The 113,288-nt window shown below is 63.4% G+C and carries 110 protein-coding genes, 3 tRNA genes and 1 pseudogene (1 of these 114 running past the window's edge); 50 read left to right on the top strand and 64 right to left on the bottom strand.

Going from position 1 to position 113,288, the window contains the following annotated elements; genetic code table 11:
• On the top strand, positions 1-498 hold the 3' portion of the coding sequence (locus AArc1_RS10675; protein ID WP_117365867.1) for an FKBP-type peptidyl-prolyl cis-trans isomerase. Its footprint begins 471 nt before the window's first position; only the last 498 of its 969 coding nucleotides appear in the window; the start codon falls outside the window, past its left edge; its stop codon occupies positions 496-498.
• 312 nt (positions 499-810) lie between these two features.
• On the opposite strand, the gene AArc1_RS10670 is transcribed toward AArc1_RS10675, so the two are convergent.
• Positions 811-1,875 carry a polyprenyl synthetase family protein gene (locus tag AArc1_RS10670; RefSeq protein ID WP_117364352.1) on the bottom strand — a complete coding sequence of 355 codons (1,065 nt, stop codon included), beginning with the start codon at positions 1,873-1,875 and terminating at the stop codon, positions 811-813.
• A 166-nt stretch (positions 1,876-2,041) separates the two neighbouring features.
• Between AArc1_RS10670 and AArc1_RS10665 the strand changes: the two genes are divergently transcribed.
• Positions 2,042-3,352: a M28 family peptidase gene (locus AArc1_RS10665; protein ID WP_117364351.1), complete on the top strand. Its 1,311-nt coding sequence runs from the start codon at positions 2,042-2,044 to the stop codon at positions 3,350-3,352.
• A gap of 431 nt (positions 3,353-3,783) precedes the next feature.
• Complete coding sequence (locus AArc1_RS10660) at positions 3,784-4,590, top strand: NAD(+)/NADH kinase (RefSeq protein ID WP_117364350.1); 807 nt, start codon at positions 3,784-3,786, stop codon at positions 4,588-4,590.
• Between the two features lie 30 nt (positions 4,591-4,620).
• Here AArc1_RS10660 and AArc1_RS10655 read toward each other — a convergent pair whose 3' ends face one another.
• The 3 genes from AArc1_RS10655 to AArc1_RS10645 all read right to left on the bottom strand — a co-directional run bounded on the left by AArc1_RS10655 (position 4,621) and on the right by AArc1_RS10645 (position 7,105).
• Positions 4,621-4,872 (bottom strand): hypothetical protein, encoded by a 252-nt coding sequence (locus AArc1_RS10655; RefSeq protein WP_117364349.1) that lies wholly within the window; start codon positions 4,870-4,872, stop codon positions 4,621-4,623.
• Positions 4,873-4,970: 98 nt separating this feature from the next.
• The gene (nth, locus tag AArc1_RS10650; RefSeq protein ID WP_117365866.1) at positions 4,971-5,654 is read right to left on the bottom strand and encodes an endonuclease III; all 684 of its coding nucleotides are present in this window, start codon (positions 5,652-5,654) and stop codon (positions 4,971-4,973) included.
• 104 nt (positions 5,655-5,758) lie between these two features.
• A complete protein-coding gene (locus tag AArc1_RS10645) occupies positions 5,759-7,105 on the bottom strand; it encodes a metallophosphoesterase (RefSeq protein ID WP_117364348.1) in 1,347 nt (448 codons plus the stop codon).
• A gap of 204 nt (positions 7,106-7,309) precedes the next feature.
• Between AArc1_RS10645 and mvaD the strand changes: the two genes are divergently transcribed.
• Positions 7,310-8,287, top strand: coding sequence for a phosphomevalonate decarboxylase MvaD (gene mvaD / locus AArc1_RS10640; protein ID WP_117364347.1), 978 nt, complete (start codon positions 7,310-7,312; stop codon positions 8,285-8,287).
• A 245-nt stretch (positions 8,288-8,532) separates the two neighbouring features.
• On the opposite strand, the gene AArc1_RS10635 is transcribed toward mvaD, so the two are convergent.
• Positions 8,533-9,534 carry an outer membrane protein assembly factor BamB family protein gene (locus AArc1_RS10635; protein WP_161958291.1) on the bottom strand — a complete coding sequence of 334 codons (1,002 nt, stop codon included), beginning with the start codon at positions 9,532-9,534 and terminating at the stop codon, positions 8,533-8,535.
• Positions 9,535-9,784: 250 nt separating this feature from the next.
• On the opposite strand from AArc1_RS10635, the gene AArc1_RS18485 reads away from it, so the two are divergent.
• Entirely contained in the window at positions 9,785-10,753 is a 969-nt protein-coding gene (locus tag AArc1_RS18485; RefSeq protein WP_133412240.1) for a hypothetical protein, read from the top strand.
• Positions 10,754-10,912: 159 nt separating this feature from the next.
• Here the strand turns inward: AArc1_RS18485 and AArc1_RS10630 are convergent, their stop codons facing one another.
• The 5 genes from AArc1_RS10630 to AArc1_RS10610 all read right to left on the bottom strand — a co-directional run bounded on the left by AArc1_RS10630 (position 10,913) and on the right by AArc1_RS10610 (position 17,704).
• The gene (locus tag AArc1_RS10630) at positions 10,913-12,028 is read right to left on the bottom strand and encodes a M24 family metallopeptidase (protein WP_117364345.1); all 1,116 of its coding nucleotides are present in this window, start codon (positions 12,026-12,028) and stop codon (positions 10,913-10,915) included.
• 31 nt (positions 12,029-12,059) lie between these two features.
• Entirely contained in the window at positions 12,060-13,868 is a 1,809-nt protein-coding gene (locus AArc1_RS10625; RefSeq protein ID WP_117364344.1) for a hydantoinase B/oxoprolinase family protein, read from the bottom strand.
• A complete protein-coding gene (locus tag AArc1_RS10620) occupies positions 13,865-15,901 on the bottom strand; it encodes a hydantoinase/oxoprolinase family protein (RefSeq protein ID WP_228442314.1) in 2,037 nt (678 codons plus the stop codon). Before AArc1_RS10620 ends, AArc1_RS10625 begins: the two co-directional genes overlap by 4 nt.
• Positions 15,902-16,105: 204 nt before the next feature.
• Positions 16,106-17,083 carry a flap endonuclease-1 gene (gene fen, locus AArc1_RS10615; protein WP_117364342.1) on the bottom strand — a complete coding sequence of 326 codons (978 nt, stop codon included), beginning with the start codon at positions 17,081-17,083 and terminating at the stop codon, positions 16,106-16,108.
• A 27-nt stretch (positions 17,084-17,110) separates the two neighbouring features.
• Positions 17,111-17,704, bottom strand: coding sequence for a GNAT family N-acetyltransferase (locus AArc1_RS10610; protein WP_228442313.1), 594 nt, complete (start codon positions 17,702-17,704; stop codon positions 17,111-17,113).
• A gap of 104 nt (positions 17,705-17,808) precedes the next feature.
• Between AArc1_RS10610 and AArc1_RS10605 the strand changes: the two genes are divergently transcribed.
• Both AArc1_RS10605 and AArc1_RS19055 read left to right on the top strand, forming a co-directional pair.
• Positions 17,809-18,360, top strand: a complete 552-nt coding sequence (locus tag AArc1_RS10605) for a hypothetical protein (protein ID WP_117365865.1) — start codon at positions 17,809-17,811, stop codon at positions 18,358-18,360.
• Entirely contained in the window at positions 18,357-18,530 is a 174-nt protein-coding gene (locus AArc1_RS19055; protein WP_154670604.1) for a hypothetical protein, read from the top strand. The genes AArc1_RS10605 and AArc1_RS19055 overlap by 4 nt, the downstream gene beginning before the upstream one ends.
• A gap of 105 nt (positions 18,531-18,635) precedes the next feature.
• Here the strand turns inward: AArc1_RS19055 and AArc1_RS10600 are convergent.
• From AArc1_RS10600 to AArc1_RS10585, 4 genes are all read right to left on the bottom strand, one after another.
• Positions 18,636-18,706: transfer RNA gene (locus AArc1_RS10600), tRNA-Gly, on the bottom strand.
• 86 nt (positions 18,707-18,792) lie between these two features.
• Positions 18,793-19,512, bottom strand: a complete 720-nt coding sequence (locus AArc1_RS10595) for a class I SAM-dependent methyltransferase (RefSeq protein WP_117364340.1) — start codon at positions 19,510-19,512, stop codon at positions 18,793-18,795.
• A gap of 66 nt (positions 19,513-19,578) precedes the next feature.
• Positions 19,579-21,672: a type II secretion system F family protein gene (locus AArc1_RS10590; protein ID WP_117364339.1), complete on the bottom strand. Its 2,094-nt coding sequence runs from the start codon at positions 21,670-21,672 to the stop codon at positions 19,579-19,581.
• The gene (locus AArc1_RS10585) at positions 21,669-23,447 is read right to left on the bottom strand and encodes a type II/IV secretion system ATPase subunit (RefSeq protein WP_394341264.1); all 1,779 of its coding nucleotides are present in this window, start codon (positions 23,445-23,447) and stop codon (positions 21,669-21,671) included. Before AArc1_RS10585 ends, AArc1_RS10590 begins: the two co-directional genes overlap by 4 nt.
• A 200-nt stretch (positions 23,448-23,647) precedes the next feature.
• On the opposite strand from AArc1_RS10585, the gene AArc1_RS10580 reads away from it, so the two are divergent.
• From AArc1_RS10580 to AArc1_RS10565, 4 genes are all read left to right on the top strand, one after another.
• Complete coding sequence (locus AArc1_RS10580; RefSeq protein ID WP_117364338.1) at positions 23,648-24,124, top strand: DUF5793 family protein; 477 nt, start codon at positions 23,648-23,650, stop codon at positions 24,122-24,124.
• Between the two features lie 136 nt (positions 24,125-24,260).
• Positions 24,261-25,418 carry an ABC transporter ATP-binding protein gene (locus AArc1_RS10575; RefSeq protein WP_117364337.1) on the top strand — a complete coding sequence of 386 codons (1,158 nt, stop codon included), beginning with the start codon at positions 24,261-24,263 and terminating at the stop codon, positions 25,416-25,418.
• A gap of 96 nt (positions 25,419-25,514) precedes the next feature.
• Positions 25,515-25,793 (top strand): UPF0058 family protein, encoded by a 279-nt coding sequence (locus AArc1_RS10570; protein ID WP_117364336.1) that lies wholly within the window; start codon positions 25,515-25,517, stop codon positions 25,791-25,793.
• Between the two features lie 71 nt (positions 25,794-25,864).
• On the top strand, positions 25,865-28,312 hold the full coding sequence (locus AArc1_RS10565; RefSeq protein WP_117364335.1) for a DUF7527 domain-containing protein: 2,448 nt from the start codon (positions 25,865-25,867) through the stop codon (positions 28,310-28,312).
• Between the two features lie 181 nt (positions 28,313-28,493).
• Here the strand turns inward: AArc1_RS10565 and AArc1_RS10560 are convergent, their stop codons facing one another.
• Entirely contained in the window at positions 28,494-28,799 is a 306-nt protein-coding gene (locus tag AArc1_RS10560; RefSeq protein ID WP_117364334.1) for a hypothetical protein, read from the bottom strand.
• A gap of 286 nt (positions 28,800-29,085) precedes the next feature.
• Between AArc1_RS10560 and AArc1_RS10555 the strand changes: the two genes are divergently transcribed.
• The 3 genes from AArc1_RS10555 (at position 29,086) to AArc1_RS10545 (ending at position 31,347) form a co-directional block, all read left to right on the top strand.
• Positions 29,086-30,447 (top strand): adenylosuccinate synthase, encoded by a 1,362-nt coding sequence (locus tag AArc1_RS10555; RefSeq protein WP_117364333.1) that lies wholly within the window; start codon positions 29,086-29,088, stop codon positions 30,445-30,447.
• 102 nt (positions 30,448-30,549) lie between these two features.
• A complete protein-coding gene (locus tag AArc1_RS10550; protein WP_117364332.1) occupies positions 30,550-30,744 on the top strand; it encodes a methytransferase partner Trm112 in 195 nt (64 codons plus the stop codon).
• Between the two features lie 15 nt (positions 30,745-30,759).
• Entirely contained in the window at positions 30,760-31,347 is a 588-nt protein-coding gene (locus AArc1_RS10545; protein ID WP_117364331.1) for a DUF7524 family protein, read from the top strand.
• Between the two features lie 18 nt (positions 31,348-31,365).
• Here AArc1_RS10545 and AArc1_RS10540 read toward each other — a convergent pair whose 3' ends face one another.
• The 3 genes from AArc1_RS10540 to AArc1_RS10530 form a co-directional block, all read right to left on the bottom strand.
• Positions 31,366-32,493, bottom strand: a complete 1,128-nt coding sequence (locus tag AArc1_RS10540) for a DR2241 family protein (RefSeq protein ID WP_228442312.1) — start codon at positions 32,491-32,493, stop codon at positions 31,366-31,368.
• Positions 32,494-32,498: 5 nt separating this feature from the next.
• On the bottom strand, positions 32,499-33,365 hold the full coding sequence (locus AArc1_RS10535) for a CbiX/SirB N-terminal domain-containing protein (RefSeq protein WP_117364329.1): 867 nt from the start codon (positions 33,363-33,365) through the stop codon (positions 32,499-32,501).
• Positions 33,366-33,447: 82 nt separating this feature from the next.
• Positions 33,448-33,801, bottom strand: a complete 354-nt coding sequence (locus AArc1_RS10530) for a BsuPI-related putative proteinase inhibitor (RefSeq protein ID WP_117364328.1) — start codon at positions 33,799-33,801, stop codon at positions 33,448-33,450.
• Between the two features lie 79 nt (positions 33,802-33,880).
• On the opposite strand from AArc1_RS10530, the gene AArc1_RS10525 reads away from it, so the two are divergent.
• From AArc1_RS10525 to AArc1_RS19370, 7 genes and pseudogenes are all read left to right on the top strand, one after another.
• Positions 33,881-34,633 (top strand): DUF2797 domain-containing protein, encoded by a 753-nt coding sequence (locus AArc1_RS10525; RefSeq protein WP_117364327.1) that lies wholly within the window; start codon positions 33,881-33,883, stop codon positions 34,631-34,633.
• A gap of 186 nt (positions 34,634-34,819) precedes the next feature.
• The gene (locus tag AArc1_RS10520; RefSeq protein ID WP_186336589.1) at positions 34,820-35,230 is read left to right on the top strand and encodes a hypothetical protein; all 411 of its coding nucleotides are present in this window, start codon (positions 34,820-34,822) and stop codon (positions 35,228-35,230) included.
• A 118-nt stretch (positions 35,231-35,348) separates the two neighbouring features.
• Positions 35,349-36,140 (top strand): prephenate dehydrogenase/arogenate dehydrogenase family protein, encoded by a 792-nt coding sequence (locus AArc1_RS10515; RefSeq protein ID WP_117364326.1) that lies wholly within the window; start codon positions 35,349-35,351, stop codon positions 36,138-36,140.
• A complete protein-coding gene (locus AArc1_RS10510; protein ID WP_117364325.1) occupies positions 36,137-37,633 on the top strand; it encodes a small ribosomal subunit Rsm22 family protein in 1,497 nt (498 codons plus the stop codon). The genes AArc1_RS10515 and AArc1_RS10510 overlap by 4 nt, the downstream gene beginning before the upstream one ends.
• 85 nt (positions 37,634-37,718) lie before the next feature.
• Positions 37,719-38,525: a 5'/3'-nucleotidase SurE gene (gene surE, locus AArc1_RS10505; RefSeq protein ID WP_117364324.1), complete on the top strand. Its 807-nt coding sequence runs from the start codon at positions 37,719-37,721 to the stop codon at positions 38,523-38,525.
• Between the two features lie 341 nt (positions 38,526-38,866).
• On the top strand, positions 38,867-39,262 hold the full coding sequence (locus tag AArc1_RS10500) for a helix-turn-helix transcriptional regulator (protein WP_117364323.1): 396 nt from the start codon (positions 38,867-38,869) through the stop codon (positions 39,260-39,262).
• A 589-nt stretch (positions 39,263-39,851) separates the two neighbouring features.
• Positions 39,852-39,950: pseudogene (locus AArc1_RS19370) on the top strand (DUF1328 domain-containing protein); the annotation flags it as partial.
• A gap of 80 nt (positions 39,951-40,030) precedes the next feature.
• Here AArc1_RS19370 and AArc1_RS10490 read toward each other — a convergent pair.
• The 8 genes from AArc1_RS10490 to AArc1_RS10455 form a co-directional block, all read right to left on the bottom strand.
• Positions 40,031-40,102: transfer RNA gene (locus tag AArc1_RS10490), tRNA-Ala, on the bottom strand.
• A 256-nt stretch (positions 40,103-40,358) separates the two neighbouring features.
• Entirely contained in the window at positions 40,359-41,009 is a 651-nt protein-coding gene (locus AArc1_RS10485; RefSeq protein WP_117364321.1) for a rhomboid family intramembrane serine protease, read from the bottom strand.
• 135 nt (positions 41,010-41,144) lie between these two features.
• The gene (rpsJ, locus tag AArc1_RS10480) at positions 41,145-41,453 is read right to left on the bottom strand and encodes a 30S ribosomal protein S10 (protein ID WP_008420226.1); all 309 of its coding nucleotides are present in this window, start codon (positions 41,451-41,453) and stop codon (positions 41,145-41,147) included.
• A complete protein-coding gene (tuf, locus tag AArc1_RS10475) occupies positions 41,454-42,716 on the bottom strand; it encodes a translation elongation factor EF-1 subunit alpha (RefSeq protein WP_117364320.1) in 1,263 nt (420 codons plus the stop codon).
• A 266-nt stretch (positions 42,717-42,982) separates the two neighbouring features.
• Complete coding sequence (locus AArc1_RS10470; RefSeq protein WP_117364319.1) at positions 42,983-43,930, bottom strand: homoserine dehydrogenase; 948 nt, start codon at positions 43,928-43,930, stop codon at positions 42,983-42,985.
• A complete protein-coding gene (locus tag AArc1_RS10465) occupies positions 43,930-44,487 on the bottom strand; it encodes an amino acid-binding protein (protein WP_117365862.1) in 558 nt (185 codons plus the stop codon). The genes AArc1_RS10470 and AArc1_RS10465 overlap by 1 nt, the downstream gene beginning before the upstream one ends.
• Positions 44,488-44,741: 254 nt before the next feature.
• Positions 44,742-45,107 carry a NifU family protein gene (locus AArc1_RS10460; RefSeq protein WP_117364318.1) on the bottom strand — a complete coding sequence of 122 codons (366 nt, stop codon included), beginning with the start codon at positions 45,105-45,107 and terminating at the stop codon, positions 44,742-44,744.
• A gap of 247 nt (positions 45,108-45,354) precedes the next feature.
• Positions 45,355-46,329: an ROK family protein gene (locus AArc1_RS10455; RefSeq protein ID WP_117364317.1), complete on the bottom strand. Its 975-nt coding sequence runs from the start codon at positions 46,327-46,329 to the stop codon at positions 45,355-45,357.
• A gap of 278 nt (positions 46,330-46,607) precedes the next feature.
• Here AArc1_RS10455 and AArc1_RS19050 point away from each other — a divergent pair, with 278 nt between their 5' ends.
• Positions 46,608-46,772 (top strand): hypothetical protein, encoded by a 165-nt coding sequence (locus AArc1_RS19050; RefSeq protein ID WP_186336588.1) that lies wholly within the window; start codon positions 46,608-46,610, stop codon positions 46,770-46,772.
• Positions 46,773-46,792: 20 nt separating this feature from the next.
• Here the strand turns inward: AArc1_RS19050 and AArc1_RS10450 are convergent, their stop codons facing one another.
• The 3 genes from AArc1_RS10450 to cobN are packed head-to-tail and all read right to left on the bottom strand — an operon-like array spanning position 46,793 to position 52,288.
• Entirely contained in the window at positions 46,793-47,632 is an 840-nt protein-coding gene (locus tag AArc1_RS10450) for a cobalt-precorrin-7 (C(5))-methyltransferase (protein WP_117364316.1), read from the bottom strand.
• Positions 47,629-48,399, bottom strand: a complete 771-nt coding sequence (locus AArc1_RS10445) for a precorrin-8X methylmutase (RefSeq protein WP_117364315.1) — start codon at positions 48,397-48,399, stop codon at positions 47,629-47,631. The genes AArc1_RS10450 and AArc1_RS10445 overlap by 4 nt, the downstream gene beginning before the upstream one ends.
• Complete coding sequence (gene cobN, locus AArc1_RS10440) at positions 48,392-52,288, bottom strand: cobaltochelatase subunit CobN (protein WP_117364314.1); 3,897 nt, start codon at positions 52,286-52,288, stop codon at positions 48,392-48,394. Before cobN ends, AArc1_RS10445 begins: the two co-directional genes overlap by 8 nt.
• Before the next feature lie 35 nt (positions 52,289-52,323).
• On the opposite strand from cobN, the gene AArc1_RS10435 reads away from it, so the two are divergent.
• Together AArc1_RS10435 and AArc1_RS10430 are read left to right on the top strand one after the other, a co-directional pair.
• Complete coding sequence (locus AArc1_RS10435) at positions 52,324-54,504, top strand: VWA domain-containing protein (protein WP_117364313.1); 2,181 nt, start codon at positions 52,324-52,326, stop codon at positions 54,502-54,504.
• A 94-nt stretch (positions 54,505-54,598) separates the two neighbouring features.
• Positions 54,599-56,206 carry a uracil-xanthine permease family protein gene (locus tag AArc1_RS10430; protein WP_117364312.1) on the top strand — a complete coding sequence of 536 codons (1,608 nt, stop codon included), beginning with the start codon at positions 54,599-54,601 and terminating at the stop codon, positions 56,204-56,206.
• Positions 56,207-56,240: 34 nt separating this feature from the next.
• Here the strand turns inward: AArc1_RS10430 and AArc1_RS10425 are convergent, their stop codons facing one another.
• Positions 56,241-56,867: an RAD55 family ATPase gene (locus tag AArc1_RS10425; protein WP_117364311.1), complete on the bottom strand. Its 627-nt coding sequence runs from the start codon at positions 56,865-56,867 to the stop codon at positions 56,241-56,243.
• A 156-nt stretch (positions 56,868-57,023) separates the two neighbouring features.
• Between AArc1_RS10425 and pyrB the strand changes: the two genes are divergently transcribed.
• From pyrB to AArc1_RS10405, 4 genes are all read left to right on the top strand, one after another.
• Complete coding sequence (gene pyrB / locus AArc1_RS10420; RefSeq protein WP_117364310.1) at positions 57,024-57,956, top strand: aspartate carbamoyltransferase; 933 nt, start codon at positions 57,024-57,026, stop codon at positions 57,954-57,956.
• Entirely contained in the window at positions 57,949-58,419 is a 471-nt protein-coding gene (pyrI, locus tag AArc1_RS10415) for an aspartate carbamoyltransferase regulatory subunit (protein WP_117364309.1), read from the top strand. Before pyrB ends, pyrI begins: the two co-directional genes overlap by 8 nt.
• A gap of 263 nt (positions 58,420-58,682) precedes the next feature.
• Positions 58,683-59,522 carry a hypothetical protein gene (locus AArc1_RS10410; protein ID WP_117364308.1) on the top strand — a complete coding sequence of 280 codons (840 nt, stop codon included), beginning with the start codon at positions 58,683-58,685 and terminating at the stop codon, positions 59,520-59,522.
• 328 nt (positions 59,523-59,850) lie between these two features.
• Positions 59,851-60,852: a hypothetical protein gene (locus AArc1_RS10405; RefSeq protein WP_117364307.1), complete on the top strand. Its 1,002-nt coding sequence runs from the start codon at positions 59,851-59,853 to the stop codon at positions 60,850-60,852.
• A 123-nt stretch (positions 60,853-60,975) separates the two neighbouring features.
• On the opposite strand, the gene AArc1_RS10400 is transcribed toward AArc1_RS10405, so the two are convergent.
• From AArc1_RS10400 to AArc1_RS10365, 8 genes are all read right to left on the bottom strand, one after another.
• Positions 60,976-61,659 (bottom strand): hypothetical protein, encoded by a 684-nt coding sequence (locus tag AArc1_RS10400; RefSeq protein ID WP_117364306.1) that lies wholly within the window; start codon positions 61,657-61,659, stop codon positions 60,976-60,978.
• A 99-nt stretch (positions 61,660-61,758) separates the two neighbouring features.
• Positions 61,759-62,526, bottom strand: coding sequence for an enoyl-CoA hydratase/isomerase family protein (locus AArc1_RS10395; RefSeq protein WP_117364305.1), 768 nt, complete (start codon positions 62,524-62,526; stop codon positions 61,759-61,761).
• 258 nt (positions 62,527-62,784) lie between these two features.
• Positions 62,785-63,453, bottom strand: a complete 669-nt coding sequence (locus AArc1_RS10390) for a helix-turn-helix domain-containing protein (RefSeq protein ID WP_117364304.1) — start codon at positions 63,451-63,453, stop codon at positions 62,785-62,787.
• A 109-nt stretch (positions 63,454-63,562) separates the two neighbouring features.
• Positions 63,563-64,384 carry an ABC transporter permease gene (locus AArc1_RS10385; RefSeq protein ID WP_228442311.1) on the bottom strand — a complete coding sequence of 274 codons (822 nt, stop codon included), beginning with the start codon at positions 64,382-64,384 and terminating at the stop codon, positions 63,563-63,565.
• Complete coding sequence (locus AArc1_RS10380) at positions 64,381-65,328, bottom strand: extracellular solute-binding protein (RefSeq protein ID WP_117364302.1); 948 nt, start codon at positions 65,326-65,328, stop codon at positions 64,381-64,383. The genes AArc1_RS10385 and AArc1_RS10380 overlap by 4 nt, the downstream gene beginning before the upstream one ends.
• Before the next feature lie 229 nt (positions 65,329-65,557).
• On the bottom strand, positions 65,558-66,151 hold the full coding sequence (mobB, locus tag AArc1_RS10375) for a molybdopterin-guanine dinucleotide biosynthesis protein B (protein ID WP_117365861.1): 594 nt from the start codon (positions 66,149-66,151) through the stop codon (positions 65,558-65,560).
• A 114-nt stretch (positions 66,152-66,265) separates the two neighbouring features.
• Complete coding sequence (locus AArc1_RS10370; RefSeq protein WP_117364301.1) at positions 66,266-66,928, bottom strand: MBL fold metallo-hydrolase; 663 nt, start codon at positions 66,926-66,928, stop codon at positions 66,266-66,268.
• Positions 66,929-66,980: 52 nt separating this feature from the next.
• On the bottom strand, positions 66,981-67,715 hold the full coding sequence (locus AArc1_RS10365; protein ID WP_117364300.1) for a competence/damage-inducible protein A: 735 nt from the start codon (positions 67,713-67,715) through the stop codon (positions 66,981-66,983).
• A 244-nt stretch (positions 67,716-67,959) separates the two neighbouring features.
• Here AArc1_RS10365 and AArc1_RS10360 point away from each other — a divergent pair, with 244 nt between their 5' ends.
• Positions 67,960-68,208: a HalOD1 output domain-containing protein gene (locus AArc1_RS10360; protein WP_117364299.1), complete on the top strand. Its 249-nt coding sequence runs from the start codon at positions 67,960-67,962 to the stop codon at positions 68,206-68,208.
• Between the two features lie 495 nt (positions 68,209-68,703).
• Here AArc1_RS10360 and AArc1_RS10350 read toward each other — a convergent pair.
• Positions 68,704-68,777: transfer RNA gene (locus AArc1_RS10350), tRNA-Lys, on the bottom strand.
• A 166-nt stretch (positions 68,778-68,943) separates the two neighbouring features.
• Here AArc1_RS10350 and AArc1_RS10345 point away from each other — a divergent pair.
• Entirely contained in the window at positions 68,944-70,392 is a 1,449-nt protein-coding gene (locus AArc1_RS10345) for a DHH family phosphoesterase (RefSeq protein WP_117364298.1), read from the top strand.
• Here AArc1_RS10345 and AArc1_RS10340 read toward each other — a convergent pair.
• From AArc1_RS10340 to AArc1_RS10280, 10 genes are all read right to left on the bottom strand, one after another.
• Entirely contained in the window at positions 70,389-70,682 is a 294-nt protein-coding gene (locus tag AArc1_RS10340) for a PRC-barrel domain-containing protein (RefSeq protein ID WP_117365860.1), read from the bottom strand. The two genes, AArc1_RS10345 and AArc1_RS10340, sit on opposite strands and share 4 nt — an antisense overlap.
• Positions 70,683-70,789: 107 nt before the next feature.
• Positions 70,790-71,929 carry a phosphotransacetylase family protein gene (locus tag AArc1_RS10335; RefSeq protein WP_117364297.1) on the bottom strand — a complete coding sequence of 380 codons (1,140 nt, stop codon included), beginning with the start codon at positions 71,927-71,929 and terminating at the stop codon, positions 70,790-70,792.
• Positions 71,926-74,022 (bottom strand): acetate--CoA ligase family protein, encoded by a 2,097-nt coding sequence (locus AArc1_RS10330; RefSeq protein ID WP_117364296.1) that lies wholly within the window; start codon positions 74,020-74,022, stop codon positions 71,926-71,928. Before AArc1_RS10330 ends, AArc1_RS10335 begins: the two co-directional genes overlap by 4 nt.
• A gap of 69 nt (positions 74,023-74,091) precedes the next feature.
• Entirely contained in the window at positions 74,092-75,204 is a 1,113-nt protein-coding gene (locus AArc1_RS10325) for a metal ABC transporter permease (RefSeq protein ID WP_117364295.1), read from the bottom strand.
• Positions 75,201-75,944 (bottom strand): metal ABC transporter ATP-binding protein, encoded by a 744-nt coding sequence (locus AArc1_RS10320; RefSeq protein ID WP_117364294.1) that lies wholly within the window; start codon positions 75,942-75,944, stop codon positions 75,201-75,203. Before AArc1_RS10320 ends, AArc1_RS10325 begins: the two co-directional genes overlap by 4 nt.
• 96 nt (positions 75,945-76,040) lie before the next feature.
• Positions 76,041-77,426: a metal ABC transporter substrate-binding protein gene (locus AArc1_RS10315; RefSeq protein ID WP_117364293.1), complete on the bottom strand. Its 1,386-nt coding sequence runs from the start codon at positions 77,424-77,426 to the stop codon at positions 76,041-76,043.
• A 201-nt stretch (positions 77,427-77,627) separates the two neighbouring features.
• Entirely contained in the window at positions 77,628-78,626 is a 999-nt protein-coding gene (locus AArc1_RS18715; RefSeq protein WP_154670606.1) for a hypothetical protein, read from the bottom strand.
• 150 nt (positions 78,627-78,776) lie between these two features.
• A complete protein-coding gene (locus AArc1_RS10295) occupies positions 78,777-79,253 on the bottom strand; it encodes a YbaK/EbsC family protein (RefSeq protein WP_117364290.1) in 477 nt (158 codons plus the stop codon).
• A 34-nt stretch (positions 79,254-79,287) separates the two neighbouring features.
• A complete protein-coding gene (locus AArc1_RS10290; protein WP_117364289.1) occupies positions 79,288-79,710 on the bottom strand; it encodes a hypothetical protein in 423 nt (140 codons plus the stop codon).
• Between the two features lie 1,020 nt (positions 79,711-80,730).
• Positions 80,731-82,200, bottom strand: coding sequence for an aldehyde dehydrogenase family protein (locus tag AArc1_RS10280; protein WP_117364287.1), 1,470 nt, complete (start codon positions 82,198-82,200; stop codon positions 80,731-80,733).
• A 195-nt stretch (positions 82,201-82,395) separates the two neighbouring features.
• Here AArc1_RS10280 and dpsA point away from each other — a divergent pair, with 195 nt between their 5' ends.
• Entirely contained in the window at positions 82,396-82,941 is a 546-nt protein-coding gene (gene dpsA / locus AArc1_RS10275) for a DNA starvation/stationary phase protection protein DpsA (RefSeq protein ID WP_117364286.1), read from the top strand.
• An 85-nt stretch (positions 82,942-83,026) separates the two neighbouring features.
• Here the strand turns inward: dpsA and AArc1_RS10270 are convergent, their stop codons facing one another.
• On the bottom strand, positions 83,027-83,419 hold the full coding sequence (locus AArc1_RS10270) for a hypothetical protein (RefSeq protein WP_117364285.1): 393 nt from the start codon (positions 83,417-83,419) through the stop codon (positions 83,027-83,029).
• A gap of 92 nt (positions 83,420-83,511) precedes the next feature.
• Positions 83,512-83,679 carry a DUF7331 family protein gene (locus AArc1_RS19045; RefSeq protein WP_186336587.1) on the bottom strand — a complete coding sequence of 56 codons (168 nt, stop codon included), beginning with the start codon at positions 83,677-83,679 and terminating at the stop codon, positions 83,512-83,514.
• 139 nt (positions 83,680-83,818) lie between these two features.
• Between AArc1_RS19045 and AArc1_RS10265 the strand changes: the two genes are divergently transcribed.
• Positions 83,819-84,358: a macro domain-containing protein gene (locus AArc1_RS10265; protein WP_117364284.1), complete on the top strand. Its 540-nt coding sequence runs from the start codon at positions 83,819-83,821 to the stop codon at positions 84,356-84,358.
• Between the two features lie 128 nt (positions 84,359-84,486).
• Here AArc1_RS10265 and purM read toward each other — a convergent pair whose 3' ends face one another.
• The 3 genes from purM to AArc1_RS10250 form a co-directional block, all read right to left on the bottom strand.
• Positions 84,487-85,479, bottom strand: a complete 993-nt coding sequence (gene purM / locus AArc1_RS10260) for a phosphoribosylformylglycinamidine cyclo-ligase (RefSeq protein WP_117364283.1) — start codon at positions 85,477-85,479, stop codon at positions 84,487-84,489.
• Positions 85,480-85,548: 69 nt separating this feature from the next.
• Positions 85,549-86,178, bottom strand: a complete 630-nt coding sequence (locus AArc1_RS10255) for a zinc metalloprotease (protein WP_117364282.1) — start codon at positions 86,176-86,178, stop codon at positions 85,549-85,551.
• Positions 86,175-87,947, bottom strand: coding sequence for a TraB/GumN family protein (locus AArc1_RS10250; protein ID WP_117364281.1), 1,773 nt, complete (start codon positions 87,945-87,947; stop codon positions 86,175-86,177). Before AArc1_RS10250 ends, AArc1_RS10255 begins: the two co-directional genes overlap by 4 nt.
• Before the next feature lie 158 nt (positions 87,948-88,105).
• Here AArc1_RS10250 and AArc1_RS10245 point away from each other — a divergent pair, with 158 nt between their 5' ends.
• A complete protein-coding gene (locus AArc1_RS10245) occupies positions 88,106-88,552 on the top strand; it encodes an acyl-CoA thioesterase (RefSeq protein ID WP_117364280.1) in 447 nt (148 codons plus the stop codon).
• 41 nt (positions 88,553-88,593) lie between these two features.
• On the opposite strand, the gene AArc1_RS10240 is transcribed toward AArc1_RS10245, so the two are convergent.
• The 3 genes from AArc1_RS10240 to AArc1_RS10230 form a co-directional block, all read right to left on the bottom strand.
• Positions 88,594-88,836, bottom strand: coding sequence for a glycine zipper 2TM domain-containing protein (locus AArc1_RS10240; protein WP_117364279.1), 243 nt, complete (start codon positions 88,834-88,836; stop codon positions 88,594-88,596).
• An 81-nt stretch (positions 88,837-88,917) separates the two neighbouring features.
• Positions 88,918-89,697 carry an HAD-IIA family hydrolase gene (locus AArc1_RS10235; RefSeq protein ID WP_117364278.1) on the bottom strand — a complete coding sequence of 260 codons (780 nt, stop codon included), beginning with the start codon at positions 89,695-89,697 and terminating at the stop codon, positions 88,918-88,920.
• 78 nt (positions 89,698-89,775) lie between these two features.
• On the bottom strand, positions 89,776-90,141 hold the full coding sequence (locus tag AArc1_RS10230) for an SHOCT domain-containing protein (protein WP_117364277.1): 366 nt from the start codon (positions 90,139-90,141) through the stop codon (positions 89,776-89,778).
• Between the two features lie 82 nt (positions 90,142-90,223).
• Here AArc1_RS10230 and AArc1_RS10225 point away from each other — a divergent pair, with 82 nt between their 5' ends.
• Positions 90,224-90,694, top strand: a complete 471-nt coding sequence (locus AArc1_RS10225) for a hypothetical protein (protein WP_117364276.1) — start codon at positions 90,224-90,226, stop codon at positions 90,692-90,694.
• Between the two features lie 97 nt (positions 90,695-90,791).
• Here the strand turns inward: AArc1_RS10225 and AArc1_RS19040 are convergent, their stop codons facing one another.
• Positions 90,792-90,968: a DUF7501 family protein gene (locus AArc1_RS19040; protein WP_186336586.1), complete on the bottom strand. Its 177-nt coding sequence runs from the start codon at positions 90,966-90,968 to the stop codon at positions 90,792-90,794.
• 215 nt (positions 90,969-91,183) lie between these two features.
• Here AArc1_RS19040 and AArc1_RS10220 point away from each other — a divergent pair, with 215 nt between their 5' ends.
• The 6 genes from AArc1_RS10220 (at position 91,184) to AArc1_RS10190 (ending at position 96,426) form a co-directional block, all read left to right on the top strand.
• Positions 91,184-92,407, top strand: coding sequence for an MFS transporter (locus tag AArc1_RS10220; RefSeq protein ID WP_117364275.1), 1,224 nt, complete (start codon positions 91,184-91,186; stop codon positions 92,405-92,407).
• A 139-nt stretch (positions 92,408-92,546) separates the two neighbouring features.
• Positions 92,547-92,678, top strand: coding sequence for a rubrerythrin-like domain-containing protein (locus tag AArc1_RS10215; protein WP_117364274.1), 132 nt, complete (start codon positions 92,547-92,549; stop codon positions 92,676-92,678).
• Between the two features lie 567 nt (positions 92,679-93,245).
• Entirely contained in the window at positions 93,246-94,757 is a 1,512-nt protein-coding gene (locus AArc1_RS10210) for a phosphoenolpyruvate carboxykinase (ATP) (RefSeq protein ID WP_117364273.1), read from the top strand.
• A gap of 430 nt (positions 94,758-95,187) precedes the next feature.
• On the top strand, positions 95,188-95,370 hold the full coding sequence (locus AArc1_RS10200; protein ID WP_117364271.1) for an HEWD family protein: 183 nt from the start codon (positions 95,188-95,190) through the stop codon (positions 95,368-95,370).
• Between the two features lie 111 nt (positions 95,371-95,481).
• Positions 95,482-95,784, top strand: a complete 303-nt coding sequence (cutA, locus tag AArc1_RS10195) for a divalent-cation tolerance protein CutA (protein WP_117364270.1) — start codon at positions 95,482-95,484, stop codon at positions 95,782-95,784.
• Positions 95,785-95,949: 165 nt separating this feature from the next.
• Complete coding sequence (locus tag AArc1_RS10190) at positions 95,950-96,426, top strand: 50S ribosomal protein L11 (RefSeq protein WP_117364269.1); 477 nt, start codon at positions 95,950-95,952, stop codon at positions 96,424-96,426.
• A 130-nt stretch (positions 96,427-96,556) separates the two neighbouring features.
• On the opposite strand, the gene AArc1_RS10185 is transcribed toward AArc1_RS10190, so the two are convergent.
• Both AArc1_RS10185 and AArc1_RS10180 read right to left on the bottom strand, forming a co-directional pair.
• Entirely contained in the window at positions 96,557-97,618 is a 1,062-nt protein-coding gene (locus tag AArc1_RS10185; protein WP_117364268.1) for a glycosyltransferase family 4 protein, read from the bottom strand.
• Between the two features lie 522 nt (positions 97,619-98,140).
• Positions 98,141-98,746 (bottom strand): hypothetical protein, encoded by a 606-nt coding sequence (locus tag AArc1_RS10180; RefSeq protein WP_117364267.1) that lies wholly within the window; start codon positions 98,744-98,746, stop codon positions 98,141-98,143.
• Positions 98,747-98,996: 250 nt separating this feature from the next.
• On the opposite strand from AArc1_RS10180, the gene AArc1_RS10175 reads away from it, so the two are divergent.
• From AArc1_RS10175 to AArc1_RS10160, 4 genes are all read left to right on the top strand, one after another.
• On the top strand, positions 98,997-99,629 hold the full coding sequence (locus AArc1_RS10175; protein WP_117364266.1) for a 50S ribosomal protein L1: 633 nt from the start codon (positions 98,997-98,999) through the stop codon (positions 99,627-99,629).
• 1 nt (position 99,630) lies between these two features.
• Entirely contained in the window at positions 99,631-100,668 is a 1,038-nt protein-coding gene (locus AArc1_RS10170) for a 50S ribosomal protein L10 (protein WP_117364265.1), read from the top strand.
• An 18-nt stretch (positions 100,669-100,686) separates the two neighbouring features.
• Positions 100,687-101,019 carry a 50S ribosomal protein P1 gene (gene rpl12p / locus AArc1_RS10165; RefSeq protein WP_117364264.1) on the top strand — a complete coding sequence of 111 codons (333 nt, stop codon included), beginning with the start codon at positions 100,687-100,689 and terminating at the stop codon, positions 101,017-101,019.
• A gap of 161 nt (positions 101,020-101,180) precedes the next feature.
• Entirely contained in the window at positions 101,181-102,422 is a 1,242-nt protein-coding gene (locus AArc1_RS10160; protein WP_117364263.1) for a tripartite tricarboxylate transporter permease, read from the top strand.
• A 20-nt stretch (positions 102,423-102,442) separates the two neighbouring features.
• On the opposite strand, the gene AArc1_RS10155 is transcribed toward AArc1_RS10160, so the two are convergent.
• Positions 102,443-103,285: a BtpA/SgcQ family protein gene (locus tag AArc1_RS10155; RefSeq protein WP_117364262.1), complete on the bottom strand. Its 843-nt coding sequence runs from the start codon at positions 103,283-103,285 to the stop codon at positions 102,443-102,445.
• 118 nt (positions 103,286-103,403) lie between these two features.
• Between AArc1_RS10155 and AArc1_RS10150 the strand changes: the two genes are divergently transcribed.
• A complete protein-coding gene (locus AArc1_RS10150) occupies positions 103,404-104,492 on the top strand; it encodes an NADH:flavin oxidoreductase/NADH oxidase (protein ID WP_117364261.1) in 1,089 nt (362 codons plus the stop codon).
• 136 nt (positions 104,493-104,628) lie between these two features.
• Here AArc1_RS10150 and AArc1_RS10145 read toward each other — a convergent pair whose 3' ends face one another.
• Entirely contained in the window at positions 104,629-105,192 is a 564-nt protein-coding gene (locus AArc1_RS10145) for a thioredoxin family protein (protein WP_117364260.1), read from the bottom strand.
• A gap of 158 nt (positions 105,193-105,350) precedes the next feature.
• Between AArc1_RS10145 and AArc1_RS10140 the strand changes: the two genes are divergently transcribed.
• From AArc1_RS10140 to AArc1_RS10125, 4 genes are all read left to right on the top strand, one after another.
• Positions 105,351-105,947, top strand: a complete 597-nt coding sequence (locus AArc1_RS10140) for a hypothetical protein (protein WP_117364259.1) — start codon at positions 105,351-105,353, stop codon at positions 105,945-105,947.
• Between the two features lie 119 nt (positions 105,948-106,066).
• Entirely contained in the window at positions 106,067-106,552 is a 486-nt protein-coding gene (locus tag AArc1_RS10135; protein ID WP_117364258.1) for an Lrp/AsnC family transcriptional regulator, read from the top strand.
• A 2-nt stretch (positions 106,553-106,554) separates the two neighbouring features.
• Positions 106,555-107,712 (top strand): pyridoxal phosphate-dependent aminotransferase, encoded by a 1,158-nt coding sequence (locus tag AArc1_RS10130; protein ID WP_117364257.1) that lies wholly within the window; start codon positions 106,555-106,557, stop codon positions 107,710-107,712.
• 145 nt (positions 107,713-107,857) lie between these two features.
• Positions 107,858-109,087 carry a GNAT family N-acetyltransferase gene (locus tag AArc1_RS10125; protein ID WP_117364256.1) on the top strand — a complete coding sequence of 410 codons (1,230 nt, stop codon included), beginning with the start codon at positions 107,858-107,860 and terminating at the stop codon, positions 109,085-109,087.
• Between the two features lie 16 nt (positions 109,088-109,103).
• Here the strand turns inward: AArc1_RS10125 and AArc1_RS10120 are convergent, their stop codons facing one another.
• On the bottom strand, positions 109,104-110,549 hold the full coding sequence (locus AArc1_RS10120) for an amidase (RefSeq protein ID WP_117364255.1): 1,446 nt from the start codon (positions 110,547-110,549) through the stop codon (positions 109,104-109,106).
• 232 nt (positions 110,550-110,781) lie between these two features.
• Here AArc1_RS10120 and AArc1_RS10115 point away from each other — a divergent pair, with 232 nt between their 5' ends.
• Positions 110,782-112,659 (top strand): sensor histidine kinase, encoded by a 1,878-nt coding sequence (locus AArc1_RS10115; protein ID WP_186336585.1) that lies wholly within the window; start codon positions 110,782-110,784, stop codon positions 112,657-112,659.
• Positions 112,660-112,707: 48 nt separating this feature from the next.
• Here the strand turns inward: AArc1_RS10115 and AArc1_RS10110 are convergent, their stop codons facing one another.
• Positions 112,708-113,112: a hypothetical protein gene (locus AArc1_RS10110; RefSeq protein ID WP_133412346.1), complete on the bottom strand. Its 405-nt coding sequence runs from the start codon at positions 113,110-113,112 to the stop codon at positions 112,708-112,710.
• Positions 113,113-113,288 lie beyond the last annotated feature (176 nt).

The raw sequence follows: 113,288 nt of genomic DNA, 5'->3' as shown, positions 1-113,288 counted from the left end.
CGCGCCCGTGTCGACTTCAACCACCCGCTGGCCGGCGAAGACGTCGAGTACGAGTACGAGATCGTCGGTGCCGTCGACGACCGCGAGGAGCAGACTGCCGGCCTCTTCGAGATGTACCTCGGCTTCGAGCCCGAACTCTGGATCGAGACCGAGGAAGTCGAAGAGGAAGTCCCCGTCGAGCCTGACGAGGACGATGACGACGACGCCGAACCCGAGTTCGAGACGGAGGTCGTCGAGAAAGAGACGATCTACCTCGAGGCCGAGCCCCAGATGACCATGAACCAGCAGTGGATGATGGGCAAACAGCAGATCGGCCAAGAGATCATCGACAAGGTCGGCGTCGACCGTATCGTCGTCCAGGAAGTCATCGAGGGCATGGGCGACATGGGCCTCGGCGGCATGATGGGCGGCATGGGCGGCGGCGACCTCGAAGCCGCACTCGAGGACGCTGACGTCGACGCCGACGAGATCGTCGAAGAACTCGAAGGCGACGAGTAACGCCGACCTCGAGTCCACAGTCGAACCACCGGTTCGTTTTCCGCCTCGACCGATTCTCGAGGCGAATTCCCGCATTCTAGCGTGTTGAGCGCAGCCCTCGATATGACACCAGACACGTTCTGCGTCTCAGCCCCGACGCTGGGCGATCCTGAAACGAGAGGCCGAGCCGTGGCACTCGCGTCCGTTCCCGGCCAGCACTGATCGGTTTCGAGACCTCCGGCCCGCACTGGTCGGTTCGAAACCGGTCGCAGCGCTCGAGACGGGGCGACAGTCAGACCTGACGATCGGTGCCCCCCGAGTGGTGGTGGGCCGCTAGACGTCGCGATCGATGACGAACTCGGTGAACTCCTGTAGCTCCTCGTGGGCTGTCTCCTCGAGGTCGAGGTCAGCGATCGACTCGCGAGCCTCTGCGGCGAGCGCGAGGGCTCGGTCGCGGGCGTAGTCGATGCTGCCGGCGTCTTCGATGATCGACAGGGCCTCGAGCACCTCCTCGTCGGTGTTCGTGTCCGCGGCGAGGATCTCCTGGAGGCGGGCTGCGTGCTCGGGTTCACTCTCTCGGATGGCGTGGATAACGAGCAAGGTTTTCTTCCCCTCGCGAACGTCGTTGCCGAACTCCTTGCCGAACTCGCCGGCACGTCCGAGCGAGTTCTCGACGTCTAAGATATCGTCGCCGATCTGGAACGCGACCGAAGTGAGTTCCGCGTAGTCGGCGACGGCGTGTTCGACCGCCGTCGGCTGGTCGGTGACGATCGCTGCCAGTCGGGCAACGATCCGTCCGAGACAGCCCGTCTTGCAGGCACACATCTCGAGATATTGTTCTGCCGTGATTCGGACGTCGCGTTCGTTGTGCCAGCAGATGTCCATCCCCTGTCCGAGATGGGTCCGGTTGAGTTCGTACATCAACATTTCGTAGGCGGCCAGCCGTCGTTCGGGTGGGAGATCCCCTGGATTCTCCATCAACAGTTTCAACGGCAGAAAGTACATCGCGTTGCCCGCATTGAGTGCAACGTCCTGGCCGTAGATGTGATGAAGCGCGTCGTCGCCACGACGCATCGAGGCTTCGTCCTCGACGTCGTCGACGATGATCGTCCCGTTGTGCAGAATCTCCGGAATGCAGGCGTACGGCAGGTACGCTTCGGGGTTCTCGCCGAACGCCTCGACGAAGACGAGAAAGAGCACCGCTCGCCACCGTTTGCCACCCCGGTCGAGCAGGTCCCACAGTGGATCCGAAAGCGCCCGCTGAATCCCCTGTGGATCGTACTCGTAGGTTGGTTCGCCGAAAAACGTCTCCAGATATTCGGCGTCGATCTCCTGTGGGACGAGGTCGGCGATCGCCTCGTCGACTGCCGGCCGCCACTCGGCAAGCGTCTTCCGCATACCCATCCCGAGACGGAGCGCCCTCAAAAAGATTCAGTTCTTCCTGCCTGAAATCAGTTGTAGAGATTAGAGTTTCGGCTGATGTCGATCCGTCTGGTGCGTTGTCACCCGACGTCGATCCGGTGTGGGCGGAACAGTTACACAGCCCCGAGTTCAGTACACAGTTATGTCAGACTGGATTGGTGACCGCTTCACCAGCGACGTCGGCTGGACGCACCTCGAGCAACTGGTCGATCTCGAGAACCGGATGGCAGGTAGCGACGGCGAACGCGAGGCCGCCGAACTGACCCGCGACGCACTCGCCGAGGTCGGCGCGCGCGAGGCCCGACTCGAGCCCTTCTCGATCCAGGGATGGACCCGTGGCGAGAGTTCGATCCACGCCGGTGGGACCGAGCAGTCCTGTATCGCACTGCCACGAAGCCCCGCCGACGTCGGCTCCGGACCGCTAGTTGACCTCGGCTACGGCCTGCCGTCCGACTTCGAGGCTCACGACGTAGCAGGCGCGGTCGTCATGGTCCGCAGCGACATCCCGAGCTACTACGATCGATACATCCACCGCCGGGAGAAGTACTACCACGCGGTCGAGAACGGTGCGGCTGGCTTCATCTACCGAAACCACGTCGAGGGCTGTCTACCCCCGACCGGCAGCGTTGGGACCGCGGACGATCCGATCGGGCAGGTTCCGGCCGTCGGCGTCTCGAGCGAGGTCGGTGCGCGACTGGCGCGGCGGTTCGACGGCGAGGAGGTCGAGGTCCGCGTCGACGCCGACGTCCATCAAGCAGAAAGCCAGAACGTCCACGCCGAACTGGGTCCCGACACGGACGAGCGCGTCCTCGTGACGAGCCACGTCGACGCCCACGACATCGCCGAGGGCGCACTGGACAACGGGGCAGGGACAGCCATGGTCGTGGAACTCGCAGCCGCTCTGGCCAACCGCGAAGACGACCTCGAGACGCGCGTCGAGTTCGTCGCCTACGGCGCAGAGGAAGTCGGCCTCGTCGGCTCTGCCCATCACGCGGAGACGACCGATCACGACTCGATCAAGGCGATCGTCAACAACGACGGCGTCGTCCGCGGCCGAACGCTCGAGTGTTATACGCACGGCTTCCCCGAACTCGAGGCCGCAGCCGAGGACGTGGCCGATCGATTCGGGCACCCGATCGAGACGATTCCCCGGCTTGGCCCCCACAGCGACCACTGGCCGTTCGTCCAGTGGGGTGTCCCCGGCTATCACGTAATGAGCCGAACCGGGAACGTCGGCCGCGGCTGGGGCCATACCTTCGCCGATACGCTCGAGAAACTCGAAAAGCGCGACCTTCGCGAACAGGCGATCCTCCTGACCGACCTCGTGGTCGACCTCGCGAGCGACGACTTGCCGATCGAGCACCGCTCGCCCGAAGCCATTGCTGCCGATCTCGAGGCTCAGAACCTCGCCGAGGGGATGCAGATTACGGGCGACTGGCCGTACGACGAGTGAGATGGACTGCTGTTCCGAGTTCTCGGTGCAGCGGTTTTGTTGAAACCTTCAATTAGTGATAGATTCCAGTAAGCTTGCTGAATAGATAGCGCGAACTTTTTCCGCGTCGGGTTCGCCTTCGGCGAACCGCTCGCGCAAAAACTTCGATGAAAAAGGCGGACTGCTCGGCCTTCGGCCTCGCCGTCCGGGAACCGCGCTCGCTTCGCTCGCGCGGATGCTGAGAATGAATCCACCCTCTGTATGCAGCAGTCAACTCTTATCATGTACTGAGGGTTTTAACAGAACCGGTGCAACCGCAAAACGGGCCGCGGGTGCGCCGTTAGTGATGGCCAGAAGTCCATACGAGACGGACCGCGTACCGCGACCGTCGGTCCGATCTGTGGCCTGTCGACCCCCGCACGTTTTTGCTCACGACCAGTGAACGCCGTATCATGTGTGGCGCGCTCGAGGACGATCCGCTCGTCGGAATCATTGGCCCAGCAGACGGCGCAGTCGATCCAGCGGCGCTCGAGGCCACGGTGGACGATCGTGGCGGGAGGGCCGTCACCGGCGGACGCGAGACCGTCCTCGAGGCCGAGCCGTCACTGCTGGTCGTCGAGGGGGAAGCCGACCTCGCGGCTGTCGCTCGCGCCAGAGCCACCGTTCCGACCCTCGTGGTCGGCTCAATCTCCGGTGTCGAGACCGTCGAACCGGCCCAGGCGACGAGCGCCCTCGAGTCTGCGCTCGCGGGATCCGCCAGGGTTCGCCGGCTCCCTCTTCTCGAGGTCGACGTCGAATCTCGCGGTGGCGACCTCGAAACGGCAACGGAGGCGAACGAACACACCGAACTCGAGCGGGCGCTGTTCGACGTCACGCTCGTTACCAAAGAACCCGCCCAGATATCCGAGTTCGGCGTCTACAGCCGCGACGAACTGCTCGAGGCGGTCCGTGCGGACGGGATCGTCGCCGCCACGCCAGCCGGAAGTCATGGCTACACTACCGCGCTCGGCGGGCCGTTGCTCTCTGTGGGCGTCGACGGCGTCGCCGTCACCCCTATCGCCCCGTTCGTCACCCGAACCCCTCGGTGGGTCGTCCCAAGTGACGACATCGTCCTCAGCGTCGAACGCAACGAGGCGGACGTCACGCTCGTGGTCGACGGGCAGGACCGCGAGACGCTCACGATCGGCGCTACCGTTCGGCTCTCGAGCCCTGGCGGTCTGCCGGTCGTCGTCCCGGCGCCGAACTGTGACTCATCATGAGCGTCAAAAACGCGTGAGCTGACTCTCCGATCAGCTCTTGTAGGGCTCTTCGTCCCGGTAATTGTTCGGATTGACGTTCTCGAGGGCGTCGTTCTCACGCTCTGTCGACCGGTGTTCGATGTCCTGGCGGCGTTGCTCTTCGTCCTGACGTTCGCGGGCCGCTTTTTCTTCTTCGGTGAGTTCGTCGTCTTCGTCGCCTTTGTCGTCCTGCGAGCGCTCTTTTGTGAGTTCGACGTTCCGCCCGTGTGATTCCTTGCCAGTCTCGTCGGTGTCGTCAGACATAGTGATCCCAACCAGGGCTACCGGCGAGCGTCGAAAAGTAATTCGGCTTGCAACGGTCGGCCTGTCGAAACAGGGCGGCTCGTGTCTCAGGGCGGCCGTTACCAGGGTTCTCCCGAGGCGAGGTCGACGTCGCTGTCGCCCTTTTCAGAGGGACAGAGGTCGGCGAGGACACAGTCGCCGCAGTCCGGGTTTCGTGCGTCACAGACGGCTCGCCCGTGGTCGATACAGAGGTGGGTGAACTGCTGCCAGTAGCCGTCGGGGACGAGCTCCATCAGTTCCTGCTCGATCTTTTCGGGGCGGTTCTCCTCGGTGAGCCCCAGCCGTCGGGAGAGTCGCTGGACGTGGGTGTCGACGACGATCCCCTCGACGACGTCGTGGCCGTGCTGGAGGACGACGTTCGCCGTCTTCCGGCCGACGCCCGGGAGTTCGGTCAACTCGGACATCGTATCCGGCACCTCGCCGTCGTACTCCTCGAGAATCAACTCGCACGAGTCGCGGACGTAGCCCGCCTTGCTGTTGTAGTAGGTGATCGAACTCAGGTCCTCGGCGAGTTCATCCTGGGTGGCGTTGGCGTAGTCTTCCGGCCCGTCGTACTTCGCGAAGAGGTGTTCGGTCTCTTTGTTGACCCGCTCGTCGGTGCACTGGGCCGAGAGGATCACCGCGATGAGCAACTCGAGTCGGTTCGAGTACCGCAGCGAAATCGTCGAGTCGGGGTACTCGGCCTCGAGTCGCTCGACGATCGCTTCGGCCTGTTCCTGGCGGCTCTCGCGTGGGGTTCCCATGAGGATGAGGTAGGAGTGGGGTCGTTTCAGCGTTCGGGTTTCCCTGTCGTCCACCCGGCGGTCCTCGGGAAACGAAGCCCGTCGACTCGTACACTCGTACTCGATCACCTGCCGGGGACAGACTCCGCGTCTCGAGGGGGTGTGGCGGTCGGTTCGCCGACGACCAGCCGGTCGGGTAACTCGGGTGACGGTTCTCGACCGAGCGTGAGGAGGCGTTCGATGCGAGTGATCTCTTCTGTAGTAGTAGCTGTCTTCTCGATCTGCTCGAACTCGACGGCCACGCCGGCAGGATCGGCGCTGATCCGGACGACACAGAGCTGATAGGAGGGGTAAAATACCGGCGGGAGCACGCCAGCGACGACGTCGCGATGGTGGAATCGCTTCAGCCACGTCCCGCTGTTGACGAGCAACCGACCGTCAATCTCGCTCACGCCCGGGCGGTGAGTGTGTCCATAACAGAAGATCGCAGTTTCCGGGTGGTCGGCGAACACCTCGCGGGCAGCCGCCGCGTACGGCTCCTCAGGGTCGACAGTGAGGTCCGTCTCGAAGACCCCGAACCGATCGACGGTCTGTCTGAGGTCACGGAGAAAGAAGTAGAGCGGGATGCCCACGAGGATGAGCAGGCCGGCGATCGCCGCGTTGACAACGAGGACGAAGTGGACGGCCTCGCCGACGAGCCCCAGTCGGGCGAGCGCTGCGTCCGCCGTGTCGACCGGCATGGTCCAGAGTCCAGCCACGTCCAGTCCCGCCAGCACCGCGATGACGAGACTCACGTTGAGCAGCAACAGGAACGGAATCACGGCATACCGCAAGAGCGGATTCATCTCGCGGTAGAAGTACTTCGAGAAGAGCCAGCGCGGCACCCGCTCGGTCGGCGTGACAGCCTGAACGTCTTTCAGCCAGTTGTATCGCCCCCGCTCGGACAGTCGTCCCGCCCGGCTCGTCACGTGGGTGTTGTAGAAGTACCCCATCGGCGTCTCGTACGGATTGCCGAAGTCCTCGAATCGGTTGTTCGGATCCTGCTGGTTGCCGTGTTCGAAGTGGACCGTCCGATCGCCGACCGGGCGGGTGATCGACTCCGCCCGAACGAGATCGACGTTGTAGGCGGCCAGTCGCTCGACGTACTCGTCGTAGGCGGCGAGTTCGTGGTCGTGGTTGCCCGGTAACATCGTGATCGGAATCGACGCCCCCGTCGCACGGAGCTGCTCGAACAGTTCCGGATAGCGCTCGGTCAGCGCCTCGAACTTCGCCAGTCGCTCGACCTCGGTGAACTCCCAGAGCCCGAACGCGTCGCCGTTGACTATCAGCTCCGCGTCCTCATCGGTTGTCTCTAACCGCTCGAGAAAATCGAGCAACTCCTCGAGAAAGTCGACCTCGCCCAGCTGATCGTCCCCGCCGATGTGGAGGTCGCTAACCACGTAGTAGACCGGTCCTTCGGCGTCGTCGGCCATAGCGTCGAACGTCCCACGCCGAGACATATATCGTTGTCCTGCCGGCGCGTACGCTCACCACCGAGCGTACCCGAAACCCCGCTTTCGGGACACTCCGGGACTACGACGTCCAACGTGAACGTCGCTCGAGGGGCGGCCACCTCGACCCCGAGGGGTCGGAGAGATGCCGTGACCTTTATGCGACCATCACGTCCGTGATAGGATATGAAAGCCACCGCGATGGCCCACCCCATCCAGGGACTCATCAAGTACCACGGGATGCGCGACGAGATCGAGCGGCTCCCCTATCACGATAGCATCAGCCTCTGTACGGCCCCGAGCCACACGCGAACGACCGTCGAGTTCTCGATGGACTACGACGATGACACCTTCGTCGTCGACGGCGAGGAACTCGAGGGGCGTGCCGCCGAACGCGTCGAAGCCGTCGTCGAGAAGGCGCGTTCGATGTCTGACGCCGCTCACACCGTCTACCCGGTCCGCCTCGAGAGCGAGAATAGCTTCCCATCGAACGTCGGCCTCGGCTCGTCGTCGTCCGGCTTCGCAGCCGCTGCGGTGGCGCTGGCCGAGGCTGCCGACCTCGAGTGCTCGCTGCCGGAGATTTCGACGATCGCTCGCGTCGGGTCCGCATCTGCAGCTCGAGCCGTAACGGGTGCGTTCTCGCAACTGTACACCGGATTGAACGACGAGGACTGTCGCTCCCGACGGGTTCCGACGAACCTCCACGAGGACCTGAAGATCATCGTCGGACTCGTCCCCTATCACAAAGAGACCGAAGACGCTCACCGCGAGGCCGCCGACAGTCACATGTTCCAGGCCCGGAACGCACACATTCACGAACAGATCGCCGAGATGCGCGACGCCCTGCGAAGCGACGACTTCGAGCGGACGTTCGAACTCGCCGAACACGACTCGCTCTCGCTCGCAGCGACGACGATGACCGGGCCCTCCGCCTGGCTCTACTGGCAGCCCGCGACGCTCGCCATCTTCAACCGCGTGCGCGAACTCCGCGAAGAAGAGGACATTCCGGTCTACTTCTCGACCGACACGGGTGCGACCGTCTACGTCAACACCACCGACGAGCACGCCGAGTACGTCGAAGAAGAGATCGCCGACTGCGGCGTCTCCACGACCGTCTGGGAGGTCGGCGGCCCAGCGAAATTGCTGGACGACCACCTGTTCTGAGACGAACTTTGGCTCTGCGTGTGGGCGCGTCTTCGCCGCGCCCTCGGTAAAATCTCGAGAGAGCTTCGTTCCCGCTTGGCTTCGATGAAAAGCCTCCCACCCTCCGTTTCGAACGTACAGCGGTTTCCACATCGTTGTCGGCCCGCTCGTGGCGATCGACGGGGCAACGCCCGCCTTTCCGCAATTCGGGTGACCAACCGCGTATGGCAGCCTGAATCAGAGACTGAGCCCAGCAATGTACTGAGTCAATCGTCTACTGGAAGCCAATAGAGGCCCACCTGGTCAGACAGTAACACCCCATTCCCATATGGAATAGGACGGTTTGGTGAAACTGGATTCCATGTATATCGTCCCTGTTCAGTACCGGTCTCACGGTCAACCACAACTAGAGCCATTTCAGATCCAATATACATTACAAAATCATCTGTACAGACAGGTGCACGGTCGGCGCCGGCATGCTTCTGGAATGACCCCTCTGATTTGGCGGTCCAGATTATCTCCCCTTCAGATATGGCTGTGAGCGTTCCAGAATTGGTTAATGTATAAACATGCCTATCATCGACAGCAAAACCCCAATCACCAAGTCCGGGCTCCGTTATCTCCCATAATATCTCCCCCGTCTCTATATCGAGCGCAGTGATCAGTCCATTGCCATCGTTTCCAGCGACGTATAAAATATCCTTTTCAACAGAAATTTGCGTACCATAGGTATCCAAATCTGCAAGAACAGCAACTTGGTCTCCACTAATCGCAATAACTGTGCCGCGGGAGGTCAAAAGATAGCCAGTGCCGTTCTCAGAGAAAGCTGCTGAGGATATTGTACCATCAACTGATGTAGTCGTAACTATTTCGCCAGTATCGGCATTATGGATGCTCACAATGCTATCTGCCAGATCCGGTGTTACGAGAATTTGGTCGCCAGTAGCTTTGATAGATTGAGGGGGAACCTCTAACGGAACGCTCCAGGAGACCTCGTTATCTGAGAGACGTACTAATTTTTCTGAACCTAACACGAAGAGGTCATCATCAATGTAAGCTGCTCCAATGGGAAGAACATAATCAAAGGTCCGTTCATACTGCCCGTCTGTCCCAAATGTAACAACTCCCTCGGATCCATCTATGAGAAATGTATTTGTTTGTGAGGTAATAGGTGGGGCTCGAATACTTCTGCTGTCAGTGTTCCAGGTTTGAACTTCAAGGATATCCTTTTCAAATTCTCCACTCACGTATCCGTGATATCGATTCATTGGGTCGCCACCTTGTTGTGGCCATTCTTCAGTGCCGAACGCCGATATTCGCTCGGCTGGCGAGTCATTCCTAGCAGTCGAATTCATGGAGAGACAACCGGTTACCAACGACACAGCTATTAGGCTAAACGAACGGCGTTTCATATTCACTGTTTCACTCCTTTATCACTTGGTTCTTTCCTAAACCCGTATCTAGTGGAAATGGCTAACGGAAAATATAAATAGAAGTGTATTTAATTATAGGTTGGCAATGATGGATAAAACCAATCGCCGAAAGGTGTTGGCTGGAATAGGGTCATTAGCAGTAGCAGGATCAGCAAAGACCGTTAGCGGAAAAGGAGATGGTCGCGAAGTATACTCTATTAGAGGAAGTTTACAAAACCCGATTAGTCAAGATGAAATACTGGAATTGATCCAAGCCGTAGCTGAACAAAATGGAATTGATTCTAAAGACGTTATCAAACCAATTCCCAGTTCGAAAGGTGAACTCGTGTCATATGTTGTTACCGCAACCAACAATACAATTCATAGTGATTTCGGGTTTGCAGTAAATAAACGGGATCAAGCCGCACTTCATCAGAGAAATAAAGACAAACAAAAAGAATTTAAAGAAAAATCTGGGTCTGAATTTCAGACACAAGATACTAGTGACTGGTCTGCGGTTTACGATGATGATATAGTCACTGAAAATTGCCCATATGGCTCACTACAGAACAAATATGTATTGTACCGAAGTGATGAGGACCCTAGTCACTTCGCGCTACGTGATGAGACTTGGGCGTACCCTGGAATGATGGATCGCATATGTGATTCTGGCTATCGCATTGCCGATGGAATGACAACCCACAACTGGGGGCGTGGAGGTCATGAGATGGATTTCGATTATCATACCCCTCGTGATGACGGAAACCGAGACGGCACTGTATCGGTCGCCTTAGAGGCAAGTAGAGACCCAAGTATTGAAATTGGATACGAAGTGGAAGTTGGAGGTACATATTATGAAGATAGTTCAGTCGAATACCTAGATGTGGGTGAATGGGAATACGAATCCACAGGTAGTTCCGCAGAAAGTACATCAATTCTTGACACGAACTCCCTTGCCTATCGTGAAAGTTATGAAGGCGATTGGAAGGAACTTGTTTACTTAAGTGGAGAATGCGACTTTTACGATGGAGAGAACGTAGAAACAATAGAACACTCTGTAAGTCTCACACAGTAGATTTCGTCTCTACATTCCACTATTTACTAGTAGTTGGGATTCACAAAATTCTACATTTGATTTGAGATGTGATTATGGCGCTTCCCCTTTAGGATAACTCCTGAATATTTCACTAATTGAGGGTTTAACAGAGCAGTTCCCTGCTATTCGAGTGCCCATTCAAAGCGACTGCCATCCTCGAGGCGAGTCGTTCAGCCGCTCGCAGCCGCCATCGGTGACGACGACCAGATCCTCGATGCGGACGCCGAACTCACCCTCGAGGTAGACGCCAGGTTCGACGCTGAACACCATTCCGGGCTCGAGTTTGCGGGCGTTCTCGCTCGTGATATAGGGCGGTTCGTGGACGTCGAGGCCGACGCCGTGGCCGGTGCGGTGGATGAACTCGTCACCGTAGCCGCGTTCTTCGAGTACTTGCCGGGCGGCGCGGTCGACCTCGCGAGCCTCGACACCGGGGCCAGCAGCCTCGACGCCAGCGTTGTGGGCTTCGAGGACGGCCTCGTGGACATCCAGAAACCGCTCTGACGGCTCGCCGTCGAAGACGACCGTCCGGGTCTGGTCGCCGGGATAGCCCTCAACCCAGGTGCCGAAATCGAGGACGACGGGATCGCCGGATTCGATCTCGCGGTCGCCGTGGCGATGGTGTGGCCGGGCACCGTTCGGCCCGCTGCCGACGACGGTCTCGAAGGAGACGCCGGAACCGCCAGCGTCCTCGAGCCGACGGTCGATTTCGGCGGCGAGTTCGGCCTCCGTCATGCCGATCGCCTCGCCAGCGAGTGCCCGGATCTGCTCACTGACGTGGTCTGAAATCCGCGCGGCTTCGCGGAGAGCTTCGAGTTCCGCCTCGTCTTTGCGGATACGCAGGTCAGAGAGCACCTCGCCAGCCAGGCCGAACGAGGCGTCAGGAAATGTCGCCCGCAGGTCCTGGGTGAACAACGCCCACATGCGGTCGTCGACCAGGAGCCGCCCACTGCCGATGTCGAGGTCGTCGCCGACCGCCTCGAGCAGCCGTGTCGGGTCTTCGTCGTCGCTCCACGTTCGGACGTCTTCGACGGGAGACGCGTCGCGAATCTGGTGGTCGTACATCTCGGGCGCGACGAACAGCTCCCGCTCGGGAGTGACGAACAGGAACAGGTGCCGTTCCATCGGCTCGTCTTCGAACCCCGAGAGGTAGGTGAGGTTCGAACTCGGAAAGCAGACCAGTGCCTCGAGGTCGCGCTCGGCTGCGGCCTCGCGGGCGCGTTCGAGTCTGTTCTCGATGACGGATGACTCGGTCATGGTGATTGGGTTTGGGCGATGTCGTCTTCTATCATGTCGATTTGGATCTCCGACGGTCGGTTTCTTCCCAATCGATGTCGTCGTCGTCGGTGATCACGACGCCGTACTCCTCGCGGGCCGCCTTGCGGGAGACGTAGCCATCGATCACGTCCTCGCGGACGGCTTCGGGGTCGCGGTCGAACGGGTCGCCGTAGCCGCCACCGCCGCCCGTGCGGTTGGAGATGACCTCGTCCTCGAGGAAGGTCCCCCGGAACATTCCGACCCACTGTCGGTCGTCGTCGTAGATGTCGGTGTTGTCGACGAGTACCTGGACGCGCTCGTCGGCGTCGTCGTGACACTCGAGGACGACGCCGTTTTTCGCGCCAGGGTCGCCGCCGTCGATCCCCCAGCCTGGTTCGCGGGTCTTCTGGACGATCGAGAGCGCGCCGACGGGGCTCTCCATGCGGAAGTCTCGCCGGAGGCCGAGGCCGCCGCGGTATTCCCCTGCACCGCCTGAATCCTGTCGAAGCGAGAGTTCGTCGAACGAGACCGGGGCCTTGCTTTCGAAGACCTCGATGGGGATGTTCTGGACCATCGTTTCGGTGATATGCATGATCGCGGTGGCCCCGTCGTGATCCGTCGTCCCGCCCCAGCCGACGGCGTCGTTGTTTGCCTCGACGAACTGGCGGCCCGTTTCGGGGTCCTCGCCGAACAGCATGATGTCGTTCAGATCGCCGCCCGAACTGGCCGGGACGCGCTCGGGCATCGCTTTCGCGAGCGCCTTGAACACGACGTCGACGCTGACGATGCCGGTCCAGATGGTAAACGTCGGCGCGGGGTAGCTCGCGTTGAAGACGTTGCCCTCCGGTGCGTGGATCGACAGCGGCTCGTACTGACCGGCGTTCGACGCTTCCTCGGGCGTCGTGATCGTCTTGAAACAGAGTTTGCAGACGGTCTCGGTCATCCCGCGGGGGATGTTCAGCGGCCCGTCGACCTGCTCGGCAGACCCCGAGAAGTCGACGTGGACCTCCTCGCCGTCGATCGTCACCTCGACTTCGATCCGGATGCCGTCGCCGGTCGTCCCGTCGGCGTAGTCGACCGCCGACCACGCCCCGTCGGGCAACGCACGGACGGCCTCGCGAGCCGTCCGCTCGCCGTGGTCCTGGATGCGCTCGATGCAGGCGTTGATCGTCTCGCCGCCGTACTTCTCGTGGAGTTCCCGGAGTCGACGTGTTCCGGTCCGGATCGCAGCGATCTGGGCGTTCAGGTCTCCAAGCACCTTATCCGGGAGCCGAGAGTTAAACCGAATCAGGTCGAGCACCTCCTCGTCGGGCTCGCCACGCTTGTGGACCTTCGTACCGGGAAAGATGACCCCCTCCTGGTGGACGTCCGTTGAGTCGAGGACGTATCCTTCGTCTTTCGCTCCGAGATCGAGCCAGTGAGCCCGCGTCGCGGCGTAGCCGAGCAGTTCGTTCTCCTCGCGAGGCACCTCTGGACCCTCCTGGAAGATGGGCGCGAAGACGCCCACGTCGAGCGTGTGCGTCGAACTCCAGTAGGGGTAGTTCATCAGCAACACGTCGCCCGGCTCTATGTTCTCCTCGCCGACGTGTTCGACTAGCTTCTCGAGTGCGTAGTCGTTTGCGCCGAGAAAGAGCGCCAGTCCCGGCGAATCGGCGATCAGGGTGCGGTCGCGGTCGTACAGCGAGATCCCGAAGTCTAAGATCTCGTAGATGATCGTGTTGTACGCGGTCCTGACCAGCGTTCGTTGCATCTCCGTCGCAGCCGAGGTGAGGTAGTTGCGCACCACCTCGACGGTGGCGGCGTCGATCGTCGTCTGGCTGTCCGTGTTTGGCTCGCTCATGCAGTGTCACCTCCGGTGATGACGAGTTGGCCATACTCGTCGACGGTCGCCGTCTGATCCGAGTGAAAAACGATGGTCGTCGTCGGCTCCCGGACGATCGCCGGGCCGTCGAGCTGTGCTCCCGCCCGCAGATCGTCGCGGTCGTAGACGTCGAACGCGGTTCGTTCGCCCTCGGCGAAACAGAACGCGTCCCTCGTCCCGACAGGTTCGGGCGAGACGTCGACCGGCTGCTCGCGCTCGAGCGGCGGTTTGTCGTTGCGTCCGACAGCGCGTACTCGCTGGTGGACGACCTCCGCCGGATCGTCCATCGTGTGGCCGTATCGGCTCTCGTGATCGGCCTCGAAGCGATCGCCGAGGTCGGCGATCGACTCGAGTTCGTTCGCATCCACCTCGACGGTGTGTTCCTGGCCCAGATAGCGCATCTCGAGGGTGTGCTCGAGATCGATCGCCTCGGCGTCGAACCCCTCTGCCGTGAGCGTCTCGATGGCCTCGGCATCTAGGGCGTCGAACGTCGACTCGAGGGCAGACACCTCGAGATCGGTCAGCGCCTCGATGTTCGTCCGCGAGAAGTCGTAGACGACGTCGGCCATGAGCATCCCAAGCGCGGAGAACACCGACGGTGCCGTCGGGACGACGACCTCCTCGACACCCATCTCACGGGCGAGCAGGGGGACGAGCATCGGTCCCGCGCCGCCGAACGAAAGCATCGAAAACTCGCGGGGATCGAGTCCCTTCTCGATCGTGAGTTCGCGGATCGCGCCGACGGTATTTGCGAGCGTGACGTCGAAGATCCCCCGCGAGACGGCCGTAACGCTCGAGCCGAGCGGTTCGGCGAGCGTCTCCTCGAGCGCGCCTCGTGCGCCGTCGGCGTCGAGTTCCATCTCGCCGCCGAGGAAGTCACCGGGATCGACGTATCCGAGCGCGACGGCCGCGTCGGTGACGGTGGGTTCGGTTCCACCCTGTCCGTACGCGACTGGTCCCGGATCGGCACCGGCGCTCTGGGGCCCGACCTTGAGGAGTTCGCCGTCGAGCCAGGCGATCGAACCGCCACCGGCACCGATCGTTCGGATGTCGTAGACGGGGATCTGCAGCGGCTGGTGCTCGAGTCGGGAGTCGTACTTTACCGCAGGGGAACCGTCTTCGATGACGCAGGCGTCGAGGCTGGTCCCGCCGACGTCGACCGTAATGAGATTCTCGCGGCCAGTCTCGCGGCCGACGTGGGACGCACCGATGAGTCCACCGGCGGGGCCAGAGAGGATGGTATGTACCGGCGCGTTGGTCGCCCTGTCGGCGGTGAGCGTCCCGCCACCCGATCGGGTGATGAAAAAGGGTGCGTCGAACCCGCGCGCTGAAAGCGCCTCGTCTACCTCGTCGACGTACGTCTCGAAGATCGGTTTGATGTAGGCGTCCATCACGGCCGTACTCGTTCGCTCGTATTCGCGATACTCGCGCGTGATGTCGCTCGAGATGGAGACGCTGACCGTCGGGTAGGCCTCGCGAACGATCCGGGCGGCCTCCCGTTCGTGGGCTGGGTTTCGATAGGAGTGAAGGAAACAGATGGCGATCCCCTCGACACCTCGCTCCTCGACGAGCTGTGTGGCGGCTTCCCTGACGGCCTCGGCGTCTAGTGGGTCGACCTCCTCGCCGGTGGCGTCCAGTCGGCCCGGGACGCCGACGCGTCGCCGTCGGTCGACGAGCGTCTCCGGTTTCTGGTAGCGAATGTCGTACATCGACTCCCGCTCGACGCTCGTGCGTCCGATCTCGTAGACGTCCCTGAAGCCCTCGTTCGTGATAATTCCCGTCGTCGCGCCCGTCCGCTCTAAGACGGCGTTCAATCCGAGCGTCGTCCCGTGAACGAACGCTTCGGTCTCCTCGAGGGTCGCATCGACCTTCTCGACCGAGGAGACGACTCCGGACGCCGGCTCGGCGGGGGTCGTCGACGCCTTCTCGACGGTCACGTTGCGGGTCGAGCGATCGAACGTGATCGCGTCGACGAACGTCCCACCGATGTCGACTGCAAGTCTCTCTGTCACGTATCGTGTCACCTCTCATGAAGACCGTTCACCGGAACCCGTATAGAGTTTCCGTCGGTAATGGCGACTGTCACCGAGGGCGACCGCTCCTCGAGAGCAACGCTCCTTCTCGTACCATTGGCACCGACTCACGGACCACCCTCCCGCTCTACCCGTTCGGCTGTTCGAGTCGGTCAGCGGGCGTCGTCGGTGCAGACGGCGAGATCAGGTCCAGCGATCCAATCCGGTCTGTGTGACGGTCTCGTCGATCCGCTCGAACCCGCGGGCCACCTCGTCTTCGTCGACCCCCCACTCCCCGCAGACGAACTCGCGGGCGGCCTCGAGGTCGGGCTCGAGCGCCGTGTCGAACTCGTACTCGTCGGTGACGTTCGGCTCCCGAAACAGCTGTCGGACCCGGTCGCCGTGTTCGACGCTGTCGCCGCGGGCTTCGAGGACGCTCCAGAGATCGCCGTGTTCGGTGATCTCTTTGATCGCCGTTTTCGGGCCGATGCCCGAGACGCCCTCGTTGAAGTCCGTTCCGATCAGGATGGCCGCATCGATCAGTTGTTCCTGTGTGAGGTCGTGGTTTGCGAGCGTCGCCTCGAGATCCATCAGTTCGGGATCGCCCTTGCTCGTCAGTTGCCGGAGGGTGTACGGTGCGCCGAACAGCAACGCGTCGTAGTCTTCGGAGCCGACGTAGTCGGCGTCGCCGCGTCGGACCATGTGTGCGGCCTGGGCCTCGCCCTCGGCGGGGGCTTCGACCACCGGCACGTCGAGCAGCCCTAGCAGTTCGCGACTCGTCTCCTGAATCGTCGACGTCAATCGCTGCGTTCGGGACTCGAGTTGGGCGATTGCCACCGCGTCGCCCTCCTCGCGGGCGATCTCGAGTTGCTCCTCGTAGGTTTCGCGTTGCTCGCGACGGGATTCGATCTCGTCGGCTTTGAGCTCGGAGGGACCGCCGTCGAAGACCATCACCGGCGTGACGTCGTGTTCGAAGAACTTGGGCAGTCCCTGAACGATGCCGATCAGGTTGGCGACCTCGGTGCCGTCTGCGGTCGTGTACGCGTCGCTCGAGGTCCACTTGACCGTCGTCGTCAGGTACCGATACAGCCAGTTGTGTGCGTCGACGGCGACGATACCGGAGACGTCATCGAAGGGAATCTCCTCGATGACGGCGATGTCGCGAAGTGCTGCATTTCCCATCACCTCGACGTTGGGTGCGTCGGGCTTTCAAACGTCCGTTTCGTCGACTGCTGGCGGATCGCTCCCGCGGCGGGACTCGAGAAAGGTCTCCTCCTCGGCGGAGAGGTCGCGCTCGCGAAACGCCTCGAGGCCCGCCTGGTAGCGCGCTCGCGGGCTCGATCCGATGTCGTCGGCGTCGGTGGCATCGGTCACGTCGACGGCGTCGGAAGCGTCGGCCCGCCGAGGATGTTCGAGGATCAACTCGGCGATTCCCGTCGTCTCGCCCGTGTAGCCGAACCCGGCGCGGTACAGCGCCTCGTACGCGAACGGGTTGTTGACGGCGATTCGAAGCCGGTCGTAGCCGCGCTCGAGCGCCCGGTCGCGGGCGAACCGACACAGTCGGGGGCCGATCCCCTCGCCACGTCGGTGTCGGTCGACGGTGACGTAGCGTAGCCACAGCGTCTCTGCATCGGTTCGATCTTCGTTGAACGCGATGGCTGCGACGATCTCCTCGCCGTCTCGCACGACGGCCTTCCCCGTGTTCGTCATCACGAACTTGCCGGCGTAGCTGAACCGTCGGTAGTCGAGCCGGAGTTTCGGGCCGTCCGGCGGCCAACCAAGCAGGTCGAACTCGAGGTCCACGGCGGACGTTCGACCGCGGGCCACTAATACCCGTGGGGCCCGCGACAGGGCAGTCGAGTGCCGGTCGAAGGGTTTTACAGACGGTTGTGATTGGGTAGCATGATATGGCACCAGATACACAGAACACGTCCCTGGTCGGCATCGACAGTACATGGGGCTGGCCGCTCGGTGGGGCACTCGGCGGGGCGCTCGGTGCCGCCGCGTTCGGACTCCTTATGTGGGCGTTCGAACCCGACGTCCTCGCGGCCGCGATTCCAGCGATCTACGGCCTCGAGCCCGTCGGCGTCGTGGGCTGGACAGTCCACATCGCTCACGGCGTCGCCCTCGGGATCGTCTTCGGCTTTCTCGTCACCCGGCAGCCGATCCTCGGGATCGTCAAGACGACGGTCGAAACCGACGTGCTCTCGAGAACCGGGGTCATGAGTCGGGTCGTCGCCGCCGGGTTCGTCTTCGGGCTGGCGATCTGGGCGATCCTGCCACTGATCGTCCTCCCCGTCTGGATCGAAGCGTTGGGTGCCCAGGCGGCCGAGGACTTCCCTGGGGCTGCCGTCGAGAGCCTCCTCGGTCACGTCCTGTTCGGAATCGTCCTCGGGCTCGTCTTCGCCGCCACGATCGATCTCGGCGACCGTCCGGCTCGCTCACCGTTCGAGGAGTGACGCTCCTCTTTGAACCGAGTTCGCCAGCGCGTCGTCCACACTACCTCGTCTTTCATCGCCGAGCAGTGCTCGCTGGCGCGTTCCTCGCCGGTCGTCAGAAACTGTTCGTCGATCTGCAGGAGCTGTTGCTCGAGGCGGGGCGCAGTACAACAGCGCGGACCGGGATTTGAATCCGACTACGAGACGGTCGTCCTCACTCCGTTCGGACGCTGCGACTCGCGTGCTTCAAATCCCTCATTCGATTGCTACGGCTCACGAATTGTTCGCCGTAGCAATGCGCGGACCGGGATTTGAACCCGGGCCATGAGCTTGGAAGGCTCAGGTCCTACCACTAGACCATCCGCGCTCTGTACCTCAATTTGGGCGCGTCTAAGTTAAGACTCTTCTCATTTCTCGTCGCCCTTTGCGTCATGGCACCTCGAGGGGACCCCCTTAGACGGAGTCCACCGACCCGGCGACCGTCGCATAACAGTTCCCACTCGAGAGTTCCCACTCGCAAATCTTGAGGGCGCTCGTCTCGAGGTCCGCCTCGAACTCGTCGGGGTCGTAGATGTGGTAGAAGCGGTCGACGGTCTCCCCGCCGGGGAGGGTCCACTCGACGGTCGTATCGAACCCCTCGGTCTCGTCGAAGCGGTTGTGGGCGGTCGACCAGGCGCTGACCAGCGCGCGGCCGTCCGGTCTGAGCACGCGGGCGAGTTCGTCGAGACTTGCTCGCCTGGCCAGACGGGTTGGCAGGTGATGCAGCGTCGCGACGTAGACAGCGAGGTCGACGGCATCCGTCGCGAGCGGGAGTTCCGCGGCGTCGGCTTGCAACAACGCGACGTCGAATTCACGTTCGCGGGCCCGTTCACGTCCCGTCTCGAGCAGTCCGCGGCTGGCGTCGACGCCGACGATCGACTCGAGGTCGGTCTCGGCGGCCAGCACTTCGGCGTGCCGGCAGTTTCCACAGCCGAGGTCGAGTCCGACCGTCGGCTCCCGACGGGGGCTCGAGGCGTCGCGGTCGGTCCGGTCCCCGTGTGTGTGGACGAACGATTCGACCTCGGGCCAGGCGTACTCGCGGGTGGACGCGAAGTGGGAGGCGATCCGATCGTACGTGTCGCGGACGGCTGCGCGCTTCGATCGGTCGGCCGCCCGGTCGTGTTCGTCGGCCATTGTCGCTCGTCGTCGCGGGACGTGCAAAAAGCGTTCGAGTGTGACCGGCGCGGGGCCTCGAGTCGATCAGACGACGACCGCGAACAGGAGCACCGAAAGCGCGATCATAGCTGCCGCGTGTTTCGCGCCAGCGCGTACGTCGCCGGTACTCAGTTGGCCGGCGATCAGCCCCGAGAGGAGCCCCTGGACGAGGGTCGCGTGATAGAACAACGTTCCGTACGCGTCCATCTCGCCGGCTGAGAGACCGGCGAGCCCGTCGACCTCTGCGCCGCCACCCCCTGCCTCGAGCCCCTCCACCGGGATGTTCGGCAAGAGGTAGGCCGCGAGCACCGTGACGATGAACAGGAACACTAGAAACGAGATGTAGACGACGATCATGTATTCGACCATCACCTGGCCCCGTTCGCGCTTGAGCCGTCGATCGGACGCGGCCTGGCGACCAGCGATCCGGAGGACGGTCGCGAGGTTTCCGCTCGCGTTCATCGCCTCGGTGATGAGCGTGACCGCCCGGGAGACGGCTCTGGTGCCGACACGACTCTCGAACCGGCGAAACGCACTCGAGAGGTCGGCCCCCCACTGGACGTCGGCCCAAACTCGATCGAGTTCCTCGCCGAGCGGTCCGAGTTCGGAGTTTCGGACGTGATCGACGGCCAGCACCATCGACGAACCGGCTTCGTTGACGCTCGCGAGTCGGTCGAGGAGGTCCGGGACGGCCGCCGCGACGGCGTCGATCCGGCGGCGATGCAGTTCGTAGAAGGCGGCGAACGTCACGAGGACGAACAGCAACGCGAGCGCGACGACGTCGTCGATGACGGTCACGTCGAATCCGTCAGCCGTAATCGCCGCTTGCGACTGCCAGGCGACGACGGCGAGCGCGACCGGGACGGTGATCGCGAGAGTCAGGTTCGGCCGTTCGAGCAGCGTCTCGAGCGGGGATGCGAACCGGTCGCGAATCGCTTGCAGCCGACGGTGATACTGGATTCGCTCGACGTTCGATCGGACGGTCTCAGCAGCTACAGCTGTCGAGACTGCGCCTCGGTTCTCACCGTTGGTACCCCTCGACCCACCCGTTATGGGCGTTACTGGCTCCGGTTCGTCCGGCCTGGTGCTGCCGGGGATGAGCGAGTCGGTAACCATGCTGAGGTAGACGACGAAGACGAGATTCCCGAGCGGCAGGATCAGGTAGATCAGTACCTGCAGCGGCTCGACCGTCCCACCCACGGAGATGCCGATGACGACCAGTATCGTCACGAGAAAGAGTGGGCCGGCGACGAGTACCGTCACGTACGCCTCCGCAAGCGTCCCCAGTAACTCGAGGACGCGTTCTTGTTGGGATTCGGCTTCGGCCTGATACTCCTGGTGCTGTCGCTCGAGAAACGTAGAGAGGCTGTGTCCGCTCTGGAGGACGCTGACGAGGTTCTCGGTAAACTCACTGAACGTCGGGCTCGGCGACTGTCGGCCCATATGCTGGAGGGCGGTGATGACGTCGACCCCGAAGGTGTCCATATGACGGATCGCGACCTCGAACTCCGCGGCGGCTTCCCCGTAGGTTGCCTCGTGGCGGGCGACGATCCGAACCACCTCGGGAAACGCCATCCCGCTTTTCGAGAGCGCATAGACGAACGCGATGGTCGACGGAAGCGCCGCGTCGATCTCGCGCTTGCGCGAATCGGCTACGTAGGCAGGATACCACCACCGGATCCAGTAAGCGAGGCTGGCCGCGATCGCGCCCAGCGTAACACAGGCGACGGTGAAGAGGACGAACAGCTCCCCCGCCGACAGCGCCGGCAGGCCACCGAGATTCGCGAGGAACTCGAGCGGGCCGGGCAATGCCTCACGCATCGTGTCGGGCTCGATCGCGAGTACGAGCAAGAGGGCCCAGATAACGTAGATCCCGAGGATCGAGCCGACGACGGCAGCGATCGCGGCGTAACACATCGTCTTCGATCCGTACTCCCGATAGGTCGTCGGCATGTGCGCCATCCGAAGCGCCTGCTGTCGGTTCGGATGCTCCTCGCGAAACTCTTCGATATAGCCACCGAACAGACCGATCGAAACACGTGTCAATGCGCGATCGACGCCTTCGTGGACGGTCGCGAGGAGAATTGGCACGCAGAGAGCGAGTGCAAACGCCAGCGGAACGACACTCGAGAGCGTCATTCCTGACGTCCGCCGCCCCCGACAGGCGTTCCCGAGGCTGTCGAATCGTTGCCCGCGTTCGTCTCGTCGGTCGTCGACGCGTCCGACGACTCGCGCGATTCCTCGGCCGCCTGGATCGTTTCGAGGACGCTCGCTTTGTCCGCGTAGTATTCGTTGACGAGCGCAGTGAACTGTCGGTAGTCCGAAATGCCGTTCTCCCAGAGGTACTCGAGGAACCGCTGTCGGTTCTCGAGTTCGCGCAGGAGATCGGTCTGGCTCCAGCCGCGTTCCTCACGGATCTCCGCCAGCAGCTGGCTCCCCTCCGAGCGAAACGCGTCCGCTTCGGAGTCCCAGGTGTACGCCGTCGAATAGTCGAGTTCGCCGGTTCGTTGATCGATCCCCTCGATTTCTGCGAGGACCTTGTTCCGCCTGACGCGACCGCTCTCGAGGCGGGTGAGCGTCTGCACCGAGAGGATGTCCAGACTCTGGACCATCGCTCGCGGGACGTTGATCGGCTCGTTCTCTAAGCGATTGATCACCGTCTGGACGGAGTCGGCGTGCATCGTCGAATAGGTGGTGTGGCCGGTGTTCATCGCCTGAAACAGGGTAATCGCTTCCTCGCCGCGAACCTCACCGACGACGATGTACTCGGGACGATGTCGCAGCGCCGATCTGAGCAGATCGTACATCGTGACGTCTTTGCCGTCGTGGAGTCGCTCACGGGTGACCGACGAGAGCCAGTTGTCGTGATAGAGCTCTAGTTCGCGGGTGTCTTCGATGGTGAGCACTTTCGAACGTGGCGGGATGAACATCGAAATCGCGTTCATGCTCGTCGTCTTGCCCGACGCGGTGCCGCCGGCGAAGATGAGACTCTTGTTGTGCTCGATCGCGAGCCAGAGGTAGGCCATCTGTTCGACGCTGAACGTGCCGTACTCGAGTAAGTCGACGGGAGTGAACGGTTCGTCAGCGTACTTGCGGACGGTGAACGCGGACCCGCGCGGGGTAACCTCCTCGCCGAGGGCCAGTTCGGCACGCGAGCCGTCAGAAAGGGTCGTCTCGACCATCGGGTCGCCGATCGAGATGTGGCGACCGGAGTGCTGGGCGAGTCGAACGACGAAGCGATCGAGATCCGCTTTCTTGAAGGAGACGTTCGTCTCGATGTCCGTGTACTCGTCGTGGTAGACGAAAATCGGCAGTTCGTAGCCGTCACAGGAGACGTCCTCGACGTGCGGGTCGTGCATGATCGGATCGAGTCGGCCGTAGCCCCGGAAATCCCGGTGGACGTAGTAGAACAGCCGGTAGAACGCCCGAACGTCGATTTCGGCCCCGTAACGCTCTAAATACTCGTGGATCGTCTCCCGCAAAAGCGTCTCGACGTCGTCGTGGGGTTCATCCCGGTATAAGAGCGGGTCGCGGACGTCCTCGAACAGCGTCTCGAGCAGGACGCGTTCGTCCGGGCGGAGCGTCGGCTCGACGACGTGGTAGCGGTGGTGGTTCGCGTCCGGGTCGTAGCCGATCGTGACGAACGCGAACGGGGCGTTGACCCAGTACCGATCGACTTCCTCGAGTCCGGAGATACCGTCGAACTCGAGCAGCGGCCCGTGCACTGAGGGCTGGTACTCGACCAGGTCGATCTCCGTGCCCCGGATCGCCTCGAGGACCCGTCGAATCATCCGTCGTGCGCGCTCGAGGATGGTTTCACCGTCGTTATCTGCCATCCACCGTGGCGAGCGCTTTCCGTCGGTGCCATCGGCACGTCCCCGTTCGAACTCGAGGTCTCCCTCTGGTGTGGTCATCTCTCGCCCCCGTTTGTCTTCGCTAGTGATCGGTGCGGAAAGACGGTCTGTCTTTCGGAATGTCGAAACCGAGACGGCTTAAGTGGGGCGGCCGGTCGGAACCACCTTCCGGAGGGGCTGCGACCGACAGAAACCGGTCAGTTGGCCGATTCGTCGTGCGTTACGTTCATACGGCGGGAGCGCTAACCGCTGTGTACGGAATGAGGCGCGAGCACTTCACCCTGGATGTCGACGACGTCGACTGGGTCGAGACTGATGGCAAACCACACAAACCCTCCGTATCGATCGAGTTCACTGGCCCATCGACGATGCTCCGCGAGCGCCTTACCGGCCCGGACGGCGACCTCCTCGAGGCGGGTGAGACGGACGTCGCGCTTCGACTGCAAGCCCCGCTCGACGACGACACTCCCGGCGTCGTCAGCGTGACGAACCGGGTCACCGGCGAGTTCATCCTCGAACTCAACGAGGACGCCGACGACGTTCTGAAGTTTATCTCTGCAGCACGAGGCTACGGCGAAAGTTCGAACGGCGACAACGGTCGCTACGCCGTCGAGATCACGCTCGAGGACGAAGACGAGCCGTTCGTCAGATATGACAAACAGACGTTTCTGGTCTATGACGACGACGGAAGTCTCCTCAGACAGCACAGCCTGATCCCGAGCGGCGTCGAACTCTGAGCTACGGGTAGTCACACCGGCGTTTCAGGACCGAACGGGCGTCGGTACTTTCATTCGATGGGAAGCGACCGGTAGCTATAAGTGTTTTAGGCGACCCTAAATTAGAGTAGACACCGGTAACTGCCGGGGGATGACTATGGCGAACGGACAACTGCTCTCGACGACGACTCAGGAACCGAGCCGCACACCCGAGACGACCGGTGGCGTCGTTCTCGAACTCGACGATATCGGAAAACACTTCGGTGGCGAGCCAGTCGTCTCCGATCTATCGTTGTCCGTCCACGACGGTGAGATCCTCACGCTTCTCGGGCCGTCCGGCTGTGGAAAGACGACAACCCTCCGGCTGATCGCCGGCCTCGAAAAACCCTCTGCTGGCCAGATCAGACTCGATGACAACGACGTCGCCGGTAACGGCCAGTTCGTCCCGCCGGAAGAACGCGGCGTCGGCGTCGTCTTTCAGGAGTTCGCCCTTTTCCCACACCTCACCGCCCGCGAGAACGTCGCCTTCGGACTCCAGGAGTGGGACGACACAGAACGCGACGCTCGCGTCGAAGAGCTGCTCGAGCTCGTCGGGCTCGAGACCCACGGCGACCACCTGCCGGACGAACTCTCCGGGGGCCAGCAACAGCGGATCGCGCTTGCTCGTTCGCTCGCTCCCGAACCCGAGATGTTGTTACTCGACGAACCATTCTCGAATCTCGACGTCGACCTGCGCGTCGAGATGCGCGAAGAGGTTCGTCGAATCATCAAAGAGACCGGCGTGACCGCGATTTCGGTTACTCACGATCAGGAGGAGGCGCTGTCGATCTCCGATCGTGTCGCCGTGATGAACGAGGGGAACATCGAACAGATCGACGTTCCCGAGCGCGTCTTCCAGCAGCCCAAATCACGGTTTGTCGCCGGTTTCCTCGGCCACGCGAGTTTTCTCTCAGGCGAGGTCCACGGTGATCACGTCACCACCTCGCTGGGTCGCGTTCTCCGCGACGACGTCAACGGGCTGGCCCACCAGTACGACGGCAGCGAGATCGACCTACTCATCCGTCCGGACGACGTTACTGCGTACCCCGCGAACGATTCCGAAGCGAACGGCCGCGTCGTCTACCGGCGATACCTCGGGCCGACCGTCCTGTATCGGGTCGAACTCGATTCCGGTGAGACGATCGAGTGTATGCATAATCACTCCGATCGAATCAAGTTGGACGAACGCGTCGCCGTCCGTGTCACGGCCGACCACGAACTCGCCTGGTTCCCTGCTGGCCAGCGCGACCGGGCCATCCCCCCAGCCGACGACTGACGTCGATTCGTCCCGATGCGTGAATTGCGGCTGAGGCCGCGTTTTGCGACCGCTACGCACACAATCCTTAAGCCACGACCGTTCGTAAGGCTGTGCATGCATAAGGACGAACTCCTCGAGCTTCACGAAGAACTCGTCATCATTATGGAGTACTTCGCCGAGCGCGAGGAGGTCGACGAGAGCCTCTTCGAACCGTACCACGAGCTCGACGTCGATCCCTCGCACGTCCACAAGTCCAAGAGCGAGCACAAACACGCGGTCTTCGTTCTGGGGAACGCGCTCGCAAACGGCATGAGCGACGACGAGTTCTCGAGTGCCGGACGAATTGGTAAACGAATGAAAGAACTTGCCGACGACGCCGAATCGAAAATCTAGAGCGAGGCTGAACGTATCGGATTCGAGAATAGTAGCCAAAAGTATTTGTTCCGGTTCCCGCTTGTTGAACTATGGAACCGCGCACGAAAAAGCGCGTCGAACAATGGGATTCTCGCCCGTTCAGCGGCGGTTACGCTGCGCTCTCCGATCTCGCTGCGAGTGGCTTTTCGGGCGCCGTCAGTGTAAGCCGCACGTGGCTGTTCATGCTCAACGGCCGCGTCGTCGGCGTATTCGACGGCGACATCGAGGACTTCGAGAACGCGTCCGGCACCATCTACGAGGCCCCACACCCCTCCCTGCCGTTGCTGTGTTCGATGGAAGAACGCGGCGGCGACACGCGAGCGAAGTACTATACGAACGAGACGCCGCTCGAGGAGGTCGACAAGACCCTCCGTGACGGATCGTTCACCGGCTACGTCGAACTGAGCGAAAACGTTCTCAGCGGCGACTACTACGCCGTCTACTACGGCGGCCGACGGATGGCTGCGGCGTACATCGGCAACGCCGAACGCCTGCTCACTGGCGACGATGCGTTCGACCGCGCTGCCGAGGAAGTCGGCATCTATCAGGTCATCGACATCGAGGTCGAGGTGACCGACGTTCCGGAAACGGACGACGACACCGAAACTGGAGGCGACACCGGCGACGACGACGGCTCAGTCGACGCCCAATCCGGAACGAACACGCCCACGACAGCGGCCAACTCGTCATCGAGCAATCGCCCGGAACCGTCGGCCGACCCGACCGAATCGGCGATCGAACCGATCGACATCTCGGGTGGAAACACCGGGACCGACGGAGTCTCGTCCACGTCCGGGATCACCGCCGACGACTCGGTTACTACAGAGCCGGAGCCGGCCGGAATCACCACGGCCGACTCGACTCAGGGTGACTCGCTCGAAAGCACCAGTGCTGAGGTGACCGACGACACCAGCGCCGAACCGGCCGACGGTATCAGTGCCGGACCGGTCAACGACACCAGTGCTGAACCAGCCCACGACACCAGCACTGAACCAACCCACGACACCAGCACTGAACCAACCCACGACACCGCCGACGACTCGAGCGGCTCGGCACTCGAGCCCGAAGAGGTCGAGGCGGCGGCGGCCGAACTCGAGCAGAACGACATTTCGTGGACGGAAGAGAGCGTCGACGGCGTCGACGCCGCTGAATCGACCGCCGACGCTGTGGCCTCTACGATCGATACCGACAACACGTCCGATTCGGCCGACGACACCAGCGGTGGGTCCGATTCGGCCGACGACGAGGCCGAATCCGAACTCGAGGAACGGTTCGAGGAGGAAGAACAGTGGCGAGAGACGCGAAGCATTCCGTCGATCGACCCCGACAAGACCAGCAACGCCGACTCGAGGCCGTCCAAGGAAGCAACGAAGCCCCGCCAGAAAGCGAGCCGCTCCGGTGAGGGCCGATCGGCTGTCGCGAGCGAATCGCGATCGGCCGACGCGACTGGGACGTCGACCGCAACCCAGCGACAACAGACACGGTCGAGATCCGCGAATCGCTCGACTGACGGCTCACAGGCGAGTGCCAGCGCCCAGTCGGAATCGCGTGCTGAGCACCCGATCGAGCGACTCAAAGCGCGCGTCGAGCGCCTCGAGTCCCGCCGAGAGGAACTCGTCTCGAAAGCCGAGCGCCTCGAGTCCGAACGCGACCGGCTCCAGTCGGAGAATCAGGAGCTGACCGAGCGCGTCGAACGACTCCAGTCGCACATCGCAGACCTCGAGACCGAACTCGAGCAGGCCCGCGACGACGAGACGACCGTGGCGGCCTCGAGACAGCTCTCGGCTGCCCAGGCCCGCTCCGGAACGAACCTCTTCGTCCGATACGGATCCAAAAGCGAGCCGACGCTTCGAACGGCTCACGAAGGCGATGCCGACCGGGATGACGTCGCCGCGAACCTCCGACTCGAACAGCACACCGAGTTCGACGCCGCCGACGTGGCCGTCGACGGCCAGTCCTACGAGGAGTTTCTCACTGGAACGATGGCCTACCAGTTCGTCGACTGGCTCACCGAAGTGTTGCTCTACGAGATCCGGGACACCGGTCACGCGAGCGGGCTAGCCGACCTCTACGACGCCATCCCACGAATCGATCGAGCGGAGCTTCAGGGGTCGATCTCGCTGGCCGACGACGACACCGAGGACGTTCCCGACCAGGTCTCGTTCGACGTCGTCGCGTACGACAAGATGGGCAATCCGCTCGTCGTCGTGACGGTGAACGACTCGAGAGAACCGGCGAGCGAGGAACTACTCGCCGGCCTCGAGGAGGCCGCCTCCGCGGTGAAAGCGAACTATCCGGACCTCGCGGCCGCGATTGCCGTCACCTCGAGTTACTTCGAACCCGGCGCACTCGAGGTCACCGAGCAGGCGACCACCGGTGGGTTCCTCAGCCGAAGTTCGAAGTCGAGTTTCGTCAACGTCTCGCGAAAGCAGGGCTATCACCTCTGTCTGGTCGAATCCCAGTCCGACGGCTTCCACATGAGCGTGCCGGAACTCTAACGGACCGGGACCGGTCGGTTGAGGACATTGTCGGTCTCAGCGGCAGTCTTCTACAGACTGTGAGACCGTTCAGGTCGATTGGGGTCGGTATCAGATCCGAAGACCGTGCTCGCGGCCGTGGTTGTGGCTCGTGAGACGTACTAGACGAGGGGACGGTCCGTCAGGGCGGACCGAGAGAGAATTAGCCTTCGATTTCGGCGACGTCTTCGATCTTCATCGACTCGAGCTTGTCGACGATGTCGTCGATCTTGCCGTCGAGTTCGTCGACGAACTCGGCGGTACGCTCGGTTTTGATCGCACCCTGGCTGGAGGGTTCGATGAGGTTCTCTTCTTCTAAGACACGCAGGGAGTACCGAACCTTGTGGTGAGGGTAACCCGTCTCGTTCGACATCTTGACGATCCCGATCGGCTCGTTCTCGATAACCATCTTCAGGACCTGCAGATGTCGTTCCAACATGTCGACTTCCTTCTCAAGTCGGTCTATCATGGCATTTGTTAACTTGTCTTAGGACCTTTTAAAAGTTACTCTCGCGATCCGACCAGAAGGGTGACAACTCGTTCTTAGTTTTTGCGAGTAGTTAACGTTTCGGCTTCATGGCCGTCATCGGTCGTCTGTATGGCGGTATCAGCGACGAATTCAGGGGACACGACCTGTGCGGGCCAACACACCTGGTGTTCTGAACAGCATGTATCCACGACCGTGTACAGATTTAGAATCGGGGCCCGCCAATACCGTAATCTGTTTATCGGCCCGGCAAGAATCCGCCGCTGTTATGACCGTCACAATCGTCGGGTCGCAACTCGGCGACGAAGGCAAAGGCGGCGTCGTCGACGTGTATGGCGACGCAGCCGACGTCGTCGTCCGCTATCAGGGCGGCGACAACGCTGGACATACCGTCGTTCACGACGGTACGAAGTACAAGTTATCGCTCGTGCCGTCGGGCGCCGTCCGGGACAAAGTCGGCGTCCTCGGCAATGGCTGCGTCGTCAATCCGGAGACGTTGTTCGACGAACTCGACCAGCTTCGCGAGCGCGGCCTCGAGCCTGACGTACGCGTGGCCGAGCGCGCACACGTCATCCTCCCGTATCACCGGGCGCTCGATGGAATCGAAGAAACCGAGAAAGAAGACCTCGCCGCCGGGACGACCAAACGAGGGATCGGCCCGACCTACGAGGACAAAGCTGGCCGCCGTGGCGTCCGCATCGGCGACCTCCTCGACCCCGAAATCCTTCGTGAGCGACTCGAGTACGTCGTTCCCCAGAAGAAAGCACTCGCCGAAGAAGTCTTCGGCAAGGAGACTGGCGAGGAGTTCGACATCGACTACCTCTATGAGACTTATCTCGAGTACGGCGAGCGACTCGCCGCCGAAGACATGACCGTCGACTGTGGGACGTTCCTCCAGGAGCGGATCGACGCTGGCGACGAAGTCATGCTCGAGGGTGCCCAGGGAACCTCGCTTGACATCGACCACGGCGTCTACCCGTACGTCACCTCTTCGAACCCGACCGCTGGCGGCGCAGCCGTCGGCAGCGGCCTCGGTCCAGGCGTCGTCGGCACCGGCGAGATCGTCGGTATCGTCAAAGGCTACCTCTCGCGCGTTGGTACCGGCCCGCTCCCGACCGAACTCGGCGGTGTCGAGGGACAGACGCCGGGCTATGACCCAGCGGAAGCCGACGAGGCCGAAGAGGAACTCGCGACCTACATCCGCGACGAAGGTGGGGAGTACGGCACTGTCACCGGTCGCCCGCGCCGTGTCGGGTGGCTCGACCTGCCGATGCTTCGCCACGCCGCACGGGCGAGCAGTTTTACCGGCCTCGCGATCAATCACGTCGACGTACTCGCAGGTCTCGAGGAGGTCAAAATCGGCGTCAGCTACGACTTCGACGGCGAGGAACTCCTGACGATGCCCCCGACGACCGAACAGTGGGGCCAGTGTGAGGCCACCTTCGAGACGTTCGAGGGCTGGCCTGACGTCGACTGGGCAGCCGTCGCTGCTGAGGGGTACGACGCTATCCCCGAAAACGCACGGGACTATCTCGAGTTCGTTTCTGACGAACTCGACGTGCCCATCTATGCCGTTGGCGTCGGCCCCGGCCGCGAGGAGACCGTCGTCGTCGAAAACCCCTACAAGTAACGCTAGCGGACGTCTCTCACCGGATTTCCACACCGGGCTCGAGTGTTTCGACGGGAACGATTTTCCCGAAACCTTTTGCTGAATGCGCTATGCCTACGTACTATGAAGGAGTCGTTGCTTGAGATTCTCCGCTGTCCGCTCGATAAACACGAACTCGAACTCGAGGACGCCGAGTACGACGGTGAAGAGATCGTCGCCGGTGTGCTCGTCTGTGCGGAGTGTGGCGAACGGTATCCGATCGAAGACGGGATCCCGAACCTGCTCCCGCCGGACATGCGCGAGGAGACGCCAGCCTAAACGGCCTGATCGACTGTGTCCGGGACCGAGATCACCGTTCACGTCAATCGGACGGCCGCAAACACGCTCGAGACGGACGTCGAGTCGTTCGAGACTGACCGCCAACTCGGCGTCGTCCTGTGCGGTCACGAGCGGCCGGCACACGTCCACTGTCGGCTCGGCGGTGACCTCGGTCGGATCGCGTCGATCGAGCAGTCGAACTACTATATCGCCACCGACGACAGCGTCGGCGTGCCAATCGACGTCGACGGCAACGCCATCGACGAACCGGTTTCCGGATATCTCGAGTTCGTCACCGGCTACGGCTCGGAGTCGGTGTCGGTCGACGTCACGCTGTTACCGCCATCGCCGGAGATCGAGGTCGACGAGACGCTGACGAAACCGAACCGAGAGCGATCCGATCCACCCGCGGTCGACCGTGCCCTCGCGTTCGTCCGCGACGATCTCGGGGTCGACTCGACGACGCTCGCGGTGCTTGCTCTCGGTGCGTTCGCGCTCGCGGTCGCGGTCGCAACGACGGCGACGGTCGGTAGTTTCGTCGCCGTGTTCGGACTGGCGATCGTCCTCGGCGGCGTCGCCATTGCGGTGTGGCTCTTGTTGTAACGTCCGTCCGATCGGTGTTCACTTCTCGGACCGGTCGCTCGCCTCGAGTTCGCCGTCAGCGAAGCGCTTCGCACGGAGATACCGCGCGCGGTAGCGGTTCGCGCCGTCGGCGAAGTCTGCCTCGCGAATCTCCCCGAGTCGGTCGTCGGCGACCGCGTCGATCAGGGTCGATAGCTGCACGAATTCGCGTTCCGTGAGCTCGAGTTCGTACCGTCGTTCGGGGTCTGACTCGAGGGCGGTCCATTCGCGGGCGGCGGCGATCACGAGCGAACATGGCTCGCGACAGGGGAACTGACCGTCGCCGCCGGGGACCGCGAGGTCGTCGCCGTCGGCGTACTGCCACTCGCGGCGGCGCAGACACTGCGAGTCGACACAGCAGGCTTTCGCCATCCAGTCGACGGCCTCGCGGGGGAGTTCGTCGACCACGTTGTAGATCCCAGTCTGGCGTGCTGCCGCCTCGTTCCAGTGGTCGATGTCGAGCTCACCACATCGCTCGCGGTGCCAGTTCGCGATCGTCGATGGATAGAACGCGTCGACGGTCTCGACCAGCTGCGCGCCGGAGAGGCCGATACACGTCCAGCCCGATCGCAGCGTCGGGGCGGTCTTCAGCGGTCGATAACGATCGTTCTCGTCGAACCGAGCGATTTCGCGGGCCGCCCGGAAGCCGGGACACTCCTCGAGAGTTTCCGGGTCGGTGTCAGCGTCGTCGACGTGGCCGAGATCGTAGACGCGTTCGCCGTCAGGGGTGGAACCGTCGACGAATCGAGTCGTGATCGACAACTGCCCCCATTGTCGGTCGATTCCGTCCGAAAGCCCCTCGTATCGGCCGGGGACCGAGAGCGGATCGGCACCCATCTGCCCCTCGCCGGAAGCCGCGGCGACCGGTGCCCGCTCACACCATCGCAGGAACGCCCGTCGGGCCGTCCCCTCACCACCGACCGTCTCCTGCCAGTAGTACCAGTTGCTCACGTACGGCTCTGCCGCCTCGAGTGCCTCCACGAGCGCGGCCTCGTCGAGTTGTGCGAGGTCGTAGTCGGGAGTCTCGAGGACGTAGGTTCCGTCGTCGCACTCGAGTCGAAGGCCGTCGAAGTCGATTCCCTGATCCGTCGCGATGCGGACGGTCTCGCGGTGTACCGGTCGATCCACCACGGTCAGACACCTGTGCCGGTCACGTCGCCCTGGACCGATTCGAGCGCGTCACCGACGTCGGCCCCGGCCGCTGCCGCGCGCTCGAGGAGAACCGCTGCCAGCAGCTCCTCGGTGCCAACCGCGCCGGCGTACCAGAGGCGGTGTCCGTCGACGTCGGCAGGAATCGGCCAGCCTTCCCGGTAGTCGTCGGTCAGACCGACGTCCTCGGGGATGTCCTCTTGGGTGTGAAAGCCGTCGGCGATGAACAGCGGGACGAGGACGATGTCGCGGCTCGTGAAATACGCCGTCACGTCGTCGACCTCTGGGGATTCGTCCATGTACAGTGCGTTCACTTCCTCGAATCGCTCCCGTTCGCGGATGCGCTCGGCGTGGTACTCAATCGCTTTCGCGGAGTTTTCGTTACGGTCCGTGCCATGGCCAACGACTGCGAGACCGACCTCCGGCCCGACCTGTGGATCCCCCGTCACGCGCTCGGCTCGACGGACGATCACGTCGGTCATCGCGTCGTGGGTCCCAACTGGCCCACAGTAGTGGACCGTCTTCCCCACGTCGCCGGCCTCGAGTGTGACGCTCGCTGCGTTCGTCCCATCGGAGTCCCACAGCGAGGGATCCCAGCCCTCGAGTCTGAGTTCGCGCGGGATTACTCGTTCCGTGAAATATCCCTCGCTGATGAACAACGGGACGACGTACACCTCTTCGGCCTCGAGCGAGCGGAGGGCCTCACGGAAGTGTGGCTCTTCTTTCCAGAACGCTTCCTGAACCTCGTCGAACGCACCCGTCTCGCGGATGGCGTCGGCGTGGGCGTAGGTCGGAGCGGAGGCGTCCGGATTCAGGTGTGATCCGTGCGCCGCGACGACCAGAGCTTGCATGGCGAGCCGTTAGGATGGCGGGTGTTTATACACACCGGCGCCAGCACGTTCGGCCGGCTTTCGAGGACAACGGCGACCGCAATTAGGCGCTGACCTCGAATTCGGCTCGCGCCGTACACGTCGCTTCTCGTGCCTGTAGCTCCGCGATGACGGTGTACGCGCCCTGGCTCGCGCCGTCCCACTCGCCGTCGTACGTGACCGACTCACCCGGCTCGAGCCGATCCGTACTGAGCATCTGGGCAAACACACGGCCCTCCGTGAAGCGCCAGACCTCCCGGCTCTCGTCCTGGACGACGAACTCTGCCTTTGCGGCGTCGGAAAAGTGGAGATCGACCGCTTCGCCGCCCTCGTTCGTGACGGTGAACGCGAACTCGACTCTCGGCGTTCCGCCATCGGTCGTCGATACCGCCACATCGAGGGCGCCTTCGATCGTCATAGCTCGAGGTTGGCCGGTCGCCCGTATAGCTCTTGTCCGGAACAGTACGCCTATGACTTCCGGCTGCTAACTCCCTTTCGTGCAACTGGTCGGGTACGAGCCGAGCGGACGCGGTTCGGCGCTGTTACTCGCCGACGAGGGAGACCTCGAGCGACAGCCGCTCGAGCCCGGTGATACCCTCTCGTACGCGCTCGGTTCGCGTCGTTGTGCTGGTGTGATCGACGACGGCGAACACGTTCACTGTGATCGAACCACGACGCCGTACTGTGAGTTCCACACTAGCACGTGGGTCTGTGCTCGCTGTACGGGCACCTGCCTGAAACCCGAGATGGACTGTTACGACGACCACGCCGTCTACATTGCCGCGTTCGCTCCCGACACGTTCAAAGTCGGCGTCACGAAACGTCACCGACTCGAGACCCGTCTCCGGGAGCAAGGCGCCGACCGTGGGGCTCACGTCCACACCGTCTCGAACGGTCGGATCGCCCGCGAACTCGAGGCCGAGATCGCCACGCGGCTGGTCGACCGCGTCCGAACTGGGCCGAAGGTCGCCGCGCTCGCGAATCGCGTCGACGAGTCGGCCTGGGAGACCGTTCTCGAGGAGTTCGACGTCCTCGAGCGGTTCCAGTTCGATTACGGGCTCGACCTCGAGACGCAACCAGTCCGTGAGACGATGGTTTCGGGAACGGTCCAGGGGGTGAAAGGACGCCTGCTCGTTATCGACCGGGCCGGGACGACGTACGCCGTCGATATGCGCGACCTCGTCGGGTACGAACTCGAGGAGGGGTCCTCGAGCCGCGAGTTACAGTCCTCGCTCGGCTCGTTCGGGTAGGCGGCTGTGCTGGCGGCAGTGTTCGTGTGTTCCGTTGTCCGTCCACGGCTCACTCGAGCGGCGCGTACACCAGTTGTGACGCTCGCCGATAGCGGCTGACCGACGTTCGCTGGCATCCCGCGACGGCCGCCCGGTGGCGTTCAGGGCGCACGTCTCGAGCGACGAAGTGGGGCGCGAATCGAAAACATGGCAACCCTTTTCCGCTGGGCAGCAGAACCCGAGTGTATGTCGGACGAAAACGAATCCACCGATGAGAGCAGCGACGACGGCGAGGAAAAATCCTTCCGCGAGCGGGTCGAGGAGATCCGAGAGAAGCGCGCCGAAGAGGGCGACGGCGAGGGCGAACCGCCGGAGAGTCCGTTCGGCGGTGGCGGTCCCGGTGGCATGGGTGGCGGCAACCCGTTCGCTCAGATGATGGGCGGCATGATGGGCGGCGGTCCCGGCGGCATGGGCGGCGGCCCGGGCGGTCCAGGCGGTCGCGGCGAGGAGGTCGGAAACGAGGAACTCGTCCGTGAGGTCCGCCAGCTTCGCGACGAGATGCGCGACCAGACCCGCGCGCTCAAGCGCATCGCCGACGCGCTCGAGGACGATAACTGAAATCCACCCCAGTTCGCTTGCACCGCATTTCTCACAGCAGCATTTCTCTGGCATCCGTCTACGTGGTGGGCTCGCGTAATCGAACGGCTTTTAGAACGCCGACGGATACCTCGCACCGATGGACGTACTGATCGTCGGCGCGGGATCGATGGGAACGTGGTTCGGCCGCGGCCTCGAGGCAGACGTCGCGTTCGCCGACCTCGACCGAGACGCCGCAGCGAGCGCCGCCGAATCAGTCGACGGAACGGTCGCCGACCTCGAGGGTGACGACCGCTACGACGTCGTTTGTCTCGCTGTCCCGATGACCCACGTTGCCGAAGCGATCGACGCCCACGCTGACCGGGCCAAGCAGGCGATCGTCGACGTTTCGGGCGTCATGGACGTGCCTCTGGAAGCGATGGCCGAACAGGCCTCCGACCGAGAGCGCGTGAGCTTTCACCCGCTTTTCGCGCCCGAACGGGCACCCGGCTCGATCGCCGTCGTTAGGGGCCGATCCGGTCCGACGACCGACGGGCTGATCGAGACGCTCGAGGCCCGCGGAAACGACGTCCTCGAGACGACGGCCGCCGAACACGACGAGGCGATGGAGACGGTCCAGGCGGCGACGCACGCCGCCGTCCTCTCGTTCGCACTCGCCGCCAGCCCAGCGCCCGACGGGTTCGAGACGCCGATTTACGACGGCCTCTCGGACCTGGTCGAACAGGTGACCGAGGGGACCCCGCGGGTCTACGCCGACATTCAGGCGTCGTTCGACGGAGCCGACGCGGTCGCCGACGCCGCCGCCGAACTCGCCGAAGCAGATCCGGCCGCCGTCGAATCGCTTTACCGCGAGGCAGCGGATCGGTGGCAGACAGATGGGAGCACGGAGACGGACAACGAGGCAACCGACACGGCGGGTGAGCCGGAATGAGCGACCACCGCGAGGCCGTCCGTTCAAACGCGAAGTATCTCCGGAACGTCCGCCCGATCGATCCCGAAGAGATCTGCGAGTACATCGAGGGGTCCCCACACCCAGCAGTCGTTCGCCAGCTTCTCCGGGAGGAAGCCGTAGACCTCGGTCTGATCGAACGTGATGACGGAACCTTCGTCCCCGTCGACGACGACCCGGTATCACCGCTGACTGGGCCGGTTCGCCGATTTCCCGACCGCTACCAACGACACCTCGAGGACCTCCTGGTCGACCGCTACGGCGCCGACTGGGCCGACGGCGTCAGCGGCGACCTGCTCCGGTCGACGATTCGGCGGTTCAAAGCGAGCTACCTCGAGGGACGCCACGTCGAGTACGACGAGGATGTCGCAGCGGGCTATGCGATCTATCACTTGCCGGCGTACTACGCCGCGGTCCAGTACGCGCTCGACGACCTTGCCGACCGTGGGCTATTGGGGCGATCACTTCGCGTCCTCGACGTCGGCGCCGGCGTCGGCGGCCCTGCACTCGGCCTTCACGAGTACCTCCCCGAGGACGCCCTGCTCGAGTACCACGCGGTCGAGCCGAGCGCAGCTGCGGACGTGCTCGAGTCGATGCTCGAAACGACCGGACCCAACGTCCACGCGACGATCCACCGCTCGACAGCGGAAGACTTCGACTCCCTGACCGTTGGGGAACCCGACAACGGATTCGACCCCAGCGCTCCCGGGGACGGTTTCGACCTCGTGCTCGCCTGTAACGTCCTGAGCGAACTCGACGATCCCGTTGCCGTCACCCGGTCGTATCTCGAGATGCTCGCACCCAACGGGACGATGCTCGCGATGGCGCCAGCCGACAAAAACACGAGCATCGGCCTTCGCGAGATCGAACGCGAACTCGAGGACGAGCGCCTGTGGGAAAGAGGCGACGACAGCGACGGCGAGGGTCGCGTTACGGTCTACAGCCCCGCTGTGCGCCTCTGGCCGGGCGAGCGGCCTACCGACCGCGGCTGGTCGTTCGACGTCCGTCCCGACCTCGCCGTCCCGTCGGTCCAGCAGCGTCTCGAGGACGCGACACCGCCGGCCGACGACGACCACGACTCCGGTGAGTTCGTCAACGCCGATGTCCAGTTTTCGTACTCACTGTTGCGACTCGATTCGAAGCGACGGATCGAGCTCTCGCTCGAAACCAGTCAGTGGGCGAAAATGGCTGATATGGACCGTCACGTGCCAAATCGAATCGATCTCGTCGCGGCGAAACTCAGCCGATCGCTGAGCGACGGCGACGCGAACCCGCTGTTCAAGATCAGCGACGGAAGCGAGTCCGTCGACCACTACGCCGTCTGTACAAACGAGACGTCGCTCAACCGACCGTTGCTCGAAGCCGACTACGGTGACGTTCTCTCGTTCGAGCGCGCCCTCGCCCTCTGGAACGACGATGAGGAAGCGTTCAACCTCGTCGTCGACGAGGAGACCGTCGTCGATCGGCTTGCCTGAGCCCGCGATCGACTCGACCTCTCGTTGCACGTGCTAACTGATCACAAAGCGGAGGGCTTTTTGGATCACACTCCGACGAACGAATATGAGCGACTCTCTCGAAATTCTCCTCACCAACGACGACGGCATCGATAGCACCGGCATCCGCGCGCTCTACGAGGCTCTCTCGGAGCACGCCAACGTCACCGTCGTCGCCCCTGCAAACGATCACAGCGCGTGTGGTCGCTCGATCTCACACGAAGTCGACGTCTCCGAACACGAACTCGGCTACGCCGTCTACGGCACGCCTGCAGACTGCGTCGTTGCGGGCCTGGCCGAACTCGGCCCGTTCCCTGACCTCGTCGTCTCCGGCTGTAACGAAGGCGCGAACCTCGGCGAGTACGTCCTCGGTCGCTCCGGCACGGTCAGTGCCGCGGTCGAGGCCGCGTTCTTCGACGTACCCGCAATTGCGACTTCCATGTACGTGCCCGTCGACGAGACGCCGCTTTCGGAGATCGAGTTTACCACCGACGACTTCGCTGACGCAACCCGAGTTACGTCGTTTCTCGCCGAGAAAGCCATCAATGCCGGCGTCTTCGACCACGCTGCGTATCTCAACGTAAACGTCCCCCTGGCCGACGGTGATCCTGCACCGGTCGAGATCACTCACCCGTCGAAACGCTACGAGATGGACGCCGAGCGAAACGGCGACGCCGTCCACCTCAAAGACCGCGTCTGGGAATCGATGGATCCCGACGTGATTCCCGATCCGAACGGGACCGACCGGCGCGCCGTCGCCGAGGGTCGGATCAGCATCTCTCCGCTGACGGCACCCCACTCGACCAATCACCATGACACCCTCGAGGAACTCGCGGCGACCTACGGTGAAACCGTCGGCGTCACAGATCGCTGATCACGACTCGAAAGTCGACGCCGATCCCATCCGAGCGACCTCCCAGCAAATGCGTGTGACTTGCTCCCAGATACTTCGACAGCAGGCTTCGACGTCAGGTCCCGGCTACTGGCATCGACTGCTGAAGGAGTGACCTCGTCGTCTTTTTCGAGCTATTGTTACCCCGTGGACGCTGTGTCCTTGCCAGTCGCAAGGTTACTTCCCTTCCACGATGGCGACGTCAACGCTGTCACGAACTCGTCGGGAAGTGGACTGCCGGCGGCACAAATATAAATCAGTGGATAGAACTGCAACACAACTGCTTCACCCCAGTGATCGTCACATCGGAGGGTAACTAACACATGGCACTCAGTACGATTTGGACTCGGCTCTCGTCTCTCTGGCGTCGCTCATCGACAGAGGGGGCAGAAGAAACCGAGTCCACGACGGATGCGGAATCGAACGATGAACAGTCGGCAAACGAAACGCTGAGCTATGCAGAACAGTTCGAGTACGGCGTCGACGAACGCGACCTCCCAGACGAGGATAAGATTCTTCGCCTGCTCGTCGAGCGCGGAGGTCGCGTCGACGCCACCACCATCCAGGAACGTACCGGCTGGTCGGAAGATCGGCTCGAGACCGTCATCGACCGTATGGAGACCGACGACCAGATCAGCGCGATCACCGTCGGTCGGAAACGCGTGATCTGTCGGCGCGGCTTCGAACCGAAGGGCTATCGCTCTCACCTCAACGAGTGAGTCTTCACGCCCAAGTCACTCCCCGAGAATCGCTTTCGTAGCCGTTTTTCACCCTGCTCGAGTGTCCACCAGAGGTCAACGACCCGTGACTGCTGAGTAGGGATCACAGGCCTTCCTCGAGATATAACCCCCCGGCCAACTCCCGCGGTATGGCGTGTTCAGGCCGAATCCCTTTCCCGCAAACGGCTCTCGAGACGACCATGTTAGCTGATTATAGGCGCTAAGCCCCCGTCCTCAAGGAGCGAACGAAGTGAGCGAGTAGGGCGGGGATACAGCGCCGCCATCGTTTTACTTTCACCGCACGACATGGCCTTACTATCCCTGCAGTCGAAGGGAGTAGTACGGCTTACCACGCTTCCGGCGGTGTTCAAGCGCGACAAGAAGCGCGCACCGTTGGTTGTGGCCGAGTGTCCATCCGGTGGGAGTGGGACACTCCGAACCACCCGTAAAGGGAAGCCGCCTGCGGAGTCTGGAGCCGCTGTGTCCACGTCGGATGCAAGCTCCGACACAGAAACAGGAAGCCCCACCCTCTACAACCGAGAGGCGAGTAGCCCCGAGCGCGGTAGGGTGGGGTAGTTCACAACTCGCACTGCTGTTTTTCGTCATCGCGATCATCGCTGGCGCGTTCGGTGCGACTGGCGTCGCAGGAGTCACGATGTCCATCGCGAAGTGGCTCGTGTTGTTATTCTCGGCCCAAAAGTTACGAATCAAGCCGTTTCGACGGTCCTATCTTGCGGTAGAGAACTCTATAGGACTGTTAATTCCAAGTGGACTCGCCGGGATTTGAACCCGGGGCCTCTTCCTTGCGAAGGAAGCGATCTGCCACTGATCTACGAGCCCTCGAGCAGGTATACCCGTGGTTTCTACTTGTAGCTTGTGTTTCGTCGGTAGATGGTGAGACGGAACCACGGACTCGAGTCCAACGCGGTAGTCAGCTGTCGGCGGCAAGTCGTCGGAGCCGTTCGATCCAATGTACCGGGAGCGGATTCGTTCTAAAGGGGTCGATAGCTACCTCACAGTTTGCCGTTGGGAGCGAGCAGGTACTGTGAGTGACGGCTATTCGTACCCACAGCATCGACCGTCCGGTGCCCGGTAGTCAGCGACCGACGGAGAGAACTCGAGTGCGACCGGCGAGCAATCCGAGCAGGAAGCCGGTGAAGTGTGCGATCAGGGCGACTCCTGGTGCAGCGGTCGCCAGGGTAACGGCGACGGCAAGTCCGAGAAAGACGAGCACCGAGAGCCAGCGCGGGACGTCGACGAACGAAGCCAGACTCACCGAGAGCCGATTCGAGGCGATCAAATAGCCAAGCAGCGCGAAGACGGCACCGCTGGCCCCGAGAACGCCGGGCGTCCCGGGGCTGGCGACCACCGGTGTCGCCACGACGGCGTTCGTGACGAAAATCTGGGATATCCCGGCCAACGCGCCGGTCGTCACGAAAAACGTGTGAAATCGCAGCCGGGTCGTCGCACGGGCCACCGGCCAGCCGAAGACGACGAGCGCGAGGCTGTTTGAGAGGAGGTGTCCGACGCCTCCGTGGGCGTAGACGCTCGTGACGATCGTCCACGGGTTGTCGGTGATCGGCGGCGTGAGGACGAACAGTCCGGCCATCGCTCCCAGAACGTCGGCGACGAGTTGCGCGACGAAAACGACGACGAAGACGATCAGCAACTCGAGGATCGGCGTCGTCGACCCGGGCTCACCGCTGTGAGGACTCGTCGTCGACCGCCCACCGGCCTGACTCACCATACGATTCCTAGGGTGGCGAGCGACAAAAGTTCCCGCTACGTACACCTGATAGGCTCTGAGTACTCGAGCCGAGACAGCCACAGCTCTCGACCGTGAGAAAACGAAGGAAATGTACGCGAATCGGCCCGACTGAGATCAGTCTTCGAGGACGATCTCGATCGAGACGTCGTTCGGCACCTGAATGCGCATGAGCTGTCGGAGTGCGCGTTCGTCGGCGTCCAGGTCGATCAGGCGCTTGTGGACGCGCATCTCCCAGTGCTCCCACGTCGCGGTGCCCTCGCCGTCAGGCGACTTCCGGGTCGGCACCTCGAGGGTCTTCGTCGGCAGCGGGATCGGACCGCTGAGGTTGACGCCGGTGTTGCTCGCGATCTCGCGGACGTCGTCGCAGATGTCGTCTAAGTCGTCTGGGCTCGTGCCCGCGAGTCGAACGCGTGCCTGCTGCATTTATTTCTCGTTGACGTCGAGGACCTTGCCGGCCGCGATGGTCTGGCCCATGTCGCGGATGGCGAAGCTCCCGAGTTCTGGGATCTCGCTGGACGGCTCGATGCTGAGGGGTTTCTGCGGTCGGATGGTGACCACAGCAGCGTCACCCGACTGGATGAAGTCGGGGTTCTCCTCGGCGACTTCGCCGCTTGCGGGGTCCATCTTCTTGTCGATGGACTCGATCGTACAGGCGACCTGGGCCGTGTGAGCGTGGAAGACTGGCGTGTAGCCTGCCGTGAGCACGCTGGGGTGTTGCATGACGACGATCTGCGCCTGGAAGGTCTCGGCGACTTTCGGCGGGTCGTCGGCGGGGCCACAGACGTCACCGCGGCGGATGTCGTCTTTGCCGATGCCACGGACGTTGAACCCGACGTTGTCACCGGGTTCTGCCTTGGGCACCTCTTCGTGGTGCATTTCGATGGTCTTGACCTCGCCACCAACGTCCGAGGGCTGGAAGACGACATCGTCGCCGGTGTTCATGACACCGGTCTCGATGCGGCCGACGGGGACGGTACCGATACCCGAGATCGTGTAGACGTCCTGGATCGGCAGGCGGAGCGACGCTTCCGTCGGCGGCTCCGGTGCCGGCAGGTCGTTGAGGGCCTCGAGCAGGGTTTCGCCGTCGTACCACGACGTGTTGTCCGAGGAGTCGGCGATGTTGTCGCCTTCGAACGCCGAGATCGGGATGAACGAGGCGTCATCGACGTTGAACTGGACCTGCTTGAGCAGCTGGGAGACTTCGTCGACGACGTCGTCGTAGGTGTCTTCCTTGTAGTCGACGACGTCCATCTTGTTGATGCCGATGATGAGTTCGTCGATACCGAGGGTTCGAGCCAGGAAGACGTGCTCCTGGGTCTGGGGCGCGACACCGTCGTCAGCGGCGACGACGAGGACGGCGTTGTCCGCTTGGGATGCGCCCGTGATCATGTTCTTGACGAAGTCGCGGTGGCCAGGACAGTCGACGATGGTGAAGTCGTACTCGTCGGTGGAGAACTCCTGGTGGGCGATGTCGATGGTGACACCACGTTCTCGCTCTTCGGCGAGGTTGTCCATGACGTAGGCGAACTCGAATCCGCCCTTGCCTTTCTCCTCGGCTTCTTCGCGGTGCTGCTCGATTACGTGCTCGGGTACGCTCCCCGTCTCGTAGAGGAGTCGTCCCACGAGCGTACTTTTCCCGTGGTCAACGTGGCCGATGACGGCCAGGTTCTGGTGTTGTTCGCTCATTGTTGTAGCTCACGCGCAGAGGCGCTTATATCGGTGCCTTTGGCTCGTTGCGGTTAAAACCATTTCGAAAGCGCATTCAGCCAAACCCGACGCCTGCTTGCGGTTTGTGTCACGTACACACGGTTTCGGCGGACGTGTGACCGGTCGAAACGGCTGCTCAAGATGGATCGAAAATCCGGGCCCGAACGACGACCTGAGAGCCATGGAACTCGACGCAGGCCACACCGGAGCGCGAAACGAAGATGACGAAGAAGACGCCGAGTCAGTTACAGTTCGGGGAGTCGACCGACGTCCGAGAGAACTGCGGTTGCCGTCTCGGGACCGCCAGCACCGCGGCCGCTCGAGTGCAGCGAGCCGGCGTGGCGAGTCTCGATCTGGACGATATTTCGTGTGCCCGTGACGGCGAGTGCGCCGTTTTCGGGGACGAGTCGAGGCCCGACGCGGATGCCTTCGCGGGTCGCCTCGCCGATGAGTCGGATCGTTCGGCCATCCTCCGCCGCGAGGTCGAGTGCGCTGCCGGGGATGTTCTGGATGCCCTCGACGGTCGCATCCTCGAGCGAGAAGCCGCCGTCGGAGAGCACGTTTGCGAGGATGACGAACTTCAGCGCGGCGTCGGTGCCGTCGACGTCGAACGTCGGATCGGCCTCGGCGACACCCAGGTCCTGGGCCTCCGCGAGGACGTGTTCGTAGTCGAGCCCTTCGGCGGCCATCCGGGTGAGGATAAAGTTCGCGGTGCCGTTTAAGACGCCACGAACTGCGGTGACCGCCTGTGGCGTCTCGTCTTCGATCGTCGAAAGGACCGGAATCGCACCACCGACCGTGGCCTCGAACCGGACCGAGCCTGCACTGTCGGCTTCGATTGCTCGCAGATCCTCATAGCGTTCGGCGACCGGCCCCTTGTTCGCGAGGACGACGTGGCGGTCGGCCTCGAGTGCGCGCTTTGCGTGCGTGAAGCCGGGTTCGGCGTCGTCGAGGGTCGTCGGCGTCGCCTCGACCAGTACGTCGTAGTCAGTCTCGAAAACGGCCGCTGGGTCGGCGTCCCCAACGGCTCCCGAACTGATCTTGCGTTCGAGCGCATCGTCGACGTCGATGCCGTCGGAGTCGACGACGGCGCTACTCGAGTCTGCGAGCGCAACGACTTCGTGTCCATACTCGCCAGCGAGGTCGGCGACTGATTGGCCGACGGCGCCGGAACCGAGAATAGCGAGACGCATCAGGCCTCACCCCCGAGCAGTGGTTCGACGACAGTGAGATCCTTCGAGGAACCGATCGAGCGAATCGCTGCGAGTGCCTCGTCGGCACGACCCGAGTCGATCGCGAGTCGGACGCGTGCGCTCGAGATTCCATCGGTTCCGTCCGGAGCCGAAAGCGAGAGGTCGCGGACGACCGAGTCGGCCTCGGCTTCGATCCGTGAGAGCGTCTCCGAAAGGTCGGTCTCGACGAGTTCGCCGACGAGAACGACGTTGATCTCCTCGCCGTAGTGTTCTGCGCCGGCCTGAATCACGTTGACGCCGGCGTTTCGCAGCGCGTCGACGACGTCGTCGAAGCGATCCGGCGGACACTCGAGGTCGACCTCTACGGGGATGTGACCGCGGGGTGTGATGTTGCCGCGTTCGTGGTGGATCGAAAGCAGGTTCCCTCCGTTGTCGGCGACCGGTGCGAGCGCGCGGAGCAGCTCTCCCGGTTCGTCGACGAGCTCGAGTCGAACCGTGTACGGCCGGACGCCGCCGTCTGTCTCCGGGTCGTCTCCGTCGCTGGTTTCGTTACCCATCGCCGTCACCTCCGTGTCGCGGACGTCCACACGTCGTCATGGTGTACGACTCCGTAATTGGCGCGTAAAAGCATATAGGAGTTCCCAAAACTCTCCGGTCCTGCCAACGTACCCCACAGGCTCGACGTTCTCGAGCGGCGGATGAAACTGGCCCTCGAGCAGATAGCAGGATCCGACTCGAGGTGTGTCTCGACTACCTTCGACGGACACGCTATCGAGAGACAGAACGGAGGGGCAAAACGGAGAGACAGACTCTAAAGGTGGTCTTTGCCGGGGTTCGACGAGCCCCAGTCGCCGCGACCACCCTCGGTTCGGTCGATGCCCATGATCGACTCGGCCTGGTCGGGGCCGCCGAGGCTGTCCCGGGGGTCAGGAACTCGAACCGTCACCTCGTCGATTTCGGGCCACTGGATGAGCGCGGCTTCGATGTTACCCGTAGTGACGTCGCTGACGGAACACCCCGAACAGCCGCCACCGAGTTCGATGATCACTTCGCCAGTTTCGGGGTCGGCCTCCCGAACCGCGCTCGTCCCGCCGTGCATCTGGATGATCGGCATTTCGCGGCTGAGCCACTCCTCGACGCGCGCTTTGAGCGGACGGTCGGCGTCGGATTCTGACATACCCCTGCTTAGGACTCGAGCGGGGAATACGTTGCGCAGGACGCCCGTATTCGTCAGTAACGACCACGAAAGACCCGGTTCGGTGGTCCGTCGGCGGTGCCGTCTATCCAGGCCATTAAGAACTGTTGTCAGTTCGGCGTACTGCGATGGAGTCACGTCGCCGCGTTCCGCGTCGGTGAGCGCCAAAGTGGGGCTCACCACGAGCAAGCGATGGGTCACCGCGTTCCGACGACAGCGAAGGACGCTATCACTCGTGGTGACGTCGGTCGCCGGTGCCGTCGGTGAGCGCGCTCGCCAGTGCGCCCTCGACGACGACGTCGTCGCCCAGGTCGGTGACGCGAATTTCGGGGACGTTGGTCATCACCATCTCCGAGACGCGCTTGCGAATCGGGTCGACGACGAGCGCTTCGTTGTGGAGGGAAACGGCACCGCCGAAAGAGATCACGATCGGCGAAAAGGCGTGGACGACGTTCGTGACACCGATGGCGTTCCAGTGTGCGACCTGGTCGATCACGTAGTCGGCAAACTCGTCTTCGCCCGCGAGATCGAAGACGTCTTTCGCCGTGAATTCAGGGCCCTCGAGCGGCAATTCGGTGTCGATCGACGGGTCGTCCTCGGCGAGCAGTCGGGCGTAGTCAGGGATGCCGTTGCCCGAGCAGTACGCCTCCCAGTGGCCGTCGTGGCCGCAACCACAGGTCAGACGACCGGTCGGATCGACGACGTAGTGGCCGACCTCGCCGGCGTTACCGTCCCAGCCGTCGAGCACCCGACCGTCACAGCAGACGCCCGCTCCGATCCCCGAAGAGATCGTGATGTAGACCATGTCGTCCGGGTTTCGACTCGAGTGGAACCGTTCACCGATGACGCCCGCGTTCGTGTCGTTGTGGAGGTAGACGTCGTCGCTGTCGATCAGGTTCTCGATCGGCCCGGTGAGCGGGATTCGGTCGATCGAATCCGGCAGGTTCGCCGGATCGATGACGGCTCCTTCGACGAGATCGAACGGACCGATCGAGCCGATCCCAGCGGCCACGATCCGGTTGGGGGCGACACCCGCGTCGACGCACGCTTCACGAAGCGTCTCGAGGACACCCTCGGTGACGTCGATGCCCGTCGGCCCACGCGGTGTCTCGTTTCGACTGACGCCGATCGTCGTCCCATCGGCCTCGGCGACGACCGCTCGCACGTTCGTCGCACCGAGATCGACGCCCGCATAGTAACCCATTCTGTCTGAACGACCGTCTCGACGCTACTTAACTACACATATTGTACTCGATGTCGAGTTACGATCGCAGCCGAGACGGTCGGTTCTCCCAACTGTTCGACCGAGTGGTTGGACGACGAAACCGGGAGCGAGTTTCTCGACGGGCAGGATTCACGACGCCCTCGAATAGACGGCACCGAGAGACACTCAGAAACGGACACAGGGACGTGTGTGGCCAACTAACGTCCTCCCGACAGAGTTACCCGTCCGAATCCATTATCTCATCGTCGACGAGGGAGATGACCGACGACGAACACATCGACACCGAGTACCACCTTCGAGAGGCGCTTCGACACCTCGACGAAGCCCAGGCTGGCGACCTCCGAAAGACCCACTCCGTCGCGCTCGAGGAAGTGTCGACGACAGTCAGTACCGTACTCAGAGAACGAAGTGCCGACGAGTGAGATGCCAGTGGTGACCGTCGCTACGCCTCGACGGGCTGTCGAACCACGAGCACGATCAGGTCCGAAAAGGGCGTGTCCTCCGGCCCGTCGCCACCGGCGTGTGCCGCCAGTTCCGCGAGGGTAAACCGGTGGATCTCCTCGGCCTTGTGGGTCAATTTTTCACACACCAGCGCCTCGAGGGCGGGGTCAGCACCCGACTCGAGCAGAAACTCGGCGATGTCGCCGGGCATGATGTCGTAGGGTCGGGGGAGGACGAGCAGGTGGCGCTCGTCGACGGCCGCCGCGAGACGATCCATATCCGCGGTAACGTCGCCGCTTTTGTGAAGCGTGACGAACGTCGAATCCTCCTTTGGCGTTCGGGCACGGCTCGCAGCGAGCTGGATCGAGGAGATGCCAGGGATCACCCGAAGCGGCGTTTCGGGGGCCGTACGCTCGAGGGCGCGTTGGACTTTCCCGACGAACTGGTAGCCCGAGTGGTTCGGATCGCCCATGGCGACGGCGGTGCCCGACTCGCCAGCAGCGACGCGCTCGGCGAACTCCGAAAGCGCCGCTGCTTCGTCCTTGTACCCACAGGTCAGCAGGTCGGCGTCGGTACACTCCGCGACGAACTCGACGACGGTCGTGAAACCGACGACGACGTCCGCCTCGGCGATTGCACGCTCGCCACGCGGGGTGAGGTACTCGAGGTTCCCCGGTCCGACGCCGACGGCGTAGACGGGGTCGTGGACTTCGGCGGCTCCGCCGCCTCCGTCTCGCTGCCCCCTCGGCGCAGCGCTCTCCTCGTCGATGTCGGGTTCGGCCGCCGCGGCTGCGAACGTCGCCGGGTCCGGCCCACTGTCGAGGTCGTACTCGTCGCTCATTTTTTCACCTCGTCGGCGCTTCGTTCGTCGGCCGTGCGCTCGAGCTCGAGGTCGCCCGCCCGGACGTCTGTGGCGACGTGAATCAGTTCGTTCGTCAGCGCGGCAGCGAGGCCGCTGCCGCCGCGTCGCCCGACGTTCGTGATCGCGGGCACGTCGTAGCTCTCGCTCACCTCGCGAATGCGCCCACGACTCTCTTCGGCCTTGACGAAACCGACGGGTGTCGCGACGACGACGGCCGGTCGGGTGCCGTTCTCGATGCAGTCGGCGAGCGCGAAGGCGGCCGTCGGCGCGTTCCCCACCGTCGCGATTGCGCCGTCGTAGACCCCCCGTTTGTCGAGCTCGAGGACGCCCGCAGCGGTCCGGGTCATACCCGTCTCGTTGGCCAACTCGGAGCCGTGGCCGATCGCCTTGTGCTTCTCGCAGTCGTGCCCGCGGCCAGTAATTCCCACCTGGGCCATCGTGATGTCCGTGACGACGTTCGCCGCCTCGAGGACGGCACGGGCACCAGCTCGAACGGGGGCGTCCTCGTCGGCTCCGAGGTCGTCGCCCCCGGTGAACTCGAGCAGGTGTTGAAACTCGATATCGCCCATCGAGTGGACGGACTTCTGTCGAATGCGATCCGCGAGCGTCTCGTCGGGGACGAACTGCCGGACGATGTCCATACTCGTCTCGGCGATCTCCATCGCCTCCTGGGTCGTCGCGCCGAGGTCGGCGTACTCACGCTCGTATGCCCCGCCGTCGGACTCGAGGGGGTCGTCCTCAGTCATCGGTGGCCACCCCTGCACCGACGGCCTCGTTGGTCGTCCGCGCCTCGAGGTCACCCTCGACCTCGAGGTTCAGGTCGCGTAGCCGATCGACGGTCTCGTCGTCGGCGTCCCAGAGGTCGCGATCGATCGCCTCGAGTAAGGTGTCGGTGATCGACTCGAGCGCCCACGGGTTGACCTCGCGCATCCACGCCTGGCGATCGTCGTCGAAGGCGAACTTCTCGGCGACGTCTTCCCACAGCGTGTCGCTGACGACGCCCGTCGTGGCGTCCCAGCCGAGGGTGACGTCGACCGTCGTCGAGAGGTCGCCAGCGCCCTTGTAGCCGTGGTCTTCCATCGACTCGAGCCAGTCGGGGTTGAGCACGCGTGCGCGCATGGCCTTCCGGACTTTCTCCTCGTTCGTGTAGACGGAGACGTTGTCCGGGTCCGAGGAGTCGCCGACGTAGGAGGCGGGTTCCTCACCCGAGACCTCGGCGACGGCGGAGATGAAGCCGCCGTGGAACGCATACCAGTCCGAGGAGTCGAACTCGTCCTGTTCCATCGTGTCCTCGAGCTTGACTGTCGCATCGACGCTCGAGAGCCGTCGCTCGAAGGATGCGTGGGCGTCAGAAACCCGCCCGCGGGAGCCCATGGCGTAGCCGCCCCACTGGACGTAGACGCTCGCGAGATCAGACCGGTCGTCCCAGTTGCCCTCGTCGACGGCCTTGTTCGTCCCAGCCCCGTAGCCGCCGGGTTTGGTGGTGAAAACGCGGTGTTTCGCCGCGTTCCGGGCGTCCGATTCGTCGAGTCTCTCCTCCGCTCGCAACTGCTCGGCTTCCTCCTCGACGTGTTTTTTGACGTAGTTCATTTCGTGGGGCTCCTCGAGGTCGACGACGGCGTCGACGGCATCGTGGATGACGCCTGCAGCCGCGGGGAAGGCGTCACGGAACAGCCCGGAGACACGCGTCGTCACGTCGATTCGCGGCCGATCCAGCTCCTCGAGCGGGATCGGCTCGACGTCGTCGATCCGGCCGGCGTCGGTCCACTGTGGCTCGACGCCCATCATCGCGAGCACCTGAGCGATCGTCTCGCCGCGGGTGCGGACCGTCGGGGTCCCCCAGGCGACGACGCCGATCTCCTCGGGGTACTCGCCGGTCTCGTTGTGGTGGCGCTCGAGAACACCCTCGGCCACCTCGCGTCCGACCTGCCAGGCCGCCTTCGCGGGCACCTTCCGTGGATCGAGCGTGTAGAAGTTCCGCCCTGTCGGCAGCAGGTCGACGCCACCGCGGGTCGGCGCGCCGGAGCCGCCCGGTGGGACGTACGAACCGGAGAGGGCGTCCGCGGTGCGCGGAATCTCGTCTTCGGCACCCTGGACGCGCGGCTGAGCCTCCTCGCAGACGTACGCGAGGACCTTCCGCAGGTCGTCGTGAGCCCCCGGTTTCGCACGCGCGTCGCCGATCGTCTCGAGGTCGACGATCATGAGGTTGATGTTGACCTCGTCGTCGGGACCGCCCTCGAGTTCGGAGACGGGCACGTCGAAGCCGTGTGCTGCGAGCGTCTCGATCAACTCGACGCTCGTCTCGTAGACCACGTCTGCGGCCTCGGCATAGGTCATTCCGAGGGCGTCGTCGTACTCGCCGGGCGCGTTCAACATCGTCTCGTAATCGACGCCCAGCGCGCCCGCGACGCTTTCGCGCAGGCTCGGCGCGCCGGGGTTCTCGAGACGGGTCAGCGCGACCAGGTATTCGACCAATCGCTCGCCTTCGGGCGGCTCGGACATCGTGTGCAGCCCGAGTCGGATCTGCGTGGTCTTGACGTCCGTGAGATACTCGTGGATGCGCTCGACCAGCTCGCCGATCTCGAGGTCGTCGCCGTCGACCTCGCCCTCTGCGAGCGTAGAACCGGCCTCGTCAGGTCCGCGAACGTCGGCTTTCTCGTCGATGGTTCCTGCGATTCCCAGCTCGACCGCTAGATCGAGGTCCTCGACCGTCTCTCGAATCAGGGTCTCGAGGTGCTCGCCGTCGTCCGCGCGGGCGTCTTCCATCCCGGCCTCGCGGTACTGGTTGGCGAGTTCCTCGAGTTCCGACAGTTCGTCGTACGTCCCGGCATTTCTCATCACGGGCGTCAGGTAATCGACGATCGCCGCGTAGGAGCGCCGTTTGGCCTGGGTCCCCTCGCCAGGGTTGTTGACGATGTAGGGGTAGACGTTCGGCAGGTCGTCTATCAGCTGGTCGGGTGCGCTCTCGCCGTTTAAGCCGACGGTCTTGCCGGGGAGCCACTCGAGGCTGCCGTGCGTGCCGAGGTGGACCACGGCGTCTGCCTCGAACTCGTTGCGCAGCCAGCCGTAGAAGGCGTAGTAGTCGTGTGGCGGCTGGAGATCGGAGTCGTGATAGACCTTCGAGGGGTCCATCCCGAATCCGCGCGGGGGCTGGACGGTGACGAGCACGTTGCCGAACTCAACACCGGGAATCGCGAACGGGCGATCCGGAATCGTGCCCCACTCTTCGACGATGTGCTCCTGGAACCGCTCGTCGGCGTCGCCGAACCACGCCTCGTACTGCTCGGCCGAGACGACGTCGACCGAGAGGTCACGAACGTCTTCGGGAGCCACCCAGCGGTCCTCGAGCGTCAGTTGCGCGGTCAGTGTTTCGACGAGCGTCTGGCCGTCCTCGGGCAGTCCGTCGCCGAGATCGTAGTTCCGGGCCGCGAGTTCGGAGAGTAAGTTGACCGTCGACTCGGGCGAGTCGAGGCCGAACGCCGTCCCGATTCCGTCGTCGCTCGGTGGGTAGTTGTGGAGGACGACGGCGACGGTCTTCTCTTCGTTCGGGGTGTGACGCAGTCGTGCCCAGTTGACCGCCAGCCGGGTGGCGTGGTCGATCCGGTCGTCGATCGGGAAGTGATGCTTGGGGGTCGATCCGATCCCAGCATCGTCGTCGGTTCGCTCTTTGCCCGAGATCGGGTGGGTGATGACGTTCCCGTCGAACTCCGGCAACGCGACCGAGAGGGCGAGTTCGAAGCCCATCACACCCGTCTCGCTCGACTCGTACCGAGAGCGCGAGCGCATCGTCGTGATCGTCTGGATGACGGGGACGCCGAGTCGGTCGAGGAAGACGTCCTCGGCCGACTGGCCCTCGTCGCTGGCGCTGCGGCCGCGTTCGTCCATCGACAGCGAGAACATGAACGAAGAGAGGACGGCGTCGACGACCGGCTGTCCCTCGTCGTCGATCAACCAGTTGTCCGTCACCCACTCCGCGTCCTCCTGTTCTTCGGTATCCGTCGCCGGATTACAGAAGATCGGGAGGACGTTCGCGCCCTGGCCCTCGAGCGCGCGAACCTGCGCGTCGACGTAGCGGGTGTTCTCGTGGGTCCAGTGGGATTCGTAGAACCAGACGGCGACCGTCGGCCTGTCAGGGTCGTGAGTCTCGAGCAACTCCTCGTACCCGATTCCCGCATAGTCAGGGTGATAGACGCCCTCCGTGGGGAGTTCGGTTGGGTCGTCGTACTCGAGGGCCCGGTCACCGTACTCGTTCGCGAGGAATCGACAGAGGTTCTCGACATTGATCGTCCCGCCCCGCTCTAAATACTCGTAGGCACGGTTGCGATGGGCGTCGCTAACCGTCGTATCCTCGAGCGCGAACGCGTCGCCGGTCGCTTTAACGAGTAGTGGGACGTTCGCCTCCTCGAGTGCGCCGGTCGCGTACTCGTAGCCCGGCATGCTGTCTTCGGCGCCATGCAGCCAGAAGAGGGCGGCTGTGGCGTCGCGCAGTTCCTCGACGAACGCCTCGATGTCGGCGTCGTCGTCCAGGTCGCTCTCCGACCGGACGACCAGGTCGACCTCGGGGAGGCGGTCGGCCGCCTCGCCGATCGAGCCGAGTTCGTTCTCCGTCGCCGTGTAGATGCCGATCCGTGTCATTCCGTTTTTTAAACCCTCTTTGTATTAGCTCAAGCATGGTTGCAGAGCGTGGAGACAAAAATCTGTCGTCACTCCCCTTTCCGGCAGTCGTCGGCCAGGACGAACTCAAGCGCGTCCTGCTCGCCGTCGCGGTGAACGACGGGTTAGACGGTGCACTCGTTACTGGCGAGAAGGGGACGGCAAAGTCGACCGCCGTACGGGGGCTGGTCGAGTTGTTGCCGACCCAGCGCGTCGTTGCTGACTGCCCCTACGGCTGTGCACCCGACGATCCCGCCTCACAATGTACGTCGTGTCGCGACCGAACTCCCGAGGAATTACCCATCGAGACCCGTCGAGTGCCGCTGATCACCCTCCCGCTAGGGGCGACTCGAGACCGCGTCGTCGGGACGCTCTCGGTCGAAGACGCACTCGCGGGCGACGCCGACTTCGATCCGGGCCTGCTCGCCCGTGCAAATCGCGGTATCCTCTACGTGGACGAGGTGAACCTGCTGGACGATCACTTAGTCGACGTGATCCTCGACGCTGCTGCGAGCGGCGTCAACACGGTCGAGCGTGACGGTATCAGCGTCACCCATCCCGCCGAGTTCACGCTGATCGGGACGATGAACCCCGAGGAAGGCGATCTCAGACCCCAGTTACGCGACCGGTTCGCACTGCAGGCCACCGTCGAAGGCTGTCGCGACGTCGGCGACCGCGTCGAGATCATCGATCGCGCGCTCGCAGACGGCAGCGACGACAGTGCGCCGCGGGCCGAGTACGCCGACGAAATCGACGGACTCCGAACGGAGCTGCTCGAGGCCCGCGATCGCCTCTCGAGCGTCGACCTCCCTGACGAGTTCAAAGCGGAGATCGCCGAACTCTGCCTGGCGGCCGGCGTCGACGGCCACCGCGGGGACGTCGCGATCGCTCGCACCGCGATGACGATAGCGGCACTCGAGGGTCGGACGACGGTGATCGAACCGGACGTCCACGAGGCAGCCAGCTACGCCCTCCCACACCGGCTTCGTAGCCAGCCGTTCGAGGACGAACCCGACCTCGAAGAGATCCTCGAGGACCGATTCGATGCGGAGTCGTCGGACGAAATCGACGGTGCCGACGACGCGGGCGGGGAAACGGCGGGCGACGACGGCGATGGACGAACGGACGAGAACGATCTCGACCCGGACGCCGGGGACGATCCAGCCGGAAGCGAGGAGGGCGACAGCGGGTCCGGTACAGACGAATCCGGCTCGGAGCCCGACCATCGGCCCGACGACCCCGCCGAGACCTCCGGCGGGCAGCCCACTTCCGCGAATCACGACGCGGGCGAGAGCGACGCCTCGAGCGATTGGTCGGGCGACGACTCCGATGGGACAGATGGTGAAGACAGCGACGATAGTGGCGACGAAGACGAGGCCCAGCCGCTCGTCCCCGGTCACCGACGTGGCGACGTAGCCGAGGTCGGCGAGGCGAGTGCGCCCGACCTCGAGCCGTCGTCCGTCGACCGACCGGACGGGTCGGCTCGAAGCGGCTCACGGGCGAGTGCCGCGCCGAGCGTCGACAACCGCGGGCCTCGAGTCCGAACCGAACCCGCAGACGGTGGCCCGATTGATGCGGCCGCATCGGTTCGTTCGGCCGCCGCTCGAGGCTCGACCCGCGTCGAGCGATCGGATCTCCGCCAGTCGGTCCGGGCCGGCGAGACGTCCGTCACGATCGTCTTCGCCGTCGACGCGAGCGCCTCGATGCGTCCCGCGATGCAGACCGCCAAAGGCGTCGTCCTCGAGCTGTTGCGTGATAGTTACGAACGGCGTGATCGGGTCGCGTTCGTCGCCTTCGCCGGGGAAGACGCCAACGTCTTGCTCCCACCGACCGACAGCGTCTCGCTCGCTGCACGCCACCTCAAAGAACTCCCCACCGGCGATCGAACGCCGCTCCCGGCCGGCCTCGAAACCGCGGGTCGGGTGCTCGAGCGAGCCGAAACCGACGCCTCGGTGGTCGTACTCGTCACCGACGGACGGGCGAACGTCGCCGACGGGAGTCCCACGGAAGCGACTCGACGGGCGGCACGGGACCTCGCCACGATGGACGCGACCGTCATGGTCGTAGACGCTGGCGACGACTCGCGGGCCGGTCTCTCGACGCTCGTCGCGGACGAGACCGGCGGCGAACTGGTCGACCTCTCGTCGCTGTCGGCCGAGCGGGTCCGGACGGCGGCCGATCGAGCGACGGGTGAATGATCCCAGTCCGCCCACCGACTGACAGCAGTCCGCTCGAGCCGGTCGATGCGGATCAATACCTCTTTGTCCCCCGTCGAACGCTTTCCGACGAGAAATGACAGACGGGGAGTCGGCGGCGACTGACGGGGCCGCAGAAGACATCGAGTACGGGATCGACGACAGACCGCCACTTGGCGAATCGACGGTGCTTGGCATCCAGCACTACTTGACGATGGTCGGGGCGAACATCGCGGTGCCGCTGATTCTGGCAGACGCGATGGGAATGACGGAGTACCCCGAGATTACTGCACAGTTTATCGGGACGTTCTTCGTCGTCTCTGGGATCGCGACACTCGCCCAGACGACCTTCGGGAACCGGTATCCGATCGTGCAGGGCGCGCCGTTCTCGATGCTCGCGCCCGCACTGGCGATCGTCGCCGTCGTCACGGCTGGCGATGTCGGCGCCGGCGGCGACTGGCAAGCTGCGCTGGTCCAACTCCAGGGCGCGATCATCGTTGCGGCGACGGTACAGGTCGCGATGGGGTATTTCGGGCTCGTCGGGAAGCTTCGGCGGTTCCTCTCGCCGGTCGTCATCGCACCCACGATCGCCCTGATCGGGCTGGCGCTGTTCGATGCCCCGCAGATCACCACGACGGATCAGAGCTGGCTCCTCCTTGGGCTCACCCTGGGGCTCATCCTCCTGTTTTCGCAGTACCTCGACGTCAAACACAAGGCGTTCCGCCTCTACCCCGTGATCCTCGCGATCGGGATCGCCTGGGCCGTCGCCGCTGTCCTGTCCACCACGGGGACTATCGGTGACGGCCACCCCGGCCACGTCCCACTCGGCGAGGTCACCGAGGCGTCGCTGCTCATGCCCATCTATCCGTTCCAGTGGGGAGCGCCCGAGGTGACGACGGCGTTCGTCATCGGGATGTTCGCCGGCGTCCTCGCCTCGATCGTCGAGAGCATCGGTGACTACTACGCCGTCGCCAACCTGACTGGCTCTGCGGCACCCGGCGAACGGCGGATCAACCACGGCATCGGCATGGAGGGACTCATGAACGTCTTCTCGGGGATCATGGGAACCAGCGGCTCGACCTCCTACTCCGAGAACGTCGGCGCGATCGGGCTGACCGGAGTCGCCTCCCGGTACGTCGTTCAGATCGGGGCCGTCGTCATGCTCGTATTCGGCTTCGTCGGCTACTTCGGCCAGCTCATCGCGACCATCCCCGACCCGATCGTCGGCGGCCTGTTTATCGCCATGTTCGCCCAGATCGTCGCCGTCGGCGTCGCGAACCTCCGGTACGTTGACCTGGACTCCTCGAGAAACGTCTTCGTCGTCGGCTTCGCTCTGTTCATCGGGCTGGCGGTTCCTGCCTACATGGGCAACTTCGAGAACACCCTCGAGTTCCGCGACGCCGTCGCGCTCGAGGCGACGCTCGCACCCCTGCTCGAGGCCGGTGTCGTCGCCGATACCGCCATCCATGGCTGGCTCGAAGGCGCACTGATCGCCGTCGTGGACACCGTCTTCATCATCGGCTCGACGGGGATGGCCGTCGGTGGCCTCGCCGCGCTCATCCTCGACAACACGATTCCGGGGACTCGAGCAGAACGCGGCCTCGCCGAGTGGAACCGGATCGCAGAGGACGACGGCGAGTTTACGCCGTTCTGGGAGCGCTGGGACGACGACGAAACTGACGCTGCGTCGAACCGACGCGACTGATCTAATAAAAACGGAGCCGGCTGGAATCGAGCCCTCAGGCGATGTCGCGGCTCGTATCGATCGCCACTTCTTCGGTGAGTTCGAGTTTGATCGTTTCGGTCGGCTGGCCGCCCTGGCGATACTTCGGGATCGCAAGCACGTTCTCGAGATCGGTGCCGGCGACGGCCGTCCGGAGGTCGAAGACGGCGTCTACGGCGTGGTAGGTTCGAGCCCGGTTGTCGGGTTCGACGTCGCTTTTCAGACAGTGCAAGACGGCGATACTCCCCGTTTCGAGCATTCGGACTTTGAGATCGTTGAGAAACGCGACGTAGTCGTCTGTGTCAGTGCGCTCTAAGACATCCATCGTGTCGACGATGAGGTTCGCGCCATCCGGAAGCGCATCGATGAGCCGTCGCGTCTCGGCGAGTGGATCATCACTCGAAACGTGGCGGACGGTCGGATTACCTACGGCGGACGGAGACTGTTCGACCGCGTACCGGACGGCGTCGTCGGAGCGTTCAGTGGTAATGTACAGCGTCCCTCGAGCAGCCGTGAGTTCGTAGAGGAGCAGTTCGGACTGGCTGGCCGGGCTCGCCACAAACGCGACGACGTAGCCCGGTGGCAGGCCGCCGTCGAGCTTCCGGTCCAACACCTCGATGCCCGTTTCCAACCGGCCGTCCATCAGTACCGAACTGTTTCTGAACTGCCCGCATAACTCTTTGGTAACGATGTATATTCGTCTTTTTTGACTGTTCTACGATCCGAACGAATCGGGGTCCGGCCGACGTTCGACGTCGAGCGGGAGATTCAAGACGATAGCAGGCACGTTCACAGACGAATGCGTCACGATCACCTCATCACGAGCAAACAACTCTCGCGCGAGGACGTCGAACTGGTTCTCGATCGGGCGGCCGAAATCGACGCCGATCCTGAACGCGTCGCCGACCGACACGCGGGGCGGCTGCTCGGACTCCTCTTTTTCGAACCGAGCACGCGGACGAAGATGAGCTTCGAGACCGCCATGAAGCGACTCGGCGGCGACGTCGTGGACATGGGCTCGATCGAGTCCTCGAGCGTCAAGAAAGGCGAGACGCTCGCCGACACGGTCCGGGTCATCGAGGGCTACGCCGACGCGCTCGTCTTGCGACATCCTCAGCAGGGCGCCGCAAAGATGGCCAGCGAGTACGTCGACGTCCCCCTCGTGAACGCTGGCGACGGCGCTGGACACCACCCATCACAGACGATGCTCGACCTCTATACGATCCGGGAGAACGCCGGCCTGGAGGACCTGACGATCGGCATCATGGGCGACCTGAAATACGGACGAACGGTCCACTCGCTGGCGTACGCGCTGTCGAACTTCGACGCCCGCCAGCACTTTATCAGCCCCGAAAGCCTCCAGTTACCCCGCGAAGTCGTCTACGATCTCCACCAGCAACAAGGTGGCACCCAGATCCGCGAACACGACTCCATCGAAGAGGTCCTCCCGTCGCTCGACGTGCTCTACGTGACCCGAATCCAGCGCGAGCGGTTCCCCGACGAAAACGAGTACCAGCAGGTCGCCGGTGAGTACCAGATCGACGCCAAGACGCTCGAGGACGCGAGCGACGACCTGACAGTGATGCACCCGCTGCCACGGGTCGACGAGATCGCCCCCGAGATCGACGACACCGACTACGCCGCCTACTTCGAGCAGGCACACAACGGCGTCCCGGTTCGGATGGCCCTGCTCGATATGCTGCTCGAAAGCGGAGGTGAGAACGATGAGTAACGGTGCGGACGATCACAAGCTGCGCGTCAGCAAGATCCACAACGGGACCGTCATCGATCACGTCCACGGCGGCCAGGCGCTGAACGTTCTCGCGATCCTCGGCATCGACGGCAGCGAGGGCGAAGAGGTCTCGGTCGGGATGAACGTCCCGTCGGACCGACTCGCCCGCAAGGACATCGTCAAGGTCGAGGGTCGCGAGCTGAGCCAGGACGAAGTCGACGTTCTCTCGCTGATCGCACCCGATGCGACGATCAACATCGTCCGCGAGTACGAGGTCGTCGAGAAGTCACGCGTCGACCGTCCTGACGTCGTCGAAGGTGTACTCTCGTGTCCAAACCCTGGTTGTATCACGACCGGCGACGAACCCGTCGACTCGCGCTTCGAGGTACTCAGCGACGGCGTTCGCTGTTCGTACTGTGGGACGATCGTCCGCGAGGAGATCGCGTCGCTGATCGAGACCTGAGGCTCCCCGACCCCGATAGCTATCGCGAACGACCCTCTGTGTGCGGATACTATCCAGAATATCTAAGTGGGCATCCATCCAATATCCACTCGGATATGTCACGGACAGTCAAAGTTCTGATCGCCCTGATCGTCGTCGCCGTCCTCTGGAAGGTCCTTACCAGCGGTTCTTCTGACGTCGAAGTCGACTACGATCCGATCGAATAGCACCACCGAACGCCCCCGTTCCGAACGGCTTAGTGGGACGGCGCCGTACCTTGAGGTATGTACGGCGTCGTCACGCGCAACGCAGAAGAGATCGAGTGGCCGGAGTTCGACCGCGGATTCTACGAGGTCAAAGACGTAACCGGACGGTCCGCCGATCCGATCGACCACGGCGTGAACATGGTTTCGTGTTTCGGCGACAACGCGGCCGCCGATGCCGATCCATCGCTCGTCCCCGTCGACGACTTCGGCCGACCAGCCACGCGCGACCGAAAGTACTTCGACTGGGCGTACATCTGCCCCTCTCGAGCGGACTATCGTGAGGGCCTGTTCGAGATCATCGACGACTGCGTCGCCGCGAACGAAGACGTCCGACTCGACGACATCGGGTTCCCGCGCGCGGAGTACTGTCGGTGTGGCGTCTGCGAACAGGCGTTCGAAGGAAGCGAGTACGACGACCGCTTCGAGTGGCGCGCGAACGTCATCACCGAGTTCGTCGAGGCAGCCGCCAGTCGCATCCCCGGCACCGTCTACATGACACTCTATCCCGATCCCTACCCCGGCCACCTCTATGAGCGCGCGGGTATCGACCTCGAGGCCGTCGAACCCTTCGTCGACGAGTTCGTTGTCCCACTGTACGATACGGCCTACGAGACGACCTACTGGCTCGAGACGATCGCCAAAGGCTTCCAGACGGCGCTCGAGACGCCGTTTAATATCGAGTTGTACGCCGTAAACGTCGACCTCGATAACCTGATTCACGCCGCCGAGGTCGCCGATGCGTACGGCGAGAACGTGTTCTTCGGCTACGAATCGGGCAACGCACGCGCCGCATTGCGCCGCATGCAAGCCGACGCACGAGACGGCGTCACCCACGGCGAACCGAGTTCTGAGTCCTGATCGGAGACTCCAGCGCCACAGTAACCCCTTATTACGGGAGTGTCGGCTGCGACTAGCGACTGTTACTCGGTCCGAAGGGGGGCACTTCGTCTCTCGAGGCTGTCCTCGAGTGCGCCGGCTTGAGTCTCCTATAGGGAGTACGTCAGCGAAAGTCAAATCGCACCCAGCGTTTCAGCCGGTTGGGGGAGTGCTTCTCGATGCAACCGACGCGGACTTTTATTCCGCTCTCGGTTGCCGGCAGTTACTAACGAGGATCGGCCGTTCGTCGTCGACCAACGGATCGGAGCGGTGCCTGTCGATCGGCGATCCTGATCCTCGAGTACCAACCATGACAGACGAACACGGAGAGACGAACCCGACCAGCGAGATGCACGAAACGACGATGAACCAGGGCCAGCAGGCGATCGAGCAGCTGCTGGACCTCCAGCAGAATATGGCACAAATGACACTGAGTGCGCTGAAGTGGCAACAGACCGCCCAGCAACAGGGAATGGAGCTAACCAGGTCGATGATGGGAGCCGGGCCGGCCCAGGAGATGACGGAAACGATGCTCGAGAGCTATCTCGAGGGGATGCAGGCAGTCATGCCGGAGATGGAACGGGCGCTCGAGAAGGGCGTACAGGCGGCCAGTGAGCAGGGCCAGCAGATGACCGAACAGTTCGGCCAGCAGGCCCAACAGATGGGCGAACAGGCCCGGGAAATGAGCGAACAGGGTGGCGAGCGAGCCCAGCAGATGGGTGGTCAGGGCCGACAGCAGACCGAACAGCCACAGCAGTTCGGTGGCCGTGGCCAGCAGCGTACCCAGCAACAACAGCGAGGGAGCCAGATGCAACGCCCACAGGCCCAGTCGAACCAGGGCCAACAGCAGGACTGGCAACCACAGAGCCAACAGCAGGGACAGCAGCGCCACGGGCAATCGCAACAGGGCCAGGTACAACCACAGCAGGGCCAACAACAGGACCGTCAGCAAAGACAATCACAGCAAGGCCAGGTACAATCCCGACAGGACCAACAGCAGGACCGTCAGCGAGGGCAACAGCAACAACCGTATCCACAGACCGGCGAGTGGGTCACCCAGCAGCGGGCATATGAGGGGTCGGCCAGACAGGAACGATTCGGCCAGGAGTCGACACACGGCGCGCCGGACCAACGAGGCAGCCAACGCGAGGACCAACAGCGCGGGGAACAACAGGGCCAACAGCACGGGGGCCAACAGCAAGCCCAGCGCCGACCGGTACCACAGGGGCAGGGGAGCCGACCGGAGCGGTCGCCTCAAGCAGGCGAGCGAATCCAGGCCGAGCGCGAAGGGCAGGACCCAGGATCGGAGTAAGAACCCACCGAAGAACAGCGGGGCCACTCGAGACGTTCCAGACTACTTGAATATTGGTGGGTCACCGAAACGCGAAATCTGACGGCTCGTCGCGTAAAGAATTCTCGAGGGTCGCTCGAAGAATCAGTATCCCTCGTCGCCGATCAGGTCATCGTCGTCATCGTCGTCGGTTAGCCCCTCATCATCGTCGTCCAGTAGACCCTCGTCGTCATCACCGATCAGGTCGTCGTCATCGTCGTCCATCAGGCCCTCATCATCGTCGTTCATCAGGCCCTCATCGTCGTCGTTCATCAGGCCCTCATCATCGTCGTTCATCAGGCCCTCATCGTCGTCGTTCATCAGGCCCTCATCATCGTCCAGTAGCCCCTCATCGTCGTCACCGATCAGGTCGTCGCCGATGTCGGTCCCGTGATCCGTCGTCCCGGCTCCAGCACTGCCGGTCGTCCCGGCGCCGACGTCGGTGCCGGTTGTCTCGTCGGTATCGATGTCGGTGTCGGTCCGGCCGCCAGTTGGATCCGTATCCGTGGTTGTCCTGCCGGTCGTTCCGGCGTCCGTCCCGGTTCCGGACAGGTCGCTCCGGAGGTGGACCGCGTCGTCGGTAACCTGTGCCACCGATCCCTCCTGGAGTGGATAGGCGTTCTCGTCCGTTCCGCCCCAGCCGAGTTTCGCCTTGATCGTGTCTGCGATTCCCGGATCGGGTTCGACGTGAGCTGTACCGTGTTCGACGTCCGCCACGATGCCGACCTCCTCGTCGTTTGCGTTGATAACTGTCTTCCCGATGTCATCGTTGGTGAACTCGTGAGTCATTGCGTTACGACGAACGGCAATGCGGATCACAACGGTGTTGCTTGCGGTGGCTTGCGGACGAAAACACAACCAGACAGCGTCACCGACCGATGGGTCGAACTACTCGTTGAACTCCGGCTCGCGTCCCTCGAGGAAAGCGGCGACGCCTTCCTCGTGAGCATCGGAGGCTCGGGCCTGGACCTGGAGTGTGTTCTCGTAGTCGAGTGCTTCTGCCCAGTGGCGGGCCATGTTCTCGTGCATCGCCTGTTTCATCATCCCGATGACGTCGGTCGGGCGTCGGCTCAACCTGTCGACGGTCTCGGCCACTCGCTCGTCGAGCTCGTCGGCGGAGACGGTTTCGTTGACTAACTCGAGATCGGCCGCCCGCTCGGCGTCGAAGAACTCGCCGGTGAACGCGAGCTTCTTCGCAGCCCGCAGACCGACGATGTGCGGCAGCATGAACGTCCCACCGGTGTCGGGAATCAGTCCGACGCGGACGAACGCACAGGAAAACGTCGCGTCCTCCTCGGCGTAGGCGATGTCCGACAGCGCGACGAGTGCGAGCCCGGCACCCACGGCGTCGCCGTTGACCTTCGCGACGATGGGGACGGGACACTCGAACATGGCCTCGACCAGTCGGCCGAACGTGGCAGTCACTTCGGTGTAGGCCGCCTGTGGCGAGGCGGGTTCTTCCGACAGCATCTCGAGGTCGCCGCCGGCGCTAAAGGCGTCGCCTTCGCCGGTGATGACGATCGCGTGGTAGTCGTCGGGCGTTGCGGCTTCGATTTCGTCGGCCATCTCGGTGACGACCTCGCGGGTCAGTGCGTTCAGGACGTTCGGGCGATCGAACGTGAGGCGCAGGACGCCGTCGTCGTGTTCGACGTGCATACGACTCGAGGCTAGGGCCCCCGGGTACTGGTTGTACCGGTTCCGTCAATGACACGTCGGTGGACGGCCACTCGATACGCCTCGAGCCACTGAGAGGGGACGCACGGCTCTGAGACGCCCCCGTGGCACTACAATGGCCTCACAACACTGAGGTGGACCCACGGCTCTCGGACGGCGTTGGGGCGTCGAAAACTGAAAACGGCGTCGTGCTGATCGACCGATTCGGTTCAGGCGGGCGTTCGGACGGGCTGTTCGTGGTCAGTTCGACGGGATCGGCGGGGCGGTGGTCTCCTCTTCGGCGACGTTGAGTTCCGAAGTCACCAGCGCGCGGTACGCACGACGAAGCCGCTCGGACAGCGCCTGATGGGAGATATCGAGTTCCTCCGAGAGTTCCTGCATCGAGACCTCTCGAGGAATCTCGAAGTAGCCGTGGTCGATCGCCGCCACCAGCGTCTCGTACTGGCGCGGGGTGAGTCCACACTGGGAGTGGCTCTCCTCGGCTACGTCGTACAGTCGGACGATCGTCGGCGAGACGTCGTCGGCGACGAGTCGGTCGTAGAGCGAACTGACGCTCTCGCGGTCGACGACGCGAATGCTGATTAGCCAGTTGCCGTTCGATGCCGACGCCGATAGGACGGTTCCGCCCTCTTCGAGGACGACTTCGAAAACGTCGACCGTGTCGGGGTCGAACTCGAGGTCGTACAGCCAGCGGTCGTCGTCGCTGCTGATCAGCGAGTACCGACCGATCGCCGAGGCTTCGTCCAGCGCGTCCTCGACGTCGTCCTGTGGAGCCCCCGAAAGCCACAGGCCGTGGCCGCTCGAGGCGATGACGCGCTCCATCTCACAGTTCAGTGATGGTACCGTCTCGAAGAGCTCGCCCAACCCGGTTCCGTCGGCCGGAATCTCGATGTCTGCGATTGAAGTCATGAATCTCGTATACGGGTATCACGACGATCGCATTAACCCCACTTCCAACAAGATTAGCGCCGACAAAATCGACTTTCGCTCCCGTTACACATTTCTTTCCGCATGTGTTTCAGTGACTACTATAGGTTCCGATGAGCACCTGCACGGCGAGGACGACGACAAGCGTAATCGCGAGCAACGCGAGCGCGATGGGAACGACAGCGTCCAGTCCGTACGAGACGAACGAGACCCAGATCCGCGTCGGCATCGTCCGCGGGTTGTACGCCACCATCATCGTCGCGCCAAACTCGCCGATCGCTCGAACGAACGTGAGGACGATGCCCGCAGCGATGGCGGTTCTCGAAAGCGGCAGCGTGACCAGTCGGACGGTCTCGAGCGGGCTATAGCCCATCGTCCGGGCGGCCTCCTCGAGTCGTTCGTCGACTTCGTCGAAGCCCGCCCGTGCAGTGACGACCAGAAACGGCGCGGCGACGAACGTCTGTGCGAGGATCACGCCGAGGTGGCTGTCAGTCAGCGGGACGCCGAGACTCGCCGCCGCGGCGCCGATCGGCGTGAACCGACCGACGACCGTGAGCAACATCGCACCGCCGACGACCGGCGGGACCACCAGCGGGAGCAAGACGAGCACCTCCACCAGTCGCTTCCCACGAAAATTTCCTCGCGAGAGGGCGTACGCCAGCGGAACACCGAAGACCGTCGCAATCGCCGTCGAAATCGGTGCAGTCACGAGCGACGTTCCGATCGCCTCGAGCACGACGGGATCGGTAAGCTCGCCGGCGACGTCGACTGCGCCCGCTCGAGCGAGGAACGCAACCAACGGCACGACGAAGTACGCGAGCAACAGCCCGCCGAGGACAACCGAGATCGCGAGCGGGTGAGACGGTGTCGTCCGCTTTAGCCCCGCACCGAACGATCCAACTCCGCTGCTCACGGCTGGATCGCCTCCGGGAAGTCCCCCGACGGCCGGGGCAGGGATTCGGGGACTTCCAGTCCGGCCCCCTCGAGCAACGAGGGTCGCTCACCGAGAAACGCCACGAAACGCTGGCCGTTTTCCGGTTCGGTCGCACGGTCGAGAACAGTCGCGGTATAGCTGACCAGCGAACCAGTGACTGTCTGACCGTCGGCTGTCGTGTAGCTGGCAGTCGCGTAGACGTCCTCGAAAGCTGGATCGGCGAAGTTGTAGGTTGTCGGTAACGCATAAAACGGGAGATCACGGTCGGCGGCCATGTTCCGGTAGCTGATAGCACACGCACGGTTACCGGCCTCGAGGCCACCGAGAAGCTGTCCCTCCTGTCCGTCGACTGACGACCGCTCCAGCATCACATCCCGGAAACCGGAGCGGTCGTGTTCGCGTTCGGCCAGCTCGAACAGGTGGACCGCGCGGTAGCCCAGCGGGTTCTGGTCGGGATCGCTGATTCCGATCGCCCCCGCGTCGGCGGCTGCCAGCACCTCGTGCCACGGCTCGTCGGCCGCGAGTCGACTTCCGACGTCCGTCTCCGGATCGTACGCAATCCCGACCTCGTTCGTCGCGAACTCGAGGTCGAAGCGAGCGTGCTCGGGGACGAGTCGGTCCCGAACCAGCGAGACGTCGGCCCCGATCACGACGTCCGGCAGCGTGTCGCCGCGTTCGATCAGTCGCAAGATCGCGTTCGTCCCGAGGTACTCGCCGTCGACGCGGACGTCCGTCGCCGCTTCGAACGCGGGCCCGATCCGGTCCTCGAGGGCGGCCGCGAGGCTCCCCGCGGCGAGTACACGGATCCGATCGCGTCCAGCAAGCAGGCTGGCCGACCCCGCGAGCCCGACGACGCCCGCCGCCGCGGCGAGGACCGACCGTCGGCTGTGGGTCGCTCGAGCCTCGTCGCCACGCGTCCCCATGTACGATGATTCGATCCTCAGTAGCGATATAACTGCCCAAGGTTCCCAGAGAGCTGGAACGTGATTGGAAGCGGTTTCGAACTCCAGCGTGGTCGACGGCGTGAGTCGCTGTGAACGGCCGGGCCTCGAGGACGGGTACAGTTCGGCAGTGGATCACGACGCGAGTGACAGTCCGGCCGCCGAACCCCACACATCGGCGGTAGCAACCGACCGCCGATCCGACCGAAGCTCACTCGTCGGCGTTCGACGCCGGTCGCGTTGTCGAATCAGACGAGTCCTCGGGAGATCCAGTGGCGTCGCCGGTTTCGGAAAAGGACAGTTCCTCGAGGTCACAAATCTTCGCCACGAGCGCCTCGAGGGCGTCGCTTCCGCGCCCGATCACCTCGCCGCCTACGTTTTCGGGGTCACCGTCGCCCACCAGAACCGTCGGGACGGGCGCAGCGGTAAATCCCTCGACGAGTACCGTGTCGTATCCCCGACGCTCGAGCCGGGCCAGTGTCGATACCAGTGCCTCGAGTTCGGGATCGTCTGGATCTGCCGCGAGAAGCCCACCGTCGGTCGCGCCGTCTGGCAACGGCGGTGGGGTTCGCTTCGCCCGCGTGCTGATGTCGAAGGTGAGTTCGGGAGTGATCCCGATCACCGTCTCCGCGCCCGCGGTCCGGTGGCGGTGCGTGTCAGCGCCCGGCGTGTCGATCTCGACGTCGTGGTGAATCGACTTTATCGTCGCCACGCGTACGTCACGGTCGGTGAGTCGTGGGACGAGTTCTTCGACGAGCGTCGTCTTACCCGAGTCGCTCGGACCGGCGAGACAGACGACCCTCATCGGCGAACGGCCCCCACCGACGGGCGTTCTTCGAGCACTCTCGATCGTGAGTCGGCTGTGATGGCCACAGCGGAGATACACAGCACCGAACGATAGCCCTTGGGTGTCGAACGCTCAGAACAGTTCGACCCGGATCCCGTCGCGCTCGAGTTCTTCGGCAAACGCCTCCGCGTCGGTTTCGATCGGCTCGAACGTATCGTAGTGTTCTGGCAGTACCAGTTCGGGGTCGACGCTCCGGGAGAAGTCGGCGGCCTCGTGGCGGTCCATCGTGAAGTGGCCGCCGATCGGTGGGACGAATACGTCCGCCGTGATCGACTCGTGATGGTCGAGGAAGTCCGTATCGGACGGGACGAAAACGCTCGTGTCGCCGATCTCGAGCACCAGTCCGATCACTTCACCCTCGGCGTGGAACGGCTGGCCGTCGTCGACGTGCTCGCCCTCGGGATCGTTGTACGCGGGCACCGACTCGACCTCGATTCCGGCCACGGTCGTCTCTCCCTCGTGGGGGAGGTCCTCGACGTCGAACGGCAGGTCGCTCGTGTCGACCGCCTCGTAGACGGCGACGGTGGCATCGTCGCCTGCGACTGCCTCGATGGCCGCTGGATCGTAATGGTCGAAGTCGTCGTGAGTCACGAAAACGACGTTGCCATCACTCGATTCGTCCTCGAGTACGTCACTCCACGGATCGACGTAGATCACGGTACCGTCCTCGGTTTCGATGCGAATGCTCGCGTGCCCGAGGCGCTCGAACGTGAGATCGCCGTACTCGACTATCATGGTACTTCGGGGTACGCGAGCGACGAACTTGTAACTCCCCCATCTGCCAGCGTCACTCGTCGGCAACGACGTCGATTCGGTCGCCCAGCCACCGTACGGCGGCGTCGACGACTGCCCGATCAGTTCCCGTCACTTTCAGGCGGTTGTTCGCCTCCGTTCCAGGATAGCTTCCCACGGTCACGTCGAACCGTTCACGAACGCCCGCGATCGCCCCTATCATCGACGCCTCGGGCTGTGACGTATAGATCGTCCGAGAGACGCCGTTTCCCTCGAACTCAATAGCTACGGACTCGAACAGTGCCTTCATCTCCGAGGGAACCCCGGGGAACGCATAGACGTTCCCGAGGACGCACCCCGGACACAGGCCCGCAGGATTCACGAGCGGCCGACAGCCTGCCGGAAGCGCGGCCCAGGCGTCGACGTCTAACTCGAGGTCGTCGGCGGTGACAGCGTCCGGCTCGAGCCCGCGGTACGCTGCAACGGTGGCGACGACGTCCTCACGCACGGCGTCATCGACGGTAAGCGGCCGGTCGAATGCCGCCGCAATTGCGGCTGCGGTGACGTCGTCGTGGGTCCCACCGAGTCCGCCAGTAACGACGATGGCGTCGAAGACCCCGGACCACTCGCGAACCGTCTCGGCGATCAGCCGCTGGTCGTCCGGAAGGGTCAAAATCCGGACGACGGACGAGCCACGGTCGGAGATTTGACTCGCGAGCCACGTCGCGTTCGTGTTCGCGGTATCCCCCGCGAGGACTTCGTCACCGATGGTGAGGAGTGCGACGTCCATCGACCGTGGTGAGGAGCGCTGCTCTGATAAGCATCGTGTCGGAACGGTCGGCCACAGTCAGTCCTCGAGCGTCCACTCCAGGTCGCCCGAGCGATCACGTATAGCCGCCAATAGCGGACGATCATCCATCAGGGATTCAGACAGAGATAAGTGGATTTTTATACGAGTGAATGGCCTTCCGCCATACAGTCATCCGGGCCGACTTTGTCGGCTGTCTCACGCTATGGTACATCCGTCGTCACTCATGATCGAATACGAGTTTAGCGAGAACAAGACTGCAACGGCGGCCATCATCGACACCGTTGCCGCCGTTACAGGAACCAGACCGACAGAACTGCCACCCCTCTACGATGCCGTCGATCCCGAGGCGCTCGACAGCCTGTTCGAGTCGTTCGAACAGCGATCGTCCGAGACGCTCCGCGTCGAATTCTCCTACCACGGCATGACCGTCGTCGTTCGCGACGGCCTCGAGGTCTCTATCCGAACCGAATAGAACACCAGTCTTTCAGTCCGTTCGCCCCGAACGGTGGTCGCTACTGTGGGTGCTGTAGATGGCAGTCTGAGCGCCTCATCTGTGTGGGTCAGTTCGGACACCGCGTACTGTCGGTCGACACCGCAAGGAACTGTGTGGTCTCCATTAGTTCCATATCGGACGAACCGTCCGACCACATAGCTCGGCCGAGGAGGTCGTGAAGCGGGCTAGGTGCGACTGTGAACTGCGCCGAGACGTACCTGCTCGCCTCGCTCGGCTGTGCGGACTGCGACTCGTCTACTACAACGCGAGACCGTTTTGCCACCCACGAAGTTGTTCGTGTCGAAAGCGGGCCGGGCGCGATTTGAACACACGGTCGGATGTGCTCGCTCACGGCGTCGCCGTTCGCAATCGCGTTCGCAGAGCGACCGCGCTCTCGCTGCGCGCACCCTCCCTGCGTTCAAACCCCGCCGGTTCCGAGACTCGCCGCTCGCGGACTTGCTCGCGGCGAGAATACGGGCCGGGCGCGATTTGAACACGCGACCGTCTGATTAAGAGTCAGACGCTCTGCCTAACTGAGCTACCGGCCCTGTACCTCCGACTTTTGGACGGGCAGTAAAATACGTTTCCCTTGGGTTCCGCCGTGTCAGGGCAGGCCACGACCATGCTTGCGGCCGATCTGACGACGACATCCGGAACAGGTCGGCGTGAAAGTCTTCGGGAGCGTTAAGTGCTGTCGGTTCGAGCACACAGTCCATGAGCACGGGGGTTACGATCTCGTCGATTTCTGACTACGCTATCTTGGGCTGTGGGAGCGTCGGCTACGCCGTCGCTGAAGAACTCGTCGAACAAGGAAAAGACGTCCTCATCGTCGACCGCGACGAGAGCCGCGTCGAATCGCTTCGCGACCAGGACCTCGACGCGCGTGCGGCCGACATTCGTGAGTCCGAGATCGCCAACCTCGTCGCCGACCGGAACGTCGTCCTCATTCTCGCCTCGGACGTCGAGTCGAACAAACGGGCGCTCGAGCACATCCGCGAGAACAACGACGAGCAGTTCGTGGTTGCGCGCGCGAGCGATCCCGTCTCCGGAGACGAACTCGGTGAACTGGGTGCAGACATCGTGATCAATCCTTCGTCGGTGATCGCCGACTCGGCACTGCGCGCCCTCGAGTCCGGCGAACTCGAGTACAACGCGGGGCAACTCGCCACGTTGATCGAGCGGACCGGTTCGCGACTGGCGATCGTCACGCAGGATAGTCCCGATCCGGACTCGATCGCGAGTGCGGCCGCGATGCAGGCGATCGCCGACCACCTCGGCGTCGAGTCTGATATCGTCTACCTCGGCGACGTGGGCCACCAGGAAAATCGTGCGTTCGTCAACCTGCTGGGGATCGATCTCGTCCAGTGGAACGAGATCGAAGACCAGTCCGTGTACGACACCGTCGCATTAGTCGACCACGCGACCTCGAGCGAGATCGACCTCGAGGTCGACCTGCTGATCGACCATCACGAACCGGACACCGACATCGAACCGGGGTTCGTCGACATCCGACCGAACATGTCCTCGACGTCGACGATCGTGACGAAGTACATCCAGGAGTTCGACATGAACGTTTCAGAGGAGGTTGCCACCGCGCTTCTGTACGGCATCCGCGCTGAAACCCTGGATTTCAAACGTGACACGACGCCCGCCGACCTCACCGCCGCCGCCTACCTCTATCCGTTCGCGAACCACGACACCTTAGAGCAAGTCGAGTCGCCGTCGATGTCTCCCGAGACGCTCGATGTCCTCGCGGAAGCGATCGCCAACCGCGACGTCCAGGGGAGCCATCTCGTCTCGAACGCAGGCCTCGTCCGCGACCGCGAGGCGCTGACCCAAGCGGCAAGTCACCTCCTGAACCTCGAGGGCGTGACCACGACTGCCGTCTTCGGGATCGCCGACGAGACGATCTTCCTCGCCGGCCGCTCGAAGGACATCCGCATCAACATCGGGAAAGTGCTCGCCGACGCCTACGGCGAGATGGGTGAGACGGCGGGTCACTCGACGCAGGCCAGCGCAGAGATCCCACTCGGCATCTTCACGGGTATCGAAATCTCCGAGGACACGAGAGACACGCTGCTCGAGTTGACGGAAGAAGCGGTCAAGCGGACGCTGTTCGACGCGATGGGTGTCGACGGCGCGGAAGGATCGAACGGCTCCTAGGCGACCAGTTCGTCCTGTTCTTCGTCGGGCTCGCGGACGCGCTCGACCACGTCATTGACGAGCACGACGTCACCGACCGCCCGAACCCACCGGTAGGGCACGATGACGCCCTGGTCGGCACGGGCCTCCTCTCGGAACAGTTCACCGTTGAGATTGCCGAGTGCGAGTCCCGTGACGGCCTCGCCGTTTAGGTTCAACTGGATATCTTCGACGTCGCCGACGAAGACGCCGCTGTTCGAGTACACCTCGCGTCCCACGAGGCTCGTGATCTCCTGCGGAGTGTCGTCCATATCCGACTCCATGCGTGGCTGGCTCTTAATTCTTGGTCAGACGTGACAGTCGTCGGACCCGACTCGTAGCCGACGGGTACCGGCCGACTCTCAGCCTCTTCGAGCGGTCACTCGACGCCGAGAATTTCGTCGACGGCGGCGTGTTCCGTCAAGAGCGTCTGCATGCGGTCGACGGTTTCGGCGTCGCGCGTGCGACCGCTTCTGACGACGTCTTCGGCTCGCTCGACGGTCGTCAGCGTGTCCGTCCGGACCGAGAGGATGGGCAGGCCTTTCTCCGCGGCCTGGCCGAGGATGGCCCCGGACGGCCGGTGGCCGCCAGTCAAGATGAGACACCGGACACCGGGTGCCTCGAGCGCAGCCGTATGGATGTCGGCTCGGTCGCCACCGGTGATGACCGCGGCGTCTTTGGTCCGTCGGAAGTGTCGAAGCGCGCTGTCGCTGCCCATTGCACCGACGGCGAAGCGCTCGACGTAGGCGTCGGTCTCCTCGTCGACGAGCATCGACGCCCCGAGTTCGTCGGCGAGGTCGGCCACCGTCACGCCCGAAAGGTCGCGTTCGCTCGGAAGGACGCCGTAGACCGTGATTCCACGACCCTCGAGAAACGGTACGACGTCGGTCTCGAGCTGGTCGTAGGCGGCGTCGGCCACGTCGTTGAAGACGACGCCGGCCAGTCGGTCGCCGAAGGACCGTGCCGCCGCCATCACGTCGTCGATGTCCCCCGGAACCTCGTATGGGGCGACGAGGAGGACCTGTGCGTCGAGGGCCGCAGCGAGGTCGGCATCGGTGAGGTCGACGATACCGCCAATCTCGTACTGGCCGCCGCCCTCGAGGAACATCCGGTCGTGGTCCGCCGCCAGCGTCTCGTAGGCCTCACTCACGCGTTCGCGCAGCTCTTCCGGATCTTCACGTCCGCGCATCACCTGTTCGATGAACGTCGGCGAGTAGACCACGGGCTCTAGGTCGTGCATCTCGGCGTCGAGCTCGAGCAGCTCGCGGGCGAGCATCGGATCTTCGTCGAGGGTCTTCCCGACGGTGCTCTGGAGGCGAGTTCCCTTGGGTTTCATGTAGCCTGCACTGTCGCCGTCTTCGCGGACGAGTTGGGCCAACGCGAGCGTGATTGCCGTCTTGCCCGTACTCTCTGCGAGCGAAGCGACGAGCAGTGGGCTGTCCGTGCGCTCGTCGTCGGTGGTCGTATCGGCCGGCTGTTCGTCGGTGGTCGTGTCGGTATCGGTGTCGGTGTCGGTCATAGGTTTGCCGTGTCCACGGTGAGTCTGAGGTCGATCGCCTGTACGCCATCGGGGCCTGCCACGAGCGGGTTCACGTCGAGTTCGAGGATCGCCGGGAAGTCGGTCACCAGCTGGGAGAGCCGGAGAATCGTCTCCACGACGGCATCCACGTCGGCGGGATCTCTCCCGCGTGCGCCACGTAACAGCGGCGCGGCCTGGATCTCCTCGACCATCTCGGCAGCCTCGTTCTCGTCGATCGGTGCCACGCGGACCGACGTATCTTCGAGGATCTCGACGAAAATACCGCCCAGGCCGAACAGGAGGAGCGGCCCGAACTGTGGATCGCGGTTCATGCCGACGATCGTCTCGGTCGTTCCCTCGAGGTCGACCATCTCCTGGACTTGCACGCCGAAGATGGTCGCATCGGGCTGGTAGTTGCGAGCGCGAGAAACGACGTCTTCGTAGGCGTCGTACACCTCGTCGGTTGGAACGCCGACTTTGACGCCGCCGATGTCCGATTTGTGTGAGATGTCTGGGCTGACGATCTTCATGACGACGTCGCCCTCGATCGACTCGGCCACTTCGCGGGCGCGTTCTGGATCGTCGACGATCTCGCCGTCGGGCGTCGGGATGCCGTAGGCCTCGAGGAGGTCCATCGACTCGACGCCGAGGCGGTTGTCGTCGCGACCCTCGGCGCGCGCGAGGATCTCCCGTGCGCGTTCGCGGTCGACGTCGAAGGCGGGTGGGTCCTCGAACGTTCGCTCCCGAACGTCTCGGTACCGCGCGAGCGCGTCGAGGCCCGCGATTGCACGCGAGGGGTCGAAGTAGTTCGGAATGCCGAACTCTCGAAGGACTTCCTCCGCGGCGCGGGCTCGTTCGCCACCCATCAGACAGGCAACGACAGGTTTGTCGTAGGCCTCGCGATTCTCGATGATAACCTCCGCGAGCTTGTCGTACTGGAGCACCGCCGTCGGCGCGCTGACCACGACCGCGGCGCCGACGTTCGGATCATCGAGGGCGATTTCGAGTGCGTCGGCGAACCGGCTGACGTCGGCGTCGCCGATCGCGTCGATCGGGTTGTAGACGTTGGCCTCGTCGGGCATCGTCTCGCCCAGTCGGTCGATCGTCTCGTCAATGAAGTCGGCCATCTCGAGTGTGGAGTCACCGATTGCGTCGGTCGTCAACACGCCGGGACCGCCCGCGTTCGTGACGACCGCAACGCCGTCGGACTCCGGTTCGGGGAGCCCGGAGAGCGCGCGGGCGTAGTCGAACAGCTCCTGGACTGAACTCGCCCGGAGGACGCCCGCCTGCTCGAGCCCGGCCTCGTAGGCCCGCTCGCTACCGGCGATCGCTCCCGTATGTGAGGACGCAGCCTGTGCGCCGGCGTCCGTCCGGCCGGACTTGACGAGGACGATCGGCGTCTCGTCGGTGACCTCGCGGGCCGCTCGAACGAAGTCATCGCCGTCGTCGATCCCCTCGAGGTAGCCGATGACGACGTCCGTCTCGGGGTCTTCGCCCCACTGTCTGACGAAGTCGCCCTCGTCGAGAACCGCTTTGTTTCCGAGTGAGACGACGTCGCGGAAGCCGATTCCCTGTTCGTTCGCCCAGTCCAGGACGGCCGTGATGAACGCCCCGGACTGACTCATAAAGGAGATCGACCCCGGAGTGGCACTCTCCGGACCGAACGTCGCGTTCATGCCGACGGGTGTCGACATGATTCCGAGGCTATTCGGACCGACGACGTTCAGGTCGTACTCCTCGGCGAGTTCGCGCAACTGCTGTTCGCGTTCGGCACCTTCACTACCGGTCTCGGAGAAACCAGCCGTGATAACGACGACGTTTTCGGTGCCTGCTTCGCCCAGCTCCTCGATCGACTCGAGGACGACCGGCGGCGGTACGACGACCACCGCCAGGTCGACCGGCGGGGCGCACTCGACAGCGGGATAACATTCGAGCCCCAGAATCTCGTCGCGGTTCGGATTGATCGGCACGACCTCCCCATCGAACTCCAGCTGGAGATTCTCGAGGATTGCCCGGCCGACCGCGCCTTCGCGGTCGGTCGCGCCGATTACAGCGACAGTGTCGGGGGCAAAGAGATCAGATAACCGTCCCATCGTATGGCGATTCACTTCGGAAGGAGTTAAAGCCCGCTCACGTTCCCAAACCCGTGGAGGTCTCCGGGGTCAGTGCATCGAGATGGCTGTCGATCGGCCGGATGCAACGATCGAAAGCAAGTAAAAACTAATCGCAACGACCACGATCGAGCCACCAGGGGGAAGACTTGCACTGATCGCAAACGCCAGTCCACCGAGGACCGACAGCTGTCCGAACAGAATCGAGAGAAACAACGTTTCACGAAAGCTTTCGGCGACCTGTGACGCCGTCGCGACCGGGACGACGAGCATCGCCGCGACGAGAATCACGCCGAGGATCTGCATCGCACCGACGACGACGACGGCGGTCATGACGATCAACAGGGTGTTGTACCGGTCGACGTCGAGACGGGCGACGCGAGCGGCCTGCTCGTCGAACGTGATAAACAGGAGCTGTTTGTAATTGAGCGCCACGAGAATGACGACGACGACGCTGAGCGCAGCGACCAGTCGCGCCCCTTCGGCGGTGACGATGGCCAGACTGCCGAAGAGAAAGCCCTCGATATCGATCGCGAGCGAGGTGAAATCGCGGCCCCAGCTGATGAGCAACGTGCCAACGGCGAAACTCCCGCTCAAGACGATCGCGATTGGAACGTCCCCGTACGTGTTGGTTCGATCGGTGAGCCACTGGAGCCCGATCGCGCCGAGGGCGCTCACGATCAACGCGACGAACAACAGCGAGCCAGTCCAACCGGTCAACGCGATGAACAGGAGGCCGACGGCGACGCCTGCGAAGGCGGTGTGGGCAAGCGTTTCTCCGATGAGTGCCATCTGCCGATGGACGAGGTAGGTTCCCACCAGCGGCGCGACGATCCCGATCAACACGCCGGTGGCGATCGCCCGCCACATGAACGGGTGGCTGAAGACGTTCGTCCCGAGGTAGTGATCCATCCACATTCCCGCGACGATGAACTGACTGAACAACAGATCGGCGTACGGGCCAATCACGGCCCATTCGGGCGCAAAGCGCAGCCAGTCGAGGAGGATGTAGCCGATCATCGCGACACCGAGAAGGGCGGTCAGCACGATCCCGCCGAGTTCGACCCACTCCCGGCGGTGCTGGGGCCTGAACCATCCCAGCCACGCCGTGAGATTTGCCACCGGCCCGCCGGCTCCGTCGACGTTCTTCGTATCCAGACTCATGGGTGATCGTGTTCGATGACGCCGTGGGCGGCCCCGTACGCCTTCGACAGCGCCTCGCTCTCGAGGAACGAGATGGTATCTCCGTGGTGGTACAGTTCCCTGTTGATACAGGCGACCTTGTTGACGTGTTTCGTGAGGATGTCGATGTCGTGTTCGATGAGGATGATCGTGATCCCCTGTCGGTTGAGGTCGTCGAGCATTCCGTAGAAGTGCTCTCGAGACTCCGCGTCGACGCCGACGGTCGGCTCGTCGAGTGCCAGCAGGTCGGCCTCGGAGGCGAGCGCCCGCGCGATGAACGTCCGCTGGCGCTGACCGCCCGAGAGCTGGTTGACCCGTCTGTCCGCCAGATCAGTGATTTCGACTGTTTCGAGCGCCTCGTCGACGATCTCGTGGTCGTCGGTGCCGAGTGGTGAGCGACCGACGTGGGCGAACCGGCCCATCGTGACGACTTCGCGGACGGTAACCGGCATCGTACTGCCCCGGTCGGTCGAGTGCTGAGAGACGTAGCCGATCCGTTCGCCGTCGTCGAACTCGTCGATCGGCTCGCCGAACAACGTGATCGAGCCGGAGTCGGGCCGTTTGAGCCCGAGCATCAGATGAAGCAGCGTCGTCTTGCCCGACCCGTTCGGGCCGATCAGGCCGACGAAGTCACCTGCGTCGATCGACAGCGAAATGTCTTCTATCGCGGCTTTCTCGCCGTAGGCGAACGAAACGTCTTCGACGGTGACGACCGAACTCACTGTATTCTCACCAGTTCTCTACTCCGAGGGGGTTTAATTCTTCCATCTCGCGCCGAGGGCCACGGACGGTGGATGCGTCGGCACCTCGAGTCACGGTTACGACACATCGAGTGCCTTCCTGAGCGAGCGAAGGTTCACTTCTTCCATCTGCTCGACCCAGCCCCAGTCCTGTTCGTCCCACTCGTGGGTCGTCCCCTCGGCGGGACTGAGCGGCTCGGCGTCTGTCACCTGGCTGTCTTCGATGAGGAGTTCGACCATACTCGGCAGCTGTTCGTCCGGGTCAGGAGACTCGAACGGATCGTACAGGACCGTGTCGATGTCGTATTCCTCGACGAGGTCGACCATCCCCGAGATGTCCTCGAACGACTCGGCCGCGTCGGGTGAGATACCGACGGGCGTGTACAACTCGAAGCCATAGCGCTGTTCGACGTACTGATAGGAGTCGTGACCGGCGAAAATCGCGACGTCTCTCGAGGCGTTCTCGACCAGTTCCTCGAACTGTCGGTCGACCGCCTCGAGTCGCTCGGTATACGCCGCGGCGTTTTCCTCGTACAGCTCGGCGTTGTCGGGATCGACCTCGCCAAGCCCCGTTGCGATGTTATCGACGACCTGCTGTGCGAGGACGGGATCGACCCAGACGTGGGGGTCGACGAACTCGTCTGCTTCCTCGTCGTCGAGTTCTTCGACCACGTCCGTCGCCATCCCCTCGTCGGCGGTGTCCCAGACCACCTCACCGTCGTGGACGAGTTCGAAGACGAGCAGCGTCCGGTTCGCCTCGAGCCCGTGCAGTTCGACGTGGTCGCCGTGGGACTCGATCTCGACGACGCCCTCCGGAGCGCCTTCGGCCAGTCTGGCGTCGAACTGGAACTGCTCGTCATCGCCGAGCGGGAGGACCCGACCCTCGGGGTCCGCGAAGACCCCCTCGATGGGGACCGACTCGCCGACTGGAACGTCGGGAATACTCTCGTGCCAGTGATCGACGTGCCAGTAGGCAGTCACCTCGCCCGTCCGGCCATCGAGCACGTCGAACTCACCGATCTCCAGGCTGTCCGGATCGAACTCGTAGTCATAATCGGGTTCGGCGGCGACCTCGCGGTCGATCGGCAGGAGGTGGCTCCCGAGGCCGTCCATCCCATCGATCACGGCGACGTCGTCGTAGTCGGTCTCGAGCTGGGCGGCGATATCCTGGGCCCACGAGAACTCCGGGGTGTCGAGATAGATGAACGCGTCCGTCGTCGCGATATCCGCGGCGAGGTCGCCGTCGGGTTCCCAACCGTGACCCATCTCGCCGGTCGTCACCGGGTTCTCGAAGGAGAACTCGTCGCCGGCAACGTGTTCGGCCCAGTCCCAGAGGGCGAAGAAAGCGGCATAACCGGTTCGGTCGCCTGCTTCTCCCTCCGGTTCGCTGAGACAACCGGCGAGTCCCCCAAACGCGAGAGCCCCGGCACCGGCTTTCAGCACGGAGCGGCGTGTCTGATTCATACACAAGGATACGTCGGGGAGGCTAAAAGCGTTATTATCTATGCTGACTCAATTAATAATAGGAAGTGGATGCGTCGACGGCGTTAGCAACTCGAGCGGTATGGTGGCTCGAGTGAGTGCACAACCCCACTCCGTGTGGGCTATGTCGCGACGGAGCGGCGGGCGGTGTGGTCACGCCGGAAGTAACCGCTGGCGTGCGTTTCAGTCGTCGCCAACGGTGACGGTGAGCGCCGGCGTCTCGTAGTCGACGTGGTCGTCGTGGATGAGCGTGAAGACGACCTCGGTCTCCCCGGCGGACTCGCCGTGGATGTGAACGTGGTCGCCGTGGTAGTCTTCGTCCTCGTCGATCTCGACGACACCTTCTTCGGCACCGTCCGCGAGTTCGACGCCGAGTTCGTACTCGGGGCCGAGGACGATCTCGTCACCATCTGCGTCCTCGAGTTCGGCTCCGATCGAGACGTTATCGCCAACGGGGATCGTCGGGAAGTCGTCCTCGCCGTGCCAGTGATCGCCGTGGACGTAGGAGATCTCCTCGTGTGGGTCGTGGGCCCGGTCTAAGAGCTGGAACTCACTGACGTACTCGTCGTCGTGGTCGTGGTCGTGATCGTCGTCTTCCTCGACGACCTGTGCCGTGATCGGCGGACTCTGGTAGTCAGCGTGGTCGTCGTGCCAGATCATGAACACGACCTCGGTCACACCCTCCTGTTCGCCGTGGATGTGAACGTGGTCGCCGTGGTAGTCGTCCTCGTCGATGCCGACGACACCCTCGGGTTCGTCCGGGGCCACGGCGACGCGGAGTTCGTACTCGTCGCCGAGTTCGAGTTCGTCGCCATCCTCGAGTTCGATCTCGGCACCGATCGAAACGTTGTCGTCGACGGGAATCGACGGCAGGTCGCCGTGCCAGTGGTCGCCGTGGACGTACGCGACCTCTTCGTGGGGATCGTGGGCCCGGTCGAGGATCACGAATCCTTCGTCGGCAACGCCAAGCTCGTCGAAGTACTCGTCGGCGACCCCGTCGTCGTGGTCGTGATCGTCGTCATGGTCATGATCATCATCGTCGTGGTCATCATCGCCGTCGTCGGCAGGCTCTGGCTCGTCGCCCTCTTCGTCACCGAGACAGCCGGCGAGTCCGAGTGCGGTCAGCGAACCGGTCGCAGCGAGCAGCTTCCGTCGGGATGCGTATCGGCGTTCGTCACTCACGTGTAATCACCATCACACCCTTCCAACCAGTTGCTAATGAAGTTGACGATTCTATTAACAGGAAGCAATAGTTTTTGCCTAGTTAGCATTCTTTACGACCGGTTACTGGCCTCTTACTATCCTCCACACTCGTTGTAATCCCCGACGAACCTATTCCGCGACCGAAGCCGCCGTCGCGTCCGCGTACTCGAGGAGTCGATCCGGGTCGATCGGGAAGACCGCCGTGGGCGTCCCCGCTGCTGCCCAGACGGTCTCGAACTCGAGGAGTGTCTCGTCGACGACGACCGGCACCGGCTTGTCGTGACAGAACGGCGGGACCCCGCCGATCGACCACCCCAGTTCGTCGCGGATCCGGTCGGGGTCCGCCATCGTGACGTCGTCGGGGTCGGCGTCGAACGACTCGGCGAGTGCACTCTCGTCGACGCGGTTCGCCCCACTCGTCACCGAGACGACCAGCGCGCCCTCGAGGTCGAAGACGAGTGAACTGGCGATCTGGGCAACGTCACAGCCAACCGCCGCCGCAGCGTCCTCGGCGGTTTTCGTTCCTTTGGGGAACTCCTCGACCGGTGGGTCGAACTCGTACACGTCGCGTGCTCGCTCCGAGAAAGTTTCAGCGCGTGGATGCATCGCTCTCTCATTTCGCACGTGGTTGCAAAAACGTTCACTCGAGCGAGATGGTTACCCGGACACCGTCGAGTCGACGGTAAGTGGGTCCGCTCCCGGATGTGCCGTCTCTCTCGACCTCGAAGCCGTCGAACCGGACGACGAGTCGGCCGGGGTCGATCGTCGCCCGCAACATCGGTCCGCGGCTCGTCACGACGACGTACGGCGGCGCCGGAACTGGCTGAGCGCGCAGTTTGAACCCGGCAGCGTCGACGGCCGCGGCCAGCACTGCCGGGAGCGTTTCGATAACGCCGGTCGCCTCGAGCGCCGCCTGCAACCCCTCTCGCGGCGGCTCGCGATCGTTCGGCTCGGTCGACGCTCGGGCGTCAGCGACCGCGTCCGCACAGCGATCGATCTCCGCGACGACGTCGGCGTACTCGTCGTGAATTCGCCGACGAACGTCTCGAATCGGATACGACACGAGCGAGAATGAGAGCGCGACCTACTACAAGTTCTCGGCTCTTTGTAGCTGTCAGTCCCGACGGAAGAGAAGACACCGATTCGAGTCCGGTCGACCTGTACGTACGACGGATGGGGCGTGGCGACCGCGAAGACCGTCTCGACTCGAGCGCCCGGCGCAGTCGTTCGTTCTCCGCTTCGAGGTCCTGCGTCGTCGCCTCGAGGTCGTCGACTCGATCCTCGAGTCGGTAACGCCGAGGCCGCTGGGCTCGGACGGCATTTCGCAACAGGTCGCACTCGCGCTCGAGGTATGTAACAACTGCAACGAGTCCCACACTGATCGCGGATCCAGCTGGCGATCGGGTGCGCACTGACGTGCAGTGGCTACTATAGGTGTAGCGCTGTAGCTTGACCTCCTCCCGCGCCTGAAGACGCGGGAATCCGCGAAGCGGAGTTCAAGGTTGCGCGTTTCCTCGGTGGCGAAGTACGCTTTCGCGTCCCACGTCGACGGTCGCCGTCCAGTTGTGACCAAGGACGTGCGTTACAGCGCGTATAGCCCGGCCAAACGGGCCTTCCGTCCGACTCGGTCGGCGTTTCGACGCGACGAATACCGCTCGTCGCTCCACGGCGGGATATTCAGCCCGCACGGTACCACGATTCGCGTCACCCGAAGTCTGGCGGAATCGAAGATTCCGCTGCCCTCGCGGAACTGGGTTCCGCTTAGTGTTACGTCGTGGACTGGTTCGATCGGATTTGTTACCACGTGAGAAGTCACGGCGAAGCCGTAGTGCCGTCGAAGACGGCGTTTCTCAACGTGGGAACTCCGGTACTGCCGTTTACGGGATACAGCCCAATCAAGCTTACGCGCGTATCCACGGCCTTCAGGCCGTGGCATTGCGCTGCTCCGCCTGTAATCGACTCGCGATGGGGCCGGTGTTTTCGGTCGGGTATCAGAAGATGAGAACGTGAGGCCGTCGTCCGCCGGGGAGACGAGAGATCGTCGTCGAAGAGAGACGAGAGAAGGGGTCGAGACGCGCCGTGATCAGAGCACGATGCTCTTTTTGCGCATCATCTCGTGGATCGAGGCGTCGAGGCCCTCCCGGCCGATTCCCGAATCCTTGTTCCCGCCGAAGGGGACGTCCCCGAGTCCGTGGCTTGGCGCGCCATTGATTCGGACGGCACCGGCGTCGACGAGTTCTGCGACCCGCATCGCGCGCTTGTAGTCGTTCGTGAAGACGGCAGCGTCGAGCGCCAGATCGGAGCCGTTTGCGAGCTCGATCGCCTCGTCTTCGTCCTCGAAAGTGGTGATCGCGGCGATGGGACCGAACTGCTCTTCGTCGACGATGCGGGCATCGTGGGGGACGTTCGCGAGCAGTGTCGGCTCGAAGAACTGGTCGCCCAGTTCGTCAGGGACGCCGTCGGGTGCGCGTCGTTGGCCACCGCGAACGAGGTCGGCTCCCTTCTCTATGGCGTCTTCGACCAGCGTCTCGACCCAGTCGGCCTGGGCTTCGCTGATGAGCGGACCGACGGTGGTGTCCTCGTCGAAGAGGTCACCCGGCTGCCAGGCATCCATCTGCCCTTCGATCAGGCCGACGAGGTCGTCGTGGACCGATTCGTGGGCGAGCACGCGGGAGACCGCCGAGCAGCGCTGGCCGGCGTACTTGAACGAGCCCTTGGCGCAGTTGCCCGCAACGTCGGTGAGATCGGCGTCGTCGAAGACGATCGCCGGTGCGTTTCCGCCCAGTTCCATGTGGAGATTGACCATGCCGCTCTCTCGAGCGACGTGGTTACCGGCCCCGGACGATCCCGTCATGGCGATGGCGTTGACGCGGTCGTCTCCCGCGAGTACGTCACCGATCTCGCTTGCGTTTCCGGGGACGAAGTTGAACCCGCCGTCGGGGATGCCGTCGACCTCGCTGATCACGTCAGCGAGAATCGCGGCGGAGAGCGGCGTCTTGCTCGCGGGTTTTAACAGGACGCTGTTGCCCGCGGCGAGTGCAGGCGCGACCTGTAATGCCGTCGTCGCCAGCGGGTAGTTGTACGGCGTGATACAGAGCACCGCGCCGATCGGCTCGTGTTTGACGATCGCCTGCCACCCCTCGTGGCCCGCGGTCGATCCCTCACGGAACTCGCCCTTGCTGACGATGTTGCGCGCCTCCTCGGCGGCGCGGTCGAACCGTTCGGCCGCCTGGTCGACTTCACCACGGGCCGACGAAATCGGTTTGCCCGCCTCGCGGACGATGATTTCCGCGAGTTCTTCCTCGCGCTCACGCAGCCCCGACGCGATCGACTCACACCACTCTGCACGTTCGACGACGGTCGTTTGTCGAAGGGCAGGCTTGACCGCATGGGCGGCGTCCAGTGCCTCTCGAGCGTCGGTTGGCCGTGCGGCCGCGACCCCGGCGAAGGTCCCGCCGTCTGCGAGGTCCGAAACCTCGATCACTCCGCCGGTCTCGCGCCACTCTCCACCGACGTAAATCCGCTCTCGCCGCTGTGCGACTCTCGTTGCCATACGCAACCGTAGAACCTCCATACTGAAAATGTTTACTCACACCTGAAGAAATAGAATCTAGGAGTGGTTCGCTGACCCCAAAGCGTCCAAGGCGTCGATAGAGTCCGATAAAACAAATATTATTTTTCAATCCATGAAAGGATTTTTCCTCATGGAAAGGGTTTAAGCATCTCGCGGGTGTAGCATCGTCGTACGATGAGCACCCAGAAGACCGTCCGTCAGTCCGCAGACGTCGTCGAGGAGAACGAACTCCGGCTCGAGCGCGAAAAGGCCGAGCAGATCGTCGACGCGTTGAACACGGAGCTGGCAAACGCATACGTGCTGTATCACCAGCTCAAAAAGCACCACTGGGTCGTCGAGGGTGCTGAGTTCCTCCCGCTGCACGAGTTCCTCGAGGAAGCCTACGAACACGTCGAGGAAGGTGCCGACCACATCGCCGAGCGTGCCCAGGCACTCGGCGGTGTCCCCGTCTCGGGCCCGGCGAGCTTAGAGCGGCGTGCCACCGTCGAGTTCGAAGGTGAGGACGTCTACGACGTTCGGACGATGTTCCAGAACGATCTCGAGATGTACGGCGACATCATCGAGTCGATGCGCGACAGCATCGAACTCGCCGAGAACTTAGGCGACCACGCGACGTCTCAGATCCTCCGTGAGATCCTCGTCCAGCTCGAAGAAGACGGCCACCACTTCGAACACTACCTCGAGGACGATACGCTGGTGCTCGAGGAAGCGACGAAGTAACGGCTCACCGACGTCGCCCGTTTTTATCGCACCGACAGTTCACCAGCAGCTGGGAGCGGTGCGTTCGTCCGCGACCAAACCGATTCTATCGACGCCGGTAGATGACGCCCGCGAGCAATCCGACTGCGAGCAGTCCGACCAGCGGACGAACCGGGTCGACGTACGTGGCCAGCCAGGACGAACTGAACAGGGCAACCAGAATGGCGTTACAGTGTGGACAGGCGACCGCGAGAAAGCCACCTGCTGCACCGCCGTAGGCACACGCGTCACCGTCGCAGTCCGGCTGCATCGATCGCTGGGTCACGTACACACCCACGAGAACAGCCGTAACCGCGAAGAACGTGTAGTCGAGTGCCGTCCGCGGGACCATCCGCTCGAACAGTGGCGTCGGGAGTAAGCCGGTCACGACACCGGTGACGACGACGAATCCGGCGGCGGCCAGCGTCCCGTACAACAGCGCGACTCGAAACCGATCCATAGCCGTCGAATCACTCGAGCCGGAAAATAGCGTGTCGGTATCGGCTCATCGAGTATCGGGACCGAACGCGTCAGCGGGGAGCTGCGGTGAGATTAGGGCTCGAGGTCGACGGTCAGATCGGTCGCGATCCAGCCGTCGTTATTGTCTCGTTCGGTAAAGACGACTTTGCCGGGTCGCGGTTCGTGGCTGGTGACGATCGCTGTGGGTTCAGCGACGGCTTCGGGATCGCTAGCGTCTTGCCGTCGGGCGGGCACGTCCATCGCCAGATGTTAGGTGCGCCTAAATCTAAAAGGCTTTTGGTCCACCTAACTTTCTGGAAGAGGGGGCCCCAACCGCTCAGAAGCGGAGCCCGGACGACCGTGCTGTACGTTGAAATGACTCGACCGCGTACCACCGCCTATGCAGTTCGACGTGATCCAGGGCGACATCGCCGACCAGTCCGCCGATGCACTCGTCAACGCTGCTGGAACGAGTCTCGAGATGGGGTCCGGCGTCGCGGGCGCGCTCCGTCGCCGTGGCGGCGAGGCGCTGAACGACGACGCCGTCGAGACCGGCCCCATCGACCTCGGCGCCGTGGCCGTCACCGACGCCTACGATCTCGATGCCGAGTACGTCATCCACGCCGCAGCGATGCCCCACTACGGCGACGGCCAGGCGACCGAATCGAGCATCCGCGACGCAACGCGAAACACCCTCGAGACGGCCGACGAACTCGGTTGTGAGTCGATCGTCGTTCCCGCACTCGGCTGTGGCGTCGCCGGCTTCGACACGGACGAGGGAGCCGCAATCATCGGCGAGGTGATCGAGTCCTACGAGCCCGAGACGCTCGAGGACGTCCGACTCATCGCCTACAGCGACGAGGAGTACGGTGCGATTCACACCGCGACCGACAGGGGGACTGACTCAGAGCAGACGAACGAACACGAGGCCGACCAGTAGCCGTCCCTGCAACGTCGCTCGCGTCACCGACGTCCCACGGCCAGGATTTTCGCTCGAGGCCCTACCCCGTCAACCCGACCTCGAGTGACAGCCCCACAGCCCCGAGTGTGGCGGTCCGTTCCAATCCACTAGGCCAGCGAGAGCCCGCGGATCTCGACCGACGCGCCCTCCTCGACGCGCCCGATGAGCTGTCCGTCAGTCGCGTCGACGAGGTCGCCAGCGCGATCTTCGGGCAGCGCAACGACGAAGCCGGTTCCCATGTTGAACGTCCGGTGCATCTCCTCGTCGGTTACGTTGCCCTCCTCCTGGACGAACTCGAAGATCGGCTGGGCCGGCAGGGGGTTGTCGATCACGTACTCGCGGTCGCCCATCCGCAGGAGGTTCGTCCAGCCGCCACCCGTGACGTGGGCCGCCGCCCGGACGCCGTGTTCGCGCATCGGCTCGAGCAGGTCCGTGTAGATCCGCGTCGGCCGCAGGAGTTCCTCGCCGATCGTCCGCGATTCGTCGCCCGGGAACGGGTCGGTGTACTCGTGGTCGCGGGTGACGGCCTCGCGGGCGAGCGTGAGCCCGTTCGAGTGGATGCCGTTCGAGGCAAACCCGACGAGGACGTCACCGACTTTGGCCTCGCCTTCGAGGATCTCGTCTTTCGCGGCGAGGCCCGCACAGGTACCCGCGAGGTCGAAGCCGTCGATCACGTCGGGCATGACGGCCGTCTCGCCGCCCAACAGGGTCATGCCGGATTCCTCGAGTCCCACGGCGAGACCCTCGCCGATCTCGTTGGTGAGTTGCTCGTCGGGGTCGTCGATCGCGAGGTAGTCGACGAACGCGACCGGTTCGACGCCCGCGGCGACGAGGTCGTTGACGTTCATCGCGATGCAGTCGATACCGATCGTCGAGAAGTTCGAGATGGCTTCGGCGACCATCAGCTTCGTGCCGACGCCGTCGGTCGCCAGCGCGAGATAGCGGTCGCCGATGTCGAGTAAGCCGGCGTACTCGGTCGTCAGGTCGCTCCCGAAGGCCTCGAGCAACGCCGCCGTGGCGTCCTCGCTGGCCTCGATGTCGACGCCCGTCTCGGCGTAGGTGAGCCGGTCGTCGTTCCCGTCGTCAGCGTGGTCGGTCATGTGCGAGAGAGTGCGTGGGGCGAGCAAAAGATCACCGGTCCCGAACGACGGGCCCTGCTGGTTGGGGCGTTACCAGAAACCAAAGAGGAGGAAAAAGCCGACCAGCAGGACGATGCTCAGCCCGAAAACGCCGACGAAGGCGGGTTTGCTCCACTCGAGGACCGTCTTCCCGTCGAGCGGCCCGAAGGGGATCATGTTGAACGCAGCGAGAAAGAGGTTGATCAGGACCCCCATGTGCCCGATTAATCCGAGGAGGCCGGGAAAGACCATCAGCGGAAAGAACAGTGTCGCGAGGAGGAGGTTCGTGACCGGGCCCGCGAGGGCGATGTGGCCGTTCTGGCGAACCGTAATCCGGCCGCGGTGGTAGACGGCTCCCGGCGCGGCGAAGAGAAAGCCGATGAGAGCGCTCATCACGGCAAGAAAGAGCATCTGGTAGTCGGCGCGGAACTCGGCGAGCTGGCCGTACTCGATCGCGACGACCTTGTGGGCGAGTTCGTGTAAGAGGAAGGCGACGCCGACGGTGACGAAACTCAGCCCGATCATCGTCACGAACCAGCCCACGCCGACGTCGGCCCGGTGGATCGGCGCGAGCAACAGCGCGAACGCGACGCTCAGGACGATCCAGGCGACCGCGAGGTCGAACAGCTCCTTGTCGCTAAAGGAGAGGTCCGGATCGGATTGGCGGGTTCGGACGCTCACGACAACACCTCCCGAATGAGCTCGAGGCTGTTTTCGGCGCCCGCGATGAGTTCGCCCATGAGGGCGTCGACGCCGCCGATCTCGGGGGCGAGCCACGGCAGAACGACGAGCGGAAACAGCACCGTCGCGATTAGGCTGCCGATATTCGTCAGCGCGACGATCATGATGAGCCGGAACAACGGCACGTCGAACATCTCGCCGAGCGCCTCGTCGATCGGCCGTTCGGTGTCGCCGACGATGTCGTTGAGCCGTCCGATGTCGCCGACGTTGACCGGCCGGTGGCGAAGTTCGAAGTAGCCCGTAAACCAGCCCGGCGCGAGCATCGGGTTGATGCTCGTGAGCCACGCCACGAGGCCGCCGACACCGGCGCTCGTCCAGCGGGCCCCGGCCAGTCTCGCGAGCGTAAACGCGAAGATCCCGTTGAACAGGAACCACGCCAGAAACAGCTGCAGGAGGAAGGTGTTCTGGACGCCCGCCATCAACAACAGGAAGAAAAAGCCGAAGAAGCCGAGCATGACCAGATACCCGAAGAGCTTCAGCGGCGAGAACCGCCGACTCGTTGCCGTCGTCGAAATCGACTCCATCGAGGGGAGGGAAGCAGGGTCCTCGAGGTAGCGTTCGATACCGGCTTTGTGGCCCGCACCGACGACGGCCAGTACGTCGTAGCCTTGCTGACGAAGCTGGTGGAGGTTATGTGCGATGTAGGCGTCGCGTTCGTCGATCAGCGCGTTCGCCCCGCGGGGACTGAACTGGCGAAACTCCTCCATCATGGCTGCGACGACGTCGCCGTCGGTCATCTCCTCGATGTCGATCTCGTCGATCTCCTCGACGTCGCCGCCGAGTTGCTCGAGGACGAGTCCAAGCGCGGCACCGAGGACGACACCGATGCCGAGTCCGGCCAGGCCACCGACGCCGGCGCGGATGGAGTAGACGCCGGCGCTCTCGAACCGGGCCGCGGAGAACGGACCGACGAACGTCTCTGTCGCCACGAGAGCCAGACAGGCGGCGATACCGATTCCGGCACCGGCGAGAAGTCGTACGGAGAACCCGGACGCAAGCCCGCCAGTGTACTGCTCGGCCGACTCGAAGGATGGCAAAAAGAGGACCCCAACGAGGACGCCGGCGAGCGCACCGAGGCCGACGGCACCGACGAGCTGGAACGTGTCTGGGTCGCTCACGCCGAGGACCGTGAGTTCGCCGAACCCGAGCAGCGGGGAGAGAATCACGCTAAAGAGAAGTCCAACGAAGATACCAAGCGCCGCGCCGACGCCGAGGCCGATCGTCCGCGGATCGGTGACGCCGAGGGCGAGGCCACCGACCATCTTGAGTTTCTCGACGATCGATAACCGCCGCCAGAATCGCTGGATCGTGACCTGAATGTCGCGGTCGACTAACGCGACGCCGCTGCCATTTCGTTCGGCGGCGTCGATCGCAGCGCGCATGTCCGCGCCGGGTTCGATGTCGAATCGCTCGCCCAGACGCGACTGGACGTACGAGAGCATCCAGTAGGCGAGAAACTGGAAGACGGTGTTTCCGGAGAGGAGATCTTTCGCCTCGATGTCGTCGGGCGTCCCACCTTGCATCTGGCGGAACCGTCCCTCGTCGAGTTCGACCGCGACGACGTCTGGCTGCTCACGGTCGACGGTCTCGTGTACCTCGTCGACGCTGGCCTGCGAGACGTGTGCCGTCCCAAGGACCTGTACCGAGCCCCGCTCGTCGGTCGGTGGGCTCGGAGGTTCCGGCACGTCGGCGTCGCCTGCATCGCTCATTAGCGGTTCAACTCGGCCACGACTTTTACCAGTATCGAACTCGAGAGTGACTCTCTCACGAACGCCGGCCGGAGTTTCGCTCGAGCATCGAGGTCGTCCGCCAACCCGTCCTGCAGGAGACGGGAACACTCATTCCGGTTCTCGAACAACGACGACCGATGACGGATCTCATAGAGACGCTCGTCGAGAATCGTGAGATGGTCCAGCCGAACCACGCGAACATGCTCGATACCGCCCACGGCGGCAACGTAATGAAGTGGATGGACGAGGTCGGTGCGATGTCCGCCATGCGATTTTCAGGCGAGACGTGCATCACCGCCCGCGTCGACCGGATGAACTTCGAGCGGCCGATCTCGGTCGGCGACACGGCCTACATCACCGCCTACGTCTACGACGCTGGCACCTCGAGCGTTCGGGTCCGGATCATCACCGAACGCGAGGATCTGCGGACACGAGAGCGCGAGAAAACCACTGAGTCGTTTTTCGTCTACGTGGCGATCGACGACGACGGGGCTCCAACGACGGTGCCGAAGTTGACCGTCAGTACCGAGGAAGGTGAACGGCTGCGAACGGAAGCCCTCGAGCGAGAAGCCGACGGAAGATAACCGACTTCGATCGCCGTTACTGGTCGGTGCGAACGCTCGAGTTACTTGTCGTTGCGGTCTCTGACGCGCTTGAGAGCCGAACTGGCCGTCCACGTCGTTTCCGCGACGATGGCACCGACCAGCCCGCCGATAGCCCCGCCAGTACTGGCTGCGTTGCGGCTGAACAGCCCGCCGATTGCGGCGCCGACCGCGGCACCCATCGCGGCGTATCGTGCCCGTCGCAGGACCTTCGTGAGGCGATCTCGCGTTCGCTGAATCTCGTCCGTCGTGAGCGTCTCTGGCATGAGTCGTACTTCGTGACAACTGCGGATAAAGATACGCCTCGCGTCAGGTGTGGCCCGAGGCCGACAGAGACACCGGTGCAGTCACAGCAACTGGTCGATCTCGGCCAGCGACTCGAGGACGTGGTCCGGCTCGATCGGCGACGTCGCGAGCGTCTCACGATCGGTCACGCCGGTGAGGACGAGTGCCGTCTCCATTCCAGCGCGATTGCCGAGTGCGATGTCGGTGTTGAGCCGATCGCCGACGACGAGCGTGCGAGCAGGGTCGGTCGCGAGCCGCTCGATCGCCGCGTCGGCCGCGATCGTCGACGGTTTGCCCAGAATCGCGTCCGGCTCCCGGCCGGCGACGGCCTCCATCGCCGCGAGGATCGCTCCCGAACCGGGCATGAGTCCGTCGTCGACCGGGATCGTCGTATCGGGATCGGTTCCGTAGAACGGGACACCGTCCTCGAGTGCCTCGAGTGACTCCCAGAGCGTGCCGTAAGAGAACTCCGTCGTAAAAGAGCCGAGGACGACGTCGGCCGCCTCAGGCTCGTCGGTAACAGCGACGTCCGCGGCCTCGAGGATCCCCTCGAGTCGCTCGCCGCCGACGAGGTAGACCTGCTCGTCGGGGTGGGTCGTCCGAAGATAGGCTGCTGAGACAGAGGCAGACGTCAGGACTGCGTTGGGATCGACGTCGACGCCGTAAGGCGCGAGTTTCTCGCGATAGTAGTCGCCGTTTCGCGTCGGATTGTTCGAGAAGAGCAATCGATCACAGCCAGCCTGCTCGAGGGCATCGATCCCAACTGGCACGCCGGCGAGTAACTCCTCACCGCGGACGATGGTCCCGTCGACGTCGAGGATCGCCGCCTCGTAGTCAGTCATACCCGGTTCGTACGGTCGCACCCCGATTGAGTGTTTGGTTCGCGGTGTGTCGGATCCAGATCCGCACCCGCGGGAGCCTCAGCGCGATCGCTCGAGTTCGAGGTCTGCCGTCTCGACGCCGGCCGCCTCGGCGCGTTCGTTCGAGTCGATCAGTTTCTCGAGGCGTCGCTCGAACGCGTCCTCGGAGAGATCACCGGCGGCATACCGCTCTTGCAGTTTCGTCACGGGGTCGACCCGCTGGTCGACGTCGTCGGATTCTGCGGAACGATCTTCACGCATCAGAAACCAGAGGATAATCGTCGTCAGGACGAACAGCGCGGTAATCATAACGGCGTACATCGGCGGCGCGAGCACCAGGGCTGCGATGATGATAACGTCTGCGAGGACGAACTTGATCGCGAAGACCTCCGTAAAGCTGTACGTGCGGCCACCGTCGCTTCCCATACCCCGCTGTACGGCCGGGCGGTGGTTAACTGTGCGGGCATCGCGAAGGAACGCTTTTGCCGTCACCGACCAAGCCCCAGACATGGGACTCAAGGTCGAACCACCCGAGCCGCCGGAGTTGGAGTTCGTCGATCCGAACGAGTACGAAGACGCGACGATCGCCGTCGACGACGGCACCGATGTCGACTACCGGCGCGAAGAGCTCCAGGCGTTCCTCGAAGAAGGGGCCTGGGAAGAAGCGTTCACCGACTGGATCGACGACACCGACCTGGAGGAACGCGAATTCGAGATCGCCCGCGATCTCGAGTTGTTCGGCGACTTCGACTTCTTCTGGGACGACTTTGCCGACCGCGTCGGGTATCACGCGCCGGGCATCCCCGAGGACTGGCAAGAACGTTCGTACCATCCTGATCTCGACACCTGGGGAACCGTCTCGGCGATCAACGCGGAACTAACCGAGTTCGGCCAGCTCGTCTGCGTCCTCCTGAAAGAAGAGTACATCGACTGGGAAGCGCAGTACGAGCCGCCAGAAGACCTCCCCGACTTCGACTGACTGCTTCGGTCGGACTCGCGAGGCAGTGACCGCTCGAGTATCGCGGTGTCGACTGCGAGGTTGTGTTACTCGAGGTCAACGGGTAGACTCGAGGCGTTCATCCGGCCCATTCGCCGGCGAGGTCGCCTGCAAGGTTTTCTCGCCACTGGTCATGTTCGGTTTCGCAGTCGTCGTTTTCGCTCAGGTGGTCGACGAAGCCCACGCCTGGTGATGTCAGTTGGTCCCCACAAAAGGGGCAGGTGGCCGAATCCTCCCAGGTAGTGTTGACTGCCATGTGTACACTCGGCTTCCAGAACCAACTGTATAAAGACTCTCGACATATATGTAATACAATACTATGTGGTCTAAGTTCCCTTATATTTACTCCGCAGTGATCACCAGCGTCTAAAGTCGATCGAAGCCAGCGGGCAACGCACCCCATCACCGACTGCACGCGTCGATCGGAGCATTCTCGTCGGCTGCCCCGACTACAAGGAGACGAAAGCCGACATGTCGATTCCGAACGCCGTGCGACGTCTTTCCGGGTACGACGTCCTCGTCTTGACTGCGGCGATCTGGTTTCTCGCGAAATTCCTCAGATACGCGTTCCCGCCGCTGTTCGGCTCGTTTCAGGAGAGCTACGGCGTCTCGAATGTCGTCCTCGGAACGGCGTTCTCCGGGTTCATGCTTGTCTATGCGGTTATGCAGTTTCCGTCCGGGGCGCTCGCCGACCGTCTCGGCTCAGTGACCGTCATCACGGCGGGTGCGCTCGTCTCCGCCATCGCTGCGCTCGCGTTGATCGTCGAGTCGCCGTTTGTCGTCCTGGTCATCGCGATGCTCGTGATGGGGGCGGGAACGGGCGCACACAAAACCGTCGCGATCCAGTTGCTCTCTCGAGCGTATCCGTCGCGAACCGGTCGTGCACTCGGAATCCTCGATACGGTTGGAACGTTTGGCGGAGTTGTCGCCCCGGCGGCCGTCGTTGCGGTTGCCAGCGTCTCGTTCGTCCTCGGGGCGGAGTGGCGAGCGATCTTCCTCGCGGCTGGCGTTCTCGGGATCGCGTTAGCCGTGGCGTTCTGGTACCGGGTGCCGAAACGCGTCCCCAGCGAAACGTCGACGGGAGCCGTGTCGACGACCCGAATCCGCACTGACGGACTCGGCCGGTACGCGTCGCTGTTTCGTGACTGGCGATTCACGGTGTTTGCGCTGTTGACGATCCTCTTTTCGTTTACGTACAACGGGCTGGTCGCGTTCGCGCCGCTGTACCTGACCGACGCGGCCGGGCTGACGGAGGCGGCTGCCGGAGTCATTTACAGCGCGCTCTTCCTGGCGAGTCTCGTCCAGGTGGTGACTGGCGACCTCAGCGACCGCGTCGGCCGGTTGCCGATCATCGTTGGAACACTGGCACTCGCGTCAATCGCCCTCATTGCGTTCGTTTTCCTGACCGAGTCTACAGGGCCGACCGTTCTGGGTGCTGCGCTCGTCGCAGTCGGGGTTGGTTCCCACGGCTTTCGTCCCGTCCGCGGGGCCTACCTGATGTCGGCAATCCCGAAAGACGTGGCTGGCGGCGGCCTGGGGGTAGTGCGGACGCTGTTGATGGGGGCCGGCGCCATTGCTCCCGCCATCGTTGGTGTGCTTTCGGACACGGTAGGGTTCCGGCCAGCGTTCGGGCTCCTCGCTGCGTCGATCAGTGGCGCAACCGTACTCGCCGTCGTCCTCTTGCTCACGGAGTAATGGGGTTGCTACCACGTTGCCAGTATGGGAGACGATCTGATTCTCGGCCTCGGTTCCACGCTGGTGTACTCGATTGCTCCACAGACAACTGCACACCGGCGTGGAAAGAGTTAACACGACACAGTGTTAACAGTCGCGTATGTCTCTCGCCGACACCGTCGAATACGAGTGCGTTCGGTGTGGCTACCAGGAGGTGGCCGAAGACGCCCTGGTTGGCACCTGCCAGCGCTGCGGAAACGAGATGCGCAACGTCGAACTAATTCGTTCCTAACCGTGGCCGCCAGCCCGACGCACGTGTCGGCTGGGATCGCCACGGTCGAACGTGTACCCACCAGCCGTCGAAGAGCGCCGAGTGTCGGCGATGACGCGGGCGTCGAAAATTGACCCAGTCTCCTGTACCGGCTTACCGGCCGGTCACAGGACGGCTCGCAGCCGGGCCGAAACTGACCCTCAGTGGCCCGTACGAGACCCACCTCGAGCCTTGTTGCCTCATACGGATTCCAATGAGTTCGTTCCGGTGAGCGCACGCAACAGGATGTGTGCTCACCGGTAAATAGCCATCGCCTTCCGTATCAGAGACCGACCGAAACCGACTGTCACTCGGTGGCTACGGTACCGATAATGAGTCGGTTTTGCAACCAGATCAATATTTTTTCTGACCCGAGTATCTCTCGAGAACTATCACTAAAAGGACTATTAAAGAATAGCTAGCAGATGGGTTTTCACGGGCGTTAGCCGGTACGTGCTGCCATACGATAGATCGTCACGGGGTAGGTCCTGACACACGGCGTTCAAAATCCTCCACGTTTATACATCGTCGCGATGAGCGATTACGTATATGTCCGAAACCGGGACGAAGGCCCGTCCGCTGGCCGAGCAGCTTCCCGATCCGTCGACAGCGTCGAACGTCCGGTACAACCCGTCGCTCGAGGAACTTCGAGAACTCGCCGCTCACGAGGAGACGACGACCGAGTTCGGGTCGCCGTCGTACGTCAGCGAGTTCCGTTCGCGAAGCTCGGACCGAACGAAAAACACCGTCGACCACGACTTTTCAGACGAGGATTACGATCTCGTCGACGAAGCGATCGAACTCGCCGGCGATGGCGAGATGCTCTGTGTCGACCGCCTGATGGGGCGACACGAGGAGGCGACGTTCTGCTGTCGCCTGTTCGTCCCGACCGAGCACGCCCGAATCGCGCTCGCGTGGGCGAACCTCTTCGAACCGACGGACGGCCGCGAGCCGGATCTGTACACCGTCCAGCTCCCCGACTACGACGAAACGGCGATCCGTGTCCTCCCCGACGAGGGCGTCACCGCCGTCCTCGGCAGCGATTACCTCGGTGAAGCGAAGAAATCGTTCCTTCGGCTGTTTATGTATCGCCTCAAAGAACGCGGCGGGCTCGGGCTGCACGCCGGTAGCAAACGCGTCCGTGTCCGAGACGACGACGGCGACCTCCAGACCGTCGGCCAGGTGTTCATGGGACTGTCGGCGACCGGCAAGTCCACGCTCACCTCCCACGGCTGCTGGCTCGAAGGGGCCGAAGACGCGACGATGCTCCAGGACGACGTCTGTGCCGTGCTTCCCGACGGCTCGGTCCCCGGCAGCGAAGGGAAGGGGCTGTTCATCAAGACGATCGGCCTCGACGAAGACGAACAGCCGGCGCTGTATCGTGCGGCGACCGACGAGTCGGCGATCCTCGAGAACGTCGCCGTCGACGACGACGGATCGGTCGACTTCGACGAAGATCGGTACACCTCGAACTCCCGGGCGATCGTCCAGCGGTCGGAACTCGAGAGTGCGGACGAAGAGATCGACCTCGAGCAGGTCGATCAGGTCTTCTTTATCACGCGCAATCCCCTGATGCCGCCGGTCTCGAAGCTCACCGATGAACAGGCTGCCGTCGCGTTCATGCTCGGCGAGTCGATCGAGACCAGCGCGGGCGACCCGTCGCGTGCCGGCGAGTCCATCCGCGTCGTGGGAACCAATCCCTTCATCATCGGCTCGGAGGGCCAAGAGGGCAACCTCTTTTACGACCTCGTCGGCGAGCTCGACGTCGACTGTTACGTGCTCAACACGGGCTATCTCGGCGAGGAATCCGTCGACATCGGCGTTACGGAGTCGGTGACCATCCTGACCGAAACCGCCCGCGGCACGATCGAGTGGACCGACGACGAACAGACGGGGCTCACGATCCCCGAGTCCATCCCCGAACTCGAGATCGAGGAGTTCTACGTCCCGGACCACGTCGACGACTACGAGGAGGCCGTCGCGGCCCTTCGAGCGGAGCGACGTGAGTACCTCGAACAGTTTGACGACCTGCTCGAGGAGATCAAAGACGCCGTCTACTGACCAGGCCGTTTTCCAGCCCTGAACGCGGTCGGTGACGATCGATTGTCGGCACGTTCGACGGGCTCGCCGACGGCGAGTCACTCACCGTGACAATCGAACAGGCAACCATCTACGTGGTCCACGACGCCGACGTGCCTACGGAAGAACCGGTGGAGGAACCAGCCGAGGAGGAGCCGATCGATGACGGACCATCGACGATGACGACGACCTCGAGGACGAGGCAGACGACCCCGTCGTATCGCTGGTATCGGGCTGATCGGCTCCACCGGCACCTGCGTTTTCGTGACATCTCGTCGACCAGAAGCGGCTAACTCGAGCGGTGGGATCTGATACAAAAGTCGTCGACGGGACGGACTTTCTGGTCGATCGTCACGAGCGGTGGCTGCCGAACAAGAATACTGTTATATGCGTCCGGTTCTCACAGCCGGTAATGAGCGCACACGTACGTGCACCGACCGCTCGCATCTGCGAGCGCTGTGGGCGAGCTGAATACTGGGACGAGGAACTCGATGCATGGCAGATCACCCGCAAAGACGGCGAAAGACGGGTCGGAAGTCCGCACTGTCTCCACGAGTGGGATATCAACGGCACGTTCAACCCCGTCGTCGAGTAAGCGAGCCGGCCGTCGACACCGCACTCGAGAGATGGTACGCCACGCTCCAATGCAGCCACAGCCATCGCCCCCTGCGAACCCTTTTTGATCCGCCGGGCGTATCAGAAGCCGATGCCGACGACTTACGTGACGGTGCCTCCGGAACATGCCGACGAAATCGCCGAAACGCTCGTCGAAGAACGTCTCGCGGCCTGCGTCAATCGAGTGGCGACGAACTCCACCTACCGGTGGGACGGCGAGGTTCACCACGACGACGAGGTCGTGTTACTCGCGAAAACGACCGACGGGGCGTACGAAGCACTCGAGGAACGAGTGCTCGAGCTTCACCCTCACGAGGTGCCGTGTATCGAACGGTTCGACGAGAGTCACGTCCTCGAGTCGTTCGCCGAGTGGCGTGCCGAGAGTATCGAGTGACTTCTCCGCCCGTAAAGTCGTGGGCTTTCTCCTCGAATCACTGTAGCACCACTCGAACAGGGGCTTTACGCCCCCGATGGTCGGTCTCGACCTGCGCTAGCTCCTCACAGGGTGAGACTGCCCGAAAAAGCAACCCTTAAAACTCGCGCACGGGTTTTGACGGATATGGCTGGAACCATCGAAGTGCTCGTTCCGGGTGGCCAGGCCAACCCTGGCCCACCGCTCGGTCCCGAGCTCGGACCGACGCCCGTCGACGTACAGGCGGTCGTCCAAGAGATCAACGATCAGACGGCAGCGTTCGACGGTACGGAAGTCCCCGTAACCGTCGAGTACGACGACGACGGCTCGTTCGATATCGACGTCGGTGTCCCACCGACGGCCGCACTGGTCAAAGACGAGGCCGGGTTCGAAACCGGCAGTGGCGAACCCCAGAAGGACTTCGTCGCCGACCTTTCGATCGAGCAAGTCAAGACCATCGCCGAGCAGAAACACCCCGACCTGCTCGCGTACGACACCATAAACGCCGCGAAAGAAGTCGTCGGCACCTGTGCCTCGATGGGCGTGACCATCGAAGGCGACGACGCACGCGAGTTCAAAGAGAAGGTCGACGCCGGCGACTACGACGACGTGCTGCTCGAGTAATCGACGTCACAACTCGAATCCCGACCGCAGCGGGTTTTCGGCGGACAGACCGATGGCGAGGAGAGACATCGGTAACGGTTTTCTTTCTCTTGGGTCCGGCACGGAAAACGAGAGCGTACAGTCGTGACGGCTACCGATCCGTCTCGAGGAACGCGCGAACGGTTTCCGTCGTCTCGGCCCACGTCGGATGCGCGTCGGCCGTCTCGAGTGCGCGGCGAGCGAGCGACGCGAGGCGGTCACGATCCGTCACGAGGGTTTCGAGCGCGAGCGCGATCCGATCTACATCGTCGGGGTCGACCACGTATCCGTTGTGTCCGTCGTCGACGAACTCGGATGCCCCGCCGACGGCGCTCGCGATCGGAACGACGCCGTACTCCATCGCCTCGAGGTAGACCATGCCGAACCCCTCGTACGTGGACGGGACGGCGAGCACGTGCGTCCGCTCGAGGATCGACTCGAGTGTGTCGTCGTCGACTGTCCCGACAAACGAGACCCGGTCGTCCAGGTCGTATTCGCTCACGCGAGCGCGCGCGATGCGAGCGGCGGCTGGATCCGCGTCGGTGTTTCCGACGACGATCAGTTCCCACTCGCACACGCAGTCTCGGTCGAAGCGAGCAACTGCCTCCAAGAGCGCCGGGAGATTCTTTCGCTCGACGACGTTCCCCACGAACGCGAGCCGAAGCGGGATCGCGCTGGCTCGCTGGTCGACGGCCGTCGGCGACACTGCGGCCTCCTCGCGCCGACCAGCAGGTGGGGCGACGATGGTCGGAAGCGCAGTCAGGTCCGTCGTTCGACTCGCCGTGTACTCGCTCGTCGCAATCGCCGCGTCGACGGTCTCGAGGTAGCGCCGCTCTTGCTCTCGAGACCGGGCTCCGTCTGAGGCGGCGACTCGGTCCGGTCGACCTGACTCGAGTAGATGGACGAGCGCGACGAGTTCCTGGGGAGCATCGAGGTGGGGGTTGTGTTCGACCAGCGTCGGATAACAGAGTTCGTCCTGAACGAGGACGTCGAACGGCCGATCGAGGCGTTCGCGGATCGCCATCGGTTCAGCACCCACCTGCGGCTCTCGAGGGACCGAAATCACCGTCACGTCGTCGCCACGACGCTCGAGGTGAGAGACGAGTTTGCGGTCGTATCGGTAGCCACCCGATGTTTGCTCGATCGAGCCGGCCACGACGAATCCAATATCCATAGCTCAGTCGGCGTCGCGATAGGTGTCGAGGCTGTTCAACGACTCGAGTCCGTGGGGTGTTCGCTGACCCATAGCCTCGAGTTCGGGAATGGGTCCCGTAAACGTTCTCCCTTCGGCGAATTTCTTGCCGTTGCGTCGGTGTTTTGAGGGGAAGTTTTTACTGAACGTCCACGTGTGCGACGGTCACCCCCCTCGCGTGTGTAAACTGCTGGATACACTCGTGTAAGCCCGTGTCCGAACGGTTGAATTGGCGGATATTGGTTAGGAGAGCAAGAAGAGAGGGGTCGAATAGGCATCTGAATTCGTTCGCCGAACGGGCGCGGCAAGTTCTCACGCTAGTTCTGTCCGACAGCATGAAAACTCGATTCGAGTGCCAGATGGACACTGGCAGTGACGGTCGCGAGCCAGTGTGGGGGCGTTAGTATCTCGAGTCCGTGACGACCGACGCCGACCATAGAGACCCGCCAACGACGGTCGAAAGGCGTGTGTCTGCGGAGTGGCCGTCCCGTGGCGGTTTCAGGTTCAGACCTTGTTCGCAGGTGGAACCGTCCGTTCGTCTGGACTGGAGATGCCACCGAACCCGAACAGGACCCGGATGAGAGCGCCCGTGCCAAGCGTTGCTGCGAAACCGACGAGTGCGACCGTCATCGGGATCGAGTACCCGGCGAGGCCGACGGCGAGACTTCCTGTCAGTACGCCAGCCCACAGTTCCGGTCTCCCGAGTCGTGTCGCGATCGATTGGCCGATTGCGACGGCGCCGACGACGGTCCCGGCGGGCAATGTGGTCAAACCGAGGACGAGAAACAACAGCCCGAAGAAGGTGCCGAGACTCGTACCGAGAATGAGATATCCAGTCCCCGCGAGTGCACCGACGATGAAAACACTCGGGAGACCGATACAGATCGAGATGATCGGGCTCCGACGGGACTTGGTGACTGCGCTCGTCCCGTACCCCTGGATCATCCCGATCACGATGGTGGCGAAGAGCAGCGTGACGACAAACTGCCCGATCGCACGTTCAGCCGGCGCAAGCGCCTGATACGTGTCGATCCATCCACTGTGAGCGAGGGCGACACCTCCCTCGCGGAAGCTACGTTCGGCGGATGTGTATAAATTTAACGGCCACATATAAGATAGCTACACTATCACTCGACATAGTAGTTTTGATCGAACGATCGGTTCGGGACCGACGCCAGCGGCTACTGGTCCGCTCGAGGGACAGGTAGTCCCGACATGAGTAGCTGACGCCGTTTCGAGGTGGAGTGTCGGAGTCCAGTTCGACGGGTTTAAGTTTCCCATGACACTTGCTTCAACAGAGACAGGCGTAGCCTGTTTCACTGACCCGTAGGAGCACTCCTGCGTACTACGGAGGTGAACGATGGCAGATTCGGATATTGAAACCGCAGTGGCTCGCGCACTCGAGGAGTCACCGGATCGGAACTTTACCGAGACGGTGGACCTCGCGATTAACTTGCGCGACCTTGACCTGAACGAACCGTCGAACCGTGTTGACGAGTCCGTCGTCCTCCCGTCCGGAACCGGACAGGAGACGAAGATCGTCGTCATAGCCGAAGGAGAGACCGCCGTCCGCGCCGAAGAGGTCGCGGACGAAGTCTTCTCGGAAGACGACATCGCAGATCTCGAAGACGACGACGCCAAAGATCTGGCCGACGAGACGGACTTCTTTATCGCTGAAGAGGCGATGATGCAAGACATCGCCCGCTATCTGGGTACTATCCTCGGTCCTCGAGGGAAGATGCCAGACCCGCTCTCTCCCGACCAGGACGTCGTCGAGACCGTCAACCGGCTCAAAAACACCGTGCAGCTTCGCTCCGGCGACCGACGCACGTTCCATACGCGCGTTGGCGCTGAAGACATGGACGCCGAGCACATTGCCGACAACATCGACGTCATCCTGCGTCGCCTGCACGCCGACCTCGAGAAGGGGCCCCAGAACATCGACGGCGTCTACGTGAAGACGACCATGGGCCCGTCCGTAGAGGTGGTCTAACGTGAGCGCAGAAGCTGAACGCAAAACCGAGAACCTTCCACAGTGGAAGAAAGAGGAAGTCGACGAGCTCGCAGCGCTTATCGACGACTACGAGAGCGTCGGCATCGTCGGTATCGCGGGCATTCCGAGCAAACAGCTCCAGGACATGCGTCGCGAACTGTACGGCACGGCCCAGCTCCGCGTAAGTCGGAACACGCTGCAGGTTCGGGCCCTCGATGACGTCGACCTCGACGACCTCGTCGAGCACGTCGACGGGCAGGTCGGCATCATCGGGACGAACGAGAACCCGTTCTCCCTGTACAAAGAGCTCGAGGCGTCGAAGACGCCCGCGCCGATCAACGAAGGCGAAGTCGCCCCGAACGACATCGTGATCCCGGAAGGGGACACGGGCGTCGATCCGGGGCCATTCGTCGGTGAGCTCCAGAGCATCGGTGCAAACGCGCGCATCGAGGACGGTTCGATTCAGGTCATGGAGGACTCGACGGTCTTGGAGGCCGGCGAGGAAGTCTCTGCGGACCTGGCGAACGTCCTCAACGAGCTCGGGATCGAACCCAAGGAGGTCGGTCTCGACCTTCGTGCTGTCGTTGCAGACGGCGTGCTGTTCAGTCCCGAGGACCTCGACATCGACGTCGACGCCTACGAGAGCGACGTCCAGACCGCCGCCGCGTACGCCCACAACCTCTCGGTCAACGCGGTGTTCCCGACCGAGACGACGGCGTCGACGCTCATCGCCAAGGCGACGGGCGAGGCCAAGAGTCTCGGCCTACACGCTGCGATCGAGGACGAAGCGCTCATGCCCGACCTCGTCAGCAAGGCCGACGCACAACTCCGTGCGCTCGCGGCCCAGATCGACGACGAGGAGGCCCTGCCGGAGGAACTGCAGGGCGTCGAGGCGCCCACCCCTGCGGCGGCCGCCGCCGACGAGAGCGAGGACGAATCGGCTGACGACCAAGACGACGCCGAGGCAGACGCTGCCGACGACGACGATGATGATGACGACGGCGACGGCGCGGACGGACTCGGCGCAATGTTCGGCTAACTAACGGAGGATACACCAATGGAATACGTATACGCTGCACTCATCCTGAACGAAACGGACGAAGAGATCAACGAAGACAACCTCACGGACGTGCTCGACGCCGCTGGCGTCGACGTCGAAGAGTCCCGAGTCAAGGCGCTCGTCGCCGCGCTCGAGGACGTCGACATCGACGAGGCCGTCGAGGAAGCCGCCGCCGTCCCCGCTGCAGCTGGCGCTGCTGGCGGTGCGGCCGCCGCCGACGAGGCTGAAGAGGAGTCCGACGTTCCGGACACCACGGACGAGGACGAAGACGACGACGAGGACGAAGACGACGACGCCGGTGGCGAGGGCCTCGGCAACCTCTTCGGCTAAGTCGAGACGCGACGACTTCGCAACCCCGAGTTTTTTCGACGCCATCCGGCGAGTGACAACGACGGCCGACCGGCCTTGAGAGCAGCCGTCGACAGCGGTTGCAGTACGAGCCTGGGTGACTGACGCGGGTTTAAGTACGAACACGGGACCAGAGCAACCGAATGGTCGTCCTCGCGCTCGAGTTTGTCGCCGATCCCGGCTTCACCGGGCAGTTGCTGGCGTGGGTGCTCGCCGGTTCGCTGCTCGGGAGTTGCAGCGGTCTCGTGCCAGGACTGCACGCCAACAACTTCGCGCTCTTGCTAGCCGGTATCGCCGGGTCGATCCCGGGCCCACCGCTGTTCGTCGGCTGTGCGATGCTCGCTGCGGGAGTGGTCCATACGTTTCTCAACGCCGTGCCGGCGATGGCACTCGGTGTTCCCGACGCGGAGATGGCCGTAACGGCGCTTCCCGGCCACCGAATGGTACTCGACGGGCGGGGATACGAAGCGATCCGGTTGTCGGCAGTCGGCAGCCTGCTCGCCGTCCTCGCAGCCGTTCCCTTTGCAGTCCCCATCACGTGGGCGGTAACGGCAGTGTACCCGACAGTCCGGGCAAACCTTTCGTTGATCCTGGCGGTGGTGGTGGTTGCGCTGCTGGCCTCGGAGTTTAACTGGCGCGCTCGTCTCGGTGGCGCACTGTCGTTCGGCCTGGCGACCATCCTCGGTGCCCTCACGCTCGACAGTTCGCCGGAGGCACCGCTCGAGGCGGGTGGGATGCTCGCCCCGCTGTTCGCTGGCCTCTTCGGTGCGCCGGTATTGATCGACGCGATGTTCGGGTGTGGGATCCCACCACAGCGGGGTGAGGAGATTCGGCTCTCCCGGCCGCTGCTCGCAGGGACGGCGATCGCTGGTGCACTCGCAGGCGCGGTCGTCGGGTACATTCCCGGAATCTCGGCCGCGATCGCGGCGGTCGCCGTCCTCGTGTTGGTACCAGGTGGCTCGGGTGATCGAGGCTACATCGTCGCGACGAGCGGTGTCGACACTGCCAACACGATATTCGCACTGTTCGCACTCGTCGCCATCGGCCACCCTCGAACCGGCGTGATGGTGGCGTTCGACGAAGCTGGGGTCCCCCTCGAGTTGCCGATACTGATCGGCGGCGTCCTCGTTGCGGGTTCGATCGGCTTCGTGCTCGTGATTCTCGTCGGTGACGCCTATCTCGAACTGGTCGGTCAGCTCTCATACTGGAAGATTTCGACCGTCGTGCTCGGGCTCCTGTTGGTTCTCTCGTATCTCTTTACTGGCCCACTCGGCATCGTCGTTTTCGTGGCGGCGACCGCCGTCGGGATGGTTCCGGTCCGGCTACGTGCCCGTCGGGTTCATCTAATGGGAGTGTTGATTGGGCCGCTGATGCTTGGGCTTTGATCGACCCTCGACGCACAGCCTCAGGGATCAGTGTCGGTCCGCATGGCGGCGCTGACGACCGTCCGGACGCGTGTTTCGGAAACCGGATTCGTCGTCTCGCCACCGCACTTTACTGCAGTCCCGACGATTACACCGTCCGCACCAGCGTCGAAACAGTCGCTGACCGCCTCAGGCGTGACACCGCTGCCGACGATCACCGGCACCTCGCAATCGTGTTCAGAGAGGGCGTTCGTAACCAGTGTGACGTCCTCGGGCGGCGTTTTGGCTCCGGTTCCGGGCCCGGAGACGATCACGCCGTCCGCTTTTCCGCGCTCGACCGTCTCGAGGGCGGCCCGTTCGAGGCCGGTGTCGCCGATCGGCGTCGCGTGTTTGACGTGGACGTCGGCGAGAATCGCCACGTTCGCGTCGATGCGGTCGCGCAGCCGGAGCGTCTCGTGGGCCCGACCCTCGAGGAGCCCCTGGTCGGTTGCGGCGGTCCCGACGTGAACGTTGACCCGAACGAACGCCGCGTCGACGGCGGCCGCAACCGAGAGCGCCGCGTGCGCATCGTTTCTGAGGACGTTGATCCCGATCGGGACGTCGACGGCCTCGGAGACGGAACCGGCGAGAGCCGTCATTTCGGCGACGACGTGTGTCGGGACCTCGTCGGGGTAAAACGGCGCGTCGCCGAAGTTCTCGACGAGAATGGCGTCGACGCCGCCGCTCTCGAGGGCGTGAGCGTCCGCGAGGGCCCGTCGGCGGATCGCGTCACGGTTCCCGTCCGAGGAAGGTGAGCCGGGTAATGCAGGGAGGTGGACCATGCCGATCACCGCACGATCCGTGCCAAGCCGTTCGAGGGGGTCGATCTCGCCGCTTGTGGTCATACAGACCGTGTCGAGGCGAGGAATATAACTTCAAGGCCCCTCGGACGCCCTCGTCGATGAGTCGGCAAACGCCTCCTCGTCCGCGATGATTTTGCCAGTCCTCCCACAAGGGGTTTTCATGACAGCTCTGTTTTCGCCTCTCTCACTGCGCGAGCTCGAACTTCCGAACCGAATCGCCGTCTCGCCGATGTGTCAGTACTCCTGTGAGCCCGACGGGCTGCCGACGGAGTGGCACCGAGTCCACCTGGGTAGCAGAGCCGTCGGTGGCGCAGGAATCGTCATGACCGAAGCGACAGCCGTCGAGCCCCGCGGGCGAATCACGCCGCACGATCTCGGCATCTGGAGCGATGACCACGCGGCCGCACTCGAGCCGATCACCGAGTTCATTCGTCAACAGGGTTCGGTACCCGGCATCCAGCTCGCCCATGCAGGACACAAAGCGAGCAAGACCCGGCCGTGGGATGGGAACGTACCGCTGTCGCCCGAAGACGGCGGCTGGGAAGTGCTTTCGCCGTCGCCGGAGGCGTACCCACCGTTCGGCGGCGATCGACCTGCAATCGAGAAAGCGACGACAGCGGACATCGACGGCGTGATCGAGGCCTACCGAACCGCCGCCGAGCGTTCGCTCGAGGCCGGATTCGAGATCGCAGAGGTCCACGCAGCACACGGCTACTTGCTCCACGAGTTCCTCTCTCCGGTAACGAACCGCCGCGAGGACGCCTACGGCGGGAGTTTCGAGAACCGAACCCGACTCATTCGAGAGGTGACCGACGCCGTTCGCGACGTCTGGCCGGAGGACAAGCCGGTGTTCGTTCGCATCTCCGGGACGGACTGGCTCCCCGAGCAGGAGTCGTGGGACATCGAGCAGTCGGTACGGCTTGCAGCGGAGCTGGCAGCTCTGGGTGTCGACCTGATCGACGTGAGTTCCGGTGGGATACATCCCGACCAGGACATACCCGCTGGACCGAACTTCCAGGTCCCGCTGGCGGAAGCGGTCCGCGACGGCGCGGACGTCGCCGTCGGTGCCGTCGGCGGCATCACCGAACCGGAACAGGCCGACGCGCTGGTCCACAACGGGCGTGCCGACCTCGTACTTGTCGGCCGGGAGTTCCTTCGCGACCCGTACTTCGGGCTCCACGCGGCCGGACGTCTCGAGGAAGAGCCATCCACACGATGGCCTATTCAGTACCGTCGGGGCGTTCGCTAGCGAAGCGCCTCAGCGCTACGTCCGCCCGTTCTGCCGACAGCGTATCGGTGCCGTCACTTCTTCGGACTGCCAGACGGCAGGCATCGAACCGAACTCGCCACCCGCAGGTGGCGAGTCCGAACGCTTATCGGCCGTCTCAGTCGGTGCGCCACTTGATCGAACAGCCTCGAGAGGGCTGCCACTCGAGGTCGACGGGGTCGCCACCGAGGAGGGCGTCGATGGCCTCACGAACGTGAACGCGCGTCCGCTCGTCGTCCGGGTTCAGCGCGTCGTCAAGCCGGCCCTGATACCGCAGCCGGAACGTCCCGTCCTCGTTCGCGAAGAGGAACGGGTCGGGTGTACAGACCGCTCCGTAGTTGCGCGCGACGTCCTGGGTGTCGTCCCGAAGATAGGCGTCGTACTGGATCGTCCCGTCGTCGACGGAGTCACACATCGCCTCGAACGAGTCATCGGGATACTCGGTGGCGTCGTTTGGGTTGATCCCGACGACGGCGACGTCATCGTACTCCGCGGCGAGGGCGTTCAACAGGTCGAACTTCGCCTTCGCGTACGGACAGTGATTGCACGTAAAGACCACCAACAGGGCCTCGAAGTCGGCGAACGACTCGAGTGTGTACGTCTCGCCGTCGGTGCCCTCGAGTTCGAATTCGGGGGCGGGGTCGCCCGCCTCGAGGTCGGTATCGGATGCTTTGGCTACCATAGTCGATGATTCCAGGGTGAGACGCTTAAAGCGTCGTGTTGGGCGGGGTTCGGATACCCGGAGAGTGGATTTGGGGGCATAGATAGCCGGTACGTCCCACTCGAGGTCGTGGTCAGCGGGTGGCCCACCTATTTATATTCCCCACGAGAGCATGAGGTATGAACACCCTCGAGGTCACGGACGAACAGTACGCGTTCATCCAGCGGCTCCGGGAAGAGATTTCGACCGACGTCGTCGGCAAGTACGGCTTCGTTCGAGAGCGCGACGCGGTGCAGTTTCTGATCGACAACCTGTCCGAAGACGTCGACATCGACGACGAGGTCGATTTCTCGGCCACCGACGACGTCGCCGCCTCCGTCGACGCCGCGATCGAAGGCGAGGACGACCCACACGAACTCGAGACGGTGTCGTACGACGAGCGTACAGCAGCGGGGGCTGGAACTGATTCGACGACGGATTCGGAATCGGCGGGGCCGTCGGAAAATGAGACTTCGGACGCCGAGAACGTCGAAGAGGTCGAAGACGAAGGGGAGACACAGGATGATGACGACGACTCGATTGGGAGCACCAGCGGTGCCGCGGACGACGACGACATGCTCGACGAGATGATGAGCCTGCTCGAGACACACGACGACAAGTGGGAAGAATCCTCTTCGGCAGACTATCGCTACACGGTTACCCTCCCCGACGGCTCGACCGAGGACGTCCAGACGAAAGACGACGTCAGGGCGTTACTGTTCAAAAACTACCGCTGATTTCGACAGCCGACCCACTCGAGTTCGACCATCCCCAACGGCCGTGTCACGAACGCCCGATTCGCGCGAAACGAGACGGAAGAACAACGTTTTTACTCGCGCTCGCGCTTTCCGGAGGTATGAGTGAACGCGAGGTGCTCGAGTTACTCCGGGAGAACGCGCGCTACTCCACGGCCGACATCGCGCGAATGACCGATCTCGAGGAGACCGAAGTCGAGGCGGTGATCGAGGAACTCGAGAGCGCAGGCGTCGTCCGCGGCTACAAGGCGGTCGTCGACTGGGACAAACTCGAGGACGAGACGGTCCGCGCTGAAGTCGAGTTGAACGTCGAACTCGATCGCGAGACGGGCTATGGCGACATCGCAGAGCGCCTCGCACGATTCCCGCAGGTCAAAGCCCTGCGGCTCGTCAGTGGCGACTACGATTTTGACATGGAGGTCGAGGGCGACTCGATCCGTGAGGTGTCGATGTTCGTCAGCGAAAAGGTCGCACCCGTTCCCGAGATCACCCAGACGGTCACCCACTACGTGATGACCTCGTACAAAGAACAGGGGATCGAACTCGGCGACGGCGACGAGGACGACCGCCTCTCGTTCTCGCCGTGACCATGACGTTCGAACTCGCAGAGAGAGTCCAAACGGTTCCGCCGTCGGGCATCCGGCGGTTTTTCGAGATCGCCGAAGAACGCGACGACGTCATCTCGCTGGGCGTCGGCGAACCCGACTTCTCGACGCCCTGGACGGCCCGCGACGCTGCCATCGCCTCGCTCGAGCAGGGAAAGACCTCCTATACGGCCAATCGAGGAAAACGCGAACTCCGAGAGGCGATCGCCGACTACGCCGCCGACCGGTTCGCGCTGGGCTACGGCCCCGCCGAGGAGATCATCGTCACCGCTGGCGCGAGCGAGGCCGTCGACCTCGCGTTCCGGGCGTTCGTCGATCCCGGCGATACGGTCGCGATTGCCCAGCCGTCGTACATCTCCTACGAGCCGGGGGTCATCTTCGCCGGCGGCGAACCGCTCGCGGTCCCGACGCGAGAGGAAGACGAGTTCCGACTCACCGTCGACGCACTCGAGACCGCGGGCGCGGCCGACGCCGAGATGCTCGTACTCTGTTACCCGAACAACCCGACGGGCGCGATCATGCGGGAAGAAGACTTAGAACCGATCGCCGAGTTCGCCCGTGAACACGACCTGATCGTCCTCTCGGATGAGATCTACGCCGAACTCACCTACGAGGGCGAGCACACCTCGATCGCGACGCTGCCGGGAATGCGCGAGCGCACGATCGTCTTCAACGGCTTCTCGAAAGCCCACGCAATGACTGGACTCCGACTCGGGTACGCACTCGGGCCGGCCGACGCCATCGGGGCGATGAACAAGATCCACCAGTATACCATGCTCTCAGCGCCGACGACGGCACAGTACGCCGCCCTCGAGGCGCTCGACTCCTGTGACGACGAGGTTCGGGAGATGATCGACCAGTACGATCGCCGTCGGCGGTTCGTTCTCTCGCGCTTTCGCGAGATCGGCATGAACGTCTTCGAGGCCAAAGGTGCGTTCTACTGCTTCCCGGAGGTGCCCGAAGGGTTCACTGCTGAGGAGTTCGCCGAAGACGTGTTGCGCGAACAGGGCGTCGCTGTCGTTCCCGGCGACGTTTTCGGTGCGGGCGGCGACGGACACCTCCGGGTGTCGTACGCGACGGGCCTGCCCGAACTGCGCGAAGCGATGAACCGGATCGAGGCGTTCGTCGACGAACACGCCTGATCCAGCCATCAACTATAGCAGCCCTACACGTCAGTGCGCACCTGCTCGCCAGACGGATCGACGATCAGTGTGCAACTCGTTGCGGTTGTTAGTATAGAGTCACAGAGAGAGCAACGCTTTTTCGCTCGCCCTCGGTTCCGTCAGTATGGTCGAGTACCGCCCGATCCAGGACGATCGCGAGGTGTTTCACGAGTATCGCAGTTACGCGTTCAGGCCGGAAGAGGGGCCCCAGGCGTACGATCCCGACGAACACGACACGCCGCGAGCGCTCCTCGGCGCTCGACGCGGCATCTTCACCGACGATGCCAACGACCGTCCGCGGTGTGTCTGTCGACACTACTGGCTCGAGGCTCGGGTTCGCGGGGAGGACCACCCGACCGGTGGCATGGCGTCAGTCGCGACCCCGCCGGAGTACCGTCGCCAGGGTCACGTCGGTCGGCTCCTCGAGGGGTCACTCGCGGAGTATCGCGAGCGCGGCGTTCGGTTTGCCGTCCTCTGGCCGTTCAACTACGCCTTCTACCGGCAGTTCGGCTGGAAGACGGCGAATCGCCTCGCGAGCTACGAGTGTGCGCCCGAGGTCTTCGCGTTCGCCCGTGAACACGTCGATCACGATGCAAGTCAGTTTCGCCGACTCGCAGCCGACGAACACACCGAACTCGAGGAGGTCTACGAACGCCACCGTGATCGGTACGCGATGGCGTTCCGGCGCGACGAACGGTGGTGGCGACGACGCGTCTTCGGGGGCCACGACGTCGATCCGTTCGTCTACGCCTACGAGCGCGACGACGAGGTACAGGGATATCTCGTCTACAGCTTCGACGACGAGACGGACGACGAAACGAGACGCGGGCGAACGATGACCGTCTCCGAACTGGCCTACGCCGACCGCGAGGCGTCGCTCGCGTTGTTATCGTTCGTCGCCGACCACGAGTCACAGGCCGAACGCGTCCACCTGGAGGTACCGGACGCGTTCCCGCTGCTCGAGACCGTCCCGGCACCCGATCGGGTCGAGACGAGCATCGAGATCGGGGCGATGGTCCGCGTGGTCGACGTCGTCGAGACACTGTCGGCGCTGTCGTACCCAAACGTCGACGGGTCGATCACGATTGCCGTCGACGACCCCCTTGCCGCCTGGAATCAGGGGAGCTTCGAGCTGACGGTCGACGATGGGATCGGAACCTGTGAACGACTCGGGGACGAAACCGACGCGGACGTGACACTCGAAGTCGGCTCGCTCTCGCAACTGATCGTCGGCTATCGATCTGCACGCGATCTCGAGCGAACGGACGATCTGGCGGTCGCCGATGATTGCACGCTCGAGACGCTCGAAGGACTGTTCCCCGAGACCGACGTCTACCTCGGCGAGCACTTCTGAGTTCCGACTCGAGGCGTCAACAATCGGGATATCGGTGCGCCCAGGGACGCACCCGCTCGAGTGCCGCCGTGGTCGCCAGTACATCGGCCTCGGCGTACCGGCGACCGACGACCTGGAGACCAACGGGAAGGCCGTCGTCGGTGACCCCGGCAGGGACCGACGCGGCGGGATGGCCGGTCAAGTTGAACACCCACGTGAGCATGGCGTCGGTGGGGAGGCCGTCGACCGACTCGCCGTCGATCTCGGTCGGATAGCGGTCCCGGAGGTGTTTGCCGTACGGCGGGACGGTCAGCGTCGGCGTCACGAGCACGTCCGCGTCGCCGATCGCGGCCTCGATGGCGTCGTACGCGTCGGTTCGCGGCCCGTTAGCCAGTCGTTCCTCGAGCCCGTCGAACCCCTGGGCAAGCGCGACCGTGGAGGTGACGGTCGGCTCGACGTCAGCCGTCTCGAGGTCGACTCCGTAGTGAGATTCGACTCGGGCAGCGACCGCCGCAAAGTAGCTCCCGACCTGAGCATAGTACGCCTCCCGGAGTTCGTCGGAGTCGGGTAGCGCCACGTCGACGTCGCGAACCGTCGCACCAGCAGCCTCGAGATCGTCGACGGCGTCCGCGACGGTGTCTCGGACGGCTGGGTCGACCGGCAGGAGATCGAGGTCAGGGCTGTACGCAATCGAGAGCTGATCGGTGGGACGATCGAGTGCCACGAGGAAGTCCTCGTCACCGGTCGGAACGCTGTACGGATCGCGGTGGTCGACGCCAGCCAACACCTCGAGTGTCAGCGCGATGTCGTCGGCAGTGCGCGCGATTGGGCCGCCGACCATAAACGGCGTATGGGTGTCGAACGCGTCGAGTCGGGAGTTCGATGGCACGCGGCCGAGCGTCGGTTTCAGGCCGACGACGTTACAACACGACGCTGGCACGCGAAGCGAGCCGCCAATGTCGGAGCCGGTTGCGAGGGACGCCAGGCCAGCGGCGACCGCAGCCGCCGAACCGCCGGACGAACCACCAGCGGACCGCTCGAGATCGAACGGCGTTGCCGTCGCTCCGACGAGTCTGTTGTCGGTCTTGATCGTGTGGCCGAGCGCTGGCGTGTTGGTCGTGCCGACGATCACTGCACCAGCCGCCTCGAGCCGTTCGACGACGACCGAGTCCGTCTCGGCGACGTTGTCGGAGAGCGCTGCGAGCCCGAGGGTGTTTCGGACGCCGGACTTTCGGTCCCGGAGGTCCTTGATCGCGACCGGGACGCCGTGAAGCGGCCCGAGGGTCTCGCCACCAGCCGCCGCGCGGTCAGCCTCGCGAGCAGCCTCCCGGGCCGACTCGTCGGTAACCGTAATGAAGGCGTTCAGATCGTCGGCACTCTCGATTCGCTCGAGGATCGCGTCGACGACGGTCACAGCAGACGTCTCGCCCGAACGAATCGCTGCCGCCAGCTCTCGAGCCGACAGCGTGGTAACAGACACCATAAGACACGCATTCTGACCCAGGACGATAAACTCGTGGACTGACACGAACGGTGAGTGACCCGCCCCGACCTCGTTAGTATCGCCCGTTCACGTCTGACGGACTGTCATCAGCCACGACACTCAAATAGCCTCCTGCCGAAACAACGAGATATAGCTAGCCGATGGGCCCTCTGAATGTGCACTTCCCATGGCAAACGATTCGCGACCCAGTGGCAGACACGGGTGGTGAGTCGTGACGCTGGACGCTGTTCCCGTCGTCGACCGGGTTACGGACGCCTTTTTCGCCCTCGATACGGACTTTCGCTTTACGTACCTCAACGACCGTGCCGAGGACTTACTCGAGCGCTCCCGTGGCCGATTGATCGGCCGAGTCATGTGGGACGAGTTCCCCCAGACGGTCGAGACACAGTTTCCGGACGGCTTTTATCGGGCGATGGACGAACAGGTGCCCGTCTCGTTCGAGATCTACCACACGCCGCTCGAGACCTGGTTCGAGACCCGGGCGTATCCCTCCGAATCCGGGCTCTCGGTGTTCATGCGTGACATTACGGATCGAAAGCGCCAGGAGACGTCGCTGGCCCAACACGCCGCGGTCGTCGAGGCGATCTACGACGGCATCTTCACGCTCGATCGCAATCGGAGCATCGTCACCGTCAACGACGCGCTCGCGGCCTACCTCGGCGTCGACCAGGACGACCTCGTCGGCGAACACGTCGAGATCGTCACCCAGCGGGCCGCGATTGACGATGGCGACGCCGTCGACCTCGGTCGAGCCATCACCGATGTCGACATCGGCACCGCCGACAACCGGACCCTCGAGATTCCGTTTACCGACGCCGACGGGGTCGACCGCATGGGCGAGTTCCGCGTCGTCCCCATCGAAGACCATACGGCGACGGTCGCCGTCGTCGTCCGCGACGTCACCGATCGCCACGAGTACGAACGCGTCGCCGCCTCGCTTCACGAGGTCACGCGGTGGCTGCTCGAGTCCGACGATCCCGAGGAGATCTGTGCGATCGCTGTCCACGCGGGCAGTGACCTCCTCGGACTCACCATCAGTGGCATCTGGTTGCTCGATACCGAGTACGGCTACCTGGATCCCGTCGCGGGCACTGCCGGAGCCTACGAGGAGTTCGGTGGTCTCCCACGAATACACACGGGTGATGGGCTCGTCTGGGAGGCGTTCGAGGCTGGCGACGTCAAGCGATACGACGATCTCGAGGAAGTCGATGGCCTCTACAACCCAGATACGCCGATTCGATCTGAGGTTATCGCGCCGATCGGCACCCACGGCGTGCTCATGACCGGCTCGCTCGACCCCCACCGGTTCGACGAGACCGACGTCGAACTCGTCTCGACACTGGTCGAGAACACCCGTGCCGCACTCGATCGGGCGAACCGAGAGCGCGTCCTCCGGAACCGGACCGCCGAACTCGAGCGTCAGACCGAGCGACTCGAGGGAATCGCGAGCGTGCTCTCGAACGACCTCCAGCGCCAACTCGAGGACGTCGCCGCTGCAGTCAGCGAGAGCGGTGGTGACGATGGCGACGCTGGCTGGGAGTTCCCTCTCGCCGAGCAGTCCGTCGAGACGACCCTCGAGCGGGCTGAGGGCCTCGTCGACGACGTTCAGGAGTTCGCTCGCAACGCCACGTCGGTCCGAACGCGAAGCCGCGTCCACCTCGAGGAGGCGATCGAGGAGGCCGTTGGGACCTCTCGACTCGCTGACGAGGCCGTCACCGTCGACCGGGCTGCGACACTCCGAGCCGACTCCGAGCGATTCATCAACCTTCTCGAGACCGCTTTCGATGACATCGCTGCGCGGGCGGGTGACGACGTCACCGTCTGTGTCGAGCTGATCGGCGTCGACGACGACCGGCCCCGGGGCTTTCTCCTGTGGGACGATGCGGCCGAGCCACCGGCCGATCCCCACAGTCGACCGATCGATCCGACGACCGACGACGAAGGTGCGATCAGCGGCCTCGGGCTCACGCTTGTCCGCGCAATCGCCGAAGCCCACGACTGGTCGTTCGTGATCGTCGACGACGACGGCGTCGGCACCCGAATCGAGATCCGCGACGTGACGACGCTCGAGCCCGTAGAAAACGTCTAATACTGCCGGACAGTGCGAGCGTTCGTCGCCTCCGTCCGGTGTACGGACCTACTCCTCGAGAACCTCGACGTCGATCGCTTCCGAGGTTTCCCACTCGACGTGGTCGTCGTGGAATAACTGGAACGTGACCGTTGTTTCACCTGCCGATTCGCCGTAGAGGTGGACGTGATCGCCGTGTGACTCCGCGCTCACGATGGCCTCGTCCGTCGGTTCCACGTCGAGGCTATACTCACCACCGAGGTCGACCGCTTCGCCATCTTCGTCCTCGAAGACGGCACCGAGTGAGACGTTGTCCTCGAGAGAAATCGATGGGAGTTCGCCGTGCCAGTGTCCGTGGTAATCTGCGACCGCATCGTCGGAGCTTCGGTCGATAACGTCGACTTCGTACTCGCTGTCGCCGTTGCTACCGAGACATCCGGCAGTGACCATCGCTACTCCACTTGCAACACTCATACTCAGTTTCCGCCGCGTGAACTGTAATCGTTTCATTGAATACCCTACTATTCACTTCAGACCAGTTAGAGATAAATATTTTCAATTAATTTTGTCCTAGTACAAGTTTGGTTGATTTTCACAACTCGACGCAGACCGTGATGACAGCGATCAAAACGAGGGACACACGTCGAGCG

This window comes from Natrarchaeobaculum sulfurireducens, from assembly GCF_003430825.1.
Taxonomy (GTDB): domain Archaea; phylum Halobacteriota; class Halobacteria; order Halobacteriales; family Natrialbaceae; genus Natrarchaeobaculum; species Natrarchaeobaculum sulfurireducens.
This window is presented reverse-complemented; position numbering and strand designations above follow the sequence as displayed.

Bases quoted from the DNA above. Each gene is read 5' to 3' on its own strand.
- AArc1_RS10645 (WP_117364348.1), bottom strand. From the start codon at position 7,105: ATGGCCGACGACGCCGAAGGACCGGTCTACTACGTGGTTAGCGACCTC.
- AArc1_RS10380 (WP_117364302.1), bottom strand. From the start codon at position 65,328: ATGGGGACGCGTGGCGACGAGGCTCGAGCGACCCACAGCCGACGGTCG.
- AArc1_RS10235 (WP_117364278.1), bottom strand. From the start codon at position 89,697: ATGACTGACTACGAGGCGGCGATCCTCGACGTCGACGGGACCATCGTC.
- AArc1_RS10455 (WP_117364317.1), bottom strand. From the start codon at position 46,329: ATGGGTTACTATGCGGGCGTCGATCTCGGTGCGACGAACGTGCGAGCG.
- AArc1_RS10210 (WP_117364273.1), top strand. From the start codon at position 93,246: ATGTCCGAAACCGGGACGAAGGCCCGTCCGCTGGCCGAGCAGCTTCCC.
- AArc1_RS10515 (WP_117364326.1), top strand. From the start codon at position 35,349: ATGGACGTACTGATCGTCGGCGCGGGATCGATGGGAACGTGGTTCGGC.
- AArc1_RS10585 (WP_394341264.1), bottom strand. From the start codon at position 23,447: ATGACCACACCAGAGGGAGACCTCGAGTTCGAACGGGGACGTGCCGAT.
- AArc1_RS10580 (WP_117364338.1), top strand. From the start codon at position 23,648: ATGAGGCGCGAGCACTTCACCCTGGATGTCGACGACGTCGACTGGGTC.
- mvaD (WP_117364347.1), top strand. From the start codon at position 7,310: ATGAAAGCCACCGCGATGGCCCACCCCATCCAGGGACTCATCAAGTAC.
- AArc1_RS10560 (WP_117364334.1), bottom strand. From the start codon at position 28,799: ATGATAGACCGACTTGAGAAGGAAGTCGACATGTTGGAACGACATCTG.
- AArc1_RS10425 (WP_117364311.1), bottom strand. From the start codon at position 56,867: ATGGACGGCCGGTTGGAAACGGGCATCGAGGTGTTGGACCGGAAGCTC.
- AArc1_RS10135 (WP_117364258.1), top strand. From the start codon at position 106,067: ATGAGTGAACGCGAGGTGCTCGAGTTACTCCGGGAGAACGCGCGCTAC.
- purM (WP_117364283.1), bottom strand. From the start codon at position 85,479: ATGACCGACCACGCTGACGACGGGAACGACGACCGGCTCACCTACGCC.
- AArc1_RS10125 (WP_117364256.1), top strand. From the start codon at position 107,858: ATGGTCGAGTACCGCCCGATCCAGGACGATCGCGAGGTGTTTCACGAG.
- dpsA (WP_117364286.1), top strand. From the start codon at position 82,396: ATGAGCACCCAGAAGACCGTCCGTCAGTCCGCAGACGTCGTCGAGGAG.
- AArc1_RS10120 (WP_117364255.1), bottom strand. From the start codon at position 110,549: ATGGTGTCTGTTACCACGCTGTCGGCTCGAGAGCTGGCGGCAGCGATT.
- AArc1_RS10280 (WP_117364287.1), bottom strand. From the start codon at position 82,200: ATGGCAACGAGAGTCGCACAGCGGCGAGAGCGGATTTACGTCGGTGGA.
- nth (WP_117365866.1), bottom strand. From the start codon at position 5,654: ATGGGAACCCCACGCGAGAGCCGCCAGGAACAGGCCGAAGCGATCGTC.
- AArc1_RS10565 (WP_117364335.1), top strand. From the start codon at position 25,865: ATGGAACCGCGCACGAAAAAGCGCGTCGAACAATGGGATTCTCGCCCG.
- AArc1_RS10450 (WP_117364316.1), bottom strand. From the start codon at position 47,632: ATGAGCGACGAGTACGACCTCGACAGTGGGCCGGACCCGGCGACGTTC.
- AArc1_RS10370 (WP_117364301.1), bottom strand. From the start codon at position 66,928: ATGATAGTCGAGTACGGCGATCTCACGTTCGAGCGCCTCGGGCACGCG.
- AArc1_RS10400 (WP_117364306.1), bottom strand. From the start codon at position 61,659: ATGACTCACGAGTTCACCAACGATGACATCGGGAAGACAGTTATCAAC.
- AArc1_RS10295 (WP_117364290.1), bottom strand. From the start codon at position 79,253: ATGCATCCACGCGCTGAAACTTTCTCGGAGCGAGCACGCGACGTGTAC.
- AArc1_RS10130 (WP_117364257.1), top strand. From the start codon at position 106,555: ATGACGTTCGAACTCGCAGAGAGAGTCCAAACGGTTCCGCCGTCGGGC.
- mobB (WP_117365861.1), bottom strand. From the start codon at position 66,151: ATGAGGGTCGTCTGTCTCGCCGGTCCGAGCGACTCGGGTAAGACGACG.
- AArc1_RS10265 (WP_117364284.1), top strand. From the start codon at position 83,819: ATGCAGTTCGACGTGATCCAGGGCGACATCGCCGACCAGTCCGCCGAT.
- cutA (WP_117364270.1), top strand. From the start codon at position 95,482: ATGCCGACGACTTACGTGACGGTGCCTCCGGAACATGCCGACGAAATC.
- AArc1_RS10140 (WP_117364259.1), top strand. From the start codon at position 105,351: ATGAACACCCTCGAGGTCACGGACGAACAGTACGCGTTCATCCAGCGG.
- AArc1_RS10575 (WP_117364337.1), top strand. From the start codon at position 24,261: ATGGCGAACGGACAACTGCTCTCGACGACGACTCAGGAACCGAGCCGC.
- AArc1_RS10520 (WP_186336589.1), top strand. From the start codon at position 34,820: ATGGCAACCCTTTTCCGCTGGGCAGCAGAACCCGAGTGTATGTCGGAC.
- AArc1_RS10660 (WP_117364350.1), top strand. From the start codon at position 3,784: ATGTGTGGCGCGCTCGAGGACGATCCGCTCGTCGGAATCATTGGCCCA.
- AArc1_RS10315 (WP_117364293.1), bottom strand. From the start codon at position 77,426: ATGAATCAGACACGCCGCTCCGTGCTGAAAGCCGGTGCCGGGGCTCTC.
- AArc1_RS10270 (WP_117364285.1), bottom strand. From the start codon at position 83,419: ATGGATCGGTTTCGAGTCGCGCTGTTGTACGGGACGCTGGCCGCCGCC.
- AArc1_RS10500 (WP_117364323.1), top strand. From the start codon at position 38,867: ATGGCACTCAGTACGATTTGGACTCGGCTCTCGTCTCTCTGGCGTCGC.
- AArc1_RS10325 (WP_117364295.1), bottom strand. From the start codon at position 75,204: ATGAGTCTGGATACGAAGAACGTCGACGGAGCCGGCGGGCCGGTGGCA.
- AArc1_RS19050 (WP_186336588.1), top strand. From the start codon at position 46,608: ATGACCGACGACGAACACATCGACACCGAGTACCACCTTCGAGAGGCG.
- AArc1_RS18485 (WP_133412240.1), top strand. From the start codon at position 9,785: ATGATGGATAAAACCAATCGCCGAAAGGTGTTGGCTGGAATAGGGTCA.
- AArc1_RS10230 (WP_117364277.1), bottom strand. From the start codon at position 90,141: ATGGGAAGCGACGGTGGCCGCACGTACAGCTTTACGGAGGTCTTCGCG.
- AArc1_RS10625 (WP_117364344.1), bottom strand. From the start codon at position 13,868: ATGAGCGAGCCAAACACGGACAGCCAGACGACGATCGACGCCGCCACC.
- AArc1_RS10510 (WP_117364325.1), top strand. From the start codon at position 36,137: ATGAGCGACCACCGCGAGGCCGTCCGTTCAAACGCGAAGTATCTCCGG.
- AArc1_RS10160 (WP_117364263.1), top strand. From the start codon at position 101,181: ATGGTCGTCCTCGCGCTCGAGTTTGTCGCCGATCCCGGCTTCACCGGG.
- AArc1_RS10535 (WP_117364329.1), bottom strand. From the start codon at position 33,365: ATGCAAGCTCTGGTCGTCGCGGCGCACGGATCACACCTGAATCCGGAC.
- AArc1_RS10630 (WP_117364345.1), bottom strand. From the start codon at position 12,028: ATGACCGAGTCATCCGTCATCGAGAACAGACTCGAACGCGCCCGCGAG.
- AArc1_RS10360 (WP_117364299.1), top strand. From the start codon at position 67,960: ATGATCGAATACGAGTTTAGCGAGAACAAGACTGCAACGGCGGCCATC.
- AArc1_RS10220 (WP_117364275.1), top strand. From the start codon at position 91,184: ATGTCGATTCCGAACGCCGTGCGACGTCTTTCCGGGTACGACGTCCTC.
- AArc1_RS10595 (WP_117364340.1), bottom strand. From the start codon at position 19,512: ATGGCCGACGAACACGACCGGGCGGCCGACCGATCGAAGCGCGCAGCC.
- AArc1_RS10460 (WP_117364318.1), bottom strand. From the start codon at position 45,107: ATGTCAGAATCCGACGCCGACCGTCCGCTCAAAGCGCGCGTCGAGGAG.
- AArc1_RS10570 (WP_117364336.1), top strand. From the start codon at position 25,515: ATGCATAAGGACGAACTCCTCGAGCTTCACGAAGAACTCGTCATCATT.
- AArc1_RS19045 (WP_186336587.1), bottom strand. From the start codon at position 83,679: ATGGACGTGCCCGCCCGACGGCAAGACGCTAGCGATCCCGAAGCCGTC.
- AArc1_RS10155 (WP_117364262.1), bottom strand. From the start codon at position 103,285: ATGACCACAAGCGGCGAGATCGACCCCCTCGAACGGCTTGGCACGGAT.
- surE (WP_117364324.1), top strand. From the start codon at position 37,719: ATGAGCGACTCTCTCGAAATTCTCCTCACCAACGACGACGGCATCGAT.
- AArc1_RS10185 (WP_117364268.1), bottom strand. From the start codon at position 97,618: ATGGATATTGGATTCGTCGTGGCCGGCTCGATCGAGCAAACATCGGGT.
- AArc1_RS10395 (WP_117364305.1), bottom strand. From the start codon at position 62,526: ATGCACGTCGAACACGACGACGGCGTCCTGCGCCTCACGTTCGATCGC.
- AArc1_RS10465 (WP_117365862.1), bottom strand. From the start codon at position 44,487: ATGGGTAACGAAACCAGCGACGGAGACGACCCGGAGACAGACGGCGGC.
- AArc1_RS10635 (WP_161958291.1), bottom strand. From the start codon at position 9,534: ATGAATCGATATCACGGATACGTGAGTGGAGAATTTGAAAAGGATATC.
- AArc1_RS10345 (WP_117364298.1), top strand. From the start codon at position 68,944: ATGAGCACGGGGGTTACGATCTCGTCGATTTCTGACTACGCTATCTTG.
- tuf (WP_117364320.1), bottom strand. From the start codon at position 42,716: ATGAGCGAACAACACCAGAACCTGGCCGTCATCGGCCACGTTGACCAC.
- AArc1_RS10330 (WP_117364296.1), bottom strand. From the start codon at position 74,022: ATGGGACGGTTATCTGATCTCTTTGCCCCCGACACTGTCGCTGTAATC.
- AArc1_RS10225 (WP_117364276.1), top strand. From the start codon at position 90,224: ATGGGACTCAAGGTCGAACCACCCGAGCCGCCGGAGTTGGAGTTCGTC.
- AArc1_RS10530 (WP_117364328.1), bottom strand. From the start codon at position 33,801: ATGACGATCGAAGGCGCCCTCGATGTGGCGGTATCGACGACCGATGGC.
- AArc1_RS10190 (WP_117364269.1), top strand. From the start codon at position 95,950: ATGGCTGGAACCATCGAAGTGCTCGTTCCGGGTGGCCAGGCCAACCCT.
- AArc1_RS10175 (WP_117364266.1), top strand. From the start codon at position 98,997: ATGGCAGATTCGGATATTGAAACCGCAGTGGCTCGCGCACTCGAGGAG.
- fen (WP_117364342.1), bottom strand. From the start codon at position 17,083: ATGGGAAATGCAGCACTTCGCGACATCGCCGTCATCGAGGAGATTCCC.
- cobN (WP_117364314.1), bottom strand. From the start codon at position 52,288: ATGACACGGATCGGCATCTACACGGCGACGGAGAACGAACTCGGCTCG.
- AArc1_RS10590 (WP_117364339.1), bottom strand. From the start codon at position 21,672: ATGACGCTCTCGAGTGTCGTTCCGCTGGCGTTTGCACTCGCTCTCTGC.
- rpsJ (WP_008420226.1), bottom strand. From the start codon at position 41,453: ATGCAGCAGGCACGCGTTCGACTCGCGGGCACGAGCCCAGACGACTTA.
- AArc1_RS10470 (WP_117364319.1), bottom strand. From the start codon at position 43,930: ATGCGTCTCGCTATTCTCGGTTCCGGCGCCGTCGGCCAATCAGTCGCC.
- AArc1_RS10335 (WP_117364297.1), bottom strand. From the start codon at position 71,929: ATGACCGACACCGACACCGATACCGACACGACCACCGACGAACAGCCG.
- AArc1_RS19040 (WP_186336586.1), bottom strand. From the start codon at position 90,968: ATGGCAGTCAACACTACCTGGGAGGATTCGGCCACCTGCCCCTTTTGT.
- AArc1_RS10390 (WP_117364304.1), bottom strand. From the start codon at position 63,453: ATGACTTCAATCGCAGACATCGAGATTCCGGCCGACGGAACCGGGTTG.
- AArc1_RS10550 (WP_117364332.1), top strand. From the start codon at position 30,550: ATGAAGGAGTCGTTGCTTGAGATTCTCCGCTGTCCGCTCGATAAACAC.
- AArc1_RS10150 (WP_117364261.1), top strand. From the start codon at position 103,404: ATGACAGCTCTGTTTTCGCCTCTCTCACTGCGCGAGCTCGAACTTCCG.
- AArc1_RS10410 (WP_117364308.1), top strand. From the start codon at position 58,683: ATGTACGGCGTCGTCACGCGCAACGCAGAAGAGATCGAGTGGCCGGAG.
- AArc1_RS10365 (WP_117364300.1), bottom strand. From the start codon at position 67,715: ATGGACGTCGCACTCCTCACCATCGGTGACGAAGTCCTCGCGGGGGAT.
- AArc1_RS10655 (WP_117364349.1), bottom strand. From the start codon at position 4,872: ATGTCTGACGACACCGACGAGACTGGCAAGGAATCACACGGGCGGAAC.
- AArc1_RS10145 (WP_117364260.1), bottom strand. From the start codon at position 105,192: ATGGTAGCCAAAGCATCCGATACCGACCTCGAGGCGGGCGACCCCGCC.
- AArc1_RS10445 (WP_117364315.1), bottom strand. From the start codon at position 48,399: ATGACTGAGGACGACCCCCTCGAGTCCGACGGCGGGGCATACGAGCGT.
- AArc1_RS10665 (WP_117364351.1), top strand. From the start codon at position 2,042: ATGTCAGACTGGATTGGTGACCGCTTCACCAGCGACGTCGGCTGGACG.
- AArc1_RS10180 (WP_117364267.1), bottom strand. From the start codon at position 98,746: ATGTGGCCGTTAAATTTATACACATCCGCCGAACGTAGCTTCCGCGAG.
- AArc1_RS10215 (WP_117364274.1), top strand. From the start codon at position 92,547: ATGTCTCTCGCCGACACCGTCGAATACGAGTGCGTTCGGTGTGGCTAC.
- AArc1_RS10555 (WP_117364333.1), top strand. From the start codon at position 29,086: ATGACCGTCACAATCGTCGGGTCGCAACTCGGCGACGAAGGCAAAGGC.
- AArc1_RS10250 (WP_117364281.1), bottom strand. From the start codon at position 87,947: ATGAGCGATGCAGGCGACGCCGACGTGCCGGAACCTCCGAGCCCACCG.
- AArc1_RS10485 (WP_117364321.1), bottom strand. From the start codon at position 41,009: ATGGTGAGTCAGGCCGGTGGGCGGTCGACGACGAGTCCTCACAGCGGT.
- AArc1_RS10340 (WP_117365860.1), bottom strand. From the start codon at position 70,682: ATGGACGACACTCCGCAGGAGATCACGAGCCTCGTGGGACGCGAGGTG.
- AArc1_RS10435 (WP_117364313.1), top strand. From the start codon at position 52,324: ATGGTTGCAGAGCGTGGAGACAAAAATCTGTCGTCACTCCCCTTTCCG.
- pyrI (WP_117364309.1), top strand. From the start codon at position 57,949: ATGAGTAACGGTGCGGACGATCACAAGCTGCGCGTCAGCAAGATCCAC.
- AArc1_RS10200 (WP_117364271.1), top strand. From the start codon at position 95,188: ATGAGCGCACACGTACGTGCACCGACCGCTCGCATCTGCGAGCGCTGT.
- AArc1_RS10240 (WP_117364279.1), bottom strand. From the start codon at position 88,836: ATGCCAGAGACGCTCACGACGGACGAGATTCAGCGAACGCGAGATCGC.
- AArc1_RS10405 (WP_117364307.1), top strand. From the start codon at position 59,851: ATGACAGACGAACACGGAGAGACGAACCCGACCAGCGAGATGCACGAA.
- AArc1_RS10110 (WP_133412346.1), bottom strand. From the start codon at position 113,112: ATGAGTGTTGCAAGTGGAGTAGCGATGGTCACTGCCGGATGTCTCGGT.
- AArc1_RS10605 (WP_117365865.1), top strand. From the start codon at position 17,809: ATGGCACCAGATACACAGAACACGTCCCTGGTCGGCATCGACAGTACA.
- AArc1_RS10245 (WP_117364280.1), top strand. From the start codon at position 88,106: ATGACGGATCTCATAGAGACGCTCGTCGAGAATCGTGAGATGGTCCAG.
- AArc1_RS10670 (WP_117364352.1), bottom strand. From the start codon at position 1,875: ATGCGGAAGACGCTTGCCGAGTGGCGGCCGGCAGTCGACGAGGCGATC.
- pyrB (WP_117364310.1), top strand. From the start codon at position 57,024: ATGCGTCACGATCACCTCATCACGAGCAAACAACTCTCGCGCGAGGAC.
- AArc1_RS10430 (WP_117364312.1), top strand. From the start codon at position 54,599: ATGACAGACGGGGAGTCGGCGGCGACTGACGGGGCCGCAGAAGACATC.
- rpl12p (WP_117364264.1), top strand. From the start codon at position 100,687: ATGGAATACGTATACGCTGCACTCATCCTGAACGAAACGGACGAAGAG.